This is a genomic window from Pseudomonas sp. S2_A05, assembly GCF_054668485.1.
Genome location: NZ_CP162775.1, coordinates 5,780,687 through 5,896,029, shown reverse-complemented (window position 1 = coordinate 5,896,029; position 115,343 = coordinate 5,780,687). Strand labels below are relative to the sequence as shown.

General features: G+C 60.5%; 89 protein-coding genes and 9 pseudogenes (1 of these 98 cut by a window edge). 52 read left to right on the top strand and 46 right to left on the bottom strand.

Annotated features, from left to right (window positions below):
- The first annotated feature begins 238 nt into the window (after window positions 1-238).
- Complete coding sequence (locus tag AB4O12_RS26565) at window positions 239-1,555, top strand: MFS transporter (RefSeq protein WP_016771542.1); 1,317 nt, start codon at window positions 239-241, stop codon at window positions 1,553-1,555.
- A 98-nt stretch (window positions 1,556-1,653) separates the two neighbouring features.
- Here AB4O12_RS26565 and purT read toward each other — a convergent pair whose 3' ends face one another.
- From purT to AB4O12_RS26540, 5 genes are all read right to left on the bottom strand, one after another.
- Window positions 1,654-2,835 (bottom strand): formate-dependent phosphoribosylglycinamide formyltransferase, encoded by a 1,182-nt coding sequence (purT, locus tag AB4O12_RS26560; protein WP_024011715.1) that lies wholly within the window; start codon window positions 2,833-2,835, stop codon window positions 1,654-1,656.
- Between the two features lie 100 nt (window positions 2,836-2,935).
- Window positions 2,936-3,403 carry a VUT family protein gene (locus AB4O12_RS26555; RefSeq protein WP_016771544.1) on the bottom strand — a complete coding sequence of 156 codons (468 nt, stop codon included), beginning with the start codon at window positions 3,401-3,403 and terminating at the stop codon, window positions 2,936-2,938.
- 154 nt (window positions 3,404-3,557) lie between these two features.
- Window positions 3,558-3,773 carry a DUF1289 domain-containing protein gene (locus AB4O12_RS26550; RefSeq protein WP_039759143.1) on the bottom strand — a complete coding sequence of 72 codons (216 nt, stop codon included), beginning with the start codon at window positions 3,771-3,773 and terminating at the stop codon, window positions 3,558-3,560.
- On the bottom strand, window positions 3,770-4,294 hold the full coding sequence (locus AB4O12_RS26545) for a gamma carbonic anhydrase family protein (protein WP_016771546.1): 525 nt from the start codon (window positions 4,292-4,294) through the stop codon (window positions 3,770-3,772). Before AB4O12_RS26545 ends, AB4O12_RS26550 begins: the two co-directional genes overlap by 4 nt.
- Before the next feature lie 38 nt (window positions 4,295-4,332).
- Complete coding sequence (locus tag AB4O12_RS26540) at window positions 4,333-4,932, bottom strand: CoA pyrophosphatase (protein ID WP_016771547.1); 600 nt, start codon at window positions 4,930-4,932, stop codon at window positions 4,333-4,335.
- A gap of 147 nt (window positions 4,933-5,079) precedes the next feature.
- Here AB4O12_RS26540 and AB4O12_RS26535 point away from each other — a divergent pair, with 147 nt between their 5' ends.
- The 10 genes from AB4O12_RS26535 (at window position 5,080) to AB4O12_RS26490 (ending at window position 19,632) form a co-directional block, all read left to right on the top strand.
- The gene (locus AB4O12_RS26535; protein WP_056783116.1) at window positions 5,080-5,634 is read left to right on the top strand and encodes an NUDIX hydrolase; all 555 of its coding nucleotides are present in this window, start codon (window positions 5,080-5,082) and stop codon (window positions 5,632-5,634) included.
- Window positions 5,635-5,708: 74 nt separating this feature from the next.
- On the top strand, window positions 5,709-6,224 hold the full coding sequence (locus tag AB4O12_RS26530; RefSeq protein ID WP_024011712.1) for a L,D-transpeptidase family protein: 516 nt from the start codon (window positions 5,709-5,711) through the stop codon (window positions 6,222-6,224).
- A gap of 285 nt (window positions 6,225-6,509) precedes the next feature.
- Complete coding sequence (locus AB4O12_RS26525; RefSeq protein ID WP_460059994.1) at window positions 6,510-7,241, top strand: GntR family transcriptional regulator; 732 nt, start codon at window positions 6,510-6,512, stop codon at window positions 7,239-7,241.
- Between the two features lie 24 nt (window positions 7,242-7,265).
- Window positions 7,266-8,372: an N-acetylglucosamine-6-phosphate deacetylase gene (gene nagA, locus AB4O12_RS26520; protein ID WP_252887373.1), complete on the top strand. Its 1,107-nt coding sequence runs from the start codon at window positions 7,266-7,268 to the stop codon at window positions 8,370-8,372.
- The gene (locus AB4O12_RS26515) at window positions 8,353-9,375 is read left to right on the top strand and encodes an SIS domain-containing protein (protein WP_256810744.1); all 1,023 of its coding nucleotides are present in this window, start codon (window positions 8,353-8,355) and stop codon (window positions 9,373-9,375) included. The genes nagA and AB4O12_RS26515 overlap by 20 nt, the downstream gene beginning before the upstream one ends.
- A gap of 151 nt (window positions 9,376-9,526) precedes the next feature.
- Window positions 9,527-12,040 (top strand): phosphoenolpyruvate--protein phosphotransferase, encoded by a 2,514-nt coding sequence (gene ptsP / locus AB4O12_RS26510; protein ID WP_252887372.1) that lies wholly within the window; start codon window positions 9,527-9,529, stop codon window positions 12,038-12,040.
- A gap of 23 nt (window positions 12,041-12,063) precedes the next feature.
- On the top strand, window positions 12,064-13,779 hold the full coding sequence (gene nagE, locus AB4O12_RS26505; protein WP_460059993.1) for an N-acetylglucosamine-specific PTS transporter subunit IIBC: 1,716 nt from the start codon (window positions 12,064-12,066) through the stop codon (window positions 13,777-13,779).
- A 129-nt stretch (window positions 13,780-13,908) separates the two neighbouring features.
- Window positions 13,909-15,180 carry a hypothetical protein gene (locus tag AB4O12_RS26500; protein WP_460059991.1) on the top strand — a complete coding sequence of 424 codons (1,272 nt, stop codon included), beginning with the start codon at window positions 13,909-13,911 and terminating at the stop codon, window positions 15,178-15,180.
- Window positions 15,080-17,614 (top strand): dermonecrotic toxin domain-containing protein, encoded by a 2,535-nt coding sequence (locus tag AB4O12_RS26495; protein WP_460059990.1) that lies wholly within the window; start codon window positions 15,080-15,082, stop codon window positions 17,612-17,614. The genes AB4O12_RS26500 and AB4O12_RS26495 overlap by 101 nt, the downstream gene beginning before the upstream one ends.
- A 5-nt stretch (window positions 17,615-17,619) precedes the next feature.
- Window positions 17,620-19,632: a membrane-targeted effector domain-containing toxin gene (locus AB4O12_RS26490; protein ID WP_460059988.1), complete on the top strand. Its 2,013-nt coding sequence runs from the start codon at window positions 17,620-17,622 to the stop codon at window positions 19,630-19,632.
- A gap of 57 nt (window positions 19,633-19,689) precedes the next feature.
- Here AB4O12_RS26490 and AB4O12_RS26485 read toward each other — a convergent pair whose 3' ends face one another.
- The 3 genes and pseudogenes from AB4O12_RS26485 to purL all read right to left on the bottom strand — a co-directional run bounded on the left by AB4O12_RS26485 (window position 19,690) and on the right by purL (window position 25,190).
- Window positions 19,690-20,049 (bottom strand): DUF6124 family protein, encoded by a 360-nt coding sequence (locus AB4O12_RS26485; protein ID WP_150636222.1) that lies wholly within the window; start codon window positions 20,047-20,049, stop codon window positions 19,690-19,692.
- A 928-nt stretch (window positions 20,050-20,977) separates the two neighbouring features.
- Window positions 20,978-21,289, bottom strand: coding sequence for a YqfO family protein (locus AB4O12_RS26480; RefSeq protein WP_041479517.1), 312 nt, complete (start codon window positions 21,287-21,289; stop codon window positions 20,978-20,980).
- Window positions 21,290-21,294: 5 nt separating this feature from the next.
- Window positions 21,295-25,190, bottom strand: a pseudogene (gene purL, locus AB4O12_RS26475) (phosphoribosylformylglycinamidine synthase).
- Window positions 25,191-25,475: 285 nt separating this feature from the next.
- On the opposite strand from purL, the gene mltF reads away from it, so the two are divergent.
- Window positions 25,476-26,936 carry a membrane-bound lytic murein transglycosylase MltF gene (gene mltF / locus AB4O12_RS26470; protein ID WP_024011704.1) on the top strand — a complete coding sequence of 487 codons (1,461 nt, stop codon included), beginning with the start codon at window positions 25,476-25,478 and terminating at the stop codon, window positions 26,934-26,936.
- Window positions 26,937-27,016: 80 nt separating this feature from the next.
- On the opposite strand, the gene pdxJ is transcribed toward mltF, so the two are convergent.
- The 8 genes and pseudogenes from pdxJ to lptF all read right to left on the bottom strand — a co-directional run bounded on the left by pdxJ (window position 27,017) and on the right by lptF (window position 35,422).
- The gene (gene pdxJ / locus AB4O12_RS26465; protein WP_095180437.1) at window positions 27,017-27,763 is read right to left on the bottom strand and encodes a pyridoxine 5'-phosphate synthase; all 747 of its coding nucleotides are present in this window, start codon (window positions 27,761-27,763) and stop codon (window positions 27,017-27,019) included.
- Window positions 27,764-27,802: 39 nt separating this feature from the next.
- Window positions 27,803-28,491, bottom strand: a pseudogene (gene recO / locus AB4O12_RS26460) (DNA repair protein RecO).
- Window positions 28,492-28,657: 166 nt separating this feature from the next.
- Window positions 28,658-29,561, bottom strand: a pseudogene (gene era / locus AB4O12_RS26455) (GTPase Era).
- Window positions 29,554-30,242: pseudogene (rnc, locus tag AB4O12_RS26450) on the bottom strand (ribonuclease III). The pseudogenes era and rnc overlap by 8 nt, the downstream one beginning before the upstream one ends.
- A 169-nt stretch (window positions 30,243-30,411) precedes the next feature.
- On the bottom strand, window positions 30,412-31,266 hold the full coding sequence (lepB, locus tag AB4O12_RS26445) for a signal peptidase I (RefSeq protein ID WP_056783094.1): 855 nt from the start codon (window positions 31,264-31,266) through the stop codon (window positions 30,412-30,414).
- 9 nt (window positions 31,267-31,275) lie between these two features.
- The gene (gene lepA / locus AB4O12_RS26440) at window positions 31,276-33,072 is read right to left on the bottom strand and encodes a translation elongation factor 4 (RefSeq protein ID WP_016771564.1); all 1,797 of its coding nucleotides are present in this window, start codon (window positions 33,070-33,072) and stop codon (window positions 31,276-31,278) included.
- Between the two features lie 173 nt (window positions 33,073-33,245).
- Window positions 33,246-34,308, bottom strand: a pseudogene (lptG, locus tag AB4O12_RS26435) (LPS export ABC transporter permease LptG).
- Window positions 34,301-35,422 (bottom strand): LPS export ABC transporter permease LptF, encoded by a 1,122-nt coding sequence (gene lptF, locus AB4O12_RS26430; RefSeq protein WP_460059986.1) that lies wholly within the window; start codon window positions 35,420-35,422, stop codon window positions 34,301-34,303. Before lptF ends, lptG begins: the two are co-directional and overlap by 8 nt.
- Before the next feature lie 296 nt (window positions 35,423-35,718).
- Here lptF and AB4O12_RS26425 point away from each other — a divergent pair, with 296 nt between their 5' ends.
- The 5 genes from AB4O12_RS26425 to rlmF all read left to right on the top strand — a co-directional run bounded on the left by AB4O12_RS26425 (window position 35,719) and on the right by rlmF (window position 42,387).
- Complete coding sequence (locus AB4O12_RS26425; RefSeq protein WP_460059985.1) at window positions 35,719-37,209, top strand: leucyl aminopeptidase; 1,491 nt, start codon at window positions 35,719-35,721, stop codon at window positions 37,207-37,209.
- Window positions 37,210-37,269: 60 nt separating this feature from the next.
- A complete protein-coding gene (locus AB4O12_RS26420; RefSeq protein ID WP_056783088.1) occupies window positions 37,270-37,698 on the top strand; it encodes a DNA polymerase III subunit chi in 429 nt (142 codons plus the stop codon).
- An 8-nt stretch (window positions 37,699-37,706) separates the two neighbouring features.
- Entirely contained in the window at window positions 37,707-38,093 is a 387-nt protein-coding gene (locus tag AB4O12_RS26415) for a hypothetical protein (protein ID WP_056783087.1), read from the top strand.
- A gap of 194 nt (window positions 38,094-38,287) precedes the next feature.
- A complete protein-coding gene (locus AB4O12_RS26410; protein ID WP_460059984.1) occupies window positions 38,288-41,134 on the top strand; it encodes a valine--tRNA ligase in 2,847 nt (948 codons plus the stop codon).
- 233 nt (window positions 41,135-41,367) lie between these two features.
- Window positions 41,368-42,387, top strand: coding sequence for a 23S rRNA (adenine(1618)-N(6))-methyltransferase RlmF (gene rlmF, locus AB4O12_RS26405; protein WP_460059983.1), 1,020 nt, complete (start codon window positions 41,368-41,370; stop codon window positions 42,385-42,387).
- 194 nt (window positions 42,388-42,581) lie between these two features.
- On the opposite strand, the gene AB4O12_RS26400 is transcribed toward rlmF, so the two are convergent.
- On the bottom strand, window positions 42,582-42,863 hold the full coding sequence (locus AB4O12_RS26400) for an HU family DNA-binding protein (RefSeq protein WP_003221909.1): 282 nt from the start codon (window positions 42,861-42,863) through the stop codon (window positions 42,582-42,584).
- Window positions 42,864-43,257: 394 nt separating this feature from the next.
- Here AB4O12_RS26400 and yejK point away from each other — a divergent pair.
- Both yejK and AB4O12_RS26390 read left to right on the top strand, forming a co-directional pair.
- Window positions 43,258-44,263, top strand: a pseudogene (gene yejK / locus AB4O12_RS26395) (nucleoid-associated protein YejK).
- A complete protein-coding gene (locus tag AB4O12_RS26390) occupies window positions 44,263-44,613 on the top strand; it encodes a glutaredoxin family protein (RefSeq protein WP_056783081.1) in 351 nt (116 codons plus the stop codon). The pseudogene yejK and the gene AB4O12_RS26390 overlap by 1 nt, the downstream one beginning before the upstream one ends.
- A gap of 116 nt (window positions 44,614-44,729) precedes the next feature.
- Here AB4O12_RS26390 and AB4O12_RS26385 read toward each other — a convergent pair whose 3' ends face one another.
- The 5 genes from AB4O12_RS26385 to AB4O12_RS26365 form a co-directional block, all read right to left on the bottom strand.
- Complete coding sequence (locus AB4O12_RS26385; protein ID WP_460059982.1) at window positions 44,730-45,665, bottom strand: glutathione S-transferase family protein; 936 nt, start codon at window positions 45,663-45,665, stop codon at window positions 44,730-44,732.
- Window positions 45,666-45,749: 84 nt separating this feature from the next.
- Window positions 45,750-46,052, bottom strand: coding sequence for a GIY-YIG nuclease family protein (locus AB4O12_RS26380; protein WP_095180433.1), 303 nt, complete (start codon window positions 46,050-46,052; stop codon window positions 45,750-45,752).
- A gap of 40 nt (window positions 46,053-46,092) precedes the next feature.
- Entirely contained in the window at window positions 46,093-46,563 is a 471-nt protein-coding gene (locus AB4O12_RS26375; RefSeq protein WP_095180432.1) for a nuclear transport factor 2 family protein, read from the bottom strand.
- Between the two features lie 190 nt (window positions 46,564-46,753).
- On the bottom strand, window positions 46,754-48,058 hold the full coding sequence (locus tag AB4O12_RS26370; protein WP_460059980.1) for a CynX/NimT family MFS transporter: 1,305 nt from the start codon (window positions 48,056-48,058) through the stop codon (window positions 46,754-46,756).
- Window positions 48,048-48,707, bottom strand: a complete 660-nt coding sequence (locus tag AB4O12_RS26365; RefSeq protein WP_460059979.1) for a FadR/GntR family transcriptional regulator — start codon at window positions 48,705-48,707, stop codon at window positions 48,048-48,050. The genes AB4O12_RS26370 and AB4O12_RS26365 overlap by 11 nt, the downstream gene beginning before the upstream one ends.
- Before the next feature lie 166 nt (window positions 48,708-48,873).
- On the opposite strand from AB4O12_RS26365, the gene AB4O12_RS26360 reads away from it, so the two are divergent.
- A complete protein-coding gene (locus tag AB4O12_RS26360) occupies window positions 48,874-49,185 on the top strand; it encodes a type II toxin-antitoxin system MqsR family toxin (RefSeq protein WP_071174464.1) in 312 nt (103 codons plus the stop codon).
- Entirely contained in the window at window positions 49,182-49,670 is a 489-nt protein-coding gene (locus tag AB4O12_RS26355) for a type II toxin-antitoxin system MqsA family antitoxin (RefSeq protein ID WP_460059977.1), read from the top strand. The genes AB4O12_RS26360 and AB4O12_RS26355 overlap by 4 nt, the downstream gene beginning before the upstream one ends.
- 57 nt (window positions 49,671-49,727) lie before the next feature.
- On the opposite strand, the gene AB4O12_RS26350 is transcribed toward AB4O12_RS26355, so the two are convergent.
- From AB4O12_RS26350 to AB4O12_RS26335, 4 genes are all read right to left on the bottom strand, one after another.
- Window positions 49,728-50,492 (bottom strand): amino acid ABC transporter ATP-binding protein, encoded by a 765-nt coding sequence (locus tag AB4O12_RS26350; protein WP_016771581.1) that lies wholly within the window; start codon window positions 50,490-50,492, stop codon window positions 49,728-49,730.
- Window positions 50,493-50,505: 13 nt separating this feature from the next.
- Window positions 50,506-51,600: an amino acid ABC transporter permease gene (locus AB4O12_RS26345; protein ID WP_016771582.1), complete on the bottom strand. Its 1,095-nt coding sequence runs from the start codon at window positions 51,598-51,600 to the stop codon at window positions 50,506-50,508.
- 10 nt (window positions 51,601-51,610) lie between these two features.
- Window positions 51,611-52,792: an amino acid ABC transporter permease gene (locus tag AB4O12_RS26340; protein WP_041479500.1), complete on the bottom strand. Its 1,182-nt coding sequence runs from the start codon at window positions 52,790-52,792 to the stop codon at window positions 51,611-51,613.
- A gap of 66 nt (window positions 52,793-52,858) precedes the next feature.
- Window positions 52,859-53,890, bottom strand: coding sequence for an amino acid ABC transporter substrate-binding protein (locus AB4O12_RS26335; RefSeq protein WP_016771583.1), 1,032 nt, complete (start codon window positions 53,888-53,890; stop codon window positions 52,859-52,861).
- A 468-nt stretch (window positions 53,891-54,358) separates the two neighbouring features.
- On the opposite strand from AB4O12_RS26335, the gene AB4O12_RS26330 reads away from it, so the two are divergent.
- The 5 genes from AB4O12_RS26330 (at window position 54,359) to AB4O12_RS26310 (ending at window position 59,641) form a co-directional block, all read left to right on the top strand.
- Window positions 54,359-55,015 (top strand): alpha/beta hydrolase, encoded by a 657-nt coding sequence (locus tag AB4O12_RS26330; RefSeq protein ID WP_150636202.1) that lies wholly within the window; start codon window positions 54,359-54,361, stop codon window positions 55,013-55,015.
- A 96-nt stretch (window positions 55,016-55,111) separates the two neighbouring features.
- A complete protein-coding gene (gene rhlB / locus AB4O12_RS26325) occupies window positions 55,112-56,590 on the top strand; it encodes an ATP-dependent RNA helicase RhlB (protein ID WP_460059976.1) in 1,479 nt (492 codons plus the stop codon).
- A 117-nt stretch (window positions 56,591-56,707) separates the two neighbouring features.
- On the top strand, window positions 56,708-57,652 hold the full coding sequence (locus AB4O12_RS26320) for an ornithine cyclodeaminase family protein (RefSeq protein ID WP_460059975.1): 945 nt from the start codon (window positions 56,708-56,710) through the stop codon (window positions 57,650-57,652).
- Window positions 57,653-57,802: 150 nt separating this feature from the next.
- Entirely contained in the window at window positions 57,803-58,930 is a 1,128-nt protein-coding gene (locus tag AB4O12_RS26315) for an NAD(P)/FAD-dependent oxidoreductase (protein WP_460059974.1), read from the top strand.
- A gap of 84 nt (window positions 58,931-59,014) precedes the next feature.
- A complete protein-coding gene (locus tag AB4O12_RS26310) occupies window positions 59,015-59,641 on the top strand; it encodes a helix-turn-helix transcriptional regulator (RefSeq protein WP_016771588.1) in 627 nt (208 codons plus the stop codon).
- Between the two features lie 101 nt (window positions 59,642-59,742).
- On the opposite strand, the gene AB4O12_RS26305 is transcribed toward AB4O12_RS26310, so the two are convergent.
- The 6 genes and pseudogenes from AB4O12_RS26305 to AB4O12_RS26280 all read right to left on the bottom strand — a co-directional run bounded on the left by AB4O12_RS26305 (window position 59,743) and on the right by AB4O12_RS26280 (window position 64,998).
- A complete protein-coding gene (locus tag AB4O12_RS26305) occupies window positions 59,743-60,519 on the bottom strand; it encodes an ABC transporter substrate-binding protein (RefSeq protein WP_252868833.1) in 777 nt (258 codons plus the stop codon).
- 262 nt (window positions 60,520-60,781) lie between these two features.
- Window positions 60,782-61,233: pseudogene (moaE, locus tag AB4O12_RS26300) on the bottom strand (molybdopterin synthase catalytic subunit MoaE).
- Window positions 61,234-61,235: 2 nt separating this feature from the next.
- Window positions 61,236-61,478: a MoaD/ThiS family protein gene (locus AB4O12_RS26295; RefSeq protein ID WP_024011686.1), complete on the bottom strand. Its 243-nt coding sequence runs from the start codon at window positions 61,476-61,478 to the stop codon at window positions 61,236-61,238.
- Window positions 61,475-61,948, bottom strand: a complete 474-nt coding sequence (moaC, locus tag AB4O12_RS26290) for a cyclic pyranopterin monophosphate synthase MoaC (protein ID WP_041479492.1) — start codon at window positions 61,946-61,948, stop codon at window positions 61,475-61,477. Before moaC ends, AB4O12_RS26295 begins: the two co-directional genes overlap by 4 nt.
- Before the next feature lie 240 nt (window positions 61,949-62,188).
- Window positions 62,189-63,583 carry a PhoH family protein gene (locus AB4O12_RS26285; RefSeq protein ID WP_460059970.1) on the bottom strand — a complete coding sequence of 465 codons (1,395 nt, stop codon included), beginning with the start codon at window positions 63,581-63,583 and terminating at the stop codon, window positions 62,189-62,191.
- 338 nt (window positions 63,584-63,921) lie between these two features.
- Window positions 63,922-64,998: a polysaccharide deacetylase family protein gene (locus AB4O12_RS26280; RefSeq protein WP_460062515.1), complete on the bottom strand. Its 1,077-nt coding sequence runs from the start codon at window positions 64,996-64,998 to the stop codon at window positions 63,922-63,924.
- Between the two features lie 364 nt (window positions 64,999-65,362).
- On the opposite strand from AB4O12_RS26280, the gene yaaA reads away from it, so the two are divergent.
- The 13 genes and pseudogenes from yaaA to AB4O12_RS26215 all read left to right on the top strand — a co-directional run bounded on the left by yaaA (window position 65,363) and on the right by AB4O12_RS26215 (window position 83,472).
- Entirely contained in the window at window positions 65,363-66,142 is a 780-nt protein-coding gene (yaaA, locus tag AB4O12_RS26275; RefSeq protein ID WP_110646408.1) for a peroxide stress protein YaaA, read from the top strand.
- Window positions 66,143-66,949: 807 nt separating this feature from the next.
- Window positions 66,950-68,266: a nucleotide sugar dehydrogenase gene (locus tag AB4O12_RS26270; protein WP_281877464.1), complete on the top strand. Its 1,317-nt coding sequence runs from the start codon at window positions 66,950-66,952 to the stop codon at window positions 68,264-68,266.
- A 79-nt stretch (window positions 68,267-68,345) separates the two neighbouring features.
- On the top strand, window positions 68,346-69,827 hold the full coding sequence (gene alg8, locus AB4O12_RS26265; protein ID WP_162098720.1) for a mannuronan synthase: 1,482 nt from the start codon (window positions 68,346-68,348) through the stop codon (window positions 69,825-69,827).
- A 35-nt stretch (window positions 69,828-69,862) separates the two neighbouring features.
- Window positions 69,863-71,032: an alginate biosynthesis protein Alg44 gene (locus tag AB4O12_RS26260; protein ID WP_110646406.1), complete on the top strand. Its 1,170-nt coding sequence runs from the start codon at window positions 69,863-69,865 to the stop codon at window positions 71,030-71,032.
- Window positions 71,033-71,041: 9 nt separating this feature from the next.
- A complete protein-coding gene (algK, locus tag AB4O12_RS26255; RefSeq protein ID WP_177433943.1) occupies window positions 71,042-72,550 on the top strand; it encodes an alginate biosynthesis TPR repeat lipoprotein AlgK in 1,509 nt (502 codons plus the stop codon).
- A complete protein-coding gene (locus tag AB4O12_RS26250) occupies window positions 72,547-74,028 on the top strand; it encodes an alginate export family protein (RefSeq protein WP_110646404.1) in 1,482 nt (493 codons plus the stop codon). The genes algK and AB4O12_RS26250 overlap by 4 nt, the downstream gene beginning before the upstream one ends.
- Before the next feature lie 26 nt (window positions 74,029-74,054).
- A complete protein-coding gene (gene algG, locus AB4O12_RS26245; protein WP_110646420.1) occupies window positions 74,055-75,626 on the top strand; it encodes a mannuronan 5-epimerase AlgG in 1,572 nt (523 codons plus the stop codon).
- Window positions 75,627-75,637: 11 nt separating this feature from the next.
- The gene (locus AB4O12_RS26240; protein ID WP_460059967.1) at window positions 75,638-77,104 is read left to right on the top strand and encodes an alginate O-acetyltransferase; all 1,467 of its coding nucleotides are present in this window, start codon (window positions 75,638-75,640) and stop codon (window positions 77,102-77,104) included.
- An 8-nt stretch (window positions 77,105-77,112) separates the two neighbouring features.
- Window positions 77,113-78,237 (top strand): mannuronate-specific alginate lyase, encoded by a 1,125-nt coding sequence (locus AB4O12_RS26235; RefSeq protein ID WP_460059965.1) that lies wholly within the window; start codon window positions 77,113-77,115, stop codon window positions 78,235-78,237.
- Window positions 78,238-78,447: 210 nt separating this feature from the next.
- Window positions 78,448-80,012: pseudogene (locus AB4O12_RS26230) on the top strand (MBOAT family O-acyltransferase).
- A gap of 10 nt (window positions 80,013-80,022) precedes the next feature.
- Window positions 80,023-81,195 (top strand): alginate O-acetyltransferase, encoded by a 1,173-nt coding sequence (locus tag AB4O12_RS26225; protein WP_110646400.1) that lies wholly within the window; start codon window positions 80,023-80,025, stop codon window positions 81,193-81,195.
- A 14-nt stretch (window positions 81,196-81,209) separates the two neighbouring features.
- Window positions 81,210-81,866 (top strand): alginate O-acetyltransferase AlgF, encoded by a 657-nt coding sequence (locus tag AB4O12_RS26220; protein ID WP_016771605.1) that lies wholly within the window; start codon window positions 81,210-81,212, stop codon window positions 81,864-81,866.
- Window positions 81,867-82,020: 154 nt separating this feature from the next.
- Window positions 82,021-83,472, top strand: coding sequence for a mannose-1-phosphate guanylyltransferase/mannose-6-phosphate isomerase (locus tag AB4O12_RS26215; RefSeq protein WP_024011673.1), 1,452 nt, complete (start codon window positions 82,021-82,023; stop codon window positions 83,470-83,472).
- A 79-nt stretch (window positions 83,473-83,551) separates the two neighbouring features.
- Here the strand turns inward: AB4O12_RS26215 and AB4O12_RS26210 are convergent, their stop codons facing one another.
- Window positions 83,552-86,296 carry an RHS repeat domain-containing protein gene (locus AB4O12_RS26210; protein ID WP_460059963.1) on the bottom strand — a complete coding sequence of 915 codons (2,745 nt, stop codon included), beginning with the start codon at window positions 86,294-86,296 and terminating at the stop codon, window positions 83,552-83,554.
- A 170-nt stretch (window positions 86,297-86,466) separates the two neighbouring features.
- Between AB4O12_RS26210 and AB4O12_RS26205 the strand changes: the two genes are divergently transcribed.
- From AB4O12_RS26205 to AB4O12_RS26195, 3 genes are all read left to right on the top strand, one after another.
- Window positions 86,467-86,931 carry a hypothetical protein gene (locus AB4O12_RS26205; protein ID WP_056783040.1) on the top strand — a complete coding sequence of 155 codons (465 nt, stop codon included), beginning with the start codon at window positions 86,467-86,469 and terminating at the stop codon, window positions 86,929-86,931.
- A 35-nt stretch (window positions 86,932-86,966) separates the two neighbouring features.
- Window positions 86,967-87,791, top strand: a complete 825-nt coding sequence (locus tag AB4O12_RS26200) for an SDR family oxidoreductase (protein WP_460059961.1) — start codon at window positions 86,967-86,969, stop codon at window positions 87,789-87,791.
- 161 nt (window positions 87,792-87,952) lie between these two features.
- The gene (locus tag AB4O12_RS26195) at window positions 87,953-89,248 is read left to right on the top strand and encodes a hypothetical protein (RefSeq protein WP_460059959.1); all 1,296 of its coding nucleotides are present in this window, start codon (window positions 87,953-87,955) and stop codon (window positions 89,246-89,248) included.
- A gap of 45 nt (window positions 89,249-89,293) precedes the next feature.
- On the opposite strand, the gene AB4O12_RS26190 is transcribed toward AB4O12_RS26195, so the two are convergent.
- The 4 genes from AB4O12_RS26190 to AB4O12_RS26175 form a co-directional block, all read right to left on the bottom strand.
- Window positions 89,294-90,160, bottom strand: a complete 867-nt coding sequence (locus tag AB4O12_RS26190; protein ID WP_150636181.1) for an efflux RND transporter periplasmic adaptor subunit — start codon at window positions 90,158-90,160, stop codon at window positions 89,294-89,296.
- A 10-nt stretch (window positions 90,161-90,170) separates the two neighbouring features.
- Window positions 90,171-90,371: a DUF1656 domain-containing protein gene (locus tag AB4O12_RS26185; protein ID WP_016771611.1), complete on the bottom strand. Its 201-nt coding sequence runs from the start codon at window positions 90,369-90,371 to the stop codon at window positions 90,171-90,173.
- Entirely contained in the window at window positions 90,361-92,553 is a 2,193-nt protein-coding gene (locus AB4O12_RS26180) for an FUSC family protein (RefSeq protein WP_460059958.1), read from the bottom strand. Before AB4O12_RS26180 ends, AB4O12_RS26185 begins: the two co-directional genes overlap by 11 nt.
- Before the next feature lie 139 nt (window positions 92,554-92,692).
- Window positions 92,693-94,192, bottom strand: a complete 1,500-nt coding sequence (locus tag AB4O12_RS26175) for an efflux transporter outer membrane subunit (protein ID WP_460059957.1) — start codon at window positions 94,190-94,192, stop codon at window positions 92,693-92,695.
- Between the two features lie 272 nt (window positions 94,193-94,464).
- Here AB4O12_RS26175 and AB4O12_RS26170 point away from each other — a divergent pair, with 272 nt between their 5' ends.
- The 4 genes from AB4O12_RS26170 (at window position 94,465) to AB4O12_RS26155 (ending at window position 98,965) form a co-directional block, all read left to right on the top strand.
- Window positions 94,465-95,433 (top strand): LysR family transcriptional regulator, encoded by a 969-nt coding sequence (locus AB4O12_RS26170; RefSeq protein ID WP_024011667.1) that lies wholly within the window; start codon window positions 94,465-94,467, stop codon window positions 95,431-95,433.
- 413 nt (window positions 95,434-95,846) lie between these two features.
- Window positions 95,847-96,221 carry a DUF6124 family protein gene (locus AB4O12_RS26165; protein WP_095180412.1) on the top strand — a complete coding sequence of 125 codons (375 nt, stop codon included), beginning with the start codon at window positions 95,847-95,849 and terminating at the stop codon, window positions 96,219-96,221.
- A gap of 1,120 nt (window positions 96,222-97,341) precedes the next feature.
- Window positions 97,342-98,316 (top strand): 2-hydroxyacid dehydrogenase, encoded by a 975-nt coding sequence (locus AB4O12_RS26160; protein ID WP_095180411.1) that lies wholly within the window; start codon window positions 97,342-97,344, stop codon window positions 98,314-98,316.
- 139 nt (window positions 98,317-98,455) lie between these two features.
- Window positions 98,456-98,965: a DUF2165 domain-containing protein gene (locus AB4O12_RS26155; protein ID WP_110646394.1), complete on the top strand. Its 510-nt coding sequence runs from the start codon at window positions 98,456-98,458 to the stop codon at window positions 98,963-98,965.
- Window positions 98,966-98,983: 18 nt separating this feature from the next.
- Here AB4O12_RS26155 and AB4O12_RS26150 read toward each other — a convergent pair whose 3' ends face one another.
- Window positions 98,984-99,886, bottom strand: coding sequence for a DMT family transporter (locus AB4O12_RS26150; protein WP_460059956.1), 903 nt, complete (start codon window positions 99,884-99,886; stop codon window positions 98,984-98,986).
- Window positions 99,887-100,026: 140 nt separating this feature from the next.
- On the opposite strand from AB4O12_RS26150, the gene AB4O12_RS26145 reads away from it, so the two are divergent.
- Entirely contained in the window at window positions 100,027-100,902 is an 876-nt protein-coding gene (locus AB4O12_RS26145; protein WP_460059955.1) for a helix-turn-helix domain-containing protein, read from the top strand.
- A gap of 464 nt (window positions 100,903-101,366) precedes the next feature.
- Here AB4O12_RS26145 and AB4O12_RS26140 read toward each other — a convergent pair whose 3' ends face one another.
- The 6 genes and pseudogenes from AB4O12_RS26140 to AB4O12_RS26115 all read right to left on the bottom strand — a co-directional run bounded on the left by AB4O12_RS26140 (window position 101,367) and on the right by AB4O12_RS26115 (window position 107,773).
- The gene (locus AB4O12_RS26140) at window positions 101,367-103,796 is read right to left on the bottom strand and encodes a TonB-dependent siderophore receptor (RefSeq protein ID WP_460059954.1); all 2,430 of its coding nucleotides are present in this window, start codon (window positions 103,794-103,796) and stop codon (window positions 101,367-101,369) included.
- A gap of 212 nt (window positions 103,797-104,008) precedes the next feature.
- A complete protein-coding gene (locus AB4O12_RS26135) occupies window positions 104,009-104,998 on the bottom strand; it encodes a FecR family protein (RefSeq protein ID WP_460059952.1) in 990 nt (329 codons plus the stop codon).
- Window positions 104,995-105,561 carry an RNA polymerase sigma factor gene (locus AB4O12_RS26130; protein WP_071174434.1) on the bottom strand — a complete coding sequence of 189 codons (567 nt, stop codon included), beginning with the start codon at window positions 105,559-105,561 and terminating at the stop codon, window positions 104,995-104,997. Before AB4O12_RS26130 ends, AB4O12_RS26135 begins: the two co-directional genes overlap by 4 nt.
- Before the next feature lies 1 nt (window position 105,562).
- Window positions 105,563-105,889, bottom strand: coding sequence for a DUF3325 domain-containing protein (locus AB4O12_RS26125; protein WP_150636167.1), 327 nt, complete (start codon window positions 105,887-105,889; stop codon window positions 105,563-105,565).
- A pseudogene (locus AB4O12_RS26120) lies at window positions 105,889-107,471 on the bottom strand (PepSY-associated TM helix domain-containing protein). The gene AB4O12_RS26125 and the pseudogene AB4O12_RS26120 overlap by 1 nt, the downstream one beginning before the upstream one ends.
- The gene (locus AB4O12_RS26115; protein ID WP_252887348.1) at window positions 107,468-107,773 is read right to left on the bottom strand and encodes a DUF3649 domain-containing protein; all 306 of its coding nucleotides are present in this window, start codon (window positions 107,771-107,773) and stop codon (window positions 107,468-107,470) included. Before AB4O12_RS26115 ends, AB4O12_RS26120 begins: the two are co-directional and overlap by 4 nt.
- A 145-nt stretch (window positions 107,774-107,918) precedes the next feature.
- Here AB4O12_RS26115 and AB4O12_RS26110 point away from each other — a divergent pair, with 145 nt between their 5' ends.
- The 4 genes from AB4O12_RS26110 to AB4O12_RS26095 all read left to right on the top strand — a co-directional run bounded on the left by AB4O12_RS26110 (window position 107,919) and on the right by AB4O12_RS26095 (window position 112,868).
- On the top strand, window positions 107,919-108,449 hold the full coding sequence (locus AB4O12_RS26110; RefSeq protein WP_252887347.1) for a sigma-70 family RNA polymerase sigma factor: 531 nt from the start codon (window positions 107,919-107,921) through the stop codon (window positions 108,447-108,449).
- Entirely contained in the window at window positions 108,446-109,378 is a 933-nt protein-coding gene (locus tag AB4O12_RS26105; RefSeq protein WP_460059949.1) for a DUF4880 domain-containing protein, read from the top strand. Before AB4O12_RS26110 ends, AB4O12_RS26105 begins: the two co-directional genes overlap by 4 nt.
- Before the next feature lie 178 nt (window positions 109,379-109,556).
- The gene (gene fecA / locus AB4O12_RS26100; RefSeq protein WP_460059948.1) at window positions 109,557-111,890 is read left to right on the top strand and encodes a TonB-dependent Fe(3+) dicitrate receptor FecA; all 2,334 of its coding nucleotides are present in this window, start codon (window positions 109,557-109,559) and stop codon (window positions 111,888-111,890) included.
- 69 nt (window positions 111,891-111,959) lie between these two features.
- Complete coding sequence (locus AB4O12_RS26095; RefSeq protein ID WP_460059945.1) at window positions 111,960-112,868, top strand: hypothetical protein; 909 nt, start codon at window positions 111,960-111,962, stop codon at window positions 112,866-112,868.
- Window positions 112,869-112,878: 10 nt separating this feature from the next.
- Here the strand turns inward: AB4O12_RS26095 and AB4O12_RS26090 are convergent, their stop codons facing one another.
- Complete coding sequence (locus AB4O12_RS26090; protein ID WP_016771629.1) at window positions 112,879-113,286, bottom strand: HPF/RaiA family ribosome-associated protein; 408 nt, start codon at window positions 113,284-113,286, stop codon at window positions 112,879-112,881.
- 200 nt (window positions 113,287-113,486) lie between these two features.
- Window positions 113,487-114,434: a LysR substrate-binding domain-containing protein gene (locus AB4O12_RS26085; RefSeq protein ID WP_460059943.1), complete on the bottom strand. Its 948-nt coding sequence runs from the start codon at window positions 114,432-114,434 to the stop codon at window positions 113,487-113,489.
- Window positions 114,435-114,569: 135 nt separating this feature from the next.
- On the opposite strand from AB4O12_RS26085, the gene AB4O12_RS26080 reads away from it, so the two are divergent.
- Window positions 114,570-115,343, top strand: partial view of an L-serine ammonia-lyase gene (locus AB4O12_RS26080; protein ID WP_095180402.1) — the 5' portion only. 603 nt of this gene lie beyond the right edge of the window; only the first 774 of its 1,377 coding nucleotides appear in the window; the start codon lies at window positions 114,570-114,572; the stop codon falls past the right edge of the window.

Below are 115,343 nucleotides of genomic sequence, written 5' to 3'. Positions count from 1 at the left end.
TCCTACCCTGCGATCTTTTGCGCTTGTTTGATCGTTAGCCCCCTTCCTATAATCGAGGCGCTTACCCAAGCGCCGTCGATCCCTGTGCCTACCCGGCACTGCCCGGATCCTGACTGTTTCCGCTGCAAACCGACGACTGTTCCTACTCGAAACAGCGCTCGCGCCCTACCCCACATCCCTGGGTGTTTCACCATAATAATTCGCTCCACTGGAGCTCATGACTGTCAGGGATCACCGCATGACGACCCATACCGCTTACAGCGAAACCGCGCCTGCCCAACCGACCAATTCCGCCACCCGCGTGGCCACGGCAAGCTTTATCGGCACTGCTATCGAGTTCTACGACTTCTACGTTTACGCCACTGCTGCGGCGCTGGTGATCGGGCCGGTGTTCTTTCCGCAGACCTCCGGCACGGCGCAGATGCTTTCGGCGTTTCTCACTTTCGGCATTGCCTTCCTCGCTCGACCACTGGGTTCGGCATTGTTTGGCCACTTCGGCGACCGTATCGGCCGTAAATCGACGCTGGTCGCCTCGCTGCTGTTGATGGGCGTGTGCACCACCTTGATTGGCGTGCTACCGGGCTACGACAGCATTGGTGCCTGGGCGCCGATTCTGCTGTGCGTGCTGCGTTTCGGTCAGGGCCTGGGCCTTGGCGGCGAATGGGGCGGTGCGGCGCTGCTGGCCACGGAAAACGCGCCGAAGGGCAAACGCGCCTGGTTCGGCATGTTCCCGCAGCTCGGGCCATCGATTGGTTTTCTTGCGGCCAACGGCCTGTTTCTGACCCTGGCGATGACCCTGGATGATGAACAGTTCCGCAGCTGGGGCTGGCGCATTCCGTTTCTGCTCAGCGCGGCGCTGGTGATGGTCGGCCTGTATGTGCGCCTCAAATTGCATGAAACGCCAGTGTTCGCCAATGCGATCGCCCGTCAGGAGCGAGTGAAAGTGCCGCTGGTCGAGTTGTTCAGCCAATACTGGGCGCCGACCTTGCTCGGTGCGGCGGCGATGGTCGTCTGCTATGCGCTGTTCTATATCTCGACGGTGTTTTCCCTGAGCTACGGCGTATCGACGCTGGGTTACAGCCGCGAAACGTTCCTCGGCCTGCTGTGCTTTGCCGTGTTGTTCATGGCCGCCGCGACGCCATTGTCAGCCTGGGCCAGCGACCGTTACGGGCGCAAACCGGTGCTGATTATCGGTGGCGTGCTGGCGATTCTGTCCGGGTTCCTGATGGAACCGTTGCTGACGCAGGGCTCGACCTGGGGCGTGGCGCTGTTTCTGTGCATCGAGTTGTTTTTGATGGGCGTGACATTCGCACCGATGGGCGCGCTGTTGCCTGAGCTGTTTCCGACCCACGTGCGTTATACCGGCGCATCAGCGGCGTACAACCTGGGCGGCATCGTCGGGGCCTCGGCGGCGCCGTTCTTTGCGCAGAAACTGGTGGCGATGGGCGGGTTGAGCTATGTCGGCGGGTATGTGTCGGCGGCGGCGGTGTTGAGCCTGATCGCGGTGTTGTGTTTGAAGGAGACGCGCAATAACGATCTGAATCAGGTTGCCTGACAGAAGATCAAGAGCTTCGCGAGCAGGCTCGCTCCCACAGGGAAATGCATTCCAAATGTGGGAGCGAGCCTGCTCGCGAACAGCTGCCGCGACCCGGTTTACAGCTCTACAACAACCGCCTGCGACGCACGAGTCGCCTTGGCGCGAGCAGCCTCGATCGACTCATCCCGCGCCAGCGCCACGCCCATGCGGCGCTGACCGTTCACTTCCGGCTTGCCGAACAGACGCAGCGCGGTATCCGGCTCGCTCAACGCAGCGCCCAGATTGGCGAATGCGGTCTGGGTCGACTGGCCTTCCACCAGAATCACTGCCGACGCCGACGGGCCAAACTGACGGATCAGCGGTACCGGCAGGCCGAGAATGGCGCGGGCATGCAGGGCAAACTGCGACAGGTCCTGAGAGATCAGCGTCACCAGCCCGGTGTCATGCGGACGTGGCGAAACTTCGCTGAACCACACCTGATCACCTTTGATGAACAGCTCGACACCGAACAGACCACGGCCACCCAGCGCTTCCGTCACAGCTTTGGCAACGCGCTCGGATTCAGCCAGAGCAATCGGGCTCATGGCCTGCGGCTGCCAGGATTCCTGATAGTCGCCCTTCTCCTGACGGTGGCCGACCGGTGCGCAGAACGTGGTGCCGCCAATGTGGCGCACGGTCAGCAGGGTGATTTCGTAGTCAAAGTCGATGAAGCCTTCGATGATCACCCGACCTTTGCCGGCGCGACCGCCCTCTTGCGCGTAATCCCAGGCTTTCTGTACGTCATCGGCGCTGCGCAGCAGGCTCTGGCCCTTGCCCGACGAACTCATCACCGGCTTGACTACGCAAGGGAAACCCAGGTCCTGAACGGCTTTGCTGTAGTCCTCGAAGGTGTCGGCGAAGTGGTACGGCGAGGTGGGCAAGTCCAGCTCTTCGGCAGCCAGACGACGGATACCTTCGCGGTTCATGGTCAGCTGTGCCGCACGCGCGGTCGGAATCACGGTGAAGCCTTCGGCTTCCAGCTCGACCAGCGTGGCGGTGGCGATGGCTTCGATTTCCGGCACGATGAAGTGCGGCTTCTCGGCTTCGATCACTGCACGCAGAGCAGCACCGTCGAGCATGTTGATCACGTGGCTGCGATGGGCGACTTGCATGGCCGGCGCGTTGGCGTAGCGGTCGACGGCAATCACTTCAACGCCCAGGCGCTGCAGTTCGATTACCACTTCCTTGCCCAACTCACCACAGCCACACAGCAATACGCGGGTCGCGGTTGGCGACAATGGAGTTCCGATACGGGTCATCTCAGGTCCTCAAAGGAAGCGGATCATCGAGGAAAGCCACGCAAGTGCGCTTTCCATGGGGAGAAAGCGCGGCATTTTACATGAACCCGAGGGTTTGGCTTCAGCTGGCGACAGCCTGTTTGCGATCACGCCAGGCCATGATCAGCCAGACGGCGGTGACGCCGGCGAACTTCGAGGCCAGCGCGGTGATGATCACCGGCGGCGTCAAGGCGTCGATCATGCCGAAAAAGATGAAGGTATCCAGTGGAATACTCAGCGCCGAACTGATCCACAGACGATCACGCAACGGCCGCTTGGTGATGCTGAACACCAGCCAGTCGATGCACTCGGAGACCGCGAACGCCGTGGCGCTGGCCAGCGCGATGGAAGGGTCGGACGTGATGTAGGAAAGCACCAGCGCCGCCAGCATCGCCACGATCGCGCCGTGACCGAAGCGCGTTTGCACCATGTCGCGCAGCACGAACACCAGCCCGCCCCAGGCCGACCAGATGATGTCCAGGTGCGGAGCGGTGGAAAAGGCGAAGTTGATCAGCACGACGCTGCTGATGTAGGCGATGAGAAAGATCATGGGGGTGGCCTGTAAATGTGGCGCACAGGTTACTTGAGCGCTGGTATTGCGCCAATAGGTGCGGTGACAGGACCGACGTCTTCGCGAGCAGGCTCGCTCCCACAGTGGAATGCATTTTCAAGGTGGGAGCGAGCCTGCTCGCGAAAGCGCTGGCTCAGACGCCTGACTTCGCGGGAATCATCCAGACCAATCCACTCGCCTTCGCCCGTTCATGACACAACCCCAGCACCACGCGGCGCTCGTCATTGTTCATGCGGCCCCAGCGGGTGATCTCCGCGACCGTGCGCTGGCACCCGGTACAAACGTCATCTTCGTCCAGCGCGCAGATATTCACGCACGGCGAGGCGACTGGTCGTTCAACAGTCGTCATTGTTCCTGCTCGACCAGATCGCGGGCGTAACGCTGCGAGTTATGCACATAGTGCGCGGCGCTGGCTTCGAGCATCTTTTTCTGCGCCTCGGTCAGTTCACGTACGACCTTGCCCGGCGAGCCCATCACCAGCGAACCGTCGGGAATTTCCTTGCCTTCGCCGATCAGCGAATTGGCGCCGATGATGCAGTTCTTGCCGATCTTCGCGCCATTTAGAATCACCGCGTTGATGCCGATCAGGCTGTAATCGCCGACCGTGCAGCCGTGGAGCATGGCGTTGTGGCCGATGGTCACGCCGGTACCGATGGTCAGTGGGTAGCCCATGTCGGTGTGCATCACCGTGCCATCCTGCACGTTGCTGTTCTTGCCGATGAGGATCAGTTCGTTGTCGCCGCGCAATACGGCGTTGAACCAGACGTTGGCGCCCTCTTCCAGGCGGACCTTGCCCACCAGTACGGCATTGGGCGCGACCCAGCTCTGTGGATGGGTTTCGACACGGGCGTCGCCCAGGCGGTATTTCATTTTGTTTTCCTCGGGCTCACGGCCGTTCGAACGACGGCTCAGGTATCGATAAAACTTTTCGGCGGTCGGTGCAGGCTGATTTTGGCGTCATAGAGCAGGTTGATCAACTCGACGATCATGATCGCCGTCAGGCCCCAGATCTTGTACTCGCCGAAGCGATAGCTCGGCACGTACCAGCTGCGGCCCTGATAGTCGATGCGATGGGTATGCTCGCGCGGGTCCTTGCGGAAGAATTCCAGCGGTACGCTGAAGACGGCGGCGATCTCGGCATCGTTGGGCTGGTATTCGACAAAGTCGGGAATCACCCCGACATACGGCGTTACCTTGATGCCGTGCAGGGAAATCAGCGGACTCAGCGGGCCGATGACTTCGACCAGACCCGGCGGCAGGCCGATTTCTTCTTCGGCTTCGCGCAGCGCGGTGAAGATCAGGTCCGGGTCTTCCGGGTCGCGGCGTCCACCAGGGAAGGCGACCTCGCCGCCGTGGGTCGAAAGCCCGCTGGCGCGCAGGGTCAGGACCAGTTCCGGTTCGTCACTGCGGGTGATCGGCACCAGCACGGCGGCTTCGGGAAAACGTGCGTCGGTCTCCAGCGTGCGCGGTGTGTGGTTGCTTACCCTATGCAGTAGCTCGTCCAGCATGAGTGTTCTCGATCGGTGCCTTGCTCCGCATCATGCACCAATCAAAGCGAGCGCCCAAGCCCCCGAAACCCGTCGTGTCGCGAAACGACAACTTGCCGACCGGCCCCGCTGCACGCCAAGATAGGCGCAGCATTCAGGAACCCGAGCATGAAATTTTGCAGCCACTGCGGTAACCCGGTCACCCAGCGCATTCCCGAAGGCGACTCGCGGCTGCGATTTGTCTGCGACAGCTGTCAGACCATTCACTACCAGAATCCCAATATCGTCGCCGGTTGCGTGCCGACCTGGGGGACGAAAGTGCTGCTCTGCCGCCGCGCCATCGAGCCGCGTCTCGGTTACTGGACGCTACCTGCCGGCTTCATGGAAAACGGCGAGACCATCGAGCAGGCCGCCATCCGCGAAACGGCTGAAGAAGCCTGCGCCCGGGTGCGCAACCTGAGCATTTACACGCTGATCGACGTGCCGCACATCAGCCAGGTGCATGTGTTCTTCCGCGCCGAACTGGCCGATCTGCAATACGCGGCCGGGCCGGAAAGCCTTGAAGTGCAGCTGTTCGAAGAAGCCGACATTCCCTGGGACGAGCTGGCTTTCCGCACGGTCGGGCGTACCTTAGAATGCTTCTTCGCTGATCGGCGCGTCGAGAAGTATCCGGTTCGTTCGGAATCGATTCCGCCATTGGTTCAGCCGGTGATTGTTGGCTAGAAGATCAAAAGATCGCAGCCTTCGGCAGCTCCTACCTAAAACCTGATTGCGTCACTCCCTGGGGAATCGTTTCAATGCGCTGGTTGCTTGCCCTGCTGTGCCTGTCGTTCGTCAGCGTTTCACAAGCGTCATTCGTGACCACCGTGACGCCCTCGAACACTCCACTGATCGAAAAAGTCCTGGTACTCAAATCAGCCCATCAACTGCAGCTGATTGCCGACGGCAAGCCGCTGAAGACCTATCGCATTTCCTTGGGCAAGGGCGCGAAGAAAGGCCCGAAACTGATCGAGGGTGACAAACGCACACCCGAAGGTTTCTATTGGATCGACTGGCGCAAGACCAGCGACAAATTCAACCTGTCGATGCACATCTCCTACCCGAACATCAGCGATGCCGCCCGCGCGCGTCGTGAAGGCGTCGAGCCTGGCGGGATGATCATGATCCACGGCACCCCGGACTCGGCAGACAACCCGGAGCAGTTGTTCCATACCCTCGACTGGACCGACGGCTGCATCGCCATGCGCAACGTCGATATGCGTGAAGTGTGGAATCTGGTACCGGACGGCACGATGATCGAGATTCGCCCTTAATCCCTGACCACTGGTCACCCGCAAAAATAAATCAAAAGATCGCAGCCTGCGACGGCGACTACAGGGGGTGATACCACTCTCAACTGTAGAAGCTGTCGCAGGCTGCGATCTTTTTGCTTTTTTTATAGGCCATCACTAATACCACTTTAAACACTGCCCCCTGAAAACCGCCAATCCACTGGGTCATACGCCGGTTCATCGCGTTGACATGGTATTCAAGTGGTATTAGCTTCCGTCGCACAAGCGAGCCACAACAATCCTATACTCGCGACGGAAACGACCTACATGAACGACCTCCAGCCCCTACGTCCTGACGATTCCCAGCCGACGCCGCTGTACTTGCAACTGGCGCGCAATCTGGAAGCGGCGATTCATGCCGGGCAGTGGAAGGCCGAACAGGCGATGCCGTCCGAGCGCAATCTCAGCGACCAGCTCGGCATCTCCCGGGTCACCGCACGCAAGGCGCTGGAAGTCTTGCTCGAGCAAGGCCTGATCCGCCGCCTGCAAGGCTCGGGCACGTTCATCACCCCACGCCTGGAACAACCACTGTCGCGTCTTTCCGGCTTCAGCGAGATGCTGCGCCTGAAAGGTTTCGTGCCGAGTTCGAAATGGCTGGAGCGGGAGATCACCCTCCCAACCCACGAAGAACTGATCCGCCTCAGCCTGTCGCCGAATGACAAGGTGGCGCGCATGAAGCGCCTGCGCAAAGCCGATGACATGGTCATGGCGATCGAGATGAGCACCCTGCCCGCGTCGATCATGCCCAGGCCGCAAGCGGTGGGCGATTCGCTGTACGAATACCTCGACGGCATCGGCAAACCGATCGTCCGCGCCCTTCAGCACATCCAGGCAATCAACGCCTCTGACGAATTCGCCGCACTGGTCGGCATCGCCCCCGGCACCGCCATGCTGCTGATGACCCGGGTCGGCTATCTGGAAGACAACACGCCGATCGAAGTCACCGACACCTATTGCCGCAACGACTACTACGACTTTGTTGCAGAGCTGCGCCGCTGAGCGCGGCCCCAAGCGAGAACGAAAATGTCCGAAGACAACATCCTCACCGCCAGCGGCTGGGTTCGCGGCCGGCTGATTCACGAACACGGCAAGATCGTGTCGATCGAAGGCGTGCCCTGCGATCCGGCGGCTAACGATCTGCCCTATCTGCTGCCGGGTTTCATCGACCTGCATGTGCATGGCGGCGGTGGCAAAGACATCATGGAAGGCGCCGAAGCCTTCGAAACCATCAGCAGAACCCACGTGCGTTTCGGCACCACTTCGCTGTTGGCCACGACAATGACTGCGCCGAGTGCGGAGATCTCAAATGTCCTGAAAGAGGTAGGAGAGTTCTGCGAACAGCGTCCGACAGGCGCCGCGCGAGTGCTTGGCGTACACCTTGAAGGCCCTTACATCAACCCGGGAAAACTCGGCGCTCAACCGAACTTCGCCCACACCGCGTTGATGGCAGAAGTCGAAGAATATCTGGCGCTGGCACCGATCCGCGTCATCACCATTGCCCCGGAAATCGCCGGCCACGATGCATTGATTCGTGAGCTGAGCAGCCGTGGCATCCGCATGCAGATCGGCCACACCCTCGGCAGCTACGAGGAAGGCGTCGCCGCGCTGGCTGCCGGTGCCAGCAGTTTCACCCACCTCTACAACGCCATGAGCCCGCTGCATCACCGCGAGCCGGGCATCGTCGGCGCAGCACTGGCGCACGCCAAATACGCCGAGCTGATTCCCGATCTGCTGCACGTACACCCCGGCGCCATTCGCGTGGCCCTGCGTTCGATCCCGTGCCTGTATTGCGTCACCGATTCGACCGCCGCCGCCGGCATGCCCGACGGTGAATACAAGCTCGGCAGCCACACCGTGACCAAATGCCTGGGCGGCGTGCGTCTGCCCGACGGCACGCTGGCCGGCAGCACCCTGACCATGGATCAGGCCCTGCGCAATCTGGTGAAGATCGGTTTGCCGATCGCCGAAGCCTCGCAGCGTCTGTCGCAATTTCCCGCCGACTATCTCGGCATCACCGAACGCGGGCGCCTTGCCCCCGGCGCCTGGGCCGACTGCGTGCGGCTTGATCGTTCACTCACACTGACCGCCGTCATGGTCGAAGGAGAAGACATTGACTTCAAAAATGCTTGAAGAGGCGCTGTCCTCGTTCGAGGCCGTGCAAGCCCAACTGCAACAACTCGACGCGCCGATGATCGAGATCGCCGGGCGCCTGCGCCGGCAGCCGCCGCAAGTGGCGATGACCGTCGCCCGTGGCAGCTCCGACCACGCGGCGAGCTACTTCGCCTACCTGACCATGCAGCAACTGGGCGTGCCGGTGGCCTCGTTGCCGATGTCGGTGGTGACCATGCAGCAGGCGCCACTGAAAGTCAGCGGTCAGGTCGCGTTCGCGTTTTCGCAGTCGGGGCAGAGCCCGGATCTGGTCAACAGCCTGCGCCTGTTGCGCAAGCGTGGCGCGCTGAGCGTGTCGATGGTCAATGCCGCCGATTCGCCCCTGGAGGCAGCTTGTGAATTCAGCCTGCCGCTGCTTGCCGGGACTGAAAGCAGCGTCGCCGCGACCAAGAGTTTTATCGCCACCCTCAGCGCCAGCGCGCGTTTGATCGCGCACTGGAAAGAGGACAGCGAATTGCTGCAAGCCCACGATGCGCTGCCAGAAGGCCTGCGCGAAGCGGCTAAACAGGACTGGAGCTTGGCCATCGAAGCCCTGCGCGATTGCGAGCGCCTGATGGTGATCGGCCGTGGCGCCGGTTTCGCGATTGCTCAGGAAGCCGCGCTGAAGTTCAAGGAAACCTCAGCGATTCAGGCCGAAGCGTTCAGCAGTGCCGAAGTCCGTCACGGCCCGATGGCACTGATCGACGAACACTATCCGCTGCTGGTTTTCGCCCCGCGCGGTGCCGAGCAGGCCGGCCTGCTGAGCCTCGCGGCAGAGATGCGTCAACGCGGCGCCCGGGTCTTGCTCGCCGCGCCAGATGACGTCAACGAACGCGACCTGACCCTGACCCGCGCCGAACACCCGGCCCTCGACCCGATTCTGGCGATCCAGAGTTTCTACGTGATGGCCGCAGGCCTGGCCGTGGCGCGGGGCATGGACCCGGATCAGCCGCGCCATTTGAGCAAAGTGACCCGCACGCACTGATAGCCGTTGACGGATGTACTCCCTGTAGGAGCTGCCGAAGGCTGCGATCTTTTGTTTTTTCACGTAGCGAAAAAACAAGATCAAAAGATCGCAGCCTTCGGCAGCTCCTACAGGGGACATCGAACCGAGATTCAACTGATGAGACCCAGCCATGCCCGACAACAATAAAGAGCTGACCCTCAGCGCCCCGCTCAGCGGCCCGGTACTGACGCTCGCCAACGTCCCGGACGCGGTGTTCGCCAGTGGCGCGATGGGCGACGGCATCGCCATCGACCCGCTCAACGACACGCTGTATTCGCCCTGCGCCGGCGAGGTCATTCACGTCGCGCGCAGCAGCCATGCGGTGACCGTGCGCGCCGACAACGGCGCGGAAATCCTCCTGCATCTGGGCCTCGATACCGTTGAGCTGAACGGCGAAGGTTTCGCCATGCTGGTCAAGGAAAGCGATCGCGTCAGCCTCGGTCAGCCGCTGCTGCGCTATGACCTGGACAAGGTCGGCCAGCACTGCAAAAGCCTGGTCAGCCTGTTGATCCTGACCAACAGCGCGGATTTTCAGGTGCGGCCGATCACCCTCAAAGCGGTGAAAGTCGGCGAGCCGCTGCTGCACATCATCGCGCGCAATGTTGTCGCGGCGAATACCGATATAAGCGCTGGGCCAGAGGTTCGTGGTCAAGTGCAGGTCGCTCATCGCGGCGGCTTGCATGCGCGCCCGGCTGCACTGATCCGCCAGACCGCCCAGGGTTTCAGCAGCCATTCACAGCTGCACTTCAACGGTAAGTCGGCGCCGTGCAACAGCCTGATCGGTTTGATGGGCCTGGCGATCGGTGAGCAGGATGAAGTGCACGTCAGTTGTCAGGGGCCGGACGCCGATGCCGCGCTGCACGCCCTGCTTGGCGCATTGGCCACGGCGCTGCCAGACGATCATCACGCGCAAGCGCCGGTCAGCACTGCGGCGCCGAAACGCCCGGCCGAGGCAGGTGTGCTGCACGGTGTCTGCGCGGCGCCGGGGCTGGTCGCCGGGCCGTTGTTTCGCTTGAACGCGATCACCTTGCCGGCGGATACGGGCCATCACGATCCAGAGCAACAGCAGCAGACGCTTGAAACGGCATTGAACGCGGTGCGCAGCGAAATCGCCGCCACCCTCGCCCAGGCGAAAAAGCACAAGAACGCCGACGAAGAAGCGATCTTCGCCGCACACATGGCGCTGCTCGAAGACCCGGCCTTGCTCGACGCCGCGCAGCAATTCATCGCGCAAGGCACCGCAGCGACGCACGCCTGGAGTCAGTCGATCGACACCCAGTGCGACATGCTCCAAGGCACCGGCAGTCCGCTGCTGGCCGAACGTGCCAACGATTTGCGCGACCTCAAGCAACGCGTGCTGCGCGCCCTGCTTGGCGAGGCCTGGCATTACCAGGTTCCGGCCGGCGCCATCGTTGCCGCCCATGAACTGACGCCGTCGGATCTGCTGCAACTCAGCGCGCAAGGTGTCGCCGGGTTGTGCATGGCCGAGGGCGGCGCGACCTCCCACGTAGCGATTCTGGCGCGCGGCAAAGGTCTGCCGTGCCTCGTCGCTTTGGGCGCGCAATTGCTTGAGCAGCCGCAAGATCAAGCCGTGGTGCTCGACGCTGACGACGGGCGCCTCGAATTGACCCCAAACGCCGAGCGCCTGAGCGAAGTGCAACAGGCGCAGATCGAGCGCCGGCAGCGTCGCGAAAGCCAACAGGCCAAAGCCCATTTACCCGCTGAAACGCGCAATGGCGTGCACATCGAAGTGGTCGCCAACGTCGCCTCAAGCAGCGAAGCGGCAGACGCATTTGCCAACGGTGCTGATGGTGTAGGCCTGTTGCGCACCGAGTTTCTCTTCGTCGATCGCCAGACGGCACCCGACGTCGAAGAACAGCGCAGCGCCTATCAAGCGGTGATCGATGCCATGAGCGACAAGTCGGTGATCATCCGCACCATCGACGTCGGTGGCGACAAGCAACTCGACTACCTGCCACTGCCCGCCGAGGCCAACCCGGTGCTCGGATTGCGCGGCATTCGTCTGGCGCAGGCGCGCCCGGAAATTCTCGATCAGCAACTGCGCGCGCTGTTGCAGGTCAAGCCGTTGCCGCGTTGCCGGATTCTGTTGCCGATGGTCACCGAGGTCGACGAGCTGCTGCACATCCGCCAGCGCGTCGATGCCTTGTGTCTTGAGCTGGGGATTACCGAGCGCCCGGAAATCGGCGTGATGATCGAAGTCCCCGCCGCCGCGCTGCAAGCCGAACAACTGGCCGAACACGCCGACTTCCTCTCGATCGGCACCAACGATCTGTCGCAATACACCCTGGCCATGGACCGCGACCACGCCGGGCTGGCGGCGCGGGTCGATGCCCTGCACCCGGCGTTGCTGCGCCTGATCGCCATGACCTGCGAGGGTGCGGCGGTACACAAGCGCTGGGTTGGTGTCTGCGGCGCCCTCGCCTCCGACCCGTTGGCCACGCCGGTGCTGATCGGCCTGGGCGTCACTGAACTGTCGGTGAGCCCGGTGCAGATCGGTGAAATCAAGGAACGCGTGCGTCAGCTGCATGAAGCCGAATGTCAGCGCCTGAGCCGCGACTTGCTCAAGCTGTCCAGCGCCGCCGCCGTTCGCCACGCCTGTCATCAACATTGGCCTCTGCGCTAACAAAAACAAAAAGGACAAACGCCATGTACCAACTCTTCATCGAAGGCCTGCAACGCCTCGGCCGCGCGCTGATGCTGCCGATCGCGATCCTGCCGATTGCCGGCCTGCTGCTGCGCCTGGGCGACACGGACCTGTTGAACATCGCGATCATTCACGATGCCGGGCAAGTGATCTTCGCCAACCTGGCGATGATCTTTGCCATCGGCATCGCCGTCGGTTTCGCCAAAGACAACAACGGCACCGCCGGCCTGGCCGGGGTGATCGGTTATCTGGTGATGATCTCCACGCTCAAGGTGCTCGATGCGAGCATCAACATGGGCATGCTCGCCGGGATCGTCAGCGGCCTGATGGCCGGTGCGCTGTACAACCGTTTCAAGGACATCAAGCTGCCGGAGTACCTGGCGTTCTTCGGTGGCCGGCGTTTCGTGCCGATTGTCACCGGTTTTGCAGCGGTGGGGCTGGGCGTGCTGTTCGGCTATATCTGGCCGCCGATCCAGCAGGGCATCAATGCGTTCGGCGCGCTGATGATGGAAAGCGGCAGCATCGGCGCCTTCGTCTTCGGCGTGTTCAACCGCCTGCTGATCGTCACCGGCCTGCACCACATCCTCAACAACATGGCGTGGTTCGTCTTCGGTAACTTCACCGACCCGACCACTGGGGCATTGGTGACCGGCGATCTGTCGCGTTATTTCGCCGGCGATCCGAAGGGTGGGCAGTTCATGACCGGCATGTTCCCGATGATGATCTTCGGCCTGCCCGCCGCGTGCCTGGCGATGTATCGCAACGCGTTGCCGGAGCGGCGCAAGGTGATGGGCGGGATCTTCCTGTCGATGGCGCTGACCTCGTTTCTCACCGGCGTGACCGAGCCGATCGAATTCGCCTTCATGTTTCTCGCGCCGTTGCTGTTCCTCCTGCATGCGCTGCTGACCGGGCTGTCGATGGCGATCACCAACGCCCTGAACATTCATCTGGGCTTCACCTTTTCCGGTGGTTTCATCGACATGATTCTCGGCTGGGGCAAGTCGACCAATGGCTGGCTGGTGGTGCCGGTCGGGCTGGCTTATGCGGTCATCTATTACCTGGTTTTCGACTTCTGTATTCGCCGCTTCAACCTGAAGACGCCGGGGCGCGAAGACGTCGCCAGCGCCGAAAAAGCCGTGCTCTCGGAAACCGAACGCGCCAGCGCGTATATCAAAGCCTTGGGCGGCGCCGAGAATCTGCTCACCGTCGGCGCCTGCACGACCCGACTGCGCCTTGAGATGGTCGATCGCAACAAGGCCTCGGATGCCGAGCTGAAAGCGTTGGGCGCGATGGCGGTGGTGCGCCCGGGCAAGGGCGGCAGCTTGCAGGTCGTGGTCGGGCCGTTGGCTGACAGCATCGCCGATGAGATTCGCTGGGCCATGCCTGCGCTGGGCCGAACAGCTTTAGTGGAAACCGTAGTGGTTGCCGATGAGCCGAAGAGCGTTGCGCTTGCCCGCAATGAGGCGCAGCAATGGCTGAATGCACTGGGCGGTCGCGACAATGTGCTGCAACTCGATTGCATCGCCATGACCCGTATTCGCCTGCAACTGGCCGATGCCAAGGCGCCGTCCGAGGCGCAGCTCAAAGCGCTCGGCTGTCTGGGTGTCAGCCGGTTGGACGGTGGCGTCTGGCATTTGCTGGTGGGGGACAAGGCCGCGAGTTTGAGTGGCGCGATCGAGGCGTTGCTGAGTCGCGGGGAGGTCAGCGCGCAGGTTTGATCTGCGCGGGTGGCGGGAGGGCTGGAGCGGGCGCCGAAAATACGGCACGCGCACGATACATGAATACCACCCTCCTCCACGCCCCGCTCGCCATGCTGGCCCTTCATCCCCAGCATGGAAATCGTGCCCATGAGCACCCCCAACGCACCCACACCCGATGAGCTCAAAAACGATCTCAACCAGATCGGTCGTCTTCTCTTCAACACCGAAACCCCGCTGTTGCCCGAGCACAAACCGAGCACCGAGCAGGCTCATCTCAAACGCCTCGAAGAGCAGCTGAAAACCTATCGCGACGGCTATCTGCAACGCAGCCGCGCGCTCTATCAGGCGCTGGCAACCACCGACCTGCAGAGCGAGGCAGGCAAGCAACTGATCGCCACGCTGAAGGTGCGCCTCAACACGCAACTGATCAACATGGATCTGCGTGACGAGATCGACGGCAAAGCGGCCAAAACCTTCCTCAAATACGACGCCGGTTTCACTGCGCTTGAGTACGAGGCGAAACAGGCCGTCACCGATCGCCTGCTGCACCCACAGGCCGGCGAGCTGATGCAGAAACTGGCCCTCGGCCCGCTGTTGCGTCCGGCGATGTATGCGTTGCAGTTCACTTATCAGCAAACCACTGTCGAGCTGGCCGGGGCTTTTCTTGTGACGCAAAAAGACACCCCGAAAGTCAGCGATCTGTTGACCGACCAGAGCGCGGGCTTCGTCGTGTTGTTCACACCGGCCAGGGGCCTGGAGTTGTTCAATTCCCTGGCTGATCTCGATGCCCATCTGCTCAAGACCATGCAGCACAGCATTAGCCGTGGCGAATTGATGCAGCTGCTGCCCAGCCGCTACCACGATGTCGGTACAGCGGGAATCTGGCCATTGCAGCTGGCGCCCATCGACAGCAAACCGCTGTTCGAACACATCTACGATGCCTTGATCGAAAAGCGCACTCAGGATATCGAACATGCATTGAGTTTCGCCGCCAATCCGCAGCAGGATGCCGCTGTACTGATCGCCGAGCTGGAGCGCGCCATCGGCGCTGCGCTGCCGGATCTCACCCCGCGCCTGGCACTTCAGGCACAAACCCTGTTCGAGCGGCATTTGCGCAACAGCGCCCCGGACTGGTACCGCAGCGCCGACGCCGCCAAGCGGGCCGAGCTGGCGTTGCACCTGGGCAACTACAATCAGGCCCGGCAAAACCTGCTTGACCTGATGGGTCCGGCGGTCAGCCTGATGGCCGTGGCCCGCCACCAATGGCTGGAACGGCTGAGTGATGATCTGCAAATCGACGACCTGGAACCGGCCAAGCTTGCAGATCATTACGGATCGGCAGGTCCCCGGATTCGGCGCTTATGTGCACAAGAGCAATTTGCTCGAGCTGACCTTGCGCGGCCCGCACACCGGCGATGAGTTACCAGGCTCGGCGTTTCTCAGCCACACCCGGCTGACTTACAACGACCTGCCGTTATCCGACGAGTACGCGGACGTAACGCCCGCCTGGGTGATCAAGCAGGCACTGGAGCTGGAACCGCGCGTCGACTTCGCACGCTTGCAAACGCAGATGCAGGCGAGATCCGCGATCAAACCTGCGATCGAGCAGATGCTCGATCAGCGCATCGTCGCGCTCGCCCATGCCGCAGCGCTGCAAGGGCATCTGCTCGACAGCGATCTGCAAATGCTCCAGCGCCTGCGTAACGGCAGCGATCCACAGCTGCGCGCCGCCACCCTGTCTTTGCACGGCGCCCAGCTGCAGGATCTTTGGGTGCTGCGTCAGACCGACGAATCCGGTGCGATCCGCCGCCTGCTGCTCTGCACACCGCAGGCGCCCCGTGAACGCCAGTTCGAGGCGTTCGACAGCGAGCGCCAATTGCAGACCCATCTCTTGGGTTGGGCCAAGCAGAATGACGCCGCCGAAAGCATGGCCGGCTATCTGATCAGCCGCGCGCCGATGCGCTTTCGTTCGACCCTGCGCAAGGTGTTGTCGGGGCTGAGCCTGAAGCCGGAAGCAGCAGAGCACCAGAAAGTCACGTTCGACCACCTGGGCAACCATCTCGATTGCCTCAAAGCGATGGCTGAACACATGCTCGCCACACGCATCGACGACTACGATTTCAGCACCCCGGTGTGGTATCGCTCGACCACTGCGGCCAATCGCCGAACACTCTCGACCCTGAGCGACGACGCCGAGGGGGCTTTGCGCGCGTTCAATCAGCATTCGCTGTCGGGCGGACGTTTTCAGGCGTTTGACGATTACGTGCATGCACAAGCGAAGATCAGCCTGAACCGCTTGCTCAAGCGCCCTGCCAATGACGTCGATCCGGACACCGTCTGGGCCTATTCGCCAAAGTCGATCGTGCCCTCATGGACGCCGAAACCGCTGACCTATACCCGGCTGTATCGCGACGGCTATGCCGACGGCGTCGGTTTTCTCGACCAGAAATTCTCACGCTCGGCGCGCTTCAAAGGTCCGCCAGGCGTCGATATCAGTAGCCTGACCGCGCAGAACGTAGCCCGCTCGGTCACGGGGGTCTGGATCGGCAAACGCTATACCGACAAAGTCAAAAACGAGCTGCAGGATTCGAAAAGCGAAGGCTACGCGTTCCGACGCAACGCGACGCTGGCCATCACTCAGCGCCAGATGCAAAGCGCCGCGCTGGAATGCCAGCTGCAAGGACATATCGCCAGCAGCGACCTGCAATGGCTGCAGCAAAGCATCAGCAGCATGGATCAAACGTCGGGGCAGACCCGGACTAAATACCCGATCCACCGGTTGATGATCGACGGCGAATGGGTGATCGATGCCTGGTTGTTCAGCCATGGCGGCGATCCGGTCCTGCTGTATACGCCGGACGCACCGGACGGCGTGCGTTTTCGCGAAGCGCGCCTGTTCAATTACCTGCTGCTGCAGTCCGGCATGATCGAATACCTGACCCAGCGGGTGGGTGTCAGTGCCCAGACCCGGGTGCGCACGTACCTGGAAAACATCCGCAAGAAACTGCCCAAAGACCTCAACAGAACCAGCCCCAGCCCCGCCCGTTATGACTCGATGCGCCCGGCCGACGCCGTCAGCGACCTGCGTACCGCGCTCTACGACATGAAGTTGCAACGGCGGATCGACAACGTCCATGCCACGACCACCAGTCGCGCCGAAATGATTGCCGGCCTGATCTGGACGAGCGTCGAATGGGTCGCTGCCATCGCCACCGCGCCGTTCCCGCTGTTGAGCCTGAGCACCGGCCTGTTGCTGGCCTTCAAGGACGCGATGCTCGCCCTGCATGCCTATCGTCAGGGAAATAACAATGAAGCGTTCCGGCACTTGCTCGGTTATCTGTTCAACAGTGCTGGCGCGGTGCTGACGGATCTGCGTCCCGCGCTGCGTTCACTCAAGCCCGTCCGGCGCCCGTTGCGTCGGGCTGTCACCACCGTTGGCGACGAGCAAGAGGATCTTCTGCCATTGATCGATCAAATGGCGACCGAACCGGTCCGGGACGATATGCATGCCGTCGTTTTCAGAGGGCAGTCGTATTACGCCAGCACGACCCCGGACGCACTCGGCCGTTATTTGCTCTACCGCCCGGATCCGAATGGCTCCGGACTGCTTTCGACCGGCATTCTGACCGTGCGCAACTCCGACGGAGTGATGGTGCGCAGCGGCCTGTCCGGCGGTGCACCAAAATACGAAGCAGTGCCCGATACACCCGGCCCGCATAAGGACTATGGAGTGGCGATCAAGTACCGGGATCTCGTTGAAGAGTTGCTGGACCCGCAATCGCGACGACGAATGCTCCAGGAGGGCGAGCATTACATGGGCTTCTCACCCAGGTCATCCTGGTCAACGTGGTAGACAAAATGGCCAGCATGCGCCAAGCCTATCTGCAACAGGTGGAAAAACTCACCACGGACGCCACGCGCCATTTTGCCCAACTCGCACCGCTGCCCGCTCGCGCCGAAGTGCCGGCGGTTGCCGCCAACACCTCATTCGCACAGTTGATTGCCAGCGATGCATTCGCCGCAAAGAATCTGGTCATCGGTGCACAGCCGGGCTCTATCGCCAGCAAACAGGCACTGATCGAAAATCTCGACGTGCTTTTGGAGAACGGCTACAAGCACCTCTTCCTCGAATACCTGCCGGGAGACGTATTTCATCTCAAACTGGAAAAATTCAACAAGGGAGAATCCTGGCGCCATATCAAGAAACATCTGAAAGCGCTCGATAAAGCCATGGGCCATGAGCCAGACGCGCCTTTCTCTTACCTGGCGCTGGTGCGCAAGGCACGGGAAAAAGGCATGAGCATTCATGCGCTGGACGGCTCGACCAGTTATCAACTCGAAGGGATCATGGTGATGTCCGGGCTCTCGCCTTTGACCCCGCGAAACAACCGCATCAGAAACTTTTATTCGCACAAGGCGCTTGCCACCGATATGGCCGAGATCGGCGAAGAGCGCTGGATTGCCCTGACCGAGCAGTCGCGCATGACCACGTTCGACAGCACCCCGGGCCTGGCCGACCTCCACGAGGCCGTTGCCGTGCGTATTGAAGACATCGACTTGTACCAACCCGCACGCATAAGCAGGGACGCGCCCGGTGCCATCGCGGGAGACGCGACAGCGCAAGGTGATTACCTCGTACAGATGCCGAGTGCCTACAAGGCACCTCTACCTGTCTCCAAGCCGCCCGCCGCAGCTAGCGCCGTTGAACATTTCAGCGAGTTCGATATTGCTTCGCCACTGCGCGACGATATTGCTGAAATGTTGCATCATCCCAACTCCATGCACTCGAGTTACACCCCGACAATACCCAGTGAAAGAACGGCCTACGAGGCTTTCATAGCCCAGCGCAACCGGCTGGAAAAAACCGCCAGGGACGCTTTTACCGACTACGTCCCACCCGATGCGCCGATCCTGCCGGTGCTCACCGCCGACTGCACATTCGAAGCTTTTTTACGGCAATTGACCGACGGACGTCTGAATCTGCTGATCGGCGAAGCCCACGTCGATGTAGCGAGCAAAGCGCTGCTGAAAAAGCACATGAAAGCCCTTAAGCAAGCCGGTTATGACACGTTGTACGTCGAGCACCTGCTCACCGACCTGCACCAGGCCGATCTCGACATTTTTCTGCGTACCCAGCGCATGCCCGACAGGCTCAAGGCTTATCTGCATCGTCAGGATCAAGGGCAGATGCCGAATTACACAGGGAACGATACGTACACGGCGGTCTGTCAGGCGGCGGCCAAATACAACATTCGCATCAGAGCCCTCGATTGCACGGCGTCCTATCACCTCAAGGGCGTGTATGACGAACACGTCTCGCGAAACGAGATGTTCAGCTATTTTGCAACCCAAGTGATCGAGGCTGATCAATTGGCCAACGGGCCGCATAAATGGGTGGCCTTCATCGGCAGTGCGCATACCAATTACAACCTCGGTGTGCCAGGTCTGGCCGATACACTGTCCGCCGTCAGCCTGCACGTGCGCGACACAGCCCCTGAACTGGCCCGGGATATTCACCGTGGGTCGTGGGAATTTGTCAGCGGCAAGCACGAGGCCAACGTCAGGGCTTTGAGCAGCGATTTTGTGATGGAGGTGGCCGTCCCCGGAACGAAAAAGCCTGCTGCGACGCCTTCTGTCAGTCGCAGCAAACTGACCGAACCCGGAAACTTCCTTATAGAAAATGCAGACACCCGCAACGCCAGCGTGGTGCATAAATCCAGGTCCGGCGAGATCGTTGAGACGCCGATTCAGATCAATGACAAGGGTCTGTTCTTCGTTGATCGCTGGGAGAAAAAAGATCAGACCTTCACCTACCTGCGCACGTTGATCGACATGCTCGTCACAGACGTGAAGCTGACACAGGTGACGTGACGCCCGGGCGATTGCACGTTGTGGAAAACCACTGGGCTTGACGGCCCAGTGGTTTTTTCATGCCTGAGGATCCACCCGATCCAGCGCTCGATTCACCGCCAGCTCAGCGAGCATGATGATCTGCTGAATCGCCAGCGCCGTATTGCGCTGCGGTCGCCCCAACTGATCAGCGAAATCACTGGCCAGAGTGTTGGCTGAAGCGAGCGATTCACAGGCATGGGCGAGCAGGGTTTCGGTGTCGATTTCCGGCTGGATGAGGAACATGGTGCTGGGCGGGTGCGCCTTGCCAGGCTGCGGGCACAGGTAAAAATCCAGAGCCCGCTTGATCGCTTCGCGGTTTTTCGCGAGGTCGTCGGCGCGGATGGTTTGTTCGAGGGGGGTGGGTTCGTATGGTGGATCGGGAACGATTTTATCCACAATGCTTCTCCTGCTGATGCTGATGGACAGCCATCGATCGCCGGATCTCACGCGGCGGATAGGTGGCAGCTATGTGCGAGGTGAGATCCACCGGAGCAGGCAACCGGCCAGACCGAAGTCTGCCCGCACACAGCCGCCATAAAGCAGGCAGCAGATTGAGCTGGCGCCAATTATCGTGGTGCTGGCGCCAGTTGCAAGCTATCCGGGGATCTCACTCCCGATCGCTGATTCGCAGCGACGGGAAAAGACTAGAGATCGCACGTCCGACGGACAACCTGAAAACCTTGTGGGAAGGTTCTGCGAACTCAGACACTGCTTTAAACACACCCCAGATCGCCACCCTCACCCTAGCCCCTCTCCCAGAGGGAGAGGGGACTGACCGAGTTGTTCAGGCGAGGTACGCCGACGTGAAAGTCCGAGTTGAACTCAGGATTTGCAAACCACACAAAATCGGCCCCCTCTCCCCTCGGGAGAGGGCTGGGGTGAGGGGCAAATCCACAACAAAAATAACGCCGAACACCCGCTCTTCACCACTCAATAGGCCGAGTGTCAGCTCGCCTGCTCTTGATCTTGATCCACCGGCGACGTCGGAAGGCTGAGTGGAGGGATTGATCCGGGCGTGGGAGCGCAGCGACCGTTCGACGAAGTCGAACACAGCGGAAGGAGGTGCAGCGAAGCAAACCGGAGCCGCTGCGCCCGGATCAGTCCCGGAGCGAAGGAACCCGAGCCTGCGAGGGCCGAACGCAGGAGCAAGCCTTTTGGGTTACCTTTTGGCGTTTGAAAAAGGTGACTCGCCGTAAGGGCGAAACCGCCAGCCGCCACACCCGAAGCAACGGATATTCACCCAAATCAAAACAAAACCAAGGCCAACAAAAAACCCGCAGACAATCACTCATCTGCGGGTCTCCCGTTCCAGCAGCAAAGAAGATCAGAAATCCTCCAGCCGCCACACCTCATAAGCCGGCGTCTCATACGGATGACTGAGCTTCAACGCCGCCACAACAGCCACAATCAACTCATCCGCAACAACAAGCTCAACCTTCCATTCCTCAACCCGCTCAACCTGCCCCGCCTGACCGACAAACGGCTGACTGCCGTCCAACGGTCGAAACTGACCAGAGCCAAGCACCTGCCACGCACAGTGGTCATAGTCACCGATCCGCCCACCACCGGCAGCGAACACAGCCCCTTTGACCACCTCGACATGACTGTCAGGAACAAAAAACGCCAGCTTGTACACAGGCCTTAGTTCACCCAGACGCGCGCATTACGGAACATGCGCATCCAAGGAGCATCCTCGGTCCAGTCTTCCGAACGCCACGAGTTCTGCACCGCGCGGAACACACGCTCCGGGTGCGGCATCATGATCGTCACGCGACCGTCACGGCTGGTCAGACCGGTGATCCCGCGCGGCGAGCCGTTCGGGTTGGCCGGGTAGGCTTCGGTGACCTTGCCGTGGTTGTCGACAAAACGCATCGCCACGCAACCGGACAGATCGGCTTCCAGCAGTGCTTCTTCGCTGGCGAACTCGGCATGCCCTTCACCGTGGGCGATGGCGATCGGCATGCGCGAACCGGCCATGCCCTGCAGGAAGATCGAGTTCGATTCCTGGATCTGCACCATCGCTACCCGCGCTTCGAACTGCTCGGAGCGGTTGCGCACGAAGTGCGGCCAGAACTCGCTGCCCGGGATCAGTTCGTGCAGGTTGGACATCATCTGGCAACCGTTGCACACGCCCAGCGTGAAGCTGTCGTTACGCTCGAAGAAGCCCTGGAACGCATCGCGGGCGCGGCTGTTGAACAGCGCCGACTTGGCCCAGCCTTCACCGGCGCCGAGCACGTCGCCGTAGGAGAAACCGCCGCAGGCCACCAGGCCCTTGAACTCGTTGAGGTCGACACGACCGGCGAGGATATCGCTCATGTGCACGTCGATCGCGCTGAAACCGGCACGGTCGAACGCGGCGGCCATTTCCACCTGACCGTTGACGCCCTGCTCACGCAGCACGGCAACCTGTGGCCGGATGCCTTTCTTGATGTAAGGCGCGGCGATGTCCTGATTGACGTCGTAGCTGAGCTTGACGCTCAGGCCCGGGTTGTCTTCTTCCAGCAGCGCGTCGAATTCCTGCTCGGCGCAGTCGGCGTTGTCGCGCAGACGCTGGATCTGGTAGCTGGTTTCGGCCCACTGACGTTGCAGCAGACGACGCTGGCCTTCGAACACGGTGTCACCGTTGAAGGTGATGTTGATCTGGCCATTGTTGATCGGCTGACCGATCACCGACACGCAGTCGCCCAGACCGGCGGCGCTGAACTGCGCGAGGATGTCCGGGGTGGCGTCCTGGCGAACCTGGATCACTGCGCCGAGCTCTTCGTTGAACAGGATCGCGGCGATTTCCGAAGCGGATTCGGCAACGCTGTCCAGGTTCAGGCTCAGACCGCAGTGGCCGGCGAAGGCCATTTCCACCACGGAGGTCAGCAGACCACCGTCGGAACGGTCGTGGTAGGCCAGCAGGTGACCGTCGGCATTGAGGCCCTGGATCACTGCGAAGAAGGCTTTCAGGTCTTCAGCGTCATCGACGTCCGGCGCATGCTTGCCGAGTTTGCCGTGGACCTGCGCGAGGATCGATGCACCCATGCGGTTCTGGCCGCGACCGAGGTCGATCAGGATCAGGTCGGTGGTGCCCTTGTCCATGCGCAGTTCCGGGGTCAGGGTCTGACGGATGTCAGCCACTGGCGCGAAACCGGTCACGATCAGCGACATCGGCGAGGTGACGGTCTTGTCTTCGCCGTTGTCATTCCAGCGCGTGGCCATGGACATCGAGTCCTTGCCCACCGGAATGGTGATGCCCAGCTCAGGGCACAGCTCCATGCCGACCGCTTTCACGGTGTCGTACAAACGCGCGTCTTCGCCCGGGTGACCGGCCGCCGACATCCAGTTCGCCGACAGTTTGATGTCGGAGAGCTTGTTGATCCGCGAGGCGGCAATGTTGGTGATGGTTTCGCCGATGGCCATGCGGCCCGAGGCCGGCGCGTCCAGCAGAGCCAGCGGAGTACGCTCGCCCATCGCCATGGCTTCACCGGTGTAGACGTCGAAACTGGTGGCGGTGACGGCAACGTCGGCCACCGGCACTTGCCATGGGCCGACCATCTGGTCACGGGCGACGAGACCGGTGATGGTGCGGTCGCCGATGGTGATCAGGAAGCTTTTGCTGGCCACGGCCGGATGATGCAGAACGCGTTCGATGGACTCGCTGATGTCGAGGTTCGACGGATCGAAGTCATCGCCCAGCTCGGCTTCACGAACCACCGAACGGTGCATGCGCGGCGCCTTGCCCAGCAACACTTCCAGCGGCATGTCCACCGGGTTGTTGCCGAAGTGGCTGTCGGTGACGGTCAATTGCGGTTCGGCAGTGGCTTCCCCGACCACGGCAAACGGGCAACGCTCGCGTTCGCAGATCGCCTGAAAGCGCTCGAAATCTTCCGGGCCGACCGCCAGCACGTAACGTTCCTGGGATTCGTTGGACCAGATTTCGTGCGGGGCCATACCCGGCTCGTCGTTTGGAATGTTGCGCAGTTCGAAACGGCCACCGCGATCGCCGTCGTTGACCAGTTCCGGGAAGGCGTTGGACAGACCGCCCGCGCCAACGTCGTGAATGAAGCTGATCGGGTTCTTGTCGCCCAACTGCCAGCAACGGTCGATGACTTCCTGGCAACGACGCTCCATTTCAGGGTTTTCACGCTGTACCGAAGCGAAATCCAGGTCTGCCGAGCTGGTGCCGGTGGCCATGGAGGAAGCCGCGCCGCCGCCCAGGCCGATCAGCATTGCCGGGCCGCCGAGCACGATCAGCTTGGAGCCGACCACGATCTCGCCTTTCTTGACGTGCTCTTCACGGATGTTGCCCATGCCGCCAGCCAGCATGATCGGCTTGTGGTAACCGCGCACTTCGTCGCCGTGCGGGGTGGTGATCGACTGCTCGAAGGTACGGAAGTAGCCGGTCAGGGCCGGACGGCCGAATTCGTTGTTGAACGCAGCGCCGCCGAGCGGGCCTTCGATCATGATGTCCAGCGCGGTGACGATGCGCTCAGGCTTGCCGTACGGCACTTCCCACGGCTGTTCGAAGCCTGGATCTGCAGGTTGGAGACGGTAAAACCGGTGAGGCCGGCCTTGGGCTTGGCGCCACGACCGGTTGCACCTTCGTCACGGATCTCGCCACCGGAACCGGTGGATGCGCCCGGGAACGGAGCAATCGCGGTCGGGTGGTTATGGGTTTCAACCTTCATCAGGATGTGCACCGGCTCCTGCACCGCGCCGTACTGGCGGGTTTCAGGGTTCGGGAAGAAGCGGCCGGCAACGTTGCCGACAATCACCGAAGCGTTGTCCTTGTAAGCGGACAGCACGCCTTCGCTGTGCATCTGATAGGTGTTCTTGATCATGCCGAACAGGCTTTTTTCCTGGCTCTGGCCGTCAATGTCCCAACTGGCGTTGAAGATCTTGTGGCGGCAGTGCTCGGAGTTGGCCTGGGCAAACATCATCAGTTCGATGTCGTGCGGGTTGCGCTTCAGACCGTTGAAGGCGTTGACCAGATAGTCGATCTCGTCTTCGGCCAGGGCCAGGCCCAGCTCGGTGTTGGCCTTTTCCAGCGCGGCGCGGCCGCCACCGAGGATGTCGATGGCGGTCAGCGGCTTCGGCTCGGCGTGGCTGAACAGTCCGGCGGCCTGCTCGAGGTTGGCCAGCACGATCTGGGTCATGCGGTCATGCAGCGCGTCCGAAATCAGCTGGGCTTCGGCTTCGCTGAACTGCCCTGCAACATAGAAGGCGATACCGCGTTCCAGGCGCTGGATCTTGCTCAGGCCGCAGTTGCGGGCGATGTCGCTGGCCTTGCTCGACCACGGCGAGATGGTGCCGAAACGCGGCAACACCAGAAACAGACGGCCGGTCGGCTCTTGAACCGGAACACTTGGGCCGTACTTCAGAAGGCGCGCTAGCACCTGCTGTTCGTCGCCGGTCAGGACGCCGGTGACTTCGGCGAAGTGAGCGAATTCAGCATACAGGCCACTGACAGCTGGAACCTTCTGGCTCAGTTGCTCAAGGAGTTTGCTGTGGCGAAAGGCAGAAAGGGCAGGAGCGCCGCGCAGGATCAACATCTTCGGGACAGCCTCGGGAAGGGGTGTGCTTTGAGGCCGTGCATTCTAGCCTAAACCGACCTCAACATCACCCGAAACGCTACGCACGGTTGCACTCGGGTAGCAATCTGTGTTTCTGCCTTCGGGGTCAGGTAAATCGAGCGTTTCAGCATGGCTTATTTTTACTGTAACAAAATGCCCTGAAGGCCCGTATTCAAGGGATTTCGTTCGATTTTGTGATCGCTAGCAGACTAGTCCTACGCTGTCGAGATATGGCGCCCGTGGCCGTTTGCGTATACTGCGCAGATGTTTTTCCCAACGGCTTTGCGTCCGCGATACGCCAAATGGCTGATCGCAACCGGACTCTTCCTGGTGCTCGGTGGCTGTGTTGATAAACCCAACACACTCGAGCGCGTAAAGGAGGACGGTGTGCTGCGCGTGGTTACCCGCAACAGCCCCGCCACCTACTTTCAGGATCGCAGCGGTGAAACCGGCTTCGAATACGAGCTGGTGAAGCGCTTCGCCGACGATTTGGGCGTCGAGTTGAAGATCGAGACGGCCGACAATCTCGATGACCTGTTCAACCAGGTCGGCAAGCCGAACGGCCCGGTACTCGCGGCCGCCGGTCTGGTCAGCAGCGACGAGCGCAAGAAGCAGGTGCGGTTCTCCCACTCCTACCTCGAAGTCACCCCGCAGATCATCTACCGCAACGGTCAGTCGCGCCCCACCGATCCGGCGGATCTGGTCGGCAAGAAGATCACCGTGCTCAAGGGCAGCACCCACGCCGAACAACTGGCCGCGCTGAAACAGAAATATCCCGGTATCGAATACGAAGAATCCGACGCCGTTGAAGTGGTCGATCTGCTGCGCATGGTCGATGAAGGCCAGATTGACCTGACCCTGGTCGACTCCAACGAAGTGGCGATGAATCAGGTGTACTTCACCAACATCCGCGTGGCCTTCGACCTCGGCGACGCGCGCAGCCAGAGCTGGGCGGTGGGCCCGGGCGAAGACAACAGCCTGCTCAATGAAATCAATGCGTATCTGGACAAGGTGCAAAAGAACGGCACCCTGCAACGCCTGAAAGACCGCTACTACGGCCATGTCGATGTGCTTGGCTACATGGGCGCCACCACCTTCGCCCAGCACTTGCAGCAGCGTCTGCCGAAATACGAACAGCACTTCAAGAACTACGCGAAGAAAGAGAAAGTCGACTGGCGCCTGCTGGCCGCCATCGGTTATCAGGAGTCCCTGTGGCAGCCGACGGTGACCTCGAAAACCGGCGTGCGCGGTCTGATGATGCTGACCCAGAACACCGCGCAGGCGATGGGCGTTTCGAACCGCCTCGATCCCAAGCAGAGCATCATGGGCGGTGCCAAGTACCTGGCTTATATGAAAGATCAGCTCGACGATTCGATCCAGGAACCGGATCGCACCTGGTTCGCCCTGGCGGCGTACAACGTCGGCAGCGGCCACCTGGATGACGCGCGCAAACTGGCGGCGAAGGAAGGCTTGAATCCGGACAAGTGGCTGGACGTGAAAAAGATCCTGCCGCGCCTCTCGCAGAAGCAGTGGTACAGCAAGACCCGCTACGGTTACGCCCGGGGTGGCGAGCCGGTGCACTTCGTGGCGAACATCCGTCGCTACTACGACATCCTGACCTGGGTGACCCAGCCGCAGCTTGAGGGCGATCAGGTGGCCGAGGGCAACCTGCATGTGCCGGCGATCGACAAGTCGAAACCGGCGCAAGAGCCCGCCCCTCTTTAAAGCAAAGATCGCAGCCTTCGGCAGCTCCTACAGGGTTATGTGTACACCTGTAGGAGCTGCAAGGCTGCGATCTTTTGATCTTAGCCCTTGAGAGCAGCAGCCAGAATCAGCGCTTTCATTTCCGATACGGCGGACTTGAAGCCCACGAACAACGCATGCGCCACCAGCGCGTGGCCGATGTTCAGTTCGTTGATGCCTTTGATCGCCGCCACGGCCTCGACGTTGTGGTAATGCAGGCCGTGCCCGGCATTGACGATCAGGCCCTGCGCCAGTCCAAACGCCACGCCATCAGCGACGCGTTTGAGCTCTTCAGCCACTTCGGTGGGAGTTTCGGCATCGGCGTAGCGCCCGGTGTGCAGCTCGATGGCCGGTGCACCGATGCGCTTGGAGGCGGCGATCTGGCGCTCGTCGGCGTCGATGAACAGCGACACTTCGCTGCCGATTTTCGACAAGCGCTCGACCGCAGCCCTGATTCGCTCCTCCTGCCCCGCTACATCCAGGCCACCCTCGGTGGTCAGTTCCTGACGGGTTTCCGGGACCAGGCAAATGTGCGCCGGGCGAATGCGCTCGGCGAAAGCCATCATTTCTTCGGTGACGCCCATTTCGAAGTTCATGCGGGTTTGCAGCACATCCTTGAGCAGCAACACGTCGCGCTCCTGGATGTGACGGCGGTCTTCGCGCAGGTGCACGGTGATGCCATCGGCGCCCGCCTCTTCTGCATCCAGCGCCGCTTTGACCGGATCCGGGTAGCGCGTGCCACGGGCCTGACGCAGGGTGGCGACGTGGTCGATGTTCACGCCGAGAAGAATGCGATTGCTGCTGGTCACGGATGCGCTCCTGAATTGAGAGATTCGGCGCACAGCATATCAGGGCTTGCGAAACAGCTCGCGACTGACAAGCGGACGCCCGCCCAAATGCACTGCCAGCGCCTGGCGCATCAGACGCTTGGCCGCCGACAGCGCACCGGGCGCCGACCAGTCGGCTTCGGCCATGGCCAGCAGCTCGGTACCGTTGAACAGGCCGGGTTGCAGCAGATACACCCTTCGAGCCCGGCATCGACTTGCAGGCGATAGAGACCGTCAGCAGCGACGGGCTCACCGTGGATGTCAGTGTTCATCGAGAAGCCGTAGCCGAGATCATCCAGCAATCGCCATTCGAAGGAGCGCAGCAACGGTTCCAGTGGTCGACCTTCGGCCAGCGCCAGCAAGGTCGCGGCGTAATGATCGAACACCGCCGGATGCGGATCTTCGGCAGGCAACAGCCGAATCAACAGCTCGTTGAGATAGAGGCCGCTGAACAGCGCCTCGCCGTTGAGCCACGCAGAGGTGCCAGAACTCTCCATGCGCCCGACATTCTTCAGCTCGCCCTTGCCACGAAACTCGACCTCCAGCGCCACGAACGGCCGCGCCAGCGTCCCGGCCTTGCCCCGCGCACTGCGCAACACCGCCCGCAGCCGACCTTGCGGCGTGAGGAAATCGACCAGTGCGCTGGTTTCGCGATAGGCGCGCGAATGCAGGACATAGGCGGGTTGGGCGGGAGGCGGGTTTTGCGACATTGAGTTCTCGATGAAGAAACGCGGTTTTACATACAACCCAAAACCACTGTGGGAGCGAGCCTGCTCGCGAAAGCGGAGTGACAGTCAACATCAATGCTGAATGTTACATCCTCTTCGCGAGCAGGCTCGCTCCCACAGTGAGTATCGGTGTTCTCGAGATCGCTACTTACAGATCGCCATAACCCAGCGAACGCAGCGCGCGCTCGTCATCGGACCAGCCGCCCTTCACCTTGACCCACAGGTTGAGCATGATCTTGGAGTCGAACAGCAGCTCCATGTCCTTGCGCGCTTCGGTGCCGATGCGCTTGATGCGCTCGCCCTTGTCGCCAATGATGATTTTCTTCTGGCCGTCACGCTCGACGAGAATCAGCGCGTGGATGTGCAAGGTCTTGCCCTGCTGCTTGAATTCTTCGATTTCGACGGTGATCTGGTACGGCAGCTCGGCACCCATCTGGCGCATGATTTTCTCGCGCACCAGTTCGGCGGCAAGGAAACGGCTGCTGCGGTCGGTGATCTGGTCTTCCGGGAAGAAGTGATCATTCTCCGGCAGGTGATCGGCGATGACCTTTTCCAGCGCTTCGAGGTTGTGCCCGTGCTGCGCGGAAATCGGAATGATCTGGGCGTTTGGCAGCTGTTCCTGCAACCAGCTCAGGTGCGGCATCAGCTCGGCTTTGTCTTCGATGCGATCGGTCTTGTTCAGCGCGACGATCAGCGGGCCGGTCACATACTGCACACGCTCAAGCACCATCTGGTCTTCGTCGGTCCACTTGGTGCGGTCGACAACGAAGATCACCACGTCAACGTCTTTCAACGCCGCCGAAGCGGTTTTGTTCATGTAACGGTTCAGGGCCTTTTCGCCACCCTTGTGCATGCCCGGAGTGTCGACGTAGATCGCCTCGGACGTCGCCCTCGGTCTTGATCCCGAGCATGTTGTGGCGGGTAGTCTGCGGCTTGCGCGAGGTGATCGCGAGCTTCTGCCCGAGGATGTGGTTGAGCAGCGTCGACTTGCCGACGTTGGGACGGCCGACGATGGCAACGTAGCCACAGCGAGTTGCGTTTGTATCAGTCATTGCCATTCTCCACGCCCAGGGCAATCAGTGCTGCGGCGGCCGCTACCTGTTCGGCAATACGACGGCTCACACCCTGACCTCGGCTTTTTCATTCAATAAGACCACTTCGCACTCGACGAAGAAGGTACGGCAGTGCGGTTCGCCCTGAATATCCACCACTTCGTAGCGTGGCAGTTCGCAACCGCGCGATTGCAGGTGTTCCTGCAAGCGGGTTTTCGGATCCTTGTTGGTGTCGACCAGCGTCAGGCCTTCGAATTCGCCGGCCAGCCACGCCAGTACGCGCTCGCGGGCGACGTCCATGCCGGCATCGAGGTAGATCGCACCGATCAGAGCTTCGAGGGCATCGGCGAGAATCGATTCACGGCGGAAACCACCGCTCTTCAGTTCACCTGAACCCAGGCGCAGATAATCACCGAGGTCGAAACCGCGAGCCAGTACGGCCAGCGTCTCACCTTTTACCAGCCGTGCGCGCAAACGCGACAACTGACCTTCGCGGGCCAGCGGGAAGCGATCGAACAGCGCCTCGCCAGCGACGAAGTTGAGGATGGCATCACCGAGGAATTCCAGACGCTCGTTGTTGCGCCCGGCAAAACTGCGGTGCGTGAGGGCCAGCAGCATCAGCTCCTGATCCTTGAAGGTGTAACCGAGCTGGCGCTCGAGACGGCTTAGAGAAACGCTCACGGTTTACCCACGCTGAGTTCGTGGCTGGTTTCCACTGCCATCGCCGGGGTACGGCGCAGGCCCGGGACAATTAACGCTGTGTTCAAAAAATAGATCCCGGCGATTGCGAAGCCGATTGTGCCGGCTCCAGAAATGCATTCGGCGCTGTGGTCAACAGCGCCGTGTTTGATTACTTGATCAGGCCGACCCGCGAGAAATTCGGCAGGTGGCTGAGTTTCGGCTCTGGCCAGCTCATCCAGACCGCGAAGGCCTTGCCGACAATATTCTTGTCGGGAACCATGCCCAGCAGATCCTTGGGAATGTTCGGATCATCCCAGTAGCGGCTGTCGTTCGAATTGTCGCGGTTGTCGCCCATCATGAAGTAGTGCCCGGCAGGCACCGTCCACGAACGATCCGGAGTGGCGCGGTAACGGCTCATTTCCTTGCGGATCAGGTGCTCGGCTGCGCCGAGTTTTTCCTGATAGAGCTCCGCGCTGCCCAGCGAACCTGCTTCGGCGCCGGCCATCTTCTCGGCGATCGACTCACCGTTGACGAACAGACGCTTGTCGGCGGTGTAACGCACAGTGTCACCCGGCAGGCCCACCACACGCTTGATGTAGTTGACGTTCGGGTCGCTCGGGTAGCGGAACACCATCACATCGCCGCGCTGCGGGTCACCGACTTCGATGATCTTCTTGTCGATCACCGGCAGACGGATGCCGTAGGAAAACTTGTTCACCAGAATGAAGTCGCCGACGTCCAGCGTCGGTTTCATCGAGCCGGACGGAATCTGGAACGGCTCCACCAGGAACGAACGCAGCACCAGGACGATGAACAGCACCGGAAAGAACGACTTGCCGTATTCAACCAGCAGCGGCTCTTTGTTCAGCTTCTCGACCACCACAGGCTCGGGTTGGCTGACACTGCCTTGATAAGAGGCAATGGCAGCCCGCCGACGCGGTGCCAGGAACAGCAGATCAATCAACGCCAACAGGCCGCAGACGAACACGGCGATGACCAGCAACAGCGGGAAATTTAGCGACATAGGACCTGATTATTCCAACCTGAGCACGGCGAGGAAGGCTTCCTGTGGAATTTCCACGTTGCCGACCTGTTTCATGCGTTTCTTACCGGCCTTCTGCTTCTCGAGCAGCTTCTTCTTACGACTGACGTCACCGCCGTAGCATTTGGCCAATACGTTCTTTCTGAGCGCCTTGACGGTTGTCCGGGCCACGATCTGACCACCGATGGCGGCCTGAATCGCCACGTCGAACATCTGACGAGGAATCAGTTCTTTCATCTTCTCGGTCAACTGGCGACCTTTGAAGTGCGAATTGTCACGGTGCACGATCAATGCCAGGGCATCGACCTTGTCGCCGTTGATCAGCACGTCCAGTTTCACCAGATTAGCCGATTGGTAACGATCGAAATGGTAGTCCAGCGAAGCATAGCCGCGGCTGGTGGATTTGAGACGATCGAAGAAGTCCAGGACCACTTCGTTCATCGGCAGGTCGTAGGTGACTTGCACCTGATTGCCGAGGAACAGCATGTCGACCTGAACGCCGCGTTTCTCGATGCACAGGGTGATGACGTTGCCCAGGTGTTCCTGCGGCACGAGGATATTGGCGCGCACGATTGGCTCGCGCATGTCCTCGATCGCCGACACATCCGGAAGCTTCGACGGGTTGTCGACGTAAATCGTTTCACCGGTTTTCAGCACCAGCTCGAAAATTACTGTCGGCGCGGTGGTGATCAGGTCCAGGTCGTATTCGCGCTCGAGGCGCTCCTGAATGATCTCCATGTGCAGCATGCCGAGGAAGCCGCAACGGAAGCCGAAGCCCAGGGCGTCGGAGCTTTCCGGGGTGTACTGCAGCGACGAGTCGTTAAGGGTCAGCTTCTGCAGCGCTTCGCGGAAATCCTCGAAGTCGTCGGAACTGACCGGGAACAGACCGGCGTAAACCTGTGGCTGAATGCGTTTGAAGCCCGGCAGCACCGGCACATCAGGGGTGGAGCTCAGGGTCAGGGTGTCACCGACCGGTGCACCGTGAATGTCCTTGATGCTGGCGATGATGAAGCCCACTTCGCCGGCCTTCAGATCAACGGTGGCGGTGTGTTTCGGGTTGAACACGCCGACGCTGTCGACCAGGTGCACCTTGCCGGTGGACTTGACCAGAATCTTGTCGCCCTTCTTCACACGGCCGTGGCGCACGCGTACCAGGGAAACAACGCCCAGGTAGTTGTCGAACCAGGAGTCGATGATCAACGCTTGCAGCGGATCTTCGATGTTGCCGGTCGGCGCAGGAATGGTGTGCACCAGACGCTCGAGCACTTCGTCGACACCCAGGCCGGTCTTGGCGCTGCAGGTGACGGCGTCGGTGGCGTCGATGCCGATGATCTTCTCGATCTCGTCCTTGACGCGATCCGGCTCGGCCTGTGGCAGGTCGATCTTGTTCAGTACCGGCATGACCTCCAGGCCCTGCTCGATGGCGGTGTAGCAGTTGGCCACGGACTGGGCTTCTACGCCCTGCCCCGCATCGACCACCAGCAGGGCGCCTTCGCACGCCGCCAGGGAACGGCTGACTTCGTAGGTGAAGTCGACGTGGCCCGGGGTGTCAATGAAGTTCAGCTGGTAGGTGATGCCGTCTTTGGCTTTGTAATAGAGGGTAACGCTGTGGGCCTTGATGGTGATCCCGCGCTCACGCTCAAGATCCATGGAATCCAGTACCTGGGCTTCCATTTCACGCTCGGCCAGGCCGCCGCACATCTGGATGAAACGGTCAGCCAGCGTCGACTTGCCATGGTCAATGTGGGCGATGATGGAGAAATTGCGGATATGACTCAAATCACTCACGGATCAACACTCAAAAAGGCTGCAGGCTTGGCCCGCCGAAAAATAGCCGGGAATTGTACCTGATACACGGCGCAAGCGTCACGTTCGCCTGTCACCCGGATCGCATGCAAAAACGCCCCGGTCTGGCGACCGAGGCGTTTTCAGGGCTCAAGCGCTGAATGAAAGCTTGTTCATCAGCCCGCTCGCCTGAGCAGCCAGACACCCGCCAGCGCACACACGCCGGCCGGCACCAGCACCGCAAACAGCGGCGAGAAACCGAACACCAGACTCGATGGCCCCAGCAGATCCTGGACGATGCGGAAGGTGAAGCCCACCAGCACGCCAGTGAAGACCCGCTGACCAAGGGTCACCGAGCGCAGTGGGCCGAAGATGAACGAGATCGCCATCAGCACCAGCGCGGCGGTCACCAGCGGCTGCAACACCTTGACCCAAAATGCCAGCCAGTAGCGACCATTGCTCAGGCCCTGCTCCGCCAGATAGTGGATGTAGCCCCACAGACCGCTGATCGACAGCGATTCCGGCGCCATCACCACGGTGCTGAGCAGCTGCGGGCTCAACGCCACGTCCCACTCCTCGCTCGGACTATTGACCACTTCAGTACTGCGCTCATGGAACAGCGTGGTGGCAACGTCGGTGAGCTGCCACTTGGTGCCGTCGAACTCGGCCTTCTTGGCGAAGCTGGAGCTGAGCAGATGGCGCTCCTTGTCGAAGTGATAGCGTGTCACGCCGTACAACAGACCGTTCGGCTGAACCGCGTTGATGTGGATGAATTCTTCACCCTGACGGTGCCACATACCGTGCTTGGCGCTTTGCGCATCGCCGCTGCCCTGGGCCAGCGAGCGATTGGCACTGGGCCATGCTTTCGGTGGCCGGGGCGACGTATTCGCCAATCAGCACGCCGGCGAGCATCAGCACCAGCATCGGCTTCATCACAGCCCAGACGATACGGCCGATCGACACGCCAGCAGCGCGCATGACCGTCAGCTCACTGCTGCTGGCCAGACTGCCGAGACCGATGAGGCAGCCGATCAATGCGGCCATCGGCAACATTTCATACAGCCGGCGCGGTGCGGTCAGCAATACAAAACCGAGCACGTCGACCAGGGTGTAGGTGTCGCTGACGTCGCCCATTTCATCGATGAAGGCAAACAGCGTCGCCAGGCCGAGGATGATCGCCAGCACGGCGATGATCGCCATGAACACGCTGCTGCCGATGTAGCGGTCGAGTTTAACCACGGGCCACCTCCAGCGCAGCGCTGCGACGGCTGGCCAGCTTCAGACGCAGCGGCTCCCAGTAAAGCAGGCCGAGGCCGATCACCAAAAAGATCGCGTGTACCCACCACAGACCGAGGGCCGGCGGGATCTTGCCTTTTTCAAGGGCGCCGCGAGCGGCAATCAGGATGGTCAGGTAAGCCATATAAAGAAGAATCGCCGGCAGCAGCTTGAGGAAACGCCCCTGACGCGGATTCACCCGCGACAGCGGCACCGCCATCAGGGTCACGATGAACACCAGCAACGGCAGCGACATGCGCCATTGCAGCTCGGTTTTCGAACGAATGTCGTCGCTGCCCCACAGGGACGACGTCGGCATCGCATCGCGATCGGTGACTTCTTCGCTGACGTCCGGCTTGGGCAGCAGCACGCCGTAGGTTTCGTAATGGATGGCGCGGTAATCGGCCTGCCCGGGGCTGCCGTCATAACGATAGCCGTTGTCGAGAATCAGGTAGCGATTGCCATCGGGGCGGATTTCCTGACGGCCCGACTCGGCCACCAGTACGGAAATCCCGCGGTCCTTCTTATCGGCACCGAGGTTCTTCTGCGAGATGAACACGCTGCCGAGATTGACGCGATCGTCGCTCAGGGTTTCGGTGTAGGTCACCCGAGTGCCATCACGCAGGGCCTGGAAGCGGCCCGGCTCGAGGGTATCGAACTCGGTCAGCGCGTCCTGCTTGTTCAGCAGCAGCTGAAACTGGTTGGCGCCCTGCGGAGCCAGGCCGAGGCTCAGCCACGCGACCACCAGTGCCACCAGCATCGCCGGAAACAGGGTCATGCGAAACAGCTTCTGCTGGCTCATGCCGGTGGCCGAAAGCACGGTCATTTCGCTTTCAAGGTACAGGCGACCGTAGGCCAGCAGGATCCCGAGGAACAGGCCCAGCGGCAGAATCAGTTGCAGGAAACCCGGCAGACGAAAGCCCATGATCAGGAACAGCGAGCCCGGATCGAGCTGACCGGCTGCAGCCTGCGCCAGGTATTTGATGAAGCGACCGCTCATGATGATGACCAGCAGCACGGCACTTACGGCGCTGAGGGTCAACAGGACTTCGCGGGACAGATAACGGAAGACGATCAAACCAGACACTCCAGGGTTGTCAGGCTAAGGCGGCCAAACAAGCAAACACATCGACCGGCCCGCCATGCAGAGCGGTCGAAAAAAGATGCGGCATTATCCTGTGATTGGGTGCGCCTGTCACTGCGCACACTCATCCATCTCTGTAATCCTTTGCTGAGGGTTGTCAGGCGCGGGGAGCGAGGTTCAAACTGCGGCCCTTGTCGCAGGCTTTGGCCTGCGCCTCTTCTATCTATAAGCAGGCGACTGCGAACAGCGTCGAACGCCTGCGTGTTGACCATTCATTCAGGGATCCGGACATGGAACTGGTTGTAAAAAGCGTTAGCCCAGAAACGTTGAAAACCGCCACCCTGGTGGTTGCCGTCGGCGAAGGCCGCAAACTCGGTGTCGCCGCCAGACTGGTCGACGAGTCGAGCGGTGGTGCCATCAGCGCCGTGCTCAAGCGTGGCGACCTGGCCGGCAAGGTCGGTCAAAGCCTGCTGCTGCACAGCCTGCCGAACCTGAAAGCCGAGCGCGTGTTGCTGGTCGGCGTGGGCAAGGACGAGGAACTGGGCGACCGTCCGTTCCGCAAAATCGTTGCCGGCATCCTCAACACCCTCAAAGGCCTGGGCGGCGGCGATGCCGTACTGGCGCTGGATGAAGTCATCGTCAAAGGTCGCGACAGCTACGGCAAGACCCGCCTGCTGGCGGAAACCCTGGTCGACGGCGGCTACACCTTCGACCAGTTCAAGAGCCAGAAAGCCGAACCGCGCGCTCTGAAGAAAATCACCCTGCTGACCATCAAGGCTGCGCAGGCCGAAGTGCAGCGCGCCGTGAACCACGCCACCGCCATCGCCAACGGCATGGCGTTCACCCGCGATCTGGGCAACCTGCCACCGAACATCTGCCACCCGACGTTCATGGGCGAACAGGCCAAGAACCCGGGCAAAGAGTTCAAGGATCTGAAAGTCGAAGTGCTCGACGAGAAGAAGATCAAGTCTCTGGGAATGGGTTCGTTCTACGCTGTGGGCCAGGGCAGCGCCCAGCCGCCGCGCCTGATCGTCATGCAATACAACGGTGGCAAGAAATCCGAGAAGCCATACGCGCTGGTCGGCAAGGGCATCACCTTCGACACCGGCGGCATCAGCCTGAAGCCGGGCGCCGGCATGGACGAGATGAAGTACGACATGGGCGGCGCTGCCTCCGTGTTCGGCACATTGCGCGCCGTGCTTGAGCTGAAACTGCCGATCAATCTGGTGTGCATCCTCGCCTGCGCCGAAAACATGCCGAGCGGCAATGCGACCCGTCCGGGCGACATCGTCACCACCATGAGCGGCCAGACCGTGGAAATCCTCAACACCGACGCCGAAGGCCGTCTGGTGCTGTGCGATGCGCTGACCTACGCCGAGCGCTTCAAGCCACAAGCGGTGATCGACATCGCCACCCTGACCGGTGCTTGCGTGGTGGCCCCGGGCGCACACACGTCCGGCCTGCTGGGCAACAACGACGAACTGATCGACCAACTGCTCAGCGCCGGCAAGGCTGCCGACGACCGCGCCCGGCAACTGCCGCTGTTCGACGAGTATCAAGAGCAGCTGGACAGCCCGTTCGCCGACATCGCCAACATTGGCGGGCCGAAGGCCGGCACCATCACTGCCGCCTGCTTCCTGTCGCGCTTCACCAAGAACCTCAACTGGGCGCACCTGGACATCGCCGGCACGGCATGGACCAGCGGCGGCAAGGACAAGGGCGCCACTGGCCGTCCGGTTCCGCTGCTGACCCAGTACCTGCTCGATCGCGCCAAAGCCTGACACCGCTGATGGGCGGCGGCGCCACTTTCGGGTGACGCCGCTTGCCGCTCTGGAACCGCAATGACCAAAGTCGACTTCTATATCCTGCCCAGCGCCGATCCTTCAGCGCGTCTGGATTTCGCCTGCAAGCTCACCGAGAAAGCCTGGCGCATGGGCCATCGCATCTACCTGCATTGCAGCGATGCGGCCCAACGTGACGATCTCGATGCGCGTCTGTGGGCATTCAAGGGCGAAAGTTTCGTGCCTCACGGCCCTGCCGACAGTGAGCCCGACGGTTTGATCGTGCTGGGACACGGGGCAGACTGCGGTGAGCACCAGGATCTGCTGGTCAATCTCGATCTGAAAGTCCCGGCCTTCGCCAGCAAATTCGCCCGCGTGGCGGAAGTGGTGGTGGAAGATCCGACCATCCGCGCAGCGGCGCGGGAGAGTTTCCGTTTCTACCGCGAACAGGGCTATTCTCTGCAAGACCACCGTTTACAGCGACTCTGAGCATTCCAATGGACACTCCGAAACCGCAACAGAAATCCGCACACCTGCTGGACGATCTCGAATCGATCCGCCAGTTGCTCGGCGATGACAACCTGCAACCGCCGCTGTTGACCGATACGGTCGATGACGGCGAACAGGAACAGATTCCGATGCTGTTCGATTCCGTCGGCAATCAGCCGGCGGCCGTCGAGCCGCCACCAGCGCCGCCGGCTGCCCCGGCTGCCGCACCGGTCGATAAAGGTCCCGACGCTCTCCTGCACCTGGACAGCGAACTGCGCGCCGCCGCGCAATTGATCATGCAAGACGTGATCGACGACTTCGCCCCGCACATCGAAACCGAAATCAAACGCCGCCTGGATGCGCGGATGGAGCGGCTGCTCAGCCAGTACGAATAAGCCGCTGGTGTAGGAGCTGCCGAAGGCTGCGATCTTTTGACTTTGCTTTCACAAAAAACAAGATCAAAAGATCGCAGCCTTCGGCAGCTCCTACATTTAGATCTCCGCCCGACCTCCCCCGCTCGCCCTCGGCACCACGCCCCGCTATACTTCCCGGCTTTTCCTGAATAAATGCCAATAGGGTCCCGCCGCGCATGGATAAGACCTACCAGCCGCACGCCATTGAAACTTCCTGGTACAAGACCCGGGAGTCCGAGAACTACTTCGCCCCGCAAGGCGCGGGCGAGTCCTACACGATCATGATCCCGCCGCCGAACGTCACCGGCAGCCTGCACATGGGTCACGGTTTCAACAACGCGATCATGGACGCGTTGATCCGTTTCCGCCGCATGCAGGGTCGCGACACCCTGTGGCAGCCGGGCACCGACCACGCCGGTATCGCCACGCAGATGCTGGTGGAGCGCCAACTCGAAGCCCAGGGCCAGAATCGTCACGATCTGGGCCGGGAAAAATTCCTCGAGAAAGTCTGGGAATGGAAAGATCAGTCCGGCGGCAACATCAGCCGGCAGATCCGCCGCCTCGGCTCGTCCGTCGACTGGAGCCGCGAGCGCTTTACCATGGACGACGGCCTCTCGGAAGCGGTCAAGGAAGCTTTCGTGCGCCTGCATGAAGACGGCCTGATCTACCGCGGCAAGCGTCTGGTCAACTGGGACACCAAACTGCACACGGCGATTTCCGACCTCGAAGTGGAAAACCACGAAGAGAAAGGCTTCCTGTGGAACCTGAAATACCCATTGGCCGATGGTGTAAAAACCGCCGAGGGCGATGACTTCCTGATCGTCGCCACCACCCGTCCGGAAACCATGCTCGGTGACTCCGCCGTCGCGGTTAACCCGAACGACGAACGCTACAAAGCGCTGATCGGCAAATTCGTCGAGCTGCCACTGGTTGGCCGCCGCATCCCGATCATCGCCGACGATTATTGCGACCCTGAATTCGGCACCGGCTGCGTGAAAATCACCCCGGCCCACGATTTCAACGACTACGAAGTCGGCAAGCGCCACAACCTGCCGCTGCTGAACATCTTCGACAAGAACGCCAACGTGCTGCCTGCCGCTCAGGTGTTCAACCTCGACGGCACGCTGAACGAGAGCATCGACGGCAAGATTCCGGCCGAGTTCGCTGGCCTGGAACGTTTCGAAGCGCGCAAGCAGATCGTTGCCGCGTTCGACGCCGCCGGCCTGCTGGTGAGTGTCAACGATCACAATCTGAAAACGCCGAAAGGCGATCGCTCCGGCACGGTCATCGAGCCGTGGCTGACCGACCAGTGGTACGTATCGACCAAGCCGCTGGCCGAGCCGGCGATTGCTGCCGTTGAAGACGGTCGCATCCAGTTCGTGCCCAAGCAGTACGAAAACATGTACTTCTCGTGGATGCGCGACATCCAGGACTGGTGCATCAGCCGTCAGCTGTGGTGGGGCCACCGGATTCCGGCCTGGTACGACGAGTCGGGCAAGGTCTACGTCGGTCGCGACGAAGCCGAAGTCCGTGCCAAGCACAACCTCGGCCCGGACGTTGCACTGCAACAGGACAACGACGTACTCGACACCTGGTTCAGTTCCGGCCTGTGGACCTTCTCGACCCTGGGCTGGCCTGAGCAGACCGAGTTCCTGAAGAAATTCCACTCTACCGACGTGCTGGTCACCGGTTTCGACATCATTTTCTTCTGGGTTGCCCGGATGATCATGATGACCATGCACCTGATGAAGAACGAAGACGGCACGCCGCAGGTTCCGTTCAAGACTGTGTACGTACACGGTCTGGTACGCGACGGCCAAGGCCAGAAGATGTCCAAGTCCAAGGGCAACGTCCTTGACCCGCTGGACATCATCGACGGCATCGACCTGGAAACCCTGGTGCAGAAGCGCACCTCGGGCCTGATGCAACCGAAACTGGCGAAGAAGATCGAGAAAGCCACCCGCGAAGAGTTCGCCAACGGCATCGAAAGCTACGGCACCGACGCCCTGCGCTTCACGTTCTGCTCGCTGGCCTCGACCGGTCGCGACATCAAGTTCGACATGGGTCGCGTCGAAGGCTATCGCAACTTCTGCAACAAGATCTGGAACGCCGCGCGTTACGTTCTGGACAAGGGCGAAGACTGCGGCCAGAACGGCGAAGCCTACGAGCTGTCGCTGGCTGATCGCTGGATCATCTCGCAGCTGCAACGCACCGAAGCCGAAGTGACCCGCCAACTGGATCAGTTCCGTTTCGACCTCGCCGCGCAAGCGTTGTACGAGTTCATCTGGAACCAGTACTGCGACTGGTATCTGGAACTGTCCAAGCCTGTGCTGTGGGACGAGAACGCACCGGTCGAACGTCAGCGCGGCACTCGCCGGACGCTGGTACGCGTGCTGGAAGTGGCGCTGCGTCTGGCGCATCCGTTCATGCCGTTCATCACTGAAGAAATCTGGCAGCGCATCGCGCCGCTGGCCGGCATCCAGGGCAAGACGATCATGCTGCAACCCTGGCCGGTGGCCAACGAAGAGCGCATCGATCCGGCGGCGGAAAACGACATCGAATGGCTCAAGGAACTGATGCTCGGCACGCGCAACATTCGTGGCGAGATGAACATCGGCCCGGGCAAGCCACTGCCGATCTTCCTGAAGAATGTCAGCGCTGACAACCAGCGCCGCCTGACCGAGAACGAAGCGCTGCTGAAGAAGCTGGCGCGCCTGGAATCGATCACCGTACTCGCCGCTGGCGAAGAAGCACCGCTGTCCGCCACCGCACTGGTCGGCGAGATGGAAGTGCTGGTGCCGATGGCCGGTCTGATCGACAAGGGCGCCGAACTGGCGCGTCTGGACAAGGAAATCCTGCGTCTGCAGGGCGAAGTCCAGCGGGTTGGCGGCAAGCTTTCCAACGCAGGATTCGTCGACAAGGCCCCGGCCGAAGTCATCGAGAAGGAACGCGCCAAACTGGCCGAGGCCGAACAAGCCCTGGGCAAGCTGGCCGAGCAGCACGCGCGGATTGCCAGTCTGTAACGGCAAACCGCACTGAAAAAGGGAGGCCCAAGTGGCCTCCCTTTTTTATTCCTGAAAAACCTTGAGTCCCCTGTGGGAGCGAGCCTGCTCGCGAAAGCGCTGTGTCAGCCGACAAATCTGCCGGATGTGAAACCGCCTTCGCGAGCAGGCTCGCTCCCACAGTTTGAACGGTGTTGCCTTCAGATGTGGGACAATGCCCGCCACTTTCAGCCATACCCGAATCGACCACGCCCATGACCGCCCCCCGCACACCCAAACCTGCGCGCAAGAAGCCTGACGCCGCCTCCCCGAGCAAAGCCGTCGAGCCGCGCGAGAAGGCCAGCCTGCACCCGCGCAATCGCCATCAGGGTCGTTACGACTTTCCGGCGCTGATCAAGACCACGCCGGAACTGGCCAAGTACGTGATCACCAACCCGTACGGCAAGGAAAGCATCGACTTCGCCAGCCCCGACGCGGTACGTGTGTTCAATCGGGCGCTGCTCAAGGCGTTCTACGGCATCCAGCATTGGGACATCCCGGCGGATTACCTCTGCCCTCCGGTTCCGGGGCGTGCCGACTATGTGCACTTTCTCGCCGACCTGCTGGCGAGCATGAACGACGGCAAGGTCCCGCGCGGCGCGATCGTCAATGTGCTGGATATCGGCATGGGCGCCAACTGCGTTTATCCGTTGATCGGCAACAGCGAATACCGTTGGCACTTCCTCGGCTCGGAGATCGACCCGACAGCCGTGGCGGCGGCGCGAGCCATCGTGCAGTCCAACGATCTGAGCAAGGTGATCCAGCTGCGCCAGCAGGAAAACCGCAAACACATCCTCATCGGCTTGCTGGAGCCGGGCGAGCGCTTCGACCTGACCATGTGCAACCCGCCGTTCCACGCTTCGATGGAAGAAGCGACCAAGGGCAGCGAGCGCAAATGGCGCGCCTTGGGCAAGGCCGACCCGAAACGCAAGCTGCCGGTGCTGAACTTCGGTGGGCAATCGGCGGAGCTGTGGTGTGAAGGCGGTGAAGCGCGCTTTGTGACGCAGTTGATTGCCGAAAGTGCGAACTTCCAGCACAAAGTGTTGTGGTTCAGCACCCCGGTGTCGAAGGCCTCGAACCTGCCGGCCATCGAGACCGCACTGAAGAAGGCTGGCGTGCTGGAGAGCCAGGTCGTGGAGATGTCGCAGGGCCAGAAGCAGAGCCGCTTTGTTGCCTGGACCTTCCAGACCAAGTCCGAGCAGCAGATCTGGCGACGCGAGCGCTGGGTTCGCTAACACACAGCAGATCCCCTGTGGGAGCGAGCCTGCTCGCGAAGGCGGCGTGTCAGTCAGCTTCAATATCGACTGACCTACCGCTTTCGCGAGCAGGCTCGCTCCCACATTGGCACTGCGATTCAGTCGCTAAATCACAGACACAAAAAAACCGTGCCCCGGATCACTCCGAAGCACGGTTTTTTTATCGCTGCGTCTTACTTGTTCACAGCGTCGGTCAGGCCTTTGGCCACAACCAGCTTGATCACTTTCTTTGCAGGGATTTCGATGGCAGCGCCAGTCGAAGGGTTACGGCCGGTGCGGGCAGGACGCTCGGTCACTTTCAGCTTGCCGATACCTGGCAAGGTGATTTCGCCGCCGTTTTCCAGCTGATCGGCAACGATTTGGCCCAGTTGGTCCAGAGCGTTACGCGCGGTGGTTTTCGGCGCGTCGATAGCTTCAGCGATGTCGGCGATCAGTTGGTCTTTAGTAAGAGCCATGTAGTGTTCCTTCCCTATCAAATTCATATGGATTGCAGAGTGCAGTGTCAGCCATCGAGCCCGATCTTCTGGATCTGGCACCCTCGGCGATAACCACGACGAGTCGGGTTATAGATGCCGAAATCAGGGTTTGGTTCGACCTGACAAATGCTGAATGCACGCTTAACGCAGTGACTTCGCGTAAGACCGGGCAAAACTAGCACAGCGACAAGGAAATATCCGCCTCTAGCTACCCATTTGGTCAGCTTTATTGCGCTAAATCGGTAAAAAACCGCTTAAGGCCGGGCGCGCGCCCCGGTTTTGCCCTGCAACCCGCGCCAAAACCAGTGGTTGCGGTACACTGAGCGCTTTTTCGGGGAGCCTGCCCTCCTCCCTTCCAACAGCCGAGAAGCCCATGCCGATCCGTCATTGCATCGTCCACCTGATCGACAAAAAACCCGACGGCACGCCCGCAGTTCTGCACGCCCGTGACTCTGAACTGGCCGAGTCCGCAGCCATCGAAAACATGCTCGCCGACCTCAACGAAAGCTACAACGCCAAACAGGGCAAAGCCTGGGGCCTGTTCCATCCGGAATCCGGCGCATTCCCGTTCAGCGGCTGGCTGAAGGAGTATATGGAAGGCGGCCGTGACTTCACCGCGTTCAGTAAAGTGGCGGTCGAGCATCTGCAGAAACTGATGGAAGAATCCAACCTGTCGGTGGGTGGCCACGTGCTGTTCGCCCACTATCAGCAAGGCATGACCGACTATCTGGCGATCGCCCTGCTGCATCACAGCGAAGGTGTGGCGGTGACCGACGAGCTCGACGTGACGCCCTCGCGCCATCTCGACCTTGGCCAGTTGCATCTGGCAGCGCGGATCAATGTCTCGGAGTGGCAGAACAACAAGCAGTCGAAACAGTACATCTCGTTCATCAAGGGCAAGAATGGCAAGAAGGTCTCGGAGTATTTCCGCGACTTCATCGGTTGCCAGGAAGGCGTCGACGGCCCCGGCGAGACGCGCACACTGCTCAAGGCCTTCAGTGACTTTGTCGAGAGCGAAGACCTGCCGGAAGACTCGGCCCGCGAGAAAACCAAGACCCTGGTCGACTATGCCAGCAGCCAGTGCCAAGCTCGGCGAACCGATGGGTCTTGAGGAGCTGTCGGAGCTGATCGACGAGGAACGCCCGAAAGCCTTCTACGATCACATCCGCAACAAGGACTATGGCCTGTCGCCAGAGATTCCGGCAGACAAGCGCACCCTCAATCAATTCCGTCGTTTCACCGGCCGCGCCGAAGGTTTGTCGATCAGCTTCGAAGCGCACCTGCTGGGCTCGAAGATCGAGTACGACGAAGAGAACGGCACCCTGATCATCAAAGGCCTGCCGACTTCGCTGACCGATCAGTTGAAGCGGCGTAACTGATGCTCGGCAATGTGCTGAAAAAGGTCGCCCTGGTGCTGCTGGTGGTCGTGGTCTATCAGAACTGGGGCAAGATCGAGCGGGTATTCAATCCCGCGCAAATGGTCTCGCCGCAGACCCGGGCGCAAGCCAATGTCGTGCTCTATGCCACCGACTGGTGCGGCTACTGCAAACAGACCAAACGCTTTCTCGACAGCAAGGGCATACCGTTCAAGGAGTTCGACATCGAGAAGGATGCCGATGCGCGCAAGGCGTATGAGGCACTGGGTGGACGCGGGATTCCGCTGATCGATGTGAACGGCACGTTGATTCGCGGGTTCGATCCGGACGAAATCCTTGCAGCCCTGAAATAACCAATGTGGGAGCGAGCCTGCTCGCGAAAGCGCTGCATCAGCCAACAACCATGTTGAATGATCCATCGTCTTCGCGAGCAGGCTCGCTCCCACAGGTTTTGCAGCTGCTTGATAAATCAGCGCGCTTCGATACGGAAACCAAAACGCGGAAAGTGCACATGCACCACGCCGCCACGTTCGTCTTCACGGCGAATGATCAGCTCTTCACTGCCAGCAAACAACAACTCGCCTGCCACCGGATCAACGCCGTAATCGACAGCGGCAATTGCCACTTGCTGTCCCGTCTTGAAGCCGTTCGGATCAACGAACCGCTCATCCGGCAATGCCGCTGGCGTCGCGTTACGCGCGACCTCCAATGCCTCGGCAGAGGACATCTCGCTCGCTGCGCCATGGCCGAACCCCAGCACCCGACCCAGCCACGCCGCAACCGCCGGATATTCATCCACCAGCGGCGCCGTGACGTGGGTCGCCTTGAGGAACCACAGCGGATGCGCCAGGGCGAAGTCGGCAATCGATGGCTCGCCGAAGAGGAAGTCGCCCTGCTCGCGCTGCAACTGTTGCTCCAGCCGCGCCATAATCGTCGGCCACTGATGTTTGGCCTGCTCGGCGGACAGACGCGTGGCGCTGCCACCGCTGAACAACCCGGCGCGGTCGGCCAGGAAGGCCTTGATCGCTTCCGGCGGCAATTTGCCGAAACGCACGGCTACCGATTCTGGCTGGAACACCAGGCTCACCGCGTGCTGGAACACCACCGAATCGGCCCACGCCGCGAAACTGGCGCTGGTCATTTCCTGGCCTTCGGGAAAGAACGCCGGCAGGGCTTTTTCCTGCTCCAGGCGTCGAGCGATCAGTGCGGTGTCGCAATAGATGTCGGCACCGATCTGCAACACTGGAGTCTTGCGGTAGCCACCGGTCAATGCCGTCAGATCAGGCTTGGGCATCACCGGGGAAATATGCACCGAACGCCGGGACAGGCCTTTGAAGCCCAGCAGCAGGCGCGCCTTCTCGGCAAATGGAGAGGTCGGGTAATGGTGCAGAATCAACTCGGACATGCTCGGCTCCGCCGCTGGAAAAGTGAATCCGCAGCTTAGCGCGCATTGCCTGACAGGCCTACCGATCTGCCTGATGGGAACCAATCAGTCAGATTGATAAGACGCGACCAGGCATTCCTTGGCGCTCTTCTTGAGTTTCTTGATCAGCCGTTCCTGTCGCAGGGCATCGCTTTTGTCACGGCACAGTTCGGTGTAGACCAACGCCATCGCCGGGCTGGAAAGAAAGAACCGCGCTCCCTTGCCGCTCTGGTGCTTGGCGAAACGGCGTACGGGGTCGTCGCTGATTCCGCAATACAACGAGCCATTGGCGGCACGCACGAGGTAGACGAACCAGGATTTACTCACTGGTTCGGCAGCATCGACGGATTTTTCGCTAAGGCTGGTCACTTCGGGATCTGAACGTGTAGGAAAACAGGCGGCGATCTTATCAGCGCCCGGCCTGAAATGCCTTCAGTCCCTTGCGCGCCTGGGCACGTACCGCGTTGCGCACCAGCGGCGTCCAGCCCAGCAGCAGGCCTTTGAAACCCAACGCCTGCCGCGACCAGCGCCACAGATCGAAGTGGTCGTGGTGCTCACAGATCTTGCCGTCCCGGAAGACGAAGCGCGCCTGGATGTCGTTGACCACGACGTTGCCGGTCTGACTGAACAGGTAAGTCGCCACCCAATGCGCGCCGCCGGTGCGCTCGTCGGCGCGGACATTGTCAAAAGTCAGGGAAAAATCCCTGGCGCGGGTAGTCAGCATGCGCCACATGTCGCCGGCATCGCGCCCGCGCAACTCGCCGAAGGCCGGATCGCTGAAGACCACATCATCGGTGTAGCAGGCCGCCATGGCTTCTGCGTCAAGGCGCTGAAAGGCTTGGTAGAAGCGGGTGATCAGGGCGCTATGGGCTTCGCTCAAGGCAATCTCCAAAGAAATAGGTACAGATTGCCAGCACCATAATCTGCCGCGCGCAGAAACACTATCGGCAATACGCAAAACCCTTGTGGGAGCGAGCCTGCTCGCGAAGGCAATTCAACATTCAACATCCATGTTGACCGAAACACCGCTTTCGCGAGCAGGCTCGCTCCCACATTTGCACCCAGTGCATTCAGATCTTTTCGCTTTGCACCTGCACATACAACGCCCGCCCGGCACCCAGCCCGGCCAGGATCGCACCAGCGCCGATAACGCCGAAGATCCAGCCCAGGGCATTCCAGCCGCCGGTCCAGTCATGCACCACGCCCACGGCAAACGGCCCCATGGACGCCAGCGTGTAGCCAAACCCCTGGGACATGCTCGACAGGTTCGCCGCGACATGGGAATCACGCGAGCGCAGCACGATCAGGGTCAGGGCCAGACTGAACGTGCCGCCCTGCCCCAGTCCGAGCAGAATCGCCCAGCCCCACAGACCTTCGATCGGTGCGTACAGGCAGCCGAACAGGCCGGCCAGGGTCAGCGCCATGACCACGACAATCGCCAGGCGCTGATCCTTGCCCCGGGTCGCCAGCCACGGCGCGGCCAGCGAACTGGCCAGTTGAATGATCACCGAACCGGACAGCACCAATCCGGCCTGAGTCGGTGTCAGCCCGCGCCCGATGAGGATTGACGGCAACCAGCCAAATACGATGTAGGCCAGCGACGATTGCAGGCCCATGTACAAGGTCACCTGCCAGGCCAGCGGATCACGCAGCAACCCGCGCACGCGATAGGCGACGTTGTGTGCGCCATGTTTGGAGCCGACTTGTGGCAGCCAGAACACTGCGGCCACCAATGCCGGAATCACCCAGAAGCCCAGGCCCATCGCCCAGCTGTTGCCGAAGTGTTCACTCAGCGGCACGGTCGAACCCGCCGCCATCGCCGCACCCAGGCACAGCGCCATGGTGTAGACGCCGGTCATGGTCCCGGCATGTTTGGCGAAATCGCGTTTGACAATGCCCGGTAACAGCACGCCGACAATGCCGATGCTGGCGCCGCCAAGCACGCTGCCGGCGAACAGGCCGATCTCGCCGAAATTACTGCGCAGGATGATGCCGCCGGCCAGCGTCAGCAGAATTCCCAGCACCACGCGCTCGGCACCGAAACGCCGCGCCAGAATCGGCGCCAGCGGCGCAAACAGGCCCAGGCACAGCACCGGCAACGTGGTCAGCAATCCCGCCTGCGCCGCAGACAGTCCGAGACTGCTGGAGACCTCGCTGAGCAACGGCGCCATGCTCGACAACGCCGGGCGCAGGTTCAGCGCCACCAGAATCAACCCGAGCAGCAACAGCCACGGGCGTTTTACCAATGGGTGGCTTTGCTGGACCTGCTCGTCATCAGCCTCGGCATCGATCAGCAGCTCTTCAAGTTCGGGGGTGCGTTTCGACACTGTGGATAACTCACTGCGGGACATGGATTTCTCGGTTTCAAGGTTCATTGATCAACTGCCTCGACAAGGCTTTGGCCCGCTCCGGGTCGCGTTGCTCGACCGCATCGAGCAAGTCGATGTGCAGATCGAACACTTCCTGACGGCGCGGGGAGATATTCAAGGTCTGGCGCAATTGCGCGCCGACGATGCTGGAGAAATATCGATACAGCTCGCTGAGGGTCGGGTTGTGCGCGGCGTCGACCAGTCGGCGATGGAACACCAGATCGCAGGCGATGTAAGTGTCGAGATCACCATGGTAGTGGCTGCCGCTGGTGCCGAGCGCTTCGCGCAGGGCCGCCAGATCGTCATCGGTACGACGCAACGCCGCCAGGCCGATGGCCTCGACTTCAAGGATGTGTCGGGTCTCCCGAGCCTGCTCCGGGGAACAGCGGGACAACGCCTTCAGCGTATCCAGCGGATCGACCACGGCGCGCAAATAACTGCCGTCGCCTTGGCGAATTTCGATCAGACCGGAAAATGCCAGAACACGCATGGCTTCGCGCACGGTGTTGCGGCTGATGCCCAGCTCGGCGCACAGCTCAGGCTCGGTCGGCAGACGCTCGCCGACTTGCCACGCACCGCTGTTGATGCGCTGACGCAGTTGATCCAAAGCCTGATCGACTAGGGACCGCTTGATCAAAGGGGAAATGTCGGACATGAAACCCACCTTTTCATCCAATCATAGGATGAATTTTCCGACATGTTAGTCAGACCCATGTAGGACGGCAACCACCTAGGGTCAATCGGAGACACATGGAGCGGCATTTTCGATTGGTCAAAATTACCCTTTAAGGGTAATTTCAGGGACAGGGTTTTGGCTTCTTATGGAAAAGAACACACCCCATTACGACTTGGCAGTCGTGAAGGCCGAAGTAATTAGACGAGGCAAAGAAGCCTTTACACGTTATGCACTTGAGACAGGCCGGGACATGGGCATGTCATGGAAAGTGATGATGCAGGTTGTGGCAACGCTTGAGCGGCGGATGCTCTACAAATCCATGACCTCTTATTCCAACCATCGTAACTGGCACGACGTCTATCACGTATCGTTTCGAAATCGGGAGATCTACATCAAAGTGACCTACTGCACGAGCGGTGGTTCTCCGGTGATCTCCTTCAAGGAGAAAAACACATGAGCAAGAGGCAATGCCTGAGTTGCGGCAGCGAACACGCAATGCACCACTTTCAAGATCGCAGTCTCGACGTCAATTACAAACAGTTTTCGCGGCCCGTACACCTTCTTGCCGGCTGGGAGTGCAGGGTCTGTGGCGAAATCATTTTTGACAGTGGTACCGACAGTGCCGAGCGCTACGTAGATGCCGGCGATCAATTACTCGAAGACGTACTTCGGCTGATCGGTACCGAAATGAGGCGTATTCGCCGAAAGCTCCATCTCACTCAAAGAAGTGCGGTGAAGTGGCTGTCAGGAGGTGGGCATAATGCGTTTTCACGATATGAACGCGGCGAACTGGCTCCGCCGCAGCCGTTGTTCACACTGATGCGGCTTCTGGATCGTCATCCCGATCTGCTAGAGGAAATTCAGGCACTTCACGCAGACGACGGTCTCAAACAGCTTCTGGAAACTCGTTACCCGGAGCGGGAACCTGTTCTGGCCAGATGAGCCCAGATAAAACAAACCCGGAACTGAGTCCGGGTTTGTTTCAGTGCCTGACGGGCATCAATGCAAAATCTGACTCAAGAACAACTTGGTCCGATCATTCTGCGGATTGTCGAAGAAGTCGTTCGGCGCCGCCTGTTCAACGATTTCGCCCTTGTCCATGAAGATCACGCGGTTGGCCACGGTGCGGGCGAAGCCCATTTCGTGGGTCACGCAGAGCATGGTCATGCCGTCTTCGGCCAGACCGATCATGGTGTCCAGAACCTCTTTCACCATCTCCGGGTCAAGCGCTGAAGTCGGCTCGTCGAACAGCATGATTTTCGGCTTCATGCACAAGGCGCGGGCGATCGCCACACGCTGTTGCTGACCGCCGGAAAGCTGCCCCGGATATTTGTGCGCCTGCTCCGGAATGCGTACGCGCTCCAGGTAATGCATGGCGATTTCTTCGGCCTTGCGCTTGGGCATCTTGCGCACCCACATCGGCGCCAGGGTGCAGTTCTGCAAAATGGTCAGGTGCGGGAACAGGTTGAAGTGCTGGAACACCATGCCGACTTCGCGGCGGATCGCTTCGATCTGCTTGAGGTCGTTGGTCAGTTCCACGCCGTCGACGACGATGCGGCCCTGCTGGTGTTCTTCCAGGCGATTAAGGCAACGAATCGTCGTCGATTTGCCGGAACCCGACGGGCCGCACAGGACGATACGCTCGCCTTGTTTGACATTGAGGTTGATGTCTTTCAGCACGTGAAACTGGCCGTACCACTTGTTCACGCCCTGCATCTGGATGATGCCTTCCGGACCCACAGGCTTTTTGATTGCTTCGCTCATTTACAGAGAACTCCTAACGCTTGTGGCCAGTGTCGAGCTTGCGTTCCAGATGCATGGAATAGCGCGACATACCAAAACAGAAAATCCAGAACACCAGGGCGGCGAACACGTAGCCTTCGGTGGCCATGCCCAGCCATTTCGGGTCGGCGGCGGCTTGCTTGACGCTGTTGAGCAGGTCGAACAGGCCGATAATGATCACCAGGCTGGTGTCCTTGAACAGCGCAATGAACGTGTTGACGATGCCCGGGATTACCAGCTTCAGGGCTTGCGGCAGAATCACCAGGCCCATCGAACGCCAGTAACCGAGGCCCATCGCCGCAGCCGCTTCGTACTGCCCTTTGGGAATCGCTTGCAGACCACCACGCACCACTTCGGCGACGTAGGCTGACTGGAACAGGATCACGCCGATCAGCGCCCGCAGCAGCTTGTCGAAGTTCATGCCTTCAGGCAGGAACAGCGGCAGCATTACCGAGGACATGAACAGCACCGTGATCAACGGCACGCCGCGCCAGAACTCGATGAAGGTCACGCAGACCACACGAATCGCCGGCATGTTCGAACGTCGTCCCAGCGCCAGCACGATACCCAGCGGCAACGCCCCGGCGATGCCGACGGTGGCGATCACCAGGGTCAGCATCAGGCCGCCCCACTGGCTGGTCGGCACGGTGGTCATTCCGAAACCGCCATGCAGCAAAGTGAAGGCAATGATCGGGTACAGCACCAGGAAGCTCAGGCCGTACACCGCTTTACGCGGCACGCGCGAGATGAACAGCGGTGCTGCGCCGATGACCGCCAGCCACACGGTCAGGTCGACGCGCCAGCGCAGTTCGGTCGGGTAGTAGCCGTACATGAACTGGCCGAACCGCTGCTGAATGAACACCCAGCAGGCGCCTTCCTTGGTGCAGTCGGCGCGGGTGGTGCCGACCCAGTTGGCGTCGACGATTGCCCAGCTGAGGATCGGTGGCACAACCAGGTAGATCAGGTAGAACGCAAACAGCGTCAGCAGGGTGTTGAGCCAGCTGGAGAACATGTTCGCGCGCATCCACGCCACCACGCCGATGCTGCTGTTCGGTGGAGGCATGTCGGGTTTGAAAGTATGAGTACTCATGCGCTTTTCCTTACCGCTCGATCAGCGCAATGCGCTTGTTGTACCAGTTCATCAGCAGGGAAATGCTGATACTGATCGCCAGGTACACGCTCATGGTGATGGCAATCACTTCGATGGCCTGCCCGGTCTGGTTGAGCACGGTGCCGGCGAACAGCGAAACCATTTCCGGGTAACCGATGCCGGCGGCCAGCGAGGAGTTTTTCGCCAGGTTCAGGTATTGGCTGGTCAGCGGCGGAATGATCACGCGCAGGGCTTGCGGGATGATCACCTTGCGCAGGGTCGGGCCGTTGCGCAGGCCAAGCGAACGCGCCGCTTCGGTCTGACCGTGGCTGACCGACTTGATCCCGGAACGCACGATCTCGGCGATGAACGCTGCGGTATACACAGTGAGCGCCAGGGTCAACGCCAGCAGTTCCGGGATCAACACCCAGCCGCCGACAAAGTTGAAGCCCTTGAGCTCAGGCATTTCCCAGTGCAGCGGAGCGCCGAAGATCAGCGCGCACAGGGTCGGGATCACCAGCGCAATTGCCAGGCCGGTCCAGAACTTGTGGAACGGTACGCCGGTTTCTTCGAAACGCTTGTTGGCCCAGCGGCACATCAGCACGATGCCGACGATCGCCAGCACGATGCTGATCACGAATGCCCAGAAGCCGTCAGCGGCGAGTGCGGCCGGCATGTTCAGGCCACGGCTGCTGACGAAAAAGGTGTCGCCGAAGTTGTGGCTGTTGCGCGGCCCCGGCATGGTCAGGAACACCGCGAAGTACCAGAACAGGATCTGCAGCAGCGGCGGAATGTTGCGGAATACTTCCACATACACCGTCGCCAGTTTGGCAATGATCCAGTTCTGCGACAGCCGCGCTACACCGACGATGAAACCGAGAATCGTCGCCAGGATCACGCCGATAAATGTCACCAACAGGGTGTTGAGCAGGCCGATGACAAACACCCGCGCATAACTGTCCGCTTCGGTGTAGTCGATCAGGGTTTGAGCGATGCCGAACCCGGCACTGCGCTCCAGAAAGCTGAAACCGGAAGTGATACCCCGGTGCTGAAGGTTGGTTTGCGTGTTGTCGAACAGGTACCAGCCAAGCGAGATCACCGCCACAACGGTGATGATCTGGAATAGCCACGCACGCACTCGTGGATCGCTGAGGCTGAGCCTCTGCTTTGGTGCGCCGATAGAATTTTGCATGAAGTGCCCCGGAAGAAATGGAACAAGAACATCACCCGGCGGTTGGCCCGCCGGGCGATAGAACCATTAGCGCACTGGTGGTGCGTACTGAATGCCGCCGTTGTTCCACAGGGCGTTCAGGCCACGGTCGATTTCCAGCGGAGTGCTCTTGCCGAGGTTTTTCTCGAAGATTTCGCCGTAGTTGCCGACCTGCTTGACGATCTGCACAACCCAGTCTTTGGGCAGCTTCAGGTCTTTGCCGTATTCGCCGTCAGCACCGAGCATACGGGCCACGTCCGGGTTCTTGGTGGACTTGGCTTCAGCTTCGACGTTCTTCGAAGTGATGCCGGCTTCTTCGGCATTGAGCAGCGCGTAGCCGACCCAACGCACGATGGCCAGCCACTCGTCGTCGCCGTTACGTACGACCGGGCCCAATGGTTCTTTGGAAATGGTTTCCGGCAGAACCACGTAGTCCTTCGGCGAGGCCAGCTTGCTGCGCTGGGCGAACAGCTGGGACTTGTCGGAGGTCAGCACGTCGCAACGACCGGATTCCAGCGACTTGGCGCTTTCATCGGAGGTGTCGAAGGTGATCGGGGTGTATTTCAGACCGTTGCCACGGAAGTAGTCGGAAACGTTCAGTTCGGTGGTGGTACCGGCCTGGATGCAGATGGTCGCGCCGTCGAGCTCTTTGGCACTTTTCACGCCCAGCTTGTTGTTTACCAGGAAGCCGATGCCGTCGTAGTAGGTGATGAAGCCCGGGAATTTCAGGCCCATGCCCGCGTCACGGGAGCTGGTCATGGTGGTGTTGCGCGACAGGATGTCGATCTCGCCGGACTGCAGCGCGGTGAAGCGCTCCTTGGCGTTCAACTGGCTGAACTTGACCTTGTTGGCGTCGCCGAAAACGGCTGCGGCCACAGCGCGGCAGACGTCGGCGTCGATGCCGAGAATCTTGCCGGTCGCATCCGGTACCGAGAAGCCCGGCAGACCGTCGCTCACGCCACACTGCACGAAACCTTTTTTCTGTACCGCATCCAGGGTTGCACCCGCCTGAGCGAACCCGCTGACGCCGAGTACTGCTGCAGCAGTCACGACCGCCAGAGTGGATTTCAACATCTTCATTCAAACCTCCAGTTTTGCTCTTGTTGTGTCGGAGCTTGAGTCCAGTCGCACCCTTTTGAGGCGTTGTTGACCCGTGTTGGCTTTTTTTGGGGTCAACCGACGTAAGACCTTCGCTATGAGTCTAGTAGGAGAAAATCCACATCATGGATCACTCACTTCTCACCAATCGGCCGAACGGGCTGTAGCCCTTTCACGTTCGCTAAGCCCGTAGCGGCCATTGGCGAACATCCATCACCGGATTCGTTGCTATCCCATCACGCGACTGACACTGATAGTGTTACCGCCACGCGTAGGACGCTTCGTACGCAAACCTCCATAGCAAACGCCGTACCACACCGCTTGCGAAAGTGATTGCGCGACACGTCAATAGCTAAACTTGTAACCTTGCGACATCTTGTTAACGGATCAACCGGGCGCGCACTTCAATCACGCACTCAATGAGAGCGCCCGCACATTTTTGGAGCAGACATGACCGAGCCCTTGATTCTTCAGCCTGTTAAGCCCGCAGACGCCTGCGTGATCTGGCTGCACGGCCTCGGCGCCGACCGTTACGACTTCCTGCCGGTGGCCGAGGCGTTGCAGGAAAGCCTGCTGAGCACGCGTTTTGTGCTGCCGCAGGCGCCGACGCGTCCAGTGACGATAAATGGCGGATATGCCATGCCCAGCTGGTACGACATCAAGGCCATGAGCCCGGCCCGGGCGATCGACCGTGACCAGTTGGAAGCTTCGGCAAAGCGCATCATCGAACTGATCGAAGCCGAGCGCGCCAGCGGAATAGACGCCTCGCGGATTTTTCTCGCCGGGTTTTCCCAGGGCGGCGCGGTGGTATTGCACACCGCATTTCTGAAGTGGCAGGGGCCGTTGGGTGGCGTGCTGGCGTTGTCGACTTACGCACCGACGTTCAGCGACGAACTGGAGTTATCCGCCAGCCAGCAGCGCATTCCGGTGCTCTCGCTGCACGGCCAGTTCGATAACGTGGTGCAGAACTCGATGGGCCGCAGTGCTTACGAGCATTTGAAGAAGCATGGTGTCACCGTGACATGGCAGGAATACCCAATGGAGCACGAAGTGTTACCTGAAGAGATTCGCGACATTGGTGTCTGGTTGAGCGAACGACTGCGCTGATTGTCGACCAATCCCTGCCCATTGATCCCTCCTACTACGCCGCGCCCGATACTTGCATTACACTGGCCGGCGTACATTCCTTAACCAATTGATGAGATGACCGTGCTCAAAGCACTCAAGAAAATGTTCGGTAAAAGCGAGGCTGAGCAGCTCGCGCCAGTTCCCAGTGCGCCGTCGCACGCCCCCGGTCATCGCACCGATGCCCCGCAGGCCGACCGCCCCGCTCCCGCAGCCGCACCGAAGCCAGAAGAAATACCCGCTGCGCCAGCGCCAATGGCCGTAGAGCCTGCATCCGGCGAAGCGCCGAAACCGGCCAGACCGCGTCGCGAACCGAAGCCCAAGGCACCTGTCATTCCATGGAAACTCGAAGACTTCGTCGTCGAACCCCAGGAAGGCAAAACCCGCTTTCACGATTTCAAGCTTGCTCCGGAACTGATGCACGCCATTCAGGACCTGGGCTTTCCTTACTGCACGCCGATCCAGGCGCAGGTGCTGGGCTTCACCCTCGCCGGCAAAGACGCCATTGGCCGCGCGCAGACCGGCACCGGCAAGACCGCCGCGTTCCTGATCTCGATCATCACCCAGTTGCTGCAGACGCCGCCGCCGAAAGAGCGCTATATGGGCGAGCCGCGTGCGCTGATCATCGCGCCGACCCGCGAACTGGTGGTGCAGATCGCCAAGGACGCCGCTGACCTGACCAAGTACACCGGCCTCAACGTCATGACGTTCGTCGGCGGCATGGACTTCGACAAACAGCTCAAGCACCTCGAAGCGCGGCATTGCGACATCCTCGTCGCTACGCCGGGCCGCTTGCTCGACTTCAACCAGCGCGGCGATGTGCACCTGGACATGGTCGAAGTGATGGTCCTGGACGAAGCTGACCGCATGCTCGACATGGGTTTCATCCCGCAGGTACGGCAGATCATTCGCCAGACCCCGCCGAAATCCGAGCGCCAGACCCTGCTGTTCTCCGCGACCTTCACCGAAGACGTGATGAATCTGGCCAAGCAATGGACCACCGACCCGGCGATTGTCGAAATCGAAATCACCAACGTCGCCAACGAGAACGTCGAGCAGCACATCTACGCCGTGGCCGCTGCCGACAAATACAAGCTGCTCTACAACCTGGTCAACGATAACGGTTGGGAGCGAGTCATCGTATTTGCCAACCGCAAGGACGAAGTACGCCGCATCGAAGAGCGTCTGGTGCGTGACGGCATCAACGCCGCGCAACTCTCCGGTGATGTGCCGCAGCACAAGCGCATCAAGACTCTGGAAGGTTTCCGCGAAGGCAAGATTCGCGTGCTGGTGGCCACCGATGTCGCCGGTCGCGGCATCCACATCGACGGCATCAGCCACGTGATCAACTTCACCCTGCCGGAAGTCCCGGACGATTACGTGCACCGCATTGGCCGTACCGGTCGTGCTGGCGCCGATGGCGTGTCGATCAGCTTTGCCGGCGAGGACGACTCTTACCAGTTGCCGTCGATCGAAGAAAAGCTTGGTCGCAAGATCAGCTGTGAAACCCCGCCGACGCATCTACTGCGTGCGGTTGAGCGCAAGCGTCCACAGTAAGCCCCGCCATATGAAAAAGCGCAGCCGGAAACGGACTGCGCTTTTTTTATGCCCGATGGTTGCTCGCCAGAACTAAAAGTCCATAATGGAAAAATAAGTTTAGTTTCGGAGCGCGAAATGTCCAGTACGCCCTATGTGATCGATCAGGCCCAGGCCCATGAGCTATTGGCGCGTATCGATGTTCCGCAAATCCTGCGCAAGCTGTTCCGCGATCTGGCGGCCGGGAACGCCGTGCAGCCGGCGCAGCAATGGGTCGAGTTTCCGCAGGGTGCCGGCGACTTCATCAATTATCTGGGCGTGCTGGCCGAGGACGGCGTGTACGGAGTGAAGACTTCGCCGTACATCGTCCGTGAGCAGGGAGCGCTGGTGACGGCATGGACCCTGCTGATGTCGATGAAAACCGGTCAGCCGCTGTTGCTCTGCGATGCCGGCGAACTGACCATCGCGCGCACCGCCGCGACCACGGCCGTGGCGGTCGACGCCCTCGCCCCGTTGAATGCCCAGCGACTGGCGATCATCGGCAGCGGCAAGGTCGCTCAAGCGCATCTGCATTACGCCAAAGCGCTGCGCGACTGGCAGAGCATCAGCCTGTATTCGCCATCGCTGCTGGAAGATGCGCAAACACAGGCTGTGTTGAAGTCCATCGCGCCGTCACTGAAGATTGCTGACAGCCGCGAGACCGCCGTTACCGATGCGGATGTGATCATGCTCTGCACCTCGTCGGCCGGGCCGGTGATTGATCCTGCAACGTTAAGCAAACCGGCGCTGATCACCTCGATCAGCACCAACGCCCCGCGCGCCCATGAAGTACCGCCGCAAAGTCTCAACGACATGCAGGTGTTCTGCGACTATCGTCTGACCACGCCGGGTTCGGCAGGTGAGATGCTGATTGCCGCCGAACAGCATGGCTGGAACAAGGATTCGATTGTCGGCGACCTCGCCGACTTGCTCAGCGAAAAAGTGCCGCGCCCGGGTTACGACCGTCACGTGTTCTTCCGTTCAATCGGCTTGGGCCTGGAAGACATTGCCCTCGCCAATGCGGTTTATCACTTAACCCACTAACGCCAACAATCCCCTGTGGGAGCGAGCCTGCTCGCGAATGCGGTCTGACATTCAGCGAAGATGTCGACTGATACACCGCTTTCGCGAGCAGGCTCGCTCCCACAAGGGACTAGCGAACGCCTTGATATTGCGTACCCACTGGAGACCTACATGAGCCACGCAGATTTCATCATCATCGGCGGCGGGATTGCCGGCGCTTCCACCGGGTTCTGGCTGGCGCCGCACGGCAAAGTGATCGTGCTCGAGCGTGAAACCCATCCCGGCTATCACTCCACCGGTCGCTCCGCCGCGCTGTACACCGCCGCCTACGGCACCGCACAGGTCCGCGCACTGACTCAGGCGAGCCGCGCGTTTTTCGACAGTCCTCCGAGCGGCTTTTGCGAGCTCCCGCTGCTGACCCCACGCGGCGAAATGACCGTCGACTTCATCGGAGATCCCGCCGAACTGAACAACCAATACCTCAGCGCCAAAGCCACGGTGCCGCAGATGCAACTGCTCAGCGCCGACGAAGCCTGCGCGCGCCTGCCGATCCTGCGCCGGGACAAAGTCCACGGCGCGATCTACGACCCATCGGCCTGCGACATCGACACCGACGCGCTGCATCAAGGCTACCTGCGCGGCATTCGGCGCAATCACGGCGAAGTCCGCACCGATTGCGAGGTGCTCGGCTTGAGCCGCGATGCCGATGGCCTGTGGATCGTGCAGACCAACGGCGAGACATTCAGCGCACCGGTGCTCATCAACGCCGCCGGTGCCTGGGCCGACAAGATCGCTGCCCTGGCCGGAGCGCAGCCGCTGGGGCTGCAACCGAAGCGCCGCGCCGCATTTATCTTTGCCGGCCCGGAAGGCGTTGACACTCATCATTGGCCAATGCTGGTCAGCCTCGACGAATCCTTCTACATGAAGCCCGACGCCGGCATGTTCCTCGGCTCGCCGGCCAACGCCGATCCGGTCGAACCGCACGATGTACAGCCGGAAGAACTCGACATCGCCATGGGCATTTATCAGATCGAAGAGGCCACCACGCTGACCATCCGCCGTCCGACCCGCACCTGGGCCGGTCTGCGCAGTTTCGTTGCCGACGGTGATTTGCTCAGCGGCTTTGATCCGCAGGTGCCGTGGCTGTTCTGGGTCGCCGCGCAGGGCGGTTACGGCATTCAGACGTCGCCGGCGATGGGCCAGGCCAGTGCGGCGCTGGTGCGCGGCGAGCCATTCCCCGAGCACCTGCATCAATTCGGCCTGGACAGCGCCATGCTCTCCCCGGCCCGACTGGCTTGATCGCATCGACTCGTCGAAAAGATTGCGGCACACTCGCAGCGCCCCGGCACAAGGGGCGCTGACGCTGCCTGGAGCTCCACTGTCATGACTGCCCCCGAATTCGACCCGGCGCTGGATAACTTCCGCGCCATCGCCGACGCCATCGCCACGCTGTTCTTTCCCCATGCCGAGGTGGTGCTGCACGACCTGCGTACGCAGAAGGTCGACTACATCGCCAACAACCTGTCCAAGCGCGAGATCGGCGACGACTCGTCACTCGAAGACATGCTCAGCGAGGATGTCAGCGACAGGAACATCGGCCCGTACGAAAAGCTCAACTGGGACGGTCAGAAAATTCGCAGCCTGAGCACCGTGCTGCGTGACAGCGAAAGTCGGCCGCTGGCGGTGCTGTGCATCAATCTGAATATTTCCCTGTTCGAGAACGCCAAAGCGGCGCTGGACCTGTTTCTCTCGCCGAGCAAGCTGATTCCGCAGCCGGACTCGCTGTTCCGTGATGACTGGCAGGAACGCATCAACACCTTCCTCCACGCCTGGTTGCGCGAGCGGCAGTTGAGCCTGAACCTGCTGACCCGCGATCACAAACGCGAACTGGTGCTGGCGCTGCACGCCGAGGGCGCGTTCAAGGGCAAGAGCGCCTCGAACTACGTGGCCAATGTGCTGAACATGGGGCGGGCGACGGTGTACAAACATTTGAAGGAATTGAAGGGCTGAAGATTTGCATCGCTAGCGCTGGCCTCTTCGCGAGCAGGCTCGCTCCCACATTTGGAATGCGTTACCCCTGTGGGAGCGAGCCTGCTCGCGAAAGCGCTTGATCAATCGCCGTAGATATCGGTCTTGAAATACTTCTCGGAAATCTTCTGATACTCGCCATTCGCGCGAATTCCGTCGATGGCGCGGTTCAACTGGCTGACCAGTTCACCGTTGCCCTTGCGCACGGCAATCCCGGCACCCTCGCCGACGTACTTCGGATCCTTCAGCTCCGGCCCGACAAACTCATAACCCTTGCCACGCGGCATCGACAGAAAGTCATTGAGCGGGATGGTGTCGGCGAAAATCGCATCGAGGCGCCCCGCCGCCAGGTCCATGTAGATTTCTTCGTTGTTGCTGTAGCGCTTGACGTTGATGCCCTTGGGTTCGAACACCTCGGTGGCATAACGATCGGTGGTGGTCGCGCGCTGCACGCCGACGTTCTTGCCTTTGAGGCTGGCGTACTGATCATCGACCGTAGCGCCTTCCTTCATGACCAGACGCGAAGAAGTGAAATAGTACTTGTGGCTGAAATCCACCGACTTCTTGCGATCTTCGTTGATGGTCATCGACGACAGCGCCATGTCGATCTTCTTCACTTTCAGCGAAGGAATCAGCCCGTCGAACTCACCTTCGACCCACACGCACTTGACCTTCATCTGCGCACAAAGGGCATTGCCGATGTCGTAGTCGAAACCGACGATTTCACCTTTGTCGGTTTTCGACGCGAATGGCGGATAGGCCGCTTCGATGCCGATACGCAGGGTTTTCTCGGCGGCGAAGACGCTGGAGCAGGCCAGCAGACTGAGGGCCAGACCGGTGATGAGGGGAAGTTTCTTCATGTTCGTTCTCTCGCGGGTTGTTGTTGGTTTGGCGAAGAAGAGCAGCTACAAGCGGCAACCTGATAGCTGCAAGACAGAAGCTTTTTTGTACTTGGAAATCCATACTGGACTCTCAGGTACAAATCGTCAATCGGGTAGAGAGGGAAGGATTTTCGGTGTCACAGATGACGCCTTCGCGAGCAGGCTCGCTCCCACAGGGGAACGCTTTCCAATTGTGGGAGCGAGCCTGCTCGCGAAGACTGACCGGAGGGCGCTACAGAAACTACTTCTTCCAGCGATCCGCAGCCGCATGATCACTGTCACGCCCTTCGACCCAACGCGGGCCGTCACTGGTGTTTTCTTTTTCCAGAACGGCGCGCGGGTTTTCAGGTAGTCCATGACGAAGGCGCAGGCGTCGAACGCGGCCTGGCGATGGGCGCTGGCGGCACCGACGAATACGATCGGCTCGCCCGGCTCCAGCGCGCCGATGCGGTGCAGCACTTCCAGTTTCAACAGCGGCCAGCGCTGCTCGGCTTCGACGGCGATCTTGCCGAGGGCTTTTTCGGTCATGCCCGGATAGTGCTCAAGGAACATCCCGGCCACGTCGAGCCCGTCGTTGAAGTCGCGCACGTAACCGACAAAGCTCACCACCGCGCCCACACCGACATTGGCCGCGTGCATCGCATTGACTTCAGCGCCCGGATCGAACGGCGTGGCCTGCACGCGAATCGCCATGCTCAGCCTCCGGTCACGGTGGGGAAAAACGCCACTTCATCACCATCGACAACTGGCTCGTCGAGCTGGCAGAGGTCTTCGTTGCGTGCGCACATCAGGTTCTGCTCGCTCAGCACTTCGGCGCCATCACGTTCTGCCAACAGTGCCCGAACGTCATCGACGGTGGCGAAATCGCCTTCAACCGCAACCGAATCCACGCCCAGCGCTTCACGGTAGCGGGCAAAAAATTTCACGGTCAGTTTCATGGCTGCTCCGCCTGGAAGTGGCCGCTCTTGCCGCCGACTTTCTCCAGCAGACGCACGCTTTCGATGGTCATGCCCCGGTCGACGGCTTTGCACATGTCGTAAATGGTCAGGGCGGCGACGCTGGCGGCGGTCAGCGCTTCCATCTCGACGCCGGTCTGCCCGGACAGCTTGCAGCGGGCGACGATACGCACGCTGTCATCGCCTTCGGCGCTGAGTTCGACTTTGACGCCGGTGAGCATCAGCGGGTGGCACAGGGGAATCAGATCGCTGGTCTTCTTCGCCGCCTGAATTCCGGCAATGCGCGCCACGGCGAACACATCACCCTTGGGATGACCGCCGCTGACGATCATCTGCAAGGTTGCGGGGAGCATGCGCACCAGCGCTTGAGCGGTCGCTTCACGGAACGTCACGGCTTTTTCAGTGACGTCGACCATGTTGGCGCGACCTTGGGAATCGAGATGAGTCAGCACGGGATTACTCCTGATCAGGAGCGTGGATTGTAAACCTGTGGGTCAGATATCCGCATCACTGATTATGAAATCACCGTTGCCCCCTGTGGGAGCGAGCCTGCTCGCGAAAGCGGATTCAGATTCACTATAGATGTCGACTGATACACCGCACTCGCGAGCAGGCTCGCTCCCACAGGAGATATGCATTTATCCATAAAAAAACCGGGCGGCTTTAAGGGCCGCCCGGTTCTGGGTTAAAGGTTACAAATGCGATTCGGCGTATTCGGCCAGGATCGAGCGAGGCACCCCTTGCAGGGTGATGTGCACACCGTTGGGGAAGTTCTTGAAGCGTTCGGTCAGGTAGGTCAGCCCGGAGCTGGTCGCGGACAGGTATGGGGTGTCGATCTGCGCCAGGTTGCCCAGGCACACCACTTTGGAACCGGCGCCGGCACGGGTGATGATGGTTTTCATCTGATGCGGCGTGAGGTTCTGGCATTCGTCGATCAGGATCAGGCTCTGCTGGAAGCTGCGACCACGAATATAGTTGAGCGATTTGAACTGCAACGGCACTTTGCTGAGGATGTAGTCGACGCTGCCATGGGTGTTTTCGTCATCCATGTGCAAGGCTTCGAGGTTGTCGGTGATGGCGCCCAGCCAAGGCTCCATTTTTTCCGCTTCGGTGCCGGGCAGGAAGCCGATTTCCTGGTCCAGACCCTGCACGCTGCGGGTGGCGATGATGCGGCGATAACGTTTGCTGACCATGGTCTGCTCGATCGCAGCGGCCAGCGCCAGAATGGTTTTACCGGACCCGGCGGCGCCGGACAGGTTGACCAGATGAATGTCCGGGTCAAGCAACGCGTACAGCGCCAGACTCTGATAGATGTCGCGCGGTTTCAGGCCCCACGCCTCCTGATGCAACAGCGGTTCCTGGTGCAGGTCGAGGATCAGCAGGCGGTCTTCCTGGATTTCCTTGATCCAGCCGACAAAGCCCTGTTCGTCGATGATGAACTCGTTGATGTGCACGGCCGGCAGGTTGTCGATCAGTTGTACCTGATGCCAGGTGCGGCCGTGGTCCTGACGGGTTTCGACCTTGCTCACGCGGTCCCAGAAGGAGCCGGTCATGTTGTGGTAGCCGTTGGGCAGCAGGGACACGTCATCGACCAATTGGTCGGTGCTGTAGTCCTCGGCGTCGATCCCACAGGCGCGCGCCTTGAGGCGCATGTTGATGTCTTTGGTGACCAGCACCACCGGTTTTTGCGGATCGCGGGTATGCAGATCAATCAGTTGGTTGATGATTTTGTTGTCGTTCAGATGCTCGGGCAGAATCAGGTTCGACTCGGCCTGCTTGCTCATCAGAATTGACAGCAAGCCCTTTGGCCCGCCCTTGCCGCGCTGGATCGGCACGCCCAGTTCGACGTCCTCGGGGGACGCATCGCCCAGGGTCTTGTCGATCAGGCGGATCGCCTGACGGCATTCAGCGGCCACGCTGTGATGGCCGCTCTTGAGCTTGTCCAGCTCTTCCAGCACGGTCATCGGGATGGCGACGTGGTGTTCTTCGAAATTCAGCAGGGCATTTGGATCGTGAATCAATACGTTGGTATCGAGTACATACAGGATTGGCTGGTTGGAGGAAGGGCTGCGTCCGTGATCATCCATACTCGGTCACCTTTGTGGGAGCCATTCGACGCAATACCGTGACAGTGCTGCGCCTCGAGGTGACTGCCGAATTCATCCACGAGGGCCTGGATGAACTGCACACAATAGGAGTCTGGGAAGACGCCACCTGTGTTGCAGGTTTCGGCGGTCTGTCTTCGTAATACTCCAAAACCGATGACATAAAAAAGCTCTTTGACGGTTTTTTTAAGTTTATTTTGCAGAGTGACGAAAAGCCCTTGGCGGACTCCCCGTACCCCGCTAAAGTCGGAAGTCCGCCCGCATCGAATTCCTCCTGAAAATCACCCAAAGCCCAATGTTTACGGGCTTTTTCTCATTTCTCAACGAAACGCGTCCTGACAGTCTTCCCAGCCGATGCCGCTCTGCGCAGTCTGGGTGATCAGCCACGGCAGGGACGTCTTCACCGCATCCTGTTTCATGTTGAAATTGATCACCCCGTGCCGCCACAGCAGCATCAGGGTCAGCACCCGCTGCGCGCTTGCAGGGCCTTTGAGTTTGCCGGCACCGTCCTGGGCATCGATGTCCCACAGCGCCACTTGCAGGCCCTGGCTATTGAAGAAACCTTGTGCGTCACTGCGGCGCTGGCCATCCGGCGGACGGAACAGCGGCACGTAGTTTTCCGGCAGTTTGTTCTTCACCAGATCGGCGCTGCGCCGCACCGAATCCTGCCAGTCCTGCCAATGGCTGTGAGAGCGGAACTCCCAGCCCTGCACGCCAACGCACTGCCGGGAGAAACTCGCCTGCAGGCTGCTGACCGAACGGCCAGCGAGTCGCGCCTGAATATCCTTGCCCAAGACAAAGAATGTCCCGCTCAGATTGGACTTGCGCAGGTATTCGGTCAGCCAGTCGGTGTTGTCCGGTTGCACGTTGGCGGCGCTGTCGAACGTCAGCAGAAACAGCCGGTCGTGCATGTCGTCGCCGTTGCGCTCGTAGTCGCCGAAACGATCGAATTCGCTACTGGTTTGTGGCGACAGCGCGGCCTTGCGCATCAGCTCGTCGAGGTACTGCAAATGGAAGATCCGGCTCGGCTCGGCCCACTTGGTGTAATAGCTGTCGTCGCTGACGACGAACTTGGCCGCCTGCTCGCGCAGGGTCGGCAGGTCTTCGACGAGGAAGCAGAACGAGGCGTCCTGATCGCAGCTTTGCTGGGCGTGGTTGTAGTTGGCGAGCAAGCGCTGCCAGAGGCGCTGGCGCAGCTGATTGACCGCATCGATATTGACCGTGCGCAGGCCCAGGCGCTGGGCCAGTGCCGCCTCGTCGATGGACTCGGTGCCGAGCAGGCCGCGAGCGAACATGAGGATTTCCGCCCGCGACGCGACGTCGAACAGGGTCGGGTTGCTGAGCTGCTCCGGCCAGGTCGTGCGATCCAGCGTCGCCGCATCACCGGGCGCCGCCATGGCGCCGAAGCTCAGCAGCCACGCGGTGAATAAAAGAACAATGCGCAAAGGGATGTCTCCATAACAAAACCCGCGCGGCACTATAGCTGATCCTGTCCTGTTCCCCCTCAGCCACGGATGATCGTTCCCACGCTCTGCGTGGTAACGCCTCCCCGGACGCTCCGCGTCCGACGACTGTGACGCAGAGCGTCACGGGCTGCATTCCCACGCGGAGCGTGGGAACGATCATGTAAATCCGCTTTCGCGAGCAGGCTCGCTCCCACAAGGGGTTTGAGTTAAGCCGTCGATCACCTATGGGCTTGATAGCTGGAGTCAACCCGGACAACCCCCTAGAATCGCCCCCACGATTAAAGGAGACGACTTCATGCTGATGGTGATTTCCCCCGCCAAGACCCTCGACTACGAAACACCGCCGGCGACCCAGCGCTTTACCCAGCCGCAGTACCTCGACCATTCCCAGGAATTGATCCAGCAGCTGCGCGAGCTGAGTCCGGCGCAGATCAGCGAGTTGATGCACGTGTCCGACAAGATCGGTGGCCTCAACGCCGCGCGTTTCGGCAGTTGGACGCCGGCCTTCACCCCGGAAAACGCCAAACAGGCGCTGCTCGCCTTCAAGGGCGATGTGTACACCGGCCTGGATGCGCAGTCCTTCAGCGAGGCGCAATTCGATTACGCGCAAAAACACCTGCGCATGCTCTCCGGCCTTTATGGCCTGCTGCGGCCGCTGGACCTGATGCAACCCTATCGCCTGGAAATGGGCACCAAACTGGCCAACGCCCGTGGCAAGGATCTGTATGCGTTCTGGGGCACGCGCATCAGCGAGTGGCTGAACGAAGCGCTGGCCGAGCAAGGCGATGACGTACTGCTCAACCTTGCATCCAACGAATACTTTTCCGCGGTCAAGCGCAGCGCGTTGAAGGCGCGGATCATCAACACCGAGTTCAAGGATCAGAAGAACGGCCAGTACAAAATCATCAGTTTCTACGCCAAGAAAGCGCGCGGCCTGATGAGCCGTTTTGTGATTCAGGAACGCATCAACGACCCGTCTCAACTCAAGCAATTCGATGTACAGGGTTATCGCTACAGCGCCGAGCAGTCGAAACCCGACAATCTGGTGTTTTTGCGCGACCACGCCCCGGAATAAAGCATGCCCTTTGCACGACTCTTTTCCTCAAGAGTCGTGCAGTCCGCCCGAAGTCAAAATCCCCTCGCGACATATCGCCAATTTAATGGCGCCAATAAAACCACACTCTATTTTCTAATTTTAGTTTCACTCGACACTGAAGTTTTTTTTCAGTAGTGGCACCTAAATTTTTTACCCGTAGTGGCACAAAACTATCGGCCCCGGTTTCGCCCCGATAACTAAAGGGCGAAATCGTTAGTGCTATCAATTTGCACCCAGTGCCATCTTCATCAATATTTCAAAAATTTCGACTGGCACGATGAGCGGGCTGGAACTATGTCCAAATGCATTGCTCATACCACCGGTAACGATTCTCGCCGAGTTTGTACGAGATAACTTACGCAGAGCTGATAGCCATGTAACCAAGTTGTCACAGCAACTTGCCTGAGTGACTAACTAGTCTCAAAACAATCGAAGGACAGGAGATACGCACCATTAATATCCCCTACAAAGGCCAAGGCCGCGCCCCTATAAACGTGCTCGCCTGAGCACCTAACTGCTTGATTTACCGGCTCCCTACCGGACGTCGAGCAGGCTACACGACTGCACTAGAGTCTTCCCGCACGGAAGATCGGCTGCATAACAGGGCAAGTCATAACAACAAGGCCTAGTTGCGCACATCTTGAGTGCACTTATTAGACACTCGGAACTTTGTATGCCTGCACACGGCATTGTGGCGCCTGTAAGCCGCACTTCCGAGTGCACTAGTGACCGCTGAACACCATTAACTCCGGCCTCTAAGGCCTGATATATACAGAGGTAATTGCGATGCGCATCAGCATATTTGGTTTGGGTTACGTTGGCGCAGTATGTGCCGGTTGCCTGTCTGCACGGGGCCATGACGTAGTTGGCGTCGATGTTGCCAAAGACAAGATCGACATGATTAACGCCGGCAAATCGCCGATTGTAGAACCGGGCTTGGGCGAACTGCTGCAACAGGGAGTCCAGACCGCTCGTCTGCGCGGTACGACCAATTTCGCCGAGGCGATTCGTGATACCGACCTGTCGATGATCTGCGTCGGCACGCCAAGCAAGAAGAACGGCGACCTGGAACTGAACTACATCGAGGCTGTGTGCCGCGAGATCGGTTTTGTCCTGCGTGAAAAAACCACCCGTCACACCATCGTCGTGCGCAGCACCGTGTTGCCAGGCACCGTGGCCAACGTGGTCATCCCGATTCTGGAAGACTGCTCGGGCAAGAAAGCCGGCGTCGATTTCGGCGTTGCGGTCAACCCGGAATTCCTCCGCGAATCCACCGCCATCGCTGACTACGATCAGCCACCAATGACCGTCATCGGCGAGTTCGACACCGCGTCGGGCGACGTTCTGCAATCGCTGTACGAAGAACTCGACGCCCCGATCATCCGCAAGGACATCGCCGTTGCCGAGATGATCAAGTACACCTGCAACGTCTGGCACGCGACCAAAGTGACCTTCGCCAACGAGATCGGCAACATCGCCAAAGCCGTCGGCGTCGATGGTCGTGAAGTGATGGACGTAGTCTGCCAGGACAAGACCCTGAACCTGTCCCAGTACTACATGCGCCCGGGCTTCGCCTTCGGCGGTTCGTGCCTGCCCAAAGACGTGCGTGCGCTGACCTACCGCGCCGGTTCCCTGGACGTCGAAGCACCGCTGCTCAACTCGCTGATGCGCAGTAACGAATCGCAAGTGCAGAACGCTTTCGACATCGTTGAAAGCCATGAAAAACGCAAAGTCGCCCTGCTCGGTCTGAGCTTCAAGGCCGGCACCGACGACCTGCGCGAAAGCCCGCTGGTCGAACTGGCGGAAATGCTGATCGGCAAGGGTTACGACCTGAGCATCTACGACAGCAACGTCGAATACGCCCGTGTCCACGGTGCGAACAAGGACTACATCGAATCGAAGATTCCGCACGTATCGTCCCTGCTCAACTCCGACTTCGACTCGGTGATCGACAACTCCGACGTGATCATCCTCGGCAACCGCGACGAGAAATTCCGTTCGCTGGCCCAGGAAGCGCCGCAGGGCAAGCAAGTCATCGACCTGGTGGGCTTCATGTCCAAGGCCACCAGCGCCGGTAGCCGCACCGAAGGCATTTGCTGGTAAGGCAAGCCTCAAGCTTCAAGCCGCAAGCAAAGGCAACATGCTTGCGGCTTGAAGCCTCCATCACCTTCGGATGACGGTTATGACCAAGCTCAAACATTTTTTTCTGCAATCAGCCGGCTGGCTTTTTTATCTCAGTCTGCTGATGGGCCTGGCCTTGATGCTGCCCACGTCCACATTCGACTCCGAGTCGAAGGACTTCATTTTCCTGATTGGCGCCGTGGGTATCTGGCGCTACTCGATGGGTGCAACGCACTTTGTGCGCGGCATGATTTTTCTCTACATCGTTTACCCGCACTTGCGTCGCAAAGTACGCAAGCTGGGTAAAGCGGCCGATCCGTCGCATGTGTTTCTGATGGTCACCAGCTTTCGTATTGACGCGCTGACAACCGCGCAGGTCTACAGCTCGGTGATCCGCGAAGCCATCGACTGCGAACTGCCGACCACCATTGTCTGCTCGATCGTGGAAATGTCCGACGAGCTGCTGGTCAAGGCGCTGTGGGCGCGGATGAATCCGCCGGAGCGGGTCAAGCTCGACTTCGTGCGTATTCCCGGTACCGGCAAGCGCGATGGTCTGGCCTTCGGTTTCCGCGCGATCTCCCGTCACCTGCCGGACGACCGTGCCGTGGTGGCCGTGATCGACGGCGACACCGTGCTCGGCGAAGGCGTCGTGCGCAAGACCGTGCCGTGGTTCCAGCTGTTCGGCAATGTCGGCGGCCTGACCACCAACGAGTTCTGCGAAGTGCGCGGCGGCTACATCATGAGCGAATGGCACAAGCTGCGTTTCGCCCAGCGCCACATCAACATGTGCTCGATGGCCCTGTCCAAGCGCGTTCTGACCATGACCGGTCGGATGTCGGTGTTCAAAGCCTCCGTGGTGACCAATCCGGAGTTCATCGCCGACGTTGAAAGCGACTCGCTGCAACACTGGCGTCTGGGCCGCTTCAAGTTCCTGACCGGCGACGACAAGTCGAGCTGGTTCAGCCTGATGCGCCTGGGTTACGACACCTTCTACGTGCCGGACGCCGCGATCAACACCGTTGAACATCCGCCGGAAAAGAGCTTCATCAAGGCCAGCCGCAAGCTGATGTTCCGCTGGTACGGCAACAACCTGCGCCAGAACTCCCGTGCACTGGGTCTGGGTATCCGCCGCCTCGGCGCGTTCACCTCGGTGGTGCTGTTCGACCAGCGCGTGTCGATGTGGACTTCGCTGCTCGGCCTGACCGTCGCACTGATCGCCAGCTTCAAGTACGGCACCGCGTTCATCCTCGTGTACCTGCTGTGGATCGGCATCACCCGCCTGATCCTGACGCTGTTGCTGTCGTGTTCCGGCCACCGCATCGGCCCTGCTTACCCGGCGATTCTGTATTACAACCAGATCGTTGGCGCCCTGGTGAAGATCTACGTGTTCTTCCGCCTCGACCAACAATCCTGGACTCGCCAGCCCACATCCCTGACCCGTGATCTCGCCAGCTTTCAACGTTGGTTCAACACCTGGTCGTCTCGGACCATGACCTTCTCCGCCGGCAGCATTTTTGTCGCCGTGCTGCTGATGATGGTCTGACCCGCTCCTATTGAATTAACAAGGAAATCGCCCCTATGAATACCGCCGTCAACGTCAACGTAGTGCATGAATCCGAAGCCCAGCGCCAGCACGCTCGCGTGAAAATCCCGGCCAAACTGCGTTTCTTCGGCCCTGACCGGACTCCGCTCGAAGCGCGGGTCCTCGATCTGTCGGCTGGCGGTCTGGCGTTCAACGCCGGGCAGATGCCGCTGACCATCGGCGAGGTGTACAAGGCGCGTCTGCAATTTGTCATCGACAACCTCGGCCTGGCCATGGACGTTGAACTGCAGGTGCGTTCCTTCGATCGCGCCACCGGCCGCGCTGGCTGCCAGTTCCAGAACCTTGAGCCGCAGGACATTTCCACCCTGCGCCACCTGATCACTTCGCACCTGGCCGGCGACATCGTCAGCATCGGCGAAGTGCTGGCGACTCTGCAGCGCGACAACTTCACCAAGGCGCGCAAGAACAAGACCAACGACACCGGCATGACCCCGTTCGGCCGTCTGAAAGCCGTGACCTTCAGCGCCGGTATTTTCGCCATTGGCCTGGTCGCTGCCGGTTTCATCTTCAAGTCGGTGTACGGCATGTACTTCGTCAGCCACGCCCAGGCCGGTCTGGTCAGCGTGCCGGGGATGAACATCACCATGCCGCGTGACGGCACCGTGCAGAGCCTGGTCAAGTCCGACGGCGTTGCCGCCAAAGGCGCACCGCTGGCGACCTTCAGCACCAGCATGCTCGACGTGCTCAAGGGCCATCTGGCCGAAGACCAACTGGCCCCGGCCAAGGTTGAAGAACTGTTCGGCAAGCAAATGACCGGCACCCTGACCTCGCCGTGCGATTGCACCGTGGCCCAGCAACTGGTGGCTGACGGTCAGTACGCGAGCAAGGGCGACGTGATCTTCCAACTGGTGCCGCGCAACACCCAGGCCAACGTTGAAGCACGCTTCTCCTATCGCCAGTTCGGCGACGTGCGTCCAGGCACTCCGGTGAGCTTCCAGATCGCCGGCGAAGACAAGACCCGCACCGGCAAGATCGTCAGCAGCACCAGCCTGAAGAGCGCCGACCTGTCCTCCGACATTCGCGTGCAGATCCAGCCAGACGAGCCGCTCGACAGCAGCCTGGCCGGCCGCCCGGTGGAAGTGAACAGCGACCGTGGCCCGAACCTGAACTGGCTGATCGACAAAGCCATGGCTGCCGGTCTTTAAGTCGAGGACATGCCTGTGACTACGCATAACTTGAACACACCGCCGACCCTGTGGGAGCGAGCCTGCTCGCGAAAGGGCCAGCGCGGTTTGTCTGAAGTACCGAGTCGACTGCTTCGCGAGCAGGCTCGCTCCCACATGGGATTGATGGTGTGCTCGCTGGCACTAGCAGTTTCTATGGCCGGTTGCGCCGGGCTGCCCGATCAGCGTCTGGCCAACGAAGCGCTCAAGCGTGGCGACACCGCCACCGCTGCGCAGAATTACCAGCAACTGGCCGATCTGGGTTACAGCGAGGCGCAAGTAGGCCTGGCTGATATCCAGGTCGACAGCCGCGACCCGGCGCAGATGAAACAGGCCGAAGCGACTTACCGCGCAGCGGCCAGCGTGTCGCCGCGTGCCCAGGCACGTCTGGGTCGTCTGCTGGTGGCCAAGCCGGGCTCCACCGAAGCCGAGCACCACGAAGCCGAAACCCTGCTGAAAAAAGCCGCCGCCAATGGTGAAGGCAACACGTTGATCCCGCTGGCGATGCTGTATCTGCAATACCCGCACAGCTTCCCGAACATCAACGCCCAGCAGCAGATCGATCAGTGGCGCAAATCCGGTTACCCGGAAGCCGGTCTGGCGCAGGTGCTGCTGTATCGCACCCAAGGCACCTACGACCAGCATCTGGATGACGTGGAAAAGATCTGCAAGGCCGCGCTCAACACCACCGACATCTGCTACGTCGAACTGGCCACCGTCTACCAGAAACGTGGCCAGCCGGAGCAACAGGCCGAGCTGATCAAGCAGATGCAGGCTGGTTACAGCCGTGGCACCGTCACCGCGCAGCGTGTCGATTCCGTGGCCCGCGTGCTGGCCGATTCGACCCTGGGCAAGACCGACGAAAAAACTGCGCAGGCGCTGCTCGAGCCGATCGCTCCGGGCTACCCGGCGTCGTGGGTCACCCTCGCGCAATTGCTTTACGACTTCCCCGAACTGGGCGACGTCGACCAGATGATGAAGTACCTGGACAACGGTCGCGCTGCCGACCAGCCGCGCGCCGAACTGTTGCTGGGCAAGGTCTACTACGAAGGCAAACTGGTCCCGGCCGACGCGAAAGTCGCCGAGGATCATTTCCAGAAAGCCGTCGGCCGCGAAGTCGCCGCCGATTACTACCTCGGCCAGATCTACCGTCGTGGCTACCTGGGCAAGGTCTATCCGCAGAAGGCTCTGGACCATCTGCTGACCGCTGCGCGCAACGGCCAGAACAGTGCCGACTTCGCCATCGCCCAGTTGTTTTCCCAAGGCAAGGGCACCAAGCCCGACCCGCTGAACGCCTACGTGTTCAGCCAACTGGCCAAGGCCCAGAACACCCCGCAAGCCGATGAACTGGCAGCGACCCTCGAGGCGCAACTGCCGCCCGAGCGCCTGCCCGAAGCCCGCCGCCTGTTGCAACAGGAACAGGCCAGCCGTGGCGCCCTGAACTCGAACACGCTGCAACTGCACGCCCTGCAAGAAGAAGACGGCGAGGAAAAACTATGAAGCTGAACCCATTCGTGAAGGCCGGTATTGGTCTCACCTTCGCGCTGATCTGGTCTTGCCCGACACTGGCTGCGATGACTGAAACCAAGAACTTCGGTCTGGAAGTGAAACTCACCGGCCAGTCCGAAGACGACCGTGACCTCGGCACTGCCGGCGGCGGTGACGTCAATGGCGTGGGCCTCGACCTGCGTCCGTGGATCTACGGCGAAAGCGGCGCGTGGAGCGCCTACGCGATGGGTCAGGCGGTGACCTCGACCGACATCATCGAGACCGACACCCTGCAACAATCCGACGGTGAACAAGCCACCGACAACAGTGATCGCGAAACCAAGAAGAACTACCTGGCGATGCGCGAGTTCTGGGTCGGCTACAGCGGCTTCACACCCTACCCTGGCGAGATCCTCAAGTTCGGTCGTCAGCGTCTGCGCAATGACGACGGCCAATGGCGCGACACCAACATCGAAGCGCTGAACTGGACCTTTGACACCACCCTGCTGCGGGCCAATGCCGGTGTTGCCGAGCGTTTCAGCGAATACCGCACCGACTTGAAAGAGCTGGCGCCGAAAGACAAGGATCGCCTGCACGCCTACGCCGACGCTGCTTACCAGTGGACACCGGGCCAGTGGGTCGGCATTCGCGGCCACCACACTCACGATGACGGCAAACTCGATTACGCCGAGCCGGGCGTCCCGCGCGACTCGCTGGACAAGACCGAGAACGGCGACATCAGCTGGATCGGCCTGACTGCCGACAGTGACGCCTACAACTGGCGCAACACCAACACCGTCAACTACTGGGGCAGCATCACCGGCATGAGCGGCGACCGCGACACGGTCAACGCGCTGAACGCCGACGGCACGCGCCCGACACAAGCCAAGCGCAGCGATGACATCAGCGGCTGGGCAGCCGATGTCGGCGTGCGTCTGCGCCTCGATCCGCAGTGGCAAGTCGGCGGTGCCTACGCCCGCGCCAGTGCCGATTACGAGCAGAACGGTCTGGAGAGCAACCGCTCCAACTACACCGGTACCCGCTCGCGCGTGCACCGTTTCGGCGAAGCGTTCCGTGGCGAAATGAACAACATGCAGACCGCCACCCTGTTCGGTTCGTGGATGGTCAACGACGAGTACGACGCCAGCCTGATCTACCACAAGTTCTGGCGTGTCGACGGCAACAAGCCGGTCGGCAGCAACGGCATCAATGCGGTGGAAAACAACACCGACGACGTCACCGGCGCGATCCTCTCCAGCACATCCTTGCCGCTTGAAGATGGCAACAAGGACCTGGGTCAGGAAATGGACCTGGTCGTCACCAAGTACTTCAAGCAAGGCCTGTTGCCGGCGGCGTTGAGCCAGTCGATCGACGAGCCTTCGGCACTGGTGCGTTTCCGTGGCGGTGTGTTCAAACCGGGCGATGCCTACGGTAGCCAGGTTGATTCCTACATGCACCGCGCATTCATTGACGTGATCTGGCGCTTCTGATGCAAACCGCCAAGGGAGTGCCCGACATGATCAGCACCAGAACAGGCTCACTCAGCCTGCTGGCCGGCGCGATGCTGCTGGCCAGCGCCAGCGCCTTCGCCAATGTTGAACCGGCGAAACCTGCGAACGTGGCCAAAGAACTGCAACAGGCCAAGACCTACACCGTCAGCAGCGCGCCGACCGACGCGCTGAAACTGGCCAAGCCGACACTGCCCGACCTCTCCGGCTTCACCGCCGAAGCCGCTGCGGCGAAGATCGTGCGCAGCAAGCCGGGCAAGATCAGCGTGCGCCGGATGATGCAGGAAAACGCTCTGAAGGACTTCATCGGCGGCGATAACAAGATGGCCGAATGGGTGGTGCGTCAGCACGGCATCCCGCAGGCGATCTTCATCGACGACGGCTACATGAACCTCAAGGATCTGGCGAAAAAACTGCCCAAGCAGTATTTCAGCGAGACCACTCCGGGCGTGTACCTGGCCAAATTGCCGATCGTGGTCGGCGAGAAAGGCATCCTCGAAATCGATGGCCAGACCCAGGAACTGCGCCTGTCCCAAGAGGCCGGTTCGTTCCTGGTCAACGACGGCAAACTGTTCGTGCGTGACACCAAAGTCACCGGCTGGCGCGAGAAGGACAACGGCCCGGCGACCTTCCGTTCGCCGAAGGAATTCCGTCCGTTCCTGCTCTCCTGGGGCGGCACCGAGACCTACATCGTCAACAGCAAGATGGCCAGTTTCGGTTACGCCAACAGTAAGTCGTACGGGGTGAGTATTTCCCAGTACACGCCGAACATGGCCAAAGTCCTCAAGCGCCCGGAACCGACCGGCTGGATCGTCGGCTCCGAGTTCTCGGACATGTGGTACGGCTTCTACTGCTACGAAACCAGCGACTTTGTGGTCAAGGGCAACACCTACAAAGACAACATCGTCTACGGCATCGACCCGCATGACCGCTCGCACCGTCTGATCATTGCCGAGAACACCGTTCACGGCACGAAGAAGAAGCACGGGATCATTATTTCCCGTGAGGTCAACGACAGCTTCATCTTCAACAACAAGAGTTTCGACAACAAGTTGTCGGGCCTGGTGATCGACCGTAACAGCGTCAACAACATCATTGCCTACAACGAGATCTACAAGAACCACACCGACGGCATCACGCTCTACGAGTCTGCCGACAACCTGCTGTGGGGCAACAAGGTCATCAGCAATACCCGTCACGGCATTCGTATCCGTAACAGCGTGAACATCCGCCTCTACGAAAACGTTGCCATGACCAACGGCCTGACCGGGATCTACGGCCACATCAAGGACCTGACCGACACCGACCGTGACATCAAGCTCGACCCGTTCGACGCGCAGGTCTCGCTGATCGTCGTCGGCGGCGAGCTGGCAGCCAACGGCAGCGGCCCGCTGTCGATCGACTCGCCGCTGAGTGTCGAGCTGTATCGCGTGTCGATGCTGGCGCCGACCAAGTCCAGCGGGATCAGCTTCAACGGCATCCTCGGCGAGCGCCAGGATGAAATTCTCGATCTGTTGGTGCGCCAGCAGAAAGCCGTGCTGATCGACCCTGTCGAACGCCAGACCGAATTGCAGGACTGAGGATAATTTTTATGCACCCACACATGATCAAACTGCTCAGCCTCTCGGCCCTGACCCTCGGCATTCTCGCTGCCGGCAACGCTCGCGCCGACGCTGAAGGCGCAAGCGTCACGCCACCGAAGTTCACCGCCGAGCCGTGCTGCAACCTGTGCCCGGCGGCCCATGACGCGAAGAACTACACCACGCGTTATCAGCAGAACTTCACCACCCTGGTACAGGCCCAGGGCGACTGGCTGTTCCGAACCCAGGAAGACCTGCGCACCGAGTTCAACACCACGCCGGCCGGCTACAAGCGCCTGCAACAACTGCACGATGCGTTCAAGAGCAAAGGCGTCGAGCTGGTGATCGTTTACCAGCCGACCCGTGGCCTGGTGAACCGCAACAAGCTCAACCCGCAGGAAAAAGCCGCGTTCGATTACGAGAAAGCGCTGGGCAACTACAAGACCATGCTTGGCCGTTTCGCCAAGATGGGCTATGTGGTGCCGGACCTGTCGCCACTGACCAACGAATCGCTGCCGGACACCCTGCCCGCCCACGATTTCTACTTCCGTGGCGACCAGCACTGGACACCTTACGGTGCCCAGCGCACGGCAAAAATCGTCGCCGAAAAGGTCAAGCAGATCCCGGCCTTCGCCGACATTCCCAAGCGTGAATTCGAGACCAAGCGCTCCGGGCGCATGGGCAAGACCGGCACTCTGCACAACATGGCCGGGCAACTGTGCGGCACCAGCTACGCGATCCAGTACATGGACCAGTTCACCACCGAGCCGAAAGGCGAGGCCGGTGACGGCGACCTGTTCGGCGATTCCGGCAATCCGCAGATCACTCTGGTCGGTACATCGCACAGCGGCAAGAACTACAACTTCGCCGGTTTCCTCGAAGAAGCCATCGGCGCCGACATCCTCAACGTGGCCTTCCCCGGCGGCGGTTTCGAAGGTTCGATGCTGCAATACCTGGGCAGCGAAGAATTCCAGAAGACCCCGCCGAAGATTCTCATCTGGGAATTCTCGCCGCTGTATCGCCTCGACCAGGAAACCATCTATCGCCAGATGATGGCGCTGCTCGATAACGGTTGCGAAGGCAAGGACGCGCAGATGTCCGCCAGCGCCACGCTGAAGCCGGGCAGCAAGCAAGAACTGCTGGTCAACAGCAAGAACCTGAACCTGCAGAACGCCAACCATCAGGTCGACATCCGCTTCGCCGACACCTCGGTGAAAACCCTGCAAGCCACCCTCTGGTACATGAACGGTCGCCACGAGGACATCAAGATCGAGAAACCGGAAACCTCCGACACCGACGGTCGTTTCGCCTTTGAGCTGCGCACGGACGAAGACTGGGCCTCGCAAAACCTGCTGGCCGTTGAAGTCCGGGGTCCTGAAGCCGGACCTGGCGCCACGCCACAAAAAGTCGAAGCGAAAATCTGCAAACGCAACGTATTCCCGGGCGTCGGTCAACAGACCGCGCAGCTCGGGCAATGAGGTCTGCTATGCGAAATCCGAAACTGAAAAACCTGTTGGCACCGACACTCCTGAGCCTGGCGATGTTCGCCGGGGCAACTCAGGCTGCCGCGCCATTGCGTCCACCGCAGGGCTACTTCGCCCCGGTGGATAAATTCAAGACCGGCGACAACAGCGATGGCTGCGACGCGATGCCGGCGCCATACACCGGTCCGCTGCAATTTCGCAGCAAGTACGAAGGTTCGGATAAGGCCCGCGCGACGCTGAACGTGCAGTCGGAAAAAGCCTTTCGCGACACCACCAAAGACATCACCACGCTGGAGCGCGGCACCGCCAAGCGCGTCATGCAGTTCATGCGTGACGGTCGCCCGGAGCAGCTCGAATGCACGCTCAACTGGCTGACCGCGTGGGCCAAGGCTGACGCGTTGATGTCCAAAGACTTCAACCACACCGGCAAGTCGATGCGCAAATGGGCGCTGGGCAGCATGGCCTCGTCGTACATTCGCCTGAAATTTTCCGACTCGCATCCACTGGCCCAGCACCAGCAGGAAGCGCAGGTGATCGAAGCCTGGTTCAGCAAAATGGCTGATCAGGTGGTCAGCGACTGGGACAACCTGCCGCTGGAAAAAACCAACAACCACTCGTACTGGGCCGCCTGGTCGGTGATGGCCACCGCCGTCGCCACCAACCGCCGCGACCTGTTCGACTGGGCCGTCAAGGAATACAAGGTCGGCGTCAATCAAGTCGATGCCGATGGCTTCCTGCCCAACGAACTCAAGCGCCAGCAACGCGCCCTCGCCTATCACAACTACGCCCTGCCGCCGCTGGCGATGATCGCCAGTTTCGCTCAGGTCAACGGTGTCGATCTGCGTCAGGAAAACAATGGCGCACTGAAGCGGCTGGGTGACCGCGTGTTGGCCGGCGTCAAGGACCCTGACAAGTTCGAAGAAAAGAACGGCAAAAAGCAGGACATGACCGACCTGAAAGAGGACATGAAATTCGCCTGGCTCGAACCGTTCTGCACGCTCTACACCTGTGCGCCGGATGTGATGGAGAAGAAGCGCGACATGCAACCGTTCAAGACCTTCCGTCTTGGCGGCGACCTGACCAAGGTCTACGACCCGTCGCATGAAAAGGGCAACAAAGGTTCCTGAAAACACTGATGGCTGATCGTTCCCACGCTCCGCGTGGGAATGCAGCCCGGACGCTCCGCGTCCCATGCCGAAGCGGACGCAGAGCGTCCATTGAGGCATTCCCACGCAGAGCGTGGGAACGATCGCAGGACTGTTTCACCCCCCACTACCACGGGGGGTTTGGGGGGGGCTTTGGCCCTTGACTGTTGGTTCAAACATGGAGAGATCGGGATGGTATTTTCATCCAACGTGTTCCTGTTTCTGTTCTTGCCGATCTTTCTCGGCTTGTACTACCTGAGCGGGCAACGCTATCGCAACCTGCTGCTGCTGATCGCCAGCTACGTGTTCTACGCCTGGTGGCGGGTGGACTTCCTCGCGCTGTTCGCAGCGGTCACGCTGTGGAACTACTGGATCGGCCTCAAGGTCGGTGCCGCCGGCGTACGAACCAAACCGGCGCAGCGCTGGCTGCTGCTCGGCGTGGCCGTCGACCTGTGCATACTGGGCTACTTCAAGTACGCCAACTTCGGTGTCGACAGCATCAACGAGATCATGACTTCGTTCGGTCTCGAGCCGTTCATCCTCACCCACGTGCTGCTGCCGATCGGTATTTCGTTCTACATCTTCGAATCGATCAGCTACATCATCGACGTGTACCGTGGCGACACTCCGGCCACGCGCAACCTGATCGACTTCGCGGCATTCGTGGCGATCTTCCCGCACCTGATTGCCGGCCCGGTCCTGCGTTTTCGCGACCTCGCCGATCAGTTCAACAACCGCACGCACACCCTCGACAAGTTCTCCGAGGGCTGCACGCGGTTCATGCAGGGTTTCATCAAGAAGGTCTTCATCGCCGACACCCTCGCCGTGGTCGCCGACCATTGCTTCGCCCTGCAGAACCCGACCACGGGTGACGCCTGGCTCGGCGCACTGGCGTACACCGCACAGCTGTATTTCGATTTCTCCGGTTACAGCGACATGGCCATCGGTCTGGGCTTGATGATGGGTTTCCGCTTCATGGAAAACTTCAAACAGCCGTACATCAGCCAGTCGATCACCGAGTTCTGGCGCCGCTGGCACATCAGCCTGTCCACCTGGCTGCGTGACTACCTGTACATCACCCTCGGCGGTAACCGCAAAGGCACGTTGATGACCTATCGCAACCTGTTTCTGACCATGCTCCTGGGTGGTCTGTGGCACGGTGCGAACATCACTTACATCATCTGGGGCGCCTGGCACGGCATGTGGCTGGCGATCGAAAAAATGCTCGGCCTGAACACTTCGCCGCGCAGCCTCAACCCGATCCGCTGGGCACTGACTTTCCTGCTGGTAGTAATGGGCTGGGTGATCTTCCGTGCCGAGAACCTGCACGTTGCCGGGCGCATGTACGGCGCGATGTTCAGCTTCGGCGACTGGTCGCTGTCGGAACTCAATCAGGCCAGCCTCACCGGCCTGCAAGTGGCAACCCTGGTGGTGGCTTACGTGACCCTGGCCTTCTTCGGCCTGCGTGATCTGTACACCAATCAGCCGCCAGCCAAGACCAAATCTGAAGTCAACGTCGAGGCCGATGGCCCTGCCACGGCGACGCCGGGAATGATCAAGGCAGCGCCTGGGAAAATCCGGCGAGCATCCACGAACCTGGCTACACCGTTGGCGTCGAAGCCCAGGTGCAACCGGCTTACTGGACCGCTGACTGGTCGCGCTACGTGATGCGCGGGCTGATCCTGCTGCTGTTCATCGCCTCGATTCTCAAACTCTCGGCGCAAAGCTTCTCGCCGTTCCTTTACTTCCAGTTCTGAGGGATCTGACATGACCCGCTCATTACGCATCTTCTACATCGCCCTGTTCCTGGTGACGCTGTTGGTCCTCGGTCTGTGGTCGGTTCGCAGCTTCTTCGGCTTCAGCACCAACGCCGATGCGACGGTGCTCAACGGCCGCTGGACCAAGGCGGTGGAAACCCACTACGACGATGAATTCCCGATCAAGCGTCTGGGCACCAACCTCTGGGCCGCGCTGGATTTCAAACTGTTCAACGAAGGTCGTCCGGGCGTCGTGCTCGGCCGCGACCAGTGGTTGTACAGCGATGAGGAATTCAACCCGATCGTCAACGAACAGCAGAACCTGCAAGGCAACTACGCGCTGGTCGAAGGCGTGCGCCAGACCCTGAAAGAGAAAGGCGTGAAACTGGTGATGGCGATCGTCCCGGCCAAGGTGCGTCTGTATCCGGAGCATCTGGATGAAGTGAAGCCTTCGAGCATTCACCAGAACCTGTATCAGGATTTCCACGCCCGTGTCGCGGCCGACAAGATCCTCGCCCCTGACCTGCTCGGCCCGCTGCAACAGGCCAAGCAGAACGGTCAGCAAGTGTTCCTGCGCACCGACACCCACTGGACGCCGGAGGGCGCCGAGATCGCCGCCAACACGCTGGCGAAAACCATTGCCGAGAAATTCCCGCTGAGCGGCGAGCCACAGCGCTTCGTTACCACGCCAGCAGAGAAGGTCACGCACAAGGGCGATCTGCGTCTGTTCCTGCCACTCGACCCGCTGTTCGAAAACATGATGCCGGCGCCTGAGCCACTGCTCAAACGCAACACCGTTGCCGCCGAACAGCCTGCCGGTGACGACGCCCTGTTCGCCAACAGCGAAGTACCGGTCGCGCTGATCGGCACCAGCTACAGCGCCAACCCCAACTGGAACTTCGTCGGTGCGCTCAAACAAGCGCTGCACAGTGACGTCGTCAACTACGCCGAAGACGGCCACGGCCCGATTCTGCCGATGCTCAGCTACCTGAAAAGCGATGACTTCAAGAACAGCCCGCCACAAGTGCTGATCTGGGAGTTTCCTGAACGATATCTGCCTGTGAACAACGAAATCGGCGACGCCGACCCGCAGTGGGTCGCAGAGCTCAAACAAGCCGGCGCCCGCCAACAAAACGTAGCCATCAACACTAAATCCGAGACGCCCGATCGGGCGCAAAACTGAAAGAGAGGTACACCATGACTTTCACTACTACTCCTCGTCGTCTCGCTAAAAGCTTCGCACTGGTTGCTGGCCTCAGCGTACTTTCCGTCCCAGCCTTCGCCGGCGGCGACGCCGCGCTGTACGGCCCGACCGCTCCGAAAGGCTCGACCTTCGTGCGTGTCTACAACGCCAGCAACGCTGAAGTCAGCGCGACTGTCGGCAGCACCAACCTGAGCGACATCGCGCCACTGGCCAGCAGCGACTTCAGCTTCATGCCGGGCGGCGATTACAGCGCCAAGGTTGGCAGCCAGACCCTGCCGGTCAAACTCGCCGGCGACCACTACTACACCCTGGTCAACAACGCTTCCGGCGCGCCACAACTGATCGAAGAGCCGCCGTTCAAGAACAAGCAGAAATCCCTGGTGCGTGTGCAGAACCTCAGCGACAAGCCGCTGACCCTGAAAACCGCCGACGGCAAGACCGAAGTGGTGCCGAACGTCGCTGCCAAGGGCCGTGGCGAACGTGAAATCAACCCGGTGAAAGTCAGCCTGGCACTGTACGAAGGCGACAAGAAAGTCGGCGACGTGAAACCGGTCGCTCTGGAGCGTGGTGAGGCAGCCGTGCTGTACGTCACCGGCAACGGCAGCAACCTGTCGCCAGTCTGGGTGAAACGCCCGGTGTCGACTCGCTAATCCTTTTGTGAACTGACGCAGTACCCCTTGTGGGAGCGAGCCTGCTCGCGAATACGGTCTGACATGCAACATCAATGTCGACTGAGCCATCGCCATCGCGAGCAGGCTCGCTCCCACAGGGCTCTAACCAAATTGATTTTATGGAGTAAACACTATGATTCCGGTGATCTTGTCAGGTGGTAGCGGTTCGCGTCTGTGGCCTCTTTCGCGCAAGCAATTCCCCAAGCAATTCCTCGCCCTGACCGGCGAACACACACTGTTCCAGCAAACCCTCGAGCGCCTGGTGTTCGAGGGCATGGACACGCCAATCGTGGTCTGCAACAAAGAGCACCGTTTCATCGTCAACGAGCAACTGGCCGCGCGCAATCTGGAATGCCAGCGCATCCTGATGGAACCGTTCGGCCGCAACACTTCGCCGGCCGTAGCATTGACCGCGATGATGCTGGTCAATGAAGGTCGTGACGAACTGATGCTGGTGCTGCCGGCCGACCACGTGCTGGAAGACCAGAAAGCCCTGCAACGTGCGCTGGCCCTGGCGACTGTCGCTGCCGAGAACGGCGAGATGGTCCTGTTCGGCGTACCGGCGACCAAACCGGAAACCGGCTACGGCTACATCAAATCCACTGCTGATTCGCTGCTGCCCGAAGGCGTCAGCCGCGTCTCGCACTTCGTCGAAAAACCGGATGTGAAGCGCGCCACCGAGTACGTCGAATCCGGCGGTTACTACTGGAACAGCGGCATGTTCCTGTTCCGCGCCAGCCGCTTCCTCGAAGAACTGAAAAAGCACGATCCGGACATCTACGACACCTGCCTGCTGACCCTTGAGCGCAGCCAGCAGGACGCCGACACCATCACTTTCGACGAAGCCACCTTCGCCTGCTGCCCGGACAACTCCATCGACTACTCGGTGATGGAAAAAACCCAGCGCGCCTGCGTGGTGCCGCTGACCGCTGGCTGGAGCGATGTCGGCTGCTGGTCGTCGCTGTGGGAAGTCAACGAGAAAGACGCCAACGGCAACGTCAGCAAAGGCGATGTGGTCATCCAGGACAGCAAGAACTGCATGATCCACGGCAACGGCAAACTGGTCTCGGTGATCGGTCTGGAAAACATCGTCGTGGTCGAAACCAAGGACGCGATGATGATTGCCCACAAGGACAAGGTCCAGGGCGTCAAGCAGATGGTCAACACCCTCAACGCCCAGGGCCGCAGCGAAACCCAGAACCACTGCGAAGTCTATCGTCCGTGGGGCTCGTACGACTCGGTGGACATGGGCGGGCGTTTCCAGGTCAAGCACATCTCGGTCAAGCCGGGCGCGTGCCTGTCGCTACAGATGCACCACCACCGCGCCGAACACTGGATCGTGGTCAGCGGCACCGCCGAAGTGACCTGCGACGAGAACGTGTTCCTGCTCACCGAAAACCAGTCGACCTACATCCCGATCGCCTCGGTGCATCGCCTGCGCAACCCGGGCAAGATCCCGCTGGAAATCATCGAAGTGCAGTCGGGTTCGTACTTGGGTGAAGACGATATCGAGCGTTTCGAAGATATCTACGGCCGCTCCACCCCGATCGAACGCGGCGTGTCGGTGAAAACCATCGCGCAGTAATCGCCTGCTGAAACAAGAAGCCCTCGTCCAGCCCGTTGCGTTCCCTATCCGCAGCGGGCTGGGCGGGGGCTTTTTTTGTCTAGCCGAAGACTGAATTGCGGCGTCTCGCCAGTGGTGAATCTTCATCGACCGACTCGCCTTCCGTCGCCTGCGCCAGCCCCGCTGGACCTTGTGTAAACGCGGCTGCAAACAGTTGCTGCGCCAACGGTGTGGGCGTTGATTCCGGTTCTGCGAACAACGGCTGCCGCCGGGTCGATCGATTGAAGGACTGCAAGTCGACCGCCGGACTGTTCGAGGAGATGGCAAGAGGCACGGCAACGGGTGTGCTGAGCAGTTTGTACTGAATCCGCGTCTGAGCCTCGGAAACCTGCATGGCATTGCCCATTGCCACACTCAGTGAGCCCACCAACTGAACTGCGGGGTTAGCGGCGTGCATCAGCAGATTTCCGCCGATCTGGAAGCCTTTGGCCACGGCACCGCGCCTGGCTGCAAGCACTTGCGGTTCTTCGACAGGGCTGTTGAACGCAACGGACATGGGTCCCATGATCCGGCTGGTGGTCTCCTCCCCCAACACCCGATTCATTGTCGAAGAAACGAATTCACCGGAGTGGTACAGCACGGCCCCCGAAGGTGGCGCGGTGTGCGTCCGCGCGGCGGCAATGACATGTGCCTGATGTGTGTTGAGCACGGAGTTGTCCCGGGCTCCCAGCTCTGCCAGCGCTACCGGTATTTCGCGGCGATAGGCCTGGACGTCGGGATTGGGGTCATTCTCGAAGTAACGGCGCACTGGCTGCATGCCGGCGGCTTGCACGGGATTGACCAGTTTCTGGTCGGCAAGATCGTGATACACCCGGTCGCCAGCACGCTTGTCGGGCTTGTCGGGCTTGCGCCCGTCGCTGTCCCTGTAAGTCATTGGGTTGTTGCGCAGCGCGCGGTAGCGATTATGGCCGTCGATCGCTCCACCAGGATCGCTGTTCAGCCAGCGTTGCAGCCACGGGACGTAATAGCGAAACCCGTAATAGTAAAGTCCCGTGGCGTCACGTTCCTTTGCCGAATACCGCGCGGTCTTGTAGCTGACGTCGGGTTCTTCGGCCCACGCCGTTGCACCGAATGGATAAAAATGCTCGCGGCTGATCAGTTGCGCATCCGCGTCCAGCTCAAGACTGATTGAGCCCAGATGATCATTGAAACTGTATCGGTAGAGATTATTGAGGCCGGTCGGCGGTGCGCTTTGCCAATGCAGGACGCGTACGATATTGAGTCCGGTCCGCACGATGATCACCTGCAGGCTCTCACCGGTGCCGGTATCGGTGCGTAATTCCAGCGCTGGCAGATAACGCACCTGTGCAAGAAGACTGCGTGCAGAGGCCCGTGACGAACGCGTCTTGCATACCCGCTGACCGGCGCCGTCATAGAGATAGCTTTCACGATCATCGGCATCTGTTCGGCGTGAGACGACCACGACCGAGTCCAGCTGGCAACGCAGATTCCACTGCAACCGGCGTCCCTGATCCAGCAACAGCAAATTACCCCGCGAATCGAAAGCTGCAGCGATCTCTGCTTCAGAGGGCGGCTTACCGTCATGCCACGGCAAACACCGATTGCTAAAGCGTGCGGCCTGCAGTTGATGACCTGGACTTTGTTGGCCGACGTGAGTCAGCCCGCGCAAATTGCCGCCGACGTCGTAATGATAACGCTGGCTGTAGTTGGCGACAGCGGTCGGCCCGCCACCGCCAACGCCGGCCTCCCAGCCAGTGGCATGGGACAACTGATAAAGACTGTCATAGCGGTAACGACTGACCGGCTCGATACGCTGGTTGGCGAACCAGCGCACGGGCAATGCCTGGTCTTCGATACTCGTTACATTGCCCATCGGGTCGTAGGCGTAGATCAGATGCTGCAGCACATTGCCTAGATTGTCCTGAGCATGGCGCGTGAGCAGGCGGCCGTCTTCGGGACGGTAGCTCAGCGTAGTCAGCACGCCGTTGCCTGCCAGTTCATGAGTGACTTGTCCGTAAGCGTCGTAGCGAATATCACTGACGACCGAATGGTTCTGAGTCTGAAGTTTGAGCCGTATTTCAACTGCGCGTAACTGGCCGTGGAGAGTCAGTGCGAAGGCCTGCCGATTGCCACCGGCATCGAACTGTTCGAGCACAGGTCCCAGCGGGGCATAGCGCCATTGTGTGGTTGCCCCTTGAGGTTCGAGCAACTTCTGTCGATCGGCGATAGCCTCTGGCCAATCCGCGGCAACCGGCTCAAGCGTGAAGTGACGGATGTTTTCACTGCACTGCCCGGTGATCGCAAACTGCGAGAACAGAACACTGCCACCGGGATCGTCATGACGAATCACTTGACCGAGCTGATTGCGCAGCGGATCGCCCGCGCCGGGGCGGCCATAGGCAAGGCGCTCGGAACAACGGCGAGGTACGCCGGTGCCTTCCTCGAACACCGCGACAGGTCGCAACAAGTCATCGTATGCAATTTCGCGGCATGTGCCACGGCTGTCCCAGTTGCACAACGTCTGGCCGGCCAAACCGGGCAACTGGACCTGGACTCCCGCATCGGTACTGTCCGAGCGCAGCGCGATATCGTTCAAGGCATGGACAGTGGTGAGGCTGGCGGGCGCTTGTGGATCATTCGCCTGCAACGCCCACAATCGCGCATCCCATTGTTTGACTGCACGGCCGGCGTTGTCGCGCAACGTCCGCTCGATCCGGGGCTCGCTTGCCAGCGCCGCATCGGCGCGCCAGTAGTTGACGCTGAGGATGGCCAACCCGCGCGGATCGTTCACGGCAAGCGTTGGCGTATTGCTGTGGATGCCCATAGTGCGTCAACGTCCCAGTGTGCCCTTGGCTCATGAGAGCAAGCGCGGAATCGCATTCCTACTGTCAGAAATTACAGTCCCGACCAACGGTGCGCACAAACTCGTCCCGAATACCCATTGCGCCAAGCCTTCGGTAGGATGGGGCTCACTCACCCACGGAGCGCTCACGCATGTTCATCGGCATCCTGCTGGTCATTACCTGGTTGATCCTGCTGCTGCGCTACCCGGCCAAGGCCTTGCCGGTTTCGGTAGCCGCTGCGATTGGCCTGGGTTTCGTGGCCATGTGGGTGGTGTGGCTGGACAACCGCGAGATCAAGCAACTGGCGCGCCTGGAACTGCGCATTGCCTACGCTCCCGAGCAATGCCCGGCCGACCGTCCGCTGCAATTGAAAATGAACAATGGCAACAATGTGCCGCTGACCGAGCTGCGCTGGCGCATCGCCGCTTATGCGCCGGGCGATACGGTCAACCTGGCCGACAATCAATACACTGCCCCACGCTATCGCGGCCCCGGCGAATTGCAGGCCGGCGCGACCTGGGAAGACTGCTTGCCACTGCCGCCGCTGCGCCCCGGCTATCGTCCGCAAACCCTGGAGTTTCGCGCCGAGCATTTGCAAGGTAGTTTCTCCGACTGATCCCCTCCCCCGACTGTTTGCACAAGGAATGCGCCATGCCCGTTGCGTTGATTACCGGTTGTTCCAGCGGCATCGGCCGCGCCCTTGCCGACGCGTTCAAAGCCGCTGGCTACGAAGTCTGGGCCAGTGCGCGCAAGGCTGAAGATGTCAGCGCGCTGAGCGCTGCCGGTTTCACCGCTATCGAGCTGGACGTCAACGATGGCGCCGCGCTGGAACAACTCGCCGAGCGCCTCCGCCAGCAACATGGCGGCCTCGATGTACTGATCAACAACGCCGGTTACGGCGCGATGGGGCCGCTGCTCGACGGCGGCGTGCAGGCGATGCAGCGCCAGTTCGAGACCAACGTGTTTTCGATTGTTGGCGTCACCCGCGCGTTGTTTCCGCTGCTACGTCCGGCCAAGGGGCTGGTAGTGAATATCGGCAGTGTGTCGGGTGTGCTGGTCACACCGTTTGCCGGCGCCTACTGCGCGTCGAAAGCGGCGGTGCATGCGCTTAGCGACGCGTTGCGCATGGAGCTGGCACCGTTTGGCATCCGTGTGATGGAAGTCCAGCCCGGTGCGATTGAATCGAGTTTTGCGAAGAATGCCGGACATGAAGCCGAGCAGTTGATCAACGAGCAATCGCCGTGGTTTCCCCTGCGTGAAGGCATTCGGGCACGGGCCAAGGCATCGCAGGACAAGCCAACACCGGCCAGTGAGTTTGCGGCTGAGCTGTTGAAAGCGGTGCGGCAGAGCAAGCCGCCACGGCTGGTTCGCATCGGCAACGGCAGCCGGGCGTTGCCGTTATTGGCGGCGTTGTTGCCGAAGGGTTTGCTGGAATCGACGTTGATGAAGCGGTTCGGGTTGCGCGCCAGGCTCTGATCCCCAGTCGTTGCGACCATCGGTAGCCAGACCTGTCAGAGTTGACAGTAGGCGCCCTCTAAGCGAAGGCCTATCGTGAGTTCAAGCCAGGTGAACAGTGTTAAGACCGTGTTAGCGCCCGGCGAATCAACCGACCTCACGACAACCGCGCAGGGACGTATATGGCAATCGCAGAGAAGGCCGCGAACATCAGGGCGACAATCGACGCTACATGGGGAAGCGGCCAAGGCAAACTTCAACTTGACGATATATTCCAGGATGACCCGACGAAGTCCCGGCCCCTCACGGGGTCGACGCTGCTGAGCGATAAATCGTTGCTGGTCACCAGTACCTTCGACAAAGGCGTCTTCTTCATTTCCAAGCTGAACCACTTGGGTGCCGTAGACCTGGCGTTTGGGGTCGCAGGGCGTGTCACGGGTTCGTTCCTGGCCAATGAGCAGGCCTCTGGCGGGCCGATTGCAGAAGGTGCCGATGGGCGGCTGTTCATGGCAGGCAGCACAGCCAATGAGCAATCGAACGAGGTTAGCGCTGCGATTCTCTGCCTTGACAGCAAAGGCAATCGAGTGAGCAGCTTTGGCGAGAATGGCCAAGTCATCATCGATCCCCCAAACACACAACGGCTTACGAAAAAAGGCCCGGCATTCGTCTTCGCGCTACCCGATGGCAGCGTTATTGTCGGCGTTGATTACCACACGCCTGACGTGCTCAGGGCGCACCTTTACAAATTCGATGCGCAAGGCGCACCCGTGAAGGCATTCGGCACAGATGGCCGAGTTGAAATTAATCACGGGATGCCGCATGCATCGACTTCACTCAGCGACGGTTGCGTGCTCGACAATGGACTCTTGTTATTTGCAGGCTACGAAAAATACGAGCCCGACGTGAACACGGACGGTCTCCTCGTGATGTTGAATTCAGACAGTGGCGCGCTCCATGAGAGTTTCGGCCTCCCGGAAAGACCCGGGGTTGTGGTAGTCCGGTACAACTTCATGGGTGCCGAACTCAATACTGTGAGACAGCGAGCCCCTGATAGATTTACGGCATCTGGCTACACCAACATGGGCAGCGGTGTCAGTGAGCGATACGGCATGTTGTTCGCCTTCGATGAAAAAGGTAAGCCCGATTTTGACGTTTTCGGCAATCCGAATATCATGCCGCTTCCAGCAGATCTCGGCAGCGACAGGCGAGTCAACTGGGCGGACCATGTTCCTTTCGCTGATAACATCGTAGTTTCTGGTGGAGACGAGAAGGGCAATTATATTGCCTGTGTGAAAGCACGCAGCGGTGGCTACAACTCCGATTTTTCAGACGCGGGTGGCGTCATCCCCCGCGAGGAGACCACCGACTCTCTCTCCAGGCTTCATTATCAGCAGGCCCCAGGCAAATTGATTGTTGCCCTCAACATCAATCCAGAAAACCCTCTGGGTTGTCTGTATCGCTACAACATTTCCCAGTAGCTGGAAGCATCACCGCGTCGCCCTGGTCAGGGGCGACGCGGTCGATCAATTGCCTGCCAGGTCCTGCTTCACCACTACCGTGCAAGTAATCCCCGCCGCCAGTAACACGCCCTCTGGCACCTCATCAATATGAATCCGCACCGGCACGCGCTGCGCCAGCCGCACCCAGTTGAACGTCGGGTTCACGTCGGCAATCAGTTCGCGGCTTTCCGGGTTGTCGCGGTCGTAGATCCCGCGCGAAATGCTTTCGACATGACCCTTGAGCACTTCGCCGCTCATCAATTGCATGTCGGCTTGGTCACCGACTTTGACGTGCGGCAACTTGGTTTCTTCGAAAAAGCCGTAAACCCAAAATGAATTCATGTCGACCACGGCCATCTTCGCCTCGCCGATACGTGCGTAATCGCCGCGATGCACATTGAGGTTGGTCACGTAACCGTCCACCGCCGCACGCACTTCGGTGCGTTTCAGGTTGAGTTCGGCGGCTTCCAATTGCGCCTGGGCGTGTTGGTAATCGGCCAGCGCGGCGTCAGCGATGTTGCTGGCGTCGTCGCGGTTTTCCTTGGAGATCACCAGATTGTCGAGGTCGGCGCGGCGGTGCGCGTTGACCTTGCGCATTTCCCAGGTCGACTTGCGCGAAGCCACCAGTGACTGCGCCTGCTTGACCGCGATGCGGTAGTGCTCGGGGTCGATGCGCATCAGCAGATCGCCCTTCTTCACCAGTTGGTTGTCACGCACCGGCACTTCGACTACCTCACCGGTGACGTCGGCGGCAACGTTAATGATATCGGCACGCACGCGACCATCGCGGGTCCACGGCGTGTTCATGTAGTGCTCCCACAACGTGCGGCCGATCCACAGCGCCAGGGCCAGAACCAGCAGGGTCGCGAGCAGGCTGAAAAACTTTTTCATCAAGATGTTCTCAACGGTAGACAGTCAGCGCCATGGCGCCGAACAGACAGGTAAACAGGCTCAGACGCAGCAGCGCCGGGTGCCAGAAAAAACGGTACAGGTCGAACCCCGAGAGGAAGCGGTCAACTGCCCAGGCCAGTCCCGCAGCAATGAAAAACATCAGGGTCATGGTCGGCATGTACACGCCGTGGAAGGCGATTTCACGAGGCATGGGCGAGTCCTTCGGGCCTGGCAGAAGCGAATTCGGCGAGGGGTGATTGCGGGTCGAGCAGCGAGGTGCGGATGAAATGCAGGTAGCTTTTCACCCGGCGCAACGCCGAGGTATCGAAGTGCGGCGCGAACGGCTCGTCGGTGGCGGCGACGCGGCTGATCGCGTGATCGACCGCCACCAGTGCGCGTTCGAGATTGCTCGCGTTCGACTGCAAAAACAGCCGCACCAACGCACGCCCCATCACGCGGATTGCCTGGCGCCACGGCTGCGATTCGGCATACGCCGGGTGCACCGGCAGGATCGCCTGTTCCTTGCGCAATTCGATGATCGCGTGGCCGACTTCCAGCACCACGAACATCCAGCGCAGCAGACTCTTCTGCACTTTCGGTTGCCCTGCCGCGAGGCCATAGGCCTGATGCAGCAGATCGCGGGTGCGGCTCTCGAAACGCGAGGCCAGGCCCTTGAGTTTGCCGCTGATCGCGTAGACCACTTGGCCACGCAGATCCTGCTCCAGGCGCTGCCACAGCCAGCGACTGTTCGGCGGCAGAATGATCGCCCCCGCCGCCGCACACACGAGCATGCCCATGACCATGGCGATGTAGTCGTTGATGAAGGTGTAGGGGTTGTAAATCGTGAGATTGTCCGGCACTGAACCGGTGCTGAAAAAGATCAACAACCCGAGGCCGACACCGGCGTATTGCGGTCGTGAAGCGAGGAACGAACCGAGCACGATCACCGGCGCGAGCATCACGCAGAGCAAGGGGAAACCGTCGATCAGCGGGAAGATGAAAAACATCTCGACGAAGCCGATCAGTGCGCCGAGAAACGTGCCGCAGGCCATTTGAAAGGCCATGCGTTTGGGGTTCGGTGTCGCGGCGGAAAGGCCGACGGTGGCGGCGGCGATCAGGGTCATGGTCGCCCCGCTCGGCCACGCGGTGGCGACCCAATAACTGCCCAACACAATCAGGATGAACGAGGCACGAATCCCCGACGCGGCCGCCGCCCACCAGTTGGTTTGCGGAGTGAACGGCTCGTCCCAGCGCTCGCGTTCGTGGCGGTGCTCGGCCAGGGACGCGTGGGTCTGTGCATAGCTGTGCAGGTCATCGACGAAGCGGTAGAGCAATTCGTAGGCGGTGTGGAAATCCAGTTGTTCGGCTTCGCTCGGAGCAGTGTCCTGAAAGATCCCGCGCAGGGTTCGGACACGTGCCGGCAGACCTTCCTTATAGGTGGCCAACGCGGTCGCCAAACGTGCCGCATCGGGGCTGGTCAGGGCGCGACCGCTGAAGCTGTCGAGCACTTCGGCGAGGTCCTGCAAGCCCGGTTTGATCGCCGCCACGACATGCTCTTCGCCATTGCCGCGCAGGCGTTCAAGCAACTGATGCAAGGCGTTGAAGCGCGTGGTGATGCTCATGAACTCGCTGTTCAAACGACTCAGACGACCGTTGCGCCGGCGCATGTGCGGGTCTTCGAACACTGTCACGCTGCGCAAGCCTTCCAGGCCGACGGCTTCGGCAATGAAGCGCACGTTGCTGGCTTCGAACGCCTCGGCTTTGCTGCGCCCGCGCAAGCCATCGGTGACGAACAAGGCGAACACACCGAAGCGCTGATACAAGGCGTTGCGCATCGCCGCGCTGGCGGTCTGCGGCAGGATCGCCGCGCTGATCAGCGTCGAACAGAGAATCCCCAGCGAGATCTCCAGCACCCGCCACACCGCCGCCATAAACGCGCCGTCCGGGTGCGCCAGCGCCGGTAATCCGACCATCGCTGCGGTGTAACCGGCGAGGACAAAACCATAGGCGCGAAAGTTGCGGCAACGCGCGGCACCGCCCGAGCAGATGCCGACCCAGATCGCCAGCGAGCCGAGAAACAGCTCCGTGTTCTGCGCGAACAAAGCGATCAGCGTGACCATCATCGCCGACCCGGCCAGCGTGCCGAGCAAGCGATAGAAACTTTTGGCGAACACCTGACCGCTCTGCGGCTGCATGACGATGAACACCGTGATCATCGCCGTACGCGGTTGCGGTAGTTCCAGCCGCATCGCCAGCCACAGGGTGAGAAACGCGGCGAGCAACACCTTGAAGATATACACCCAGGTCACGCCATCGCTGCGTGCCCAGTCGAAAAAACCGCGACGCCATTCCAGGGAGTGGAGCCAGCGCAGGGGGGCGGGCAAGGAGGTCATTGAAAATACTCAGGCATGCAATGCGGACTCGAAACCTGTGGGAGCGAGCCTGCTCGCGAAAGCGGCGTGTCAGGCAACATGTTCATTGACTGATACGCCCTCTTCGCGAGCAGGCTCGCTCCCACAATGGATGCTGTGTTCAACGCAGGAGCGCCGGGGTTTTCGGGGCTTGGGTCTGCTCGGCTGTCGGCACGTCATCACCGGCACCGAGGCCGCCACCCAATGCCGTCACCAATTCGGCATGCGCACTCAAGCGCGCCGCCTGGACCTGCTGCTGCACTTGCTGTTGCTTGAACAGCAAGGTCTGCGCATTCAGCACATTGAGGTAATCGGTGAGGCCGCGTTGGTAGGCGATCATCGCGATGTCGTAAGTCTTCTGCGCGGCAGCCACGGATTCGGCGGCGAAGTCCTGCTGCTTATCCATCGATTCGCGACGGATCAACTGGTCGGAAATGTTCTTCAGCGCGTTGATCAGGGTCTGGTTGTAGTGCGCCACGGCGATGTCATAACCGGCCGCCGCTTCGCCCAATTCGCCACGCAGTCGACCGCCGTCGAAGATCGGCAACGAGATCGCCGGGCCGACGTTGTAGTTGAGTTTCTTGCCGGTCAGAAACTCCAGCGCGCCGCCGCCAGTGGCCATGTAGCCGAGGCTGCCGACCAGATCGACGTTGGGGTAGAAACCGCCGTGGGCGACATCGATGCCGCGCGCCTGCGCCGCCACTTGCCAGCGACTGGCGACCACGTCCGGACGCTGGCCGAGCAGTTCGGCGGGCAATGCCGAGGGCAACTTCAACGGCGCCGCGAGGGACAGCGTCGGCCGTTGCAGTTGCGCCGCCGCGCCCGGGCCTTTACCGGCCAGCGCAGCAATCTGGTTGCGGCTCAGGGCAATTTCCTCGTCCAGCGCATCGAGTTGGCGATGGGTTTCCGGCAACGGCGTTTCGGCTTGGCTGACTTCGAAATGCGTGCCGATACCGCCGCTGAGGCGTTTCTGCGCCAGATCGAGAATCTGCTGTTGCTGCTGGAGCGTCGCCGCGACGATGTCGCGCTGGGCGTAATGCAGCGACAACTCGATGTAGGCGCGGACCAGATTGCTCTGCAGTTCCAGCTGCGCCAGTCGCGCCTCGGCCACGCTCACATGGGCCAGATCCACCGCGCGTTCACTGGCATTGCGCTCGCGGCCCCAGAGGTCGAGGGCGTAGCTGAAGCCGAGCGCGGCGTTGTTGTCCCATGTGGTGGTATTGGCCAGTTCGCCGGGGCCGTAGAACTGATCGGTCGGCCAGTTGTGTCGCTTGAGGGTCGACTCGCCATTGATCTGCAACGCCTCGGCCGCTTCGGCAACACCGGCCATGGCCTTGGCCTGACGCACCCGCGCAGCGGCCATGGCCATGCTCGGGCTGCCTTGCACGGCGAGGTCGATCCAGCGATTAAGTTGCGCATCACCAAACGCCTGCCACCATTGGGCGCTAGGCCAGTGGGCGTCTTTGGCGGCCTCGGCAATGGCCGCGTCGGTGGCCAGTGAATCGGCCGCGAGTGCCTCGCCGTGAGGGGCAATGCCTTGGGTAGAGATGCAGCCGCCGAGAGCCAGGGTTAAAGCCAGAACACTGAGCGGCAAAAGCGCTCTGTTGATGCGACGCGGCACAGCTGCGAATTCCTGAGAAAGGGATCAATCGAGGGACTTGTGTAGGAGCTGCCGAAGGCTGCGATCTTTTGATCTTTTTAAAGACAACATCAAAAGATCGCAGCCTTCGGCAGCTCCTACAGGGATCGGCGCAATTCTATGGAGCTGCCTGTGCGGCGATAAGCTGGGATTTCTGTGAATCTTTGTTACGGTTAACGAGATAATCCCTTGGTCGGGGGTCTCAGCCCCTGAAACTTCGTGTCACAATTTGCCATCTCCCTTGAGAGCACCCCATGGACACTTTGCAAAACATGCGCGCCTTCAGTTGTGTTGCCGAAGCGGGCAGCTTCACCGCCGCCGCCGTGCAACTGGACACCACCACCGCCAACGTCTCGCGCGCGGTCTCCAACCTCGAAGCCCATCTGCAAACCCGTCTGCTCAATCGCACAACCCGGCGCATCGCCCTGACCGAAGCCGGCAAGCGCTACCTGCTGCGCTGCGAACAGATCCTCGCCTACGTCGAAGAAGCCGAAGCGGAAGCCAGCGACGCCCACGCGCGCCCGGCCGGCCAGTTGAAAGTGCACACCATGACCGGCATCGGTCAGCACTTCGTCATCGACGCCATCGCCCGCTACCGCAAGACCCACCCCGACGTGACCTTCGACCTGACCCTGGCCAACCGCGTGCCGGACCTGCTCGACGAGGGCTACGACGTGTCCATCGTGCTGGCCAGCGAACTGCCCGACTCGGGCTTCGTTTCGCAGCGCCTGGGCATCACCTACAGCATCGTCTGCGCCTCGCCGGCGTACGTGAAAGCCAACGGCGCTGCGCAGAAACCCAGCGACCTGCTCAACCACGCCTGCCTGCGCCTGGTCAGCCCGGTGATCCCCCTGGAGAAATGGGCCTTCGACGGCCCGGACGGCCAGGAAACGGTCACCATCAACAGCTCGCCGTTCCTGGTGAACTCCGCCGACGCCATGAAAACCGCCATCACCAGCGGCATGGGCGTCGGCGTGCTGCCGGTCTACGCCGCCATCGAAGGCCTGCGCAACGGCACCCTGGTGCGCGTGATGCCGAACTACCGCTCGCAGGAACTCAACCTCTACGCGATCTACCCGTCGCGGCAGTACCTGGATGCCAAGATCAAAACCTGGGTGGAGTACTTGCGTGGGTCGTTGCCGGAGATATTGGCGGCGCATCAGGCGGAATTGGTCGCGTATGAGTTGAGCGGGAGTCTGGCTGGCGCGCGCGTCGCCACCTGACTTTAAACACCGCTGACTTCGTGCAGGAGCTGACGAGTGCAACGAGGCTGCGATCTTTGGATCTTGCTGTTTAAAAATCAACGGATCGCAGCCTACGGCAGCTCCTACATCGCGGTGTTTACGGGGAAGTTTCCGACAGGTTTTGCAGGTTGTCCGTCGGAAGAGCGCTGGCTAGGATTTGGCGGTTGCTGACGAATCAGCGACCGGGTCTGGAAAACCCGCAGGATCACAGCGCATGACATAATGCCGCGCTCTTTCAGCGCCGGTATTCAGTTATGGCGGCTGTACGTGGGAGACCTTCGGGTCTGCCGGGTTTGATCCTTTGCCGGTTTTTCCAGTCCGCGTACAGCTGCCACCCCTTTCGCCTGGAAAACGAAAAATGGCAGCTCCATAAATCCAAAAGGATCTTTGCCATGTTCAAACCCACACCCAATCCCCCCGAATCCGCAAGCACCTCCCCCTACCAATCCCCCGACTCGAAAAAACTCCACGACGCCGCCGAGCGTGCGCTGGATCACTACCTCAAACCGTCCGCCAGCGCGCAGCAAAACCACAAACCCAGCACCATGTTCCAGGTCGCCCCGGACCAGGACAACGAAAGCCTGCTGGCCCACGCCTGCGAATCCCTCGCCTCGGCCAGCATCATGAGCAGCGACATCGCCGCCCACGTCGACAGCCCACAACGACACACCATACTGGCCATCCAGCAGGTGATCATGCTGGCGGAACTGGCGGTGAACCGGGTGCTGGATAACTACGAAATCCATCAGCTCCCGTCACGCAGCTGACCTCCCGGGAGCGAGCCCGACCGCGAGGGCTTCGGCACATTCAACATTCGAGGTGTCAGATAAACCGCTTTCGCGAGCAGGCTCGCTCCCACAGTTGGAATGCGTGCACCAGTGAGAAACAGGTCGGCTGTCAGGCCGCTTTCGCTGGCAAGCCAGCTCGCACAGGGACGGGGTGAATCTGGCAGAGATGGGTTGGCAGTGGAGACGCCTTCGCGAGCAGGCTCGCTCCCACAATTCTGGATCGTATACATCAGCAAGATATGAGTCGGCTGTCAGGCCGCCTTCGCTGGCAAGCCAGCTCCCACAGGGACAGGGTGAATCTGGCAGAGAGAGGTTGGCTGTGGAGACGCTTTCGCGAGCAGGCTCGCTCCCACAGTTTGAATCGAGTACATCAGCGAGAAACAGGTCGGCTGTCAGGCCGCCTTCGCTGGCAAGCCAGCTCCCACAGGGACGGGGTGAATCTGGCAGAGATGGGTTGGCAGTGGAGACGCTTTCGCGAGCAGGCTCGCTCCCACAGTTTGAATCGAGTACATCAGCGAGAAACAGGTCGGCTGTCAGGCCGCCTTCGCTGGCAAGCCAGCTCCCACAGTTTGAATCGAGTACATCAGCGAGAAACAGGTCGACTGTCAGGCCGCCTTCGCGAGCAGGCTCGCTCCCACAAAAGCAAAGGCAAAGCAGCGCAGCTGCCCGCGGCGCAGCCGCCCCACTCAACAATGAGCGCAAGCTCGAGTGCTCTTGATCTTGATCCACCGGCGACGTCGGAAGGCTGAGCGGAGGGATTGATCCGGGAGTGGGAGCGCAGCGACCGTACGACGCAGTCGTACACAGCGAGTGTAGGTGCAGCGAAGCAAACCGGAGCCGCTGCGCCCGGATCGATCCCGCAGCGAAGGAACCCGAGCCTGCGAGGGCCGAACGCAGGAGCTAGCGTTTTTTGCTTACTTTTTTAGGCGCTTGTAAAAAAGTAAGTCGCCGTCAGGCGAAACCGCCAGCCGCCGCCCCGAAACCTTCGGATATTCACACCAGACAAACCCAAGGCATGGCCGGCCCAGAGGCCGCCAAGACAACCCGAGCGAGAAAATGTTAGCGTGCTTGCAATCAAGCCCCGACGAGCCCAAGCCCAATGAAAAAAACAGTCCTGGCCTTCAGCCGCATCACCCCGCCCATGATCGAACGCCTGCAAGAAGAATTCGACGTCATCGTCCCCAACCCCAAGACCGGTGATATCAACGCCCAGTTCAACGAAGCCCTGCCCCACGCCCACGGCCTCATCGGCGTCGGCCGCAAACTCGGCCGCGCACAACTGCAAAGCGCAACAAAACTCGAAGTGGTCTCGAGCGTCTCGGTCGGCTACGACAACTACGACCTCGACTACTTCAACGAACGCGGGATCATGCTCACCAACACCCCCGACGTGCTCACCGAAAGCACCGCCGACCTCGCCTTCGCCCTGATCATGAGCAGCGCCCGCCGCGTCGCCGAACTCGACGCCTGGACCAAGGCCGGGCAATGGCAGGCCAGCGTCGGCGCCCCGCTGTTTGGTAGTGATGTGCACGGCAAGACCCTCGGCATCGTCGGCATGGGCAACATCGGCGCCGCTGTCGCCCGGCGCGGGCGCTTCGGCTTCAACATGCCGATCATCTACAGCGGCAACAGCCGCAAGACCGAACTGGAACAGGAGCTCGGCGCGCAGTTCCGCAGCTTGGATGAACTGCTGGCCGAAGCCGATTTTGTCTGCCTGGTAGTGCCGTTGAGCGACAAGACCCGCCACCTGATCAGCCATCGCGAACTGGCGCTGATGAAGCCGAGCGCTATTCTGGTCAACATCTCGCGCGGCCCGGTGGTCGACGAACCGGCACTGATCGAAGCCCTGCAAAACAACCGCATCCGCGGCGCCGGGCTGGACGTCTACGAAAAAGAACCGCTGGCCGAATCGCCGCTGTTCCAGTTGAAAAACGCCGTGACCCTGCCGCACATCGGCTCGGCCACCACCGAGACCCGCGAAGCCATGGCCAACCGCGCCCTGGCCAACCTGCGCAGCGCCCTGCTCGGCGAACGGCCGCAGGATCTGGTCAACCCGCAAGTCTGGCGCGGCTGAAAAAAGGGCCGGCGCAACATTATGCCGGCCTTCACCTTACATAACTTGCAACCGAACAAAAACGCCAGACCAAGTAACAGCAATATAAGCTCTCGCAACTTATCAACTTATTGATTAATTGCCATGGAGAGCCAACCTCGTGAACACCCTGACCACCGACAAACTCATTCGTTACAGCAAAGTCATCTTGATGGCTTATATAAGTTTCTTTGGCCTGCTGGTGATGATCCATAACTTCACTGACTATGAGTCCAACTACACTTACGTTGCACATATCCTGAGCATGGACACCACCAACGCCAGCGAAAACATCATGTACCGCGCGATCGATTCGCCGATGATCCATCACCGGATCTACTGGTTCATCATCACTATGGAAGTCACCTATACCGTGCTTTGCCTGATCGGTACTTACCAGTTGTATCGCTACATCGATGCCTCGCCAGCGGCATTTCATGAAGCCAAGAGATTTTCGATCATGGGCATATTGGTTGCCATCTTCATTTATTACGTGTGTCTGCAAACTGTAGGTGTCGAATGGTTCGACATGGACACTTCGCAATCCTGGAATGCCAAGGACTGGGCGCGACATATTGTCGACTTCATCTTCCCGGTAATGATCTACATCACTTTAAAAGTTGAGCGCTGAGTATCAGCGCTCGCTTTATCAAGCCAACTTCCCTTGACCTGCAGACAACAGCACTTTCGGTTTACGAAACACCAGCACGTTGCCCAACATCACCAACACCAGCCCGACCAGCGCCGGTGCGGTCCATTGATAACCTTCGGCAAACGCCGACACGTTCAGGGCCACCACCGGGAACAGCACCGTGCAGTAAGCCGCCCGCTCCGGGCCCATGCGCCCGACCAGCGTCAGGTACGCGGTGAAGCCGATCACCGAGCCGGGAATCACTAGATACAACAGCGCACCGACATATCGCGGCGACCAGTCCATGGTGAAGGGTATGCCGTTGAAAAGACACCAGACCGTCAGCATCGCCGCGCCGTAGGCCATGCCCCAGGCGTTGGTGGTCAGCGGTCTGAGGCCGGCCTTCTGTTGCAGGCTCGAAAGCATATTCCCCGCTGAAAAACACAAGGTGCCACACAACGCCAGACCCAGCCCCAGCAGGGTTTGCGGACTGGCCTGATGCCCGGCCAGTTCCGGCCAGAACAACAGCCCCAGACCGAACAGCCCCAGCGCACCGCCCATCAACACATTGCGCGCAATGCGCTGGCCGAAAAACACCCGCGCATTCAGCGCGTTCCACAACGTCGCCGTAGAAAACACCACCGCCACCAGACCGCTGGGAATCCACTGGCTGGCCGTCAGAAAGCACATGAAGTTCACACAGAACAGACAGAGCCCTTGGGCCACGCAGATCAAATGGCCTCGGCGGTTCATCGGTTGCAGGCGCCGGCTGAGCAGCAACAACGCAAACAACACGAACGCGGCGAGGCCGAAGCGATAGACAATCGACACCGGGATTTCAACCACGCCCAATTGCCATTTCAAGGCAATCCAGGTGGTGCCCCAGATCAGCACGGTCAGCAGGTACAACGACAGGTTCATGGCCAACACTCCTTAAACAGGCCTTGAGTGTCAGCCTCGGCCATCATTCGGCGCTTGCACAATCTTGCGCTTTTGTCTGGCGGCAGGCTGGCAGGGCGGCGTCTACGGAGTAGGATGCAAGGCGTTGGAGAGAACAGAACATGGCTGCTATCGATACCCTGCAAGTCTTTCAAGCCCTCAACCGCTCGCCGAATGCACGTCTGGTGCACAGCGCCGAGCTCGGTGACGGCATGTCTGCGGCTTTGTGGACCAACCACCACGATGCCCAGGAATACGAAGCGCCAAGTCATCACACGCTGTCCTGCTACGTCGCCGGCGGCACCGGCACATTCCGTCGTGGCCAGCCGGGCCGCAAGGGCGGGCCGGACAAGCTGTGCATCCTGCCGGCCGAGCATGAATCGGGCTGGGTAATCAATGGCGATATTCGTCTGGCGCACCTGTATTTCAGCGCCGAACAATTCGCCCTCGGTTGCGTGACTTTGCTCGATCGCGAACCGCGCGAGATGCAATTACGCGAGCAGACTTTTCTTGAAGATCCGCAGCAGGCGCAGCGCTTTCGGCAGTTGCTGAACCTGAACTGGCAAGAACCGGCCGAGCGCTTGCTGACCAGCAGCCTCGCCCATGAATTGATCAGCCACACCTTGCTCAGCCAGGTCGGTGCGCGACAGGGCTTGCGCTTGAAGGGCGGACTGGCGCCACATCAGCGCCGACAACTGGTGGAGTTCATCGACAACCAGTTGGCCGAGCCGATCAGCCTCGGGCAACTGGCCGGGCTGTGTGCACTGTCGGAATATCACTTTGCGCGGATGTTTCGCCTGAGCTTCGGCCTGCCGCCGCATCAATATGTGCTGGCGCGGCGCTTGAGCCGGGCGCGGGAATTGTTGCGCGGGACGACGTTGCCCTTGGGGGAGATTGCGCTGGCGTGCGGGTTTGCCAGTGCGAGTCATTTTACTAATCGGTTCAAGCAGGTTTTGGGTGGGACGCCGGGCGAGTATCGGCAGGCGTTTTTGCGTTGAGCCCTTTTCCCCTCACCCCAGCCCTCTCCCAGAGGGGAGAGGGGGCCGATCGAGTTGTCTTGCACTGTACGTCGACCTGAAACACCGAATCGATTATGGATTCAAAGCAACACATTCAAGTCGGTGTACCTCTGGAATATCCCACGGTCAGCGCCCTCTCCCAGAGGGAGAGGGGGCCGACCGAGTTGTCTTGCACTGTACGTCGACCTGAAACACCGAATCGATTATGGATTCAAAGCAACACGTTCAAGTCGGTGTACCTCTGGAATATCCCACGGTCAGCCCCCCTCTCCCAGAGGGAGAGGGGGCTGACCGAGTTGTCTTGCACTGTACGTCGACCTGAAACACCGAATCGATTATGGATTCAAAGCAACACGTTCAAGTCGGTGTACCTCTGGAATATCCCACGGTCAGTCCCCTCTCCCTCCGGGAGAGGGCTAGGGTGAGGGGCTTTTGATCTTGCCTCAAAACTCCAGCGTGCTGGAAAGCGAAACCTGCCGCGCATCCCCCATCGACACAAAGAAGCGACTCGCCGAAGAGGTGTAATAAGTGCGATCAAACAGGTTCTTCACGTTCAACTGAAACTTGACCTTCTGCCCCTCAACCGTGGTGTCGTAAGTGGCAAACGCATCCGCCACGGTATAGCTCGGCAGGTCAAAATCATTCACCGCGTTGCCGGCACGCTCGCCGACATAGCGCGCGCCCGCCCCGACACGCAACTGATCGCCGCCAAACACATTGCCGAAGTCATACACCGCCGACAGCGAGCCGGAATTCTTCGCTACGTTTTGCAGGCGCTTGCCTTTGTATTCCGGGTCTTCGGTGACTTCGGCATCGGTGTAGGCATAGCTGCCGATCAGGTTCCAGCGCTCACTGAGTTGCCCGCTCAGGTCGACTTCCAGCCCGCGTGAACGCACCTCGCCAGCGGCGCTGTAGATCGTCGTCGGACCTTCGGAGTTGGCCACCAGTACGTTGCGTTTCTTGATGTCGAACAACGCGATATTGCCGGTGATGCTGCCCGGCATATCCAGCCGCGCACCCAGCTCCCACGACTTGGCTTCTTCCGGCGCAATGCTGCCGTCGAGCACGGTGCTGCTGCCGCTCAGCGGGGCGATGGTCGAGTTGGGTTTGAAGGATTCGGTGTAGCTGCCGTAGAACGACAGCGCGTCGGTGTAGCGATACACAAGACCGGCGCGCGGTACCCACTTCTGGCCATTACTGTCGGTGTTGGCCTTGAACGGCACGCCTTTGCCGGCGTACTGGTCGTACTCCTGAAAACGGCCGCCAGCGACCAGAATCCACTGCTCGTTGAGGTGAATCGAATCCTGCAGGAACAGCGAATCGCTACGCAGCTTATCGGTCTGCGCGCTGTCGGGCGCACTCACCGTAGTGCCCATCACTTCGCGACCATAGACCGGATTGAGATAGCTGAAGGTGCTCAGGCTTTTCTGCCGGATCAGATCTTCGCGGTAGATCTTGCGGTACTCGTCATCGACGCCGAACACCAGATCATGCTGCATGCCCAGTACATTCACCTTGCCTTCGAGGCTGGCGGTGGTGAAACGATCGGTGCTGATCGCATTCTGGGTGCCGTCCATGCTGCGGGTCAGTGTGCCTTTGTTGGTGTCGATCGCAGTCACGCGCACTTGGCTGGCATCGTAGGTTTCGCGGTTCCAGCTGTAGCCGAAGTGGGCTTTCCAGTCGTCGTTGAGTTCGTGGTCGGCTTCGAAATGGTACAGATCCGAGCGCCCTTCCATGTCGTTGAACGGCTCATCGAGACGCTGTTTGCGCGAGATATCCAGCGGATGGTTGGTGCGCGGATCGATCAGCGTGCCACGGTCGAAGGGGGTGAGAAACTCGCGGTGCTCGTAGGCGAACAACAGCTTGGTGCGCTCGCCGTACCAGGCCAGCGACGGTGCGATCAGCGTCTCGCGGTGGGTGCCGAAGTTGCGCCAGTAATCTTCGTCTTCGTGATCGACGACCATGCGATAGGCGAAGCCGGAATCGCCCAGCGCACCGGTGCTGTCAAATGCGCCACCGCTACCGTTCTTGCCGTCACCGTAGGTCGAACCGCGCACGGTCACGGCGTTGTACTGGGTCAGTTCCGGCTTCTTGCTGACCAGGTTGACCACGCCACCCGGATCCTGAATCCCGTAGAGCAACGAGGCCGGGCCTTTGAGCACTTCGACGCGATCCACGGTCGCGTTCATGCCACGGCCCTGCACCAGCGGCATGCCGTCGCGCATGATCGAACCATTGCGATTGTCACCGAAACCGCGAGTCATCACCGAGTCCTGGGTACTGCCCAAGGTGTTGCCCTGGGTGATGCCACTGACATTGGCCAGCGCGTCATCGAGATTGCGCGGCGCCTGATCGCGAATGACCTGCGCCGGGATGACATTGACCGTCTGTGGAATTTCTTGCAGCGACGCCGATGAACGCATCACCGAACTGGTTTCCGGCGGCTGATAGCTCATCGATTCGTCGCGCGTGGACGTGATGGTGGTGGCGCCGAGATTAAGCGCCCCTTCGGTCGGCAACGGCTCCAGCGCCAGGGTATGACTGTCGGTGCGGCGAAAGCTCAGGCCGGAATTGCCGAGCAGACGTTGCAGGGCCTGTTCGGCGCTCATCTGGCCGTTGACTGCCGGAGCATTGAGGCCGTACGGCGCTTCATCGGTGTAGACCACGCTTTGCCCGGTCACGCGGCTGAAGTCGCTCAGGGCTTGCGGCAACGGTTTCGCGGCGAGGGCAAAATTGAATTGCTGTTGCGCCTGATTGCTCACCGCTTCTGCCGCCAGGGCGATACTCATCGGCAGCAATGCCAATGATGAAAAACTCAACGCCGACACGCTTAACCACTGTTTGACCGAACCGGATTTTGCCCTGGACTTCATTGCTCAATGACCTGTGTAGAACCGCAACGGATGCGAATGGCTCGCAGTTTCAGTCACTACACGGATGGGGCTCGGGGTTACCTCACCTTTAATTTGAAAATATTTTGCGGGGGATTTGTTGCCTGGGCTGACGCCTTCGCGAGCAGGCTCGCTCCCACCTTTGGAATGCGTTCCCTGTGGGAGCGAGCCTGCTCGCGAAGAGGCCGGCAGCCTCAGCGCAAAATAATCAGTTGCCCCAACACCCGATGCTGCTCAAATCCCAATACCCCTTGCAGCGAATTGAGCACCGCCTGCGGATCCTTGCTCGGGAAACTGCCGCTGACCTTGCGCGCCGCCAGCTCATCGTTGAGCAGCACAATCCGCCCCGGGTAATAGCGGCGCAGATCCTCGACAACTTCGGCCAGCGTGGTCTTGTAGTAAGTCAGCCAACCCTGACGCCAGGCCAGTTGCGCTTCACTGTCCACGCCATGCAGTTTTTCCGCTGAGCCGTCGGCGTAGGCAACTTGCTGGCCGGCCGTGAGAATCTGCTGTTGGCCATGCTCATCGGCCGTCACCGCGACACGCCCGGACAATACCGTCACTTGCGCGCCATGGAGTTGCCGGCGCACTTCGAACCGGGTGCCGAGCACCCGCGCTTCGCCCTGTTCCGCCGCCACCACAAAAGGGTCGCCGGTGTGGGTGACGCTGAAGAAAGCAGCACCTCTGATCAATTTCACGCGGCGCTGGCCATGACTGAAATCCACAGCAATCGCACTGTCGGCATCCAGTGTCACTTGCGACTGATCGGCCAGAGTCACCGTGCGGATTTCCCCAGGTGCCGAGACATGATCGGCGCGCAGATCGTCGAGCCAGCGCTGCGCCTGCCACCCTGTGCCAAGGCTGACCATCAACAGCAGACACGCGGCCAGCGCCAGCGCTCCAGACCAACGCAACATCGGCGAACGACGCGGGGCGTGCATCGCCTGCAGATAACCTTGCAGCGCGAACGCATCTTCATCGGCCAGCGTGCGCGCGGGGCTTTCGCTGAGTTCCCAGATCACCTGCGCCTGCGCATACGCTTCGGCATGGGCCGGATCGGCGCGCAGCCATTGGCTGAAGGTCAGTTGATCGCCAGTGCTCGGGCGGTCGTGCAACAGGCTCAGCCAGGCCAGCGCGGCCTGCTCCTGGGCCGGCGTCGGTGTGATCGGAACGGATGGCTTCACGGTGCTTTCCCTGGCAGGCGTGGCGCGGGGTCGCGCAGGCTGGCCTTGCAGGCCTCGAGGGCGCGCATCATATGTTTTTCCACGGCACTTTGGGACAGGCCCATGGCCTTGGCGATGTCGGCGTACTTGCGCCCGTGAATGCGATTGAGCAGAAAGATCTGCCGGGTACGCTCGGGCAAGGCGCGCAACGCGGCTTCGACATGGCGCAGATCGTTGCCCGCTTCCAGCGCGGCCTGAGGCTCACTGCCGTGGCTGTCGGGTTCGTCCGGCTGCCAGCCTTCGTTGACCCGCGTGCGCGTGCCTTCGCTGCGTAAATGATCGATGGCGATGTTGCCGGCGCAGCGCAGCAGATAGGTGCTGAGTTCTTCGACCTGCACCAGCGGCCGCCGCCAGAAGCGCAAAAACAGATCCTGGACCAGATCCGCCGCCGTCGCCCGACAACCCACGCGCCGGTTCACCAGCGCTTCCATTTGCGCACGCTGTGACAGAAACACCTGAAGAAAATGCGCACGCGCGCCACGCGCTTCATCGTCACGCGATTCCGGCGGCAGACCGATCAGCACTTCAGCACTGCGCCCATGCGGCGACCGGGCTCGCCAGCAGGCTCAACCCGGCCAGTGCCATGGCCAGACGCGGGCGATACGGCAGCAACAGCACCAGTGCCAAAGCACTGAGCATCAGCACCGCGAACCAGTCGACCAGACCGAAACTCCAGCCACCGGCCGCCACCGCCGCCCACAGCGAAAGCGCCAGCAACAGCCATCCCGCCACCGCCAGACCCTGACGGCGGCGCGTCGATGGTTTGGCGCCGAGCAACTCGGCATGATGGCGTGGCATCGACAGGCACAACGCGGTGAAGCCGGCATAGGTGAGCAACAGGGCCAGCAGCATCAGTTGGCCCCCTGTTCAACTGTGTTCGAGCGAGGCGAAGAACTTGCTTTGCGAACGCTGACGCGGTCGCCCGTACGCTGCATCTTGCGCGCAGCCCAGCCGAGGAAAAGCCCCGTCGCCAGACAAGTCAGATCAAATCCGGCCAGTGCCCAGTCGCGCTGCATCAGGGTCGCGCCAAGATTCCACGGTGTGGTCAGCGCATTGATCAGCGGCACCGCGATAAACAGCGCAGCGCCGAGCGTCAGCTGTTCGATCCAGGCCTTGCGTCCCGGACGCAACACCGCGTGCAACAGGCTAAGCCCCCAGGCAATAAAAAACGCATTCACTTCCCAATCGGCCCGCCCCGCCAGACTCACCGGCAACAGTCGATTGGCTAAAAAGAACACCGCCACCGCCGATACCAGGCCGGCCATGCTGGCGATATTCAGCACCTCGACCAGGCGCAATTCGAACGGCAGCGCCGCGCTTTTAGGTGCTTGAGCTGCCGCTTGCCGAGCCAGATCACCAGCCCGGTGCCAATCATCGCCGTGCCGGCCAGTCCGCAAATGAAATACAGCCAGCGCAACAGCGGCCCGGCGAAATGGCCCATGTGCAAACCGTAGAACGCGCCACCCACCGCCATCGCTATGGGTTGATCGGGGGTGCTGCTCAGAAGCTGCCCGGTGACGCCGTTGAAGGTCACCGCCCGGCCGAAATCATGCACCACCCGATCGCCCGCGCGGGACAGCACTACCGTGGCGCTGGCATCGCCCGGGTTGCTCACCGACAGGCGCGCGGTATGGCCGCCCGACCACTGCTCGCTGACCTTGGCCAGTAGCGGCGCCATGGCGGTCAGCGGCGCGGCGATATCGGCGCGCTCGGGGGTCTTCGAGGCGGGAAAGACTTCGTCGTAGAACTTGCGCACGTCGCTGCCGTAAGAGGCGACGATGCTCGCCGGCATGACCATCGACATAAAAATCACCAGGCTGCTGTAGGTGATCATCAAGTGAAACGGCAGCACCAGCACGCCCACGGCGTTATGCCCGTCGAGCCAGGAACGCTGGCCCTTGCGCGGGCGGAAGGTGAAGAAGTCCTTGAAGATTTTCTTGTGGGTGATGATGCCGCTGATCAACGCAACGAACATCACCATCGCGGCGAGGGTCGCCAGCCAGCGCCCCCACGGGTAAGGCATCTGCAACTGGAAGTGGAAACGGTAAAAGAACTCGCCGCCCATGCTTTCGCGGCCCTGCACCTCGGCCCCGGTCTGAGCGTCGAGAGTTCGGGATTCGAAGCGGCCGCGCTCGCCGGGTTTGCCCGGCGCCTGCTGCCAGCGCACGGTCAGACCGGGGTCGCGGGCATCGGGCAAGTCGATCAGCCAGCGCGAGGCACCGGCGGCGTGTTGTTGCAGATAGTTTTGCGCCTGCGCCAGGCTCGCTTCGCTATCAAGCGAATGTGCTGCGATCTCCGGCTGCATCCAGTGGCTGATTTCATCTTTGAAGTAAGCCAGCGTTCCCGTGAGAAAAATCGCGAACAGCAACCAGCCGAACACCAGCCCGGCCCAGGTGTGCAGCCAGGCCATCGACTGACGCAAACCCTCTTTCATGCCAGCCCCAGTCCGCGTGCGGCGCCAGAAACGGTGGCGAGAATCACGCTCGGCACCAAAAGGCCGACCCAGGCCGACCACGCGCTGCGGCAGGCAAAGCACCAGAGCACTGCGACCAGATAGACCAGAAAGGACACGGTCATGCCAGTGACCACCGCTTCGGCGCGGTTCAGCGGCAGCCACAACGTCAGGGTGACACTGGCCAGTGCCGCGACCAGATAGCCGCCGAAAATCGCCGCCAGTACCCGCGAAGTGACGGCCAGACGATAGGACATGGGAAGGGTTGCGAGTTTGCCTTGCATGTTTCGACCCTGAAACGGAAACGTTCGGCCGACAAGCCGAATCTACAGGCGAGCAATATTAATGATAAATATTCTCATACGCAAAAGCATCTGATTGGCGGACACTGTCGCCAGCCTCTACAATGCGAACCGTTCTTGTTCTCTAATGCACGTTCTCTACGCAAGTTTTGCGTCCGGAGTCATTTCGTTGCCGCCCGCCCATCCCGTCGAATCGCTCTACCATGCTCATCACAGCTGGCTCACTGGCTGGTTGCGGCGCAAGCTCGGCTGCCCCGACAGCGCTGCGGATCTGGCCCAGGACACGTTCATCAAAGTGCTGACCGCCCGCGAGCCACCAGTGATCATCGAGCCGCGCGCCTTTCTCACCACGCTGGCCAAGCGCGTGCTGTTCAATCATTACCGACGCCAGGATGTGGAACGCGCCTACCTCGAGACGCTGGCGCAGATGCCTGAAATGGTCGTGCCGTCAGAAGAGCACAAAGCGATCATCCTGCAGACGTTGATCGAACTCGATGAGCTGCTCGACGGCTTGCCGCGCCAGGTCAAACGCGCCTTTCTGCTCGCGCAGGTCGATGGTCTGACTTATCCACAGATCGCCGCAGAACTGGGTATTTCGGTGGCCACGGTCAAACGCCATTTGAACAAAGCGGCCATGCGCTGCTATTTCGCTTTATGAATCATGTGCCGGAATTTTCCGCTCAGGTCGCCGAACAGGCGGTGCACTGGCTGCTGGAAATGCAGCAGGGCACGCTCACCCCGCGCCAGCAACAGGCCTGGCAACAATGGCTGGATGCACACAGCGAACACCGCCGGGCGTGGGAACACATGCAACGGGTCAACCAGCGCTTGCGCGGCGTGTCGTCGCCGTTGGCCCACGCCGCGTTGAACGGACCGAAGTCTGGCAGCCGTCGTCAGGCGCTGAAAATGCTGCTGATTCTCGGTGCAGGCTCAGCGGCGACCTGGGGCATGCGCGAGCACACTCCGTTGCCGTCGCTGCTCGCCGATTACCGCACGCCGGTCGGCCAGCGACGCAAGATTGCCTTGGGCGGTGCCGATTCGTTGCAGCTCAATACCGCCAGCTCGGTTGATGTTGATGGTGCGCAGCGGTTGATTCGTCTGCTTGAAGGCGAAATGCTGTTGAGCGCTGCGAATCCGTTCGAAATACGTACGGCACACGGCGTGCTGAAAAGCCAAGGTGCGCGCCTCAATGTGCGGCAGTTTGCCGATCGCACGCAGATCGCGCTGTTTGAAGGAAGAGTCGAACTTATTGCCAACCAGCGTGCGCCCATGCTGCTGCCGGTCGCGCGGCAGTTGAGTTTTACTGCCAGCTCGGTCAGCGAGGCTAAACCGCTGGACGCCAACAGCGGCGCCTGGACCGACGGCATGCTGGTCGCCGCCCATATGCGCCTCGGCGATTTCCTCGAAGAGCTTGGCCGCTACCGGCGCGGGCAGCTGCGGTGCGACAGTCAGGTTGCCGATTTGCTGATTTCCGGGACGTATCCGCTGGATGACAGCGAGCGGATTCTCGACCTGCTGCAGATCAGTCTGCCGGTGCAAGTGAAGCGCTTTACCCGTTATTGGGTGAGCGTCGAAGCGCGGGTTTAGAAAGCAAGATCAAAAGATCGCAGCCTTCGGCAGCTCCTACATTTGGAATGCATTTTTTCTGTAGGAGCTGCCGAAGGCTGCGATCTTTTGATTCTGAAAAAATAAATGAGCCGTTTTTCGGATCTGGCGTGACAGAGAAGGAAAGCCCCCTTGATTCCACCTTCTCAGGATCATCCACATGCAGCCCAACCGCCTTACGCCACTGGCCCGCAGCCTGCGCAATCTTCTGCTCGGCGCCAGCCTGAGTTTCACCGCCCTGCCCGCCGCGATGGGTGCCGAAGCCAAGGTTTATCACATCGCCCCGGCATCGCTGGAAACCGCGCTGAACCAGTTTGGCCGTGAAGCAGGCGTGCTGATTTCCTTCGGTTCGCAAGTCACCAGCGGTGTGCAGAGCCGTGGTCTGGAAGGCAACTACACCGCGCAACAAGGCCTCGATGCCTTGCTCGAAGGCACCGGCCTGCAAGCCCGCGCCGAGGGTGACAACGCCTTCAGCCTGCAACCGCTGGCTGACGCGGCGCTGGAGCTGGGCACCTCGACCGTAGTCGGCGACTGGCTCGGCGATGCGGCGCAGATCAACGTCTTCGAACACCCCGGCGCGCGCGATGTGATCCGCCGCGAAGAGTTCGAACGCCAGGGCGCGACCCAGGCCCGCGACGTGCTCAACCGCATCCCCGGTGTGAATGCGCCGGAGAACAACGGCACCGGCAGCCACGACATGGCACTGAACTTCGGCATTCGCGGTTTGAATCCGCGCCTGGCCGCACGCTCGACAGTATTGATGGACGGCATCCCGGTGCCGTTCGCGCCGTATGGTCAGCCGCAGCTTTCGTTCGCGCCGATCAGCATGGGCAACATGGATGCCGTGGACGTGGTGCGTGGCGGCGGTGCGGTACGTTACGGCCCGCAGAACGTCGGCGGCGTGGTCAACTTCGTCACCCGGGCGATTCCCGACGAGCCAACGGTCAAGGGTGGTTTGCAGACTGAAACAAGCCCATCGTCGAGCCACGACGGTTTCAAGACCAGCGCCAATCTGCTGGCCGGCGGCACCAACGCCAACGGCCTCGGTGGCGCCTTGCTGTACTCCGGCACCCGTGGTGGTGACTGGCGTGAACACAGCGATACCGAGATCGACGACCTGATCCTCAAGGGCAAGTACCAGCTCGACGACGCCAACAGCTTCAACGCCATGGCCCAGTATTACGAGGGCAAGGCCGACATGCCCGGCGGTCTCAATGTCGCCGATTACGATGCCGATCCGTATCAGTCGACGCGACCGAAAGATCAGTTCTGGGGGCGCCGGACGATGTTCAACTTCGGCTATCGCTATCAGCAAGATCGCCGCGAGTTCACCGCCAACACCTTCTTCACCAAAACCCTGCGCAGCGGTTATCTGGATCAGGGCACGTTTCTTTCGCTGTCGCCTCGCGAGTATTGGGTGCGTGGTCTGGAAACCCGTTTCGCCCAAGGCTTCGACTTGGGTCCGAGCAGCCACGAAGTCGGAGTCGGCTACCGCTACATCAATGAGGCCGGCCACGAACTGCGTTATCGCACGCCGATCAGCGCCAACGAATACCCGACCACCAGCAGCCGCAACGACCGTGACACTCGCGGTGGTACCGAGGCCAACGCATTCTTCGTCGATGACCGCATCGACATCGGCAAATGGACCATCACCCCGGGCGTGCGCTACGAGATGATCGAGTCGCAACAGACCAACAACCTGACCAACGTCAAATACAAGGGCGACTACAACACCGCGCTGCCGGCGCTGAACGTGCTCTATCACCTCACCGACAGCTGGAACCTGTATGCCAACACCGAAGGCTCGTTCGGCAGCGTGCAATACAGCCAGATGCCCAACCGGGTCAGCAGCGGCGAAGTGAAGCCGGAAAAGGCCCGCACCTGGGAACTCGGCACGCGCTATGACAACGGTGCTCTGCGCGCGGAAATCGGCGCATTCCTGATCAACTTCGACAACCAGTACGAAAGCAACCAGACCAACGACTCGGTGATCGCTCGCGGCGAAACCCGCCATCAGGGCATCGAGACCAGCGTCAATTACGCGCTCGACGACTTGAGCCCGGCGCTGGCCGGTTTCGATGTCTACGCCAGTTATGCCTATGTCGATGCGACCATTCGCGAAGACGGGCCGAACAGGGGCAACCGCGTGCCTTTTTCCTCCAAGCACAAAGGCACGATTGGCGTCGGTTATACCGAAGGGCCATGGAAGCTGAATCTGGACAGCAGCTTCCAGAGCGACCAGTTTGCCGACAACGCCAACACCTCGAAGGAAAGTGCCGATGGCAGCACCGGCAAGATCCCCGGTTACATGCTGTTCAGCAGCCGCGCCGGGTATGACTTCGGACCGCAACTGTCGGATTTGAATGTGGCGGTGGGGGTGAAGAACATCTTCAACACGCAGTACTTCACACGCTCGTTCGATGACAACAACAAGGGCAAGTACGTAGGTGAGCCGCGGACGGTTTATGTACAGACGTCGGTGGCGTTCTGACCCCACCCCATCGAAGATCAAAAGCCCCTCACCCTAACCCTCTCCCAAAGGGAGAGGGAACTGACCGAGGTGTATTTACGCTTTACGCTCGCCTGCAATATCGAGCCGAACGCTGGACTTGAAAACAACCGGAATCGGCCCCCTCTCCCAGAGGGTGAGGGACTGACCGAGGTGTATTTACGATTTACGCTCGCCTGCAATATCGAGCCGAACGCTGGACTTGAAAACAACCGGGATCGGCCCCCTCTCCCAGAGGGTGAGGGACTGACCGAGGTGTATTTACGAATTGCGCTCGCCTGCAGTATCGAGCCGAACGCTGGACCTGAAAACAACCGGGATCGGCTCCCTCTCCCAGAGGGTGAGGGACTGACCGAGGTGTATTTACGATTTACGCTCGCCTGCAATATCGAGCCGAACGCTGGACTTGAAAACAACCGGGATCGGCCCCCTCTCCCAGAGGGTGAGGGACTGACCGAGGTGTATTTACGATTTACGCTCGCCTGCAATATCGAGCCGAACGCTGGACTTGAAAACAACCGGGATCGGCCCCCTCTCCCAGAGGGTGAGGGACTGACCGAGGTGTATTTACGAATTGCGCTCGCCTGCAGTATCGAGCCGAACGCTGGACCTGAAAACAACCGGGATCGGCTCCCTCTCCCAGAGGGTGAGGGACTGACCGAGGTGTATTTACGATTTACGCTCGCCTGCAATATCGAGCCGAACGCTGGACTTGAAAACAACCGGGATCGGCCCCCTCTCCCAGAGGGTGAGGGACTGACCGAGGTGTATTTACGATTTACGCTCGCCTGCAATATCGAGCCGAACGCTGGACTTGAAAACAACCGGGATCGGCTCCCTCTCCCTCGGGAGAGGGCTGGGGTGAGGGGCTACGGTCTTAAACCCTGCGAGCAATCACCAACACCACAAACAAAAAACGGGCCTGCATCAGCAGGCCCGTTCTCCTTTGGTTACTTGTGAAATCAGCGCATCAACTGTTGATCGCTGCCTGTTCGTTCTCGTCAAATTCTTCCGCCAACAGCTTGTCGTTGGCTTTGCCGGTAAATGGCACTACAGCGGCGCGTGGTTTACCTCGCAGTTTGCCGAACAGATGATCCAGTTTGTGCTCGAGTTTCTCGGCAGCACCGTCGATCGCCTGTTCCAGCGAATCGGCTTTATGGGTCACGGAAATCGGTTGGTGGCCTTTTGGCCGCGCTTCCAGTTGGCAGCGCAAGTCATGGGGACCTGGTTTCTCGCCGTTCTCGTCGCTCAGGTGGACTTCGACACGGGTCAGGTCTTCTTCATAACGGTCGAGCGTGCTCTCAATAGTTGTACGTACCCACTCCTCCAGTCGCTTACTGCTTTGAATATGGTTATCACTGTTGACTTGGATTTGCATAGTTCATCCCTTATTTCAGCTAGCTCGCTGGAGGCCTTGAATTGAATTTCCTGACCTCCTGGTTACAACAATCGGCCCGAGCGACGAACATTTCAACCCCTGAAAAAAGAAAAATATTCATTCGCAAAAAAAGCCGGACAACCGAGCGAGGCGCTGTTAATGTCGGGAGTTGGGTCGACCCGCTCCGTAGAAAAATCTGCTCACATCTGTTGCTCATTCAGCGGGTGCAGGCTGCGAAAAATCCCCGCCTCTTCCACCAGCCAGTCATGCACAGCGCGCACGCCCGGATGGCTCAACGCCCCCGGCGCATATAGCAGCACGTAGCGTTTATGGTTGGGCACCGACAAGCCGAACGGCACAATCAAAGTGCCGCGCTCCAGCTCATCATTGAGCAACGTGCGCCGGGCAATCGCCACGCCCATACCGGCAATCGCCGCTTCAATGGTCAGGTGATTGCGATTGAACGTGTGCCCGCGCCGCACATCGGCGCCTTCGAAGCCGATCGCGTTCAAGTAGAACTCCCATTCCGCATACTCGTAACTGCCACGCCAGGCGGTAATGTCGTGCAGCAGCTGGAAATGCACCAGATCCGCCGGACCGTGCAACGGCGGTCGCCCGCGCAGCAGGCTCGGCGCGCACACCGGAAATATCTGCTCGTCGAGCAAGGCTGTGGATAACAATCCGGGGTAGCTGCCATCGTTGAGGTCGATCGCCAGATCGAAATCGCCCTCATGCAGGGGCACGCTGCTGTCCTCGGCCACCAGGCGCAACTGGATATCCGGAAAGCGTTGCTGCAAGCGCGGCAGGCGCGGAGTCAGCCATTTGCCGAGAAACGACGGGATCGACCGCAACCGCAGAGTTCCGCTGATCATCCCGGCGTCCAGCCGGCGCAATTCCGCATCGATGCTGCCGTACGCTTCATTGACGGTAATCGCCAGTCGCTGCCCCTGTGCACTCAACTCAACGCCCCGCGCGCGCCGATGAAACAGGCGAAAGCCCAGGCGCTCTTCCAATTGGCGGATCTGCTGGCTGACCGCGCCCGGGGTGATGTGCAGCTCTTCGGCACAACGGGTGAACGACAGGTGCCGCGCGGCACAGGCAAACACCTGCAGCCAGACATAGGTCTGGGCATGCAATTGACGACTCATTGTTTAGTCCTGCTAAAGGCTGTCTTAGGAGGTTTCGTTGGTCACCTCGAACCGAGGCAGGCAGTATCGCCGACATTGCGCTTGTCCGACAAAAAATGGCAGCGATTCCTACTCCATTGCTTGTAAGGGTTTAGCATGGCTATCAGTGTTTTCGATCTATTCAAAGTGGGCATCGGTCCGTCCAGTTCCCATACCGTCGGTCCGATGCGTGCAGCGGCGACGTTTGCCCAGGCCCTGATCGACCAACATCTGCTCTATGACGTGCGACGGGTGGAAATTCGTCTGTACGGCTCACTGTCTGCGACCGGCGTTGGCCATGCCACCGATCGCGCGACGGTCATGGGCCTGATGGGCGAGTGGCCGGACAGCATCGATCCTTCGACCATCGATCCACGCATCCAGCAACTGCGCGAAACCGGGCAATTGTCCCTCGCCGGTCAACGCTCGATTGCGTTTGACTGGCAGAGCGATCTGCTGCTGCTCGACGAGAGCCTGCCCTACCACCCCAACGCCATGTCGCTGAGCGCATTTGGCGAAAGCGCCGAGCTGTTCGCGCAAACCTATTACTCGGTGGGCGGCGGCTTCATCGTCGAAGCGGCTGAAGCCGAGTCTGGCGTGGCGCCAACCAGCGACGTGGTGTTGCCGTACGATTTTTCCAGCGCCGCCGAACTGCTCGCCCTCTGCAAACAACACAATCTGCGCGTGTCCGAACTGATGATGGCCAACGAACGCGCCTGGCGCAGCGATGCCGAGATTCGCCAAGGCCTGCTGCACATCTGGTCAGTGATGCGCGAGTGCGTCGAACAAGGTTTGCGCCACGAAGGCATCCTGCCCGGCGGTCTGAAAGTACCGCGCCGCGCGGCGAAACTGCATCGCAGCCTGTTGGAAATCGGCAAACCGAATGTGATC

Coding starts and splice junctions, on each gene's coding strand:
- AB4O12_RS26150 (WP_460059956.1), bottom strand. CDS start 99,886: ATGAACCTGTCGTTGTACCTGCTGACCGTGCTGATCTGGGGCACCACC.
- AB4O12_RS26500 (WP_460059991.1), top strand. CDS start 13,909: ATGAGCACCCCCAACGCACCCACACCCGATGAGCTCAAAAACGATCTC.
- AB4O12_RS26425 (WP_460059985.1), top strand. CDS start 35,719: ATGGAACTGGTTGTAAAAAGCGTTAGCCCAGAAACGTTGAAAACCGCC.
- algK (WP_177433943.1), top strand. CDS start 71,042: ATGCCTGTGACTACGCATAACTTGAACACACCGCCGACCCTGTGGGAG.
- AB4O12_RS26330 (WP_150636202.1), top strand. CDS start 54,359: ATGACCGAGCCCTTGATTCTTCAGCCTGTTAAGCCCGCAGACGCCTGC.
- lepB (WP_056783094.1), bottom strand. CDS start 31,266: ATGTCGCTAAATTTCCCGCTGTTGCTGGTCATCGCCGTGTTCGTCTGC.
- rlmF (WP_460059983.1), top strand. CDS start 41,368: ATGACCGCCCCCCGCACACCCAAACCTGCGCGCAAGAAGCCTGACGCC.
- AB4O12_RS26360 (WP_071174464.1), top strand. CDS start 48,874: ATGGAAAAGAACACACCCCATTACGACTTGGCAGTCGTGAAGGCCGAA.
- AB4O12_RS26270 (WP_281877464.1), top strand. CDS start 66,950: ATGCGCATCAGCATATTTGGTTTGGGTTACGTTGGCGCAGTATGTGCC.
- AB4O12_RS26235 (WP_460059965.1), top strand. CDS start 77,113: ATGCGAAATCCGAAACTGAAAAACCTGTTGGCACCGACACTCCTGAGC.
- AB4O12_RS26205 (WP_056783040.1), top strand. CDS start 86,467: ATGTTCATCGGCATCCTGCTGGTCATTACCTGGTTGATCCTGCTGCTG.
- nagA (WP_252887373.1), top strand. CDS start 7,266: ATGTCCGAAGACAACATCCTCACCGCCAGCGGCTGGGTTCGCGGCCGG.
- AB4O12_RS26305 (WP_252868833.1), bottom strand. CDS start 60,519: ATGAAGAAACTTCCCCTCATCACCGGTCTGGCCCTCAGTCTGCTGGCC.
- ptsP (WP_252887372.1), top strand. CDS start 9,527: ATGCCCGACAACAATAAAGAGCTGACCCTCAGCGCCCCGCTCAGCGGC.
- AB4O12_RS26225 (WP_110646400.1), top strand. CDS start 80,023: ATGACCCGCTCATTACGCATCTTCTACATCGCCCTGTTCCTGGTGACG.
- AB4O12_RS26140 (WP_460059954.1), bottom strand. CDS start 103,796: ATGAAGTCCAGGGCAAAATCCGGTTCGGTCAAACAGTGGTTAAGCGTG.
- AB4O12_RS26565 (WP_016771542.1), top strand. CDS start 239: ATGACGACCCATACCGCTTACAGCGAAACCGCGCCTGCCCAACCGACC.
- AB4O12_RS26215 (WP_024011673.1), top strand. CDS start 82,021: ATGATTCCGGTGATCTTGTCAGGTGGTAGCGGTTCGCGTCTGTGGCCT.
- AB4O12_RS26545 (WP_016771546.1), bottom strand. CDS start 4,294: ATGAAATACCGCCTGGGCGACGCCCGTGTCGAAACCCATCCACAGAGC.
- AB4O12_RS26180 (WP_460059958.1), bottom strand. CDS start 92,553: ATGACCTCCTTGCCCGCCCCCCTGCGCTGGCTCCACTCCCTGGAATGG.
- AB4O12_RS26525 (WP_460059994.1), top strand. CDS start 6,510: ATGAACGACCTCCAGCCCCTACGTCCTGACGATTCCCAGCCGACGCCG.
- rhlB (WP_460059976.1), top strand. CDS start 55,112: ATGACCGTGCTCAAAGCACTCAAGAAAATGTTCGGTAAAAGCGAGGCT.
- AB4O12_RS26090 (WP_016771629.1), bottom strand. CDS start 113,286: ATGCAAATCCAAGTCAACAGTGATAACCATATTCAAAGCAGTAAGCGA.
- AB4O12_RS26335 (WP_016771583.1), bottom strand. CDS start 53,890: ATGAAGATGTTGAAATCCACTCTGGCGGTCGTGACTGCTGCAGCAGTA.
- AB4O12_RS26105 (WP_460059949.1), top strand. CDS start 108,446: ATGAATCATGTGCCGGAATTTTCCGCTCAGGTCGCCGAACAGGCGGTG.
- AB4O12_RS26110 (WP_252887347.1), top strand. CDS start 107,919: ATGCACGTTCTCTACGCAAGTTTTGCGTCCGGAGTCATTTCGTTGCCG.
- AB4O12_RS26210 (WP_460059963.1), bottom strand. CDS start 86,296: ATGGGCATCCACAGCAATACGCCAACGCTTGCCGTGAACGATCCGCGC.
- AB4O12_RS26410 (WP_460059984.1), top strand. CDS start 38,288: ATGGATAAGACCTACCAGCCGCACGCCATTGAAACTTCCTGGTACAAG.
- AB4O12_RS26115 (WP_252887348.1), bottom strand. CDS start 107,773: ATGCAAGGCAAACTCGCAACCCTTCCCATGTCCTATCGTCTGGCCGTC.
- AB4O12_RS26085 (WP_460059943.1), bottom strand. CDS start 114,434: ATGAGTCGTCAATTGCATGCCCAGACCTATGTCTGGCTGCAGGTGTTT.
- AB4O12_RS26420 (WP_056783088.1), top strand. CDS start 37,270: ATGACCAAAGTCGACTTCTATATCCTGCCCAGCGCCGATCCTTCAGCG.
- algG (WP_110646420.1), top strand. CDS start 74,055: ATGATCAGCACCAGAACAGGCTCACTCAGCCTGCTGGCCGGCGCGATG.
- AB4O12_RS26260 (WP_110646406.1), top strand. CDS start 69,863: ATGAATACCGCCGTCAACGTCAACGTAGTGCATGAATCCGAAGCCCAG.
- mltF (WP_024011704.1), top strand. CDS start 25,476: ATGTTTTTCCCAACGGCTTTGCGTCCGCGATACGCCAAATGGCTGATC.
- AB4O12_RS26320 (WP_460059975.1), top strand. CDS start 56,708: ATGTCCAGTACGCCCTATGTGATCGATCAGGCCCAGGCCCATGAGCTA.
- AB4O12_RS26390 (WP_056783081.1), top strand. CDS start 44,263: ATGCTCGGCAATGTGCTGAAAAAGGTCGCCCTGGTGCTGCTGGTGGTC.
- AB4O12_RS26550 (WP_039759143.1), bottom strand. CDS start 3,773: ATGACGACTGTTGAACGACCAGTCGCCTCGCCGTGCGTGAATATCTGC.
- yaaA (WP_110646408.1), top strand. CDS start 65,363: ATGCTGATGGTGATTTCCCCCGCCAAGACCCTCGACTACGAAACACCG.
- AB4O12_RS26350 (WP_016771581.1), bottom strand. CDS start 50,492: ATGAGCGAAGCAATCAAAAAGCCTGTGGGTCCGGAAGGCATCATCCAG.
- AB4O12_RS26145 (WP_460059955.1), top strand. CDS start 100,027: ATGGCTGCTATCGATACCCTGCAAGTCTTTCAAGCCCTCAACCGCTCG.
- AB4O12_RS26490 (WP_460059988.1), top strand. CDS start 17,620: ATGGCCAGCATGCGCCAAGCCTATCTGCAACAGGTGGAAAAACTCACC.
- AB4O12_RS26280 (WP_460062515.1), bottom strand. CDS start 64,998: ATGGCGGCGCCCGGTGATGCGGCGACGCTGGATCGCACGACCTGGCCG.
- AB4O12_RS26415 (WP_056783087.1), top strand. CDS start 37,707: ATGGACACTCCGAAACCGCAACAGAAATCCGCACACCTGCTGGACGAT.
- AB4O12_RS26190 (WP_150636181.1), bottom strand. CDS start 90,160: ATGAAAAAGTTTTTCAGCCTGCTCGCGACCCTGCTGGTTCTGGCCCTG.
- purT (WP_024011715.1), bottom strand. CDS start 2,835: ATGACCCGTATCGGAACTCCATTGTCGCCAACCGCGACCCGCGTATTG.
- AB4O12_RS26170 (WP_024011667.1), top strand. CDS start 94,465: ATGGACACTTTGCAAAACATGCGCGCCTTCAGTTGTGTTGCCGAAGCG.
- nagE (WP_460059993.1), top strand. CDS start 12,064: ATGTACCAACTCTTCATCGAAGGCCTGCAACGCCTCGGCCGCGCGCTG.
- AB4O12_RS26555 (WP_016771544.1), bottom strand. CDS start 3,403: ATGATCTTTCTCATCGCCTACATCAGCAGCGTCGTGCTGATCAACTTC.
- alg8 (WP_162098720.1), top strand. CDS start 68,346: ATGACCAAGCTCAAACATTTTTTTCTGCAATCAGCCGGCTGGCTTTTT.
- AB4O12_RS26295 (WP_024011686.1), bottom strand. CDS start 61,478: ATGAAACTGACCGTGAAATTTTTTGCCCGCTACCGTGAAGCGCTGGGC.
- fecA (WP_460059948.1), top strand. CDS start 109,557: ATGCAGCCCAACCGCCTTACGCCACTGGCCCGCAGCCTGCGCAATCTT.
- AB4O12_RS26365 (WP_460059979.1), bottom strand. CDS start 48,707: ATGTCCGACATTTCCCCTTTGATCAAGCGGTCCCTAGTCGATCAGGCT.
- AB4O12_RS26530 (WP_024011712.1), top strand. CDS start 5,709: ATGCGCTGGTTGCTTGCCCTGCTGTGCCTGTCGTTCGTCAGCGTTTCA.
- AB4O12_RS26535 (WP_056783116.1), top strand. CDS start 5,080: ATGAAATTTTGCAGCCACTGCGGTAACCCGGTCACCCAGCGCATTCCC.
- AB4O12_RS26200 (WP_460059961.1), top strand. CDS start 86,967: ATGCCCGTTGCGTTGATTACCGGTTGTTCCAGCGGCATCGGCCGCGCC.
- AB4O12_RS26185 (WP_016771611.1), bottom strand. CDS start 90,371: ATGCCTCGTGAAATCGCCTTCCACGGCGTGTACATGCCGACCATGACC.
- AB4O12_RS26370 (WP_460059980.1), bottom strand. CDS start 48,058: ATGAACCTTGAAACCGAGAAATCCATGTCCCGCAGTGAGTTATCCACA.
- AB4O12_RS26165 (WP_095180412.1), top strand. CDS start 95,847: ATGTTCAAACCCACACCCAATCCCCCCGAATCCGCAAGCACCTCCCCC.
- AB4O12_RS26310 (WP_016771588.1), top strand. CDS start 59,015: ATGACTGCCCCCGAATTCGACCCGGCGCTGGATAACTTCCGCGCCATC.
- AB4O12_RS26355 (WP_460059977.1), top strand. CDS start 49,182: ATGAGCAAGAGGCAATGCCTGAGTTGCGGCAGCGAACACGCAATGCAC.
- AB4O12_RS26125 (WP_150636167.1), bottom strand. CDS start 105,889: ATGCTGCTGGCCCTGTTGCTCACCTATGCCGGCTTCACCGCGTTGTGC.
- AB4O12_RS26160 (WP_095180411.1), top strand. CDS start 97,342: ATGAAAAAAACAGTCCTGGCCTTCAGCCGCATCACCCCGCCCATGATC.
- AB4O12_RS26195 (WP_460059959.1), top strand. CDS start 87,953: ATGGCAATCGCAGAGAAGGCCGCGAACATCAGGGCGACAATCGACGCT.
- AB4O12_RS26250 (WP_110646404.1), top strand. CDS start 72,547: ATGAAGCTGAACCCATTCGTGAAGGCCGGTATTGGTCTCACCTTCGCG.
- AB4O12_RS26240 (WP_460059967.1), top strand. CDS start 75,638: ATGCACCCACACATGATCAAACTGCTCAGCCTCTCGGCCCTGACCCTC.
- AB4O12_RS26285 (WP_460059970.1), bottom strand. CDS start 63,583: ATGGATGATCACGGACGCAGCCCTTCCTCCAACCAGCCAATCCTGTAT.
- AB4O12_RS26385 (WP_460059982.1), bottom strand. CDS start 45,665: ATGTCCGAGTTGATTCTGCACCATTACCCGACCTCTCCATTTGCCGAG.
- AB4O12_RS26345 (WP_016771582.1), bottom strand. CDS start 51,600: ATGAGTACTCATACTTTCAAACCCGACATGCCTCCACCGAACAGCAGC.
- AB4O12_RS26220 (WP_016771605.1), top strand. CDS start 81,210: ATGACTTTCACTACTACTCCTCGTCGTCTCGCTAAAAGCTTCGCACTG.
- AB4O12_RS26340 (WP_041479500.1), bottom strand. CDS start 52,792: ATGCAAAATTCTATCGGCGCACCAAAGCAGAGGCTCAGCCTCAGCGAT.
- AB4O12_RS26315 (WP_460059974.1), top strand. CDS start 57,803: ATGAGCCACGCAGATTTCATCATCATCGGCGGCGGGATTGCCGGCGCT.
- AB4O12_RS26400 (WP_003221909.1), bottom strand. CDS start 42,863: ATGGCTCTTACTAAAGACCAACTGATCGCCGACATCGCTGAAGCTATC.
- AB4O12_RS26540 (WP_016771547.1), bottom strand. CDS start 4,932: ATGCTGGACGAGCTACTGCATAGGGTAAGCAACCACACACCGCGCACG.